The 115,343-nt window shown below is 64.4% G+C and carries 98 protein-coding genes, 1 tRNA gene and 1 pseudogene (1 of these 100 cut by a window edge); 74 read left to right on the plus strand and 26 right to left on the minus strand.

The window, feature by feature from the left end; genetic code table 11:
* Positions 1–148 precede the first annotated feature (148 nt).
* The 9 genes from glpD to KM031_RS13040 all read left to right on the plus strand — a co-directional run bounded on the left by glpD (position 149) and on the right by KM031_RS13040 (position 10,591).
* Positions 149–1,744: a glycerol-3-phosphate dehydrogenase gene (gene glpD, locus KM031_RS13000; RefSeq protein WP_215506068.1), complete on the plus strand. Its 1,596-nt coding sequence runs from the start codon at positions 149–151 to the stop codon at positions 1,742–1,744.
* A 10-nt stretch (positions 1,745–1,754) separates the two neighbouring features.
* Positions 1,755–2,843, plus strand: a complete 1,089-nt coding sequence (locus tag KM031_RS13005; RefSeq protein ID WP_215506069.1) for an ABC transporter ATP-binding protein — start codon at positions 1,755–1,757, stop codon at positions 2,841–2,843.
* 7 nt (positions 2,844–2,850) lie between these two features.
* Complete coding sequence (locus KM031_RS13010) at positions 2,851–3,936, plus strand: ABC transporter ATP-binding protein (protein ID WP_215506070.1); 1,086 nt, start codon at positions 2,851–2,853, stop codon at positions 3,934–3,936.
* A complete protein-coding gene (locus KM031_RS13015; RefSeq protein WP_215506071.1) occupies positions 3,936–4,808 on the plus strand; it encodes a carbohydrate ABC transporter permease in 873 nt (290 codons plus the stop codon). Before KM031_RS13010 ends, KM031_RS13015 begins: the two co-directional genes overlap by 1 nt.
* Positions 4,808–5,611, plus strand: coding sequence for a carbohydrate ABC transporter permease (locus KM031_RS13020; protein WP_215506072.1), 804 nt, complete (start codon positions 4,808–4,810; stop codon positions 5,609–5,611). The genes KM031_RS13015 and KM031_RS13020 overlap by 1 nt, the downstream gene beginning before the upstream one ends.
* Positions 5,611–6,027, plus strand: coding sequence for a DUF2160 domain-containing protein (locus tag KM031_RS13025; RefSeq protein WP_246567149.1), 417 nt, complete (start codon positions 5,611–5,613; stop codon positions 6,025–6,027). Before KM031_RS13020 ends, KM031_RS13025 begins: the two co-directional genes overlap by 1 nt.
* A gap of 88 nt (positions 6,028–6,115) precedes the next feature.
* On the plus strand, positions 6,116–7,840 hold the full coding sequence (locus KM031_RS13030; RefSeq protein WP_215506073.1) for an ABC transporter substrate-binding protein: 1,725 nt from the start codon (positions 6,116–6,118) through the stop codon (positions 7,838–7,840).
* A 130-nt stretch (positions 7,841–7,970) separates the two neighbouring features.
* Positions 7,971–9,455, plus strand: coding sequence for a glycerol kinase GlpK (gene glpK, locus KM031_RS13035; RefSeq protein WP_215506074.1), 1,485 nt, complete (start codon positions 7,971–7,973; stop codon positions 9,453–9,455).
* The gene (locus KM031_RS13040; RefSeq protein ID WP_215506075.1) at positions 9,452–10,591 is read left to right on the plus strand and encodes an iron-containing alcohol dehydrogenase; all 1,140 of its coding nucleotides are present in this window, start codon (positions 9,452–9,454) and stop codon (positions 10,589–10,591) included. Before glpK ends, KM031_RS13040 begins: the two co-directional genes overlap by 4 nt.
* Here KM031_RS13040 and KM031_RS13045 read toward each other — a convergent pair.
* The 9 genes from KM031_RS13045 to KM031_RS13085 all read right to left on the minus strand — a co-directional run bounded on the left by KM031_RS13045 (position 10,566) and on the right by KM031_RS13085 (position 21,852).
* A complete protein-coding gene (locus KM031_RS13045) occupies positions 10,566–11,255 on the minus strand; it encodes an HAD family hydrolase (RefSeq protein ID WP_215506076.1) in 690 nt (229 codons plus the stop codon). The two genes, KM031_RS13040 and KM031_RS13045, sit on opposite strands and share 26 nt — an antisense overlap.
* Positions 11,256–11,303: 48 nt before the next feature.
* The gene (locus tag KM031_RS13050; RefSeq protein ID WP_215506077.1) at positions 11,304–13,691 is read right to left on the minus strand and encodes an aldehyde dehydrogenase family protein; all 2,388 of its coding nucleotides are present in this window, start codon (positions 13,689–13,691) and stop codon (positions 11,304–11,306) included.
* 10 nt (positions 13,692–13,701) lie between these two features.
* Positions 13,702–14,655 (minus strand): deoxyribose-phosphate aldolase, encoded by a 954-nt coding sequence (gene deoC, locus KM031_RS13055; protein ID WP_215506078.1) that lies wholly within the window; start codon positions 14,653–14,655, stop codon positions 13,702–13,704.
* Positions 14,656–14,690: 35 nt separating this feature from the next.
* Positions 14,691–15,692, minus strand: coding sequence for an ABC transporter permease (locus tag KM031_RS13060; RefSeq protein ID WP_215506079.1), 1,002 nt, complete (start codon positions 15,690–15,692; stop codon positions 14,691–14,693).
* Positions 15,685–17,178 (minus strand): sugar ABC transporter ATP-binding protein, encoded by a 1,494-nt coding sequence (locus KM031_RS13065; protein ID WP_215506080.1) that lies wholly within the window; start codon positions 17,176–17,178, stop codon positions 15,685–15,687. Before KM031_RS13065 ends, KM031_RS13060 begins: the two co-directional genes overlap by 8 nt.
* Positions 17,175–18,161 carry a sugar-binding transcriptional regulator gene (locus tag KM031_RS13070; protein WP_215506081.1) on the minus strand — a complete coding sequence of 329 codons (987 nt, stop codon included), beginning with the start codon at positions 18,159–18,161 and terminating at the stop codon, positions 17,175–17,177. Before KM031_RS13070 ends, KM031_RS13065 begins: the two co-directional genes overlap by 4 nt.
* Positions 18,158–19,675, minus strand: coding sequence for an FGGY-family carbohydrate kinase (locus KM031_RS13075; protein WP_215506082.1), 1,518 nt, complete (start codon positions 19,673–19,675; stop codon positions 18,158–18,160). Before KM031_RS13075 ends, KM031_RS13070 begins: the two co-directional genes overlap by 4 nt.
* Before the next feature lie 70 nt (positions 19,676–19,745).
* Complete coding sequence (locus KM031_RS13080) at positions 19,746–20,768, minus strand: galactitol-1-phosphate 5-dehydrogenase (RefSeq protein WP_215506083.1); 1,023 nt, start codon at positions 20,766–20,768, stop codon at positions 19,746–19,748.
* A gap of 97 nt (positions 20,769–20,865) precedes the next feature.
* Positions 20,866–21,852, minus strand: a complete 987-nt coding sequence (locus KM031_RS13085; RefSeq protein WP_215506084.1) for a substrate-binding domain-containing protein — start codon at positions 21,850–21,852, stop codon at positions 20,866–20,868.
* A 399-nt stretch (positions 21,853–22,251) separates the two neighbouring features.
* Between KM031_RS13085 and KM031_RS13090 the strand changes: the two genes are divergently transcribed.
* Complete coding sequence (locus KM031_RS13090) at positions 22,252–24,753, plus strand: cation:proton antiporter (RefSeq protein ID WP_215506085.1); 2,502 nt, start codon at positions 22,252–22,254, stop codon at positions 24,751–24,753.
* 12 nt (positions 24,754–24,765) lie between these two features.
* Here the strand turns inward: KM031_RS13090 and KM031_RS13095 are convergent, their stop codons facing one another.
* Together KM031_RS13095 and KM031_RS13100 are read right to left on the minus strand one after the other, a co-directional pair.
* Positions 24,766–25,476, minus strand: coding sequence for a LuxR C-terminal-related transcriptional regulator (locus KM031_RS13095; RefSeq protein ID WP_215506086.1), 711 nt, complete (start codon positions 25,474–25,476; stop codon positions 24,766–24,768).
* A gap of 94 nt (positions 25,477–25,570) precedes the next feature.
* Positions 25,571–27,802 (minus strand): sensor histidine kinase, encoded by a 2,232-nt coding sequence (locus KM031_RS13100; protein WP_215506087.1) that lies wholly within the window; start codon positions 27,800–27,802, stop codon positions 25,571–25,573.
* Positions 27,803–28,075: 273 nt separating this feature from the next.
* On the opposite strand from KM031_RS13100, the gene KM031_RS13105 reads away from it, so the two are divergent.
* A complete protein-coding gene (locus tag KM031_RS13105) occupies positions 28,076–31,165 on the plus strand; it encodes a calcium-binding protein (protein WP_215506088.1) in 3,090 nt (1,029 codons plus the stop codon).
* 65 nt (positions 31,166–31,230) lie between these two features.
* On the opposite strand, the gene dnaE is transcribed toward KM031_RS13105, so the two are convergent.
* Entirely contained in the window at positions 31,231–34,680 is a 3,450-nt protein-coding gene (gene dnaE, locus KM031_RS13110; protein WP_215506089.1) for a DNA polymerase III subunit alpha, read from the minus strand.
* Positions 34,681–34,898: 218 nt separating this feature from the next.
* Here dnaE and xdhA point away from each other — a divergent pair, with 218 nt between their 5' ends.
* The 10 genes from xdhA to KM031_RS13160 all read left to right on the plus strand — a co-directional run bounded on the left by xdhA (position 34,899) and on the right by KM031_RS13160 (position 47,179).
* Positions 34,899–36,302: a xanthine dehydrogenase small subunit gene (gene xdhA, locus KM031_RS13115; protein WP_215506090.1), complete on the plus strand. Its 1,404-nt coding sequence runs from the start codon at positions 34,899–34,901 to the stop codon at positions 36,300–36,302.
* Entirely contained in the window at positions 36,299–38,728 is a 2,430-nt protein-coding gene (xdhB, locus tag KM031_RS13120) for a xanthine dehydrogenase molybdopterin binding subunit (protein ID WP_215506091.1), read from the plus strand. Before xdhA ends, xdhB begins: the two co-directional genes overlap by 4 nt.
* Entirely contained in the window at positions 38,721–39,668 is a 948-nt protein-coding gene (xdhC, locus tag KM031_RS13125) for a xanthine dehydrogenase accessory protein XdhC (RefSeq protein WP_215506092.1), read from the plus strand. Before xdhB ends, xdhC begins: the two co-directional genes overlap by 8 nt.
* Positions 39,665–41,194: an ABC transporter ATP-binding protein gene (locus tag KM031_RS13130; RefSeq protein ID WP_215506093.1), complete on the plus strand. Its 1,530-nt coding sequence runs from the start codon at positions 39,665–39,667 to the stop codon at positions 41,192–41,194. Before xdhC ends, KM031_RS13130 begins: the two co-directional genes overlap by 4 nt.
* Positions 41,195–41,296: 102 nt before the next feature.
* The gene (locus KM031_RS13135; protein WP_215506094.1) at positions 41,297–42,379 is read left to right on the plus strand and encodes an ABC transporter permease; all 1,083 of its coding nucleotides are present in this window, start codon (positions 41,297–41,299) and stop codon (positions 42,377–42,379) included.
* The gene (locus tag KM031_RS13140; RefSeq protein WP_215506095.1) at positions 42,376–43,308 is read left to right on the plus strand and encodes an ABC transporter permease; all 933 of its coding nucleotides are present in this window, start codon (positions 42,376–42,378) and stop codon (positions 43,306–43,308) included. The genes KM031_RS13135 and KM031_RS13140 overlap by 4 nt, the downstream gene beginning before the upstream one ends.
* 50 nt (positions 43,309–43,358) lie before the next feature.
* Positions 43,359–44,441 carry a BMP family ABC transporter substrate-binding protein gene (locus tag KM031_RS13145; protein WP_215506096.1) on the plus strand — a complete coding sequence of 361 codons (1,083 nt, stop codon included), beginning with the start codon at positions 43,359–43,361 and terminating at the stop codon, positions 44,439–44,441.
* 119 nt (positions 44,442–44,560) lie between these two features.
* A complete protein-coding gene (locus KM031_RS13150) occupies positions 44,561–45,637 on the plus strand; it encodes an NAD(P)/FAD-dependent oxidoreductase (RefSeq protein WP_215506097.1) in 1,077 nt (358 codons plus the stop codon).
* A complete protein-coding gene (locus tag KM031_RS13155; RefSeq protein WP_215506098.1) occupies positions 45,634–46,269 on the plus strand; it encodes a DUF938 domain-containing protein in 636 nt (211 codons plus the stop codon). Before KM031_RS13150 ends, KM031_RS13155 begins: the two co-directional genes overlap by 4 nt.
* Before the next feature lie 97 nt (positions 46,270–46,366).
* Positions 46,367–47,179, plus strand: coding sequence for a glycoside hydrolase family 25 protein (locus tag KM031_RS13160; RefSeq protein ID WP_215506099.1), 813 nt, complete (start codon positions 46,367–46,369; stop codon positions 47,177–47,179).
* Between the two features lie 165 nt (positions 47,180–47,344).
* Here the strand turns inward: KM031_RS13160 and KM031_RS13165 are convergent, their stop codons facing one another.
* Entirely contained in the window at positions 47,345–49,843 is a 2,499-nt protein-coding gene (locus KM031_RS13165) for a GcvT family protein (RefSeq protein ID WP_215506100.1), read from the minus strand.
* A gap of 160 nt (positions 49,844–50,003) precedes the next feature.
* Between KM031_RS13165 and KM031_RS13170 the strand changes: the two genes are divergently transcribed.
* Positions 50,004–50,411 carry a DUF2946 family protein gene (locus KM031_RS13170; RefSeq protein WP_215506101.1) on the plus strand — a complete coding sequence of 136 codons (408 nt, stop codon included), beginning with the start codon at positions 50,004–50,006 and terminating at the stop codon, positions 50,409–50,411.
* Positions 50,412–50,569: 158 nt separating this feature from the next.
* Positions 50,570–51,852, plus strand: a pseudogene (locus tag KM031_RS22705) (PepSY-associated TM helix domain-containing protein).
* A 162-nt stretch (positions 51,853–52,014) separates the two neighbouring features.
* Here KM031_RS22705 and KM031_RS13180 read toward each other — a convergent pair.
* Genes KM031_RS13180 through KM031_RS13190 form a run of 3 tightly spaced genes read right to left on the minus strand, consistent with a single transcriptional unit; the run spans position 52,015 to position 54,033 of the window.
* Positions 52,015–52,806, minus strand: a complete 792-nt coding sequence (locus tag KM031_RS13180) for a metal ABC transporter permease (protein ID WP_215506205.1) — start codon at positions 52,804–52,806, stop codon at positions 52,015–52,017.
* Positions 52,799–53,560 carry a metal ABC transporter ATP-binding protein gene (locus KM031_RS13185; protein WP_215506102.1) on the minus strand — a complete coding sequence of 254 codons (762 nt, stop codon included), beginning with the start codon at positions 53,558–53,560 and terminating at the stop codon, positions 52,799–52,801. Before KM031_RS13185 ends, KM031_RS13180 begins: the two co-directional genes overlap by 8 nt.
* The gene (locus KM031_RS13190; protein WP_215506103.1) at positions 53,557–54,033 is read right to left on the minus strand and encodes a Fur family transcriptional regulator; all 477 of its coding nucleotides are present in this window, start codon (positions 54,031–54,033) and stop codon (positions 53,557–53,559) included. The genes KM031_RS13185 and KM031_RS13190 overlap by 4 nt, the downstream gene beginning before the upstream one ends.
* A 70-nt stretch (positions 54,034–54,103) precedes the next feature.
* On the opposite strand from KM031_RS13190, the gene KM031_RS13195 reads away from it, so the two are divergent.
* Together KM031_RS13195 and KM031_RS13200 are read left to right on the plus strand one after the other, a co-directional pair.
* On the plus strand, positions 54,104–55,096 hold the full coding sequence (locus KM031_RS13195; RefSeq protein WP_215506104.1) for a zinc ABC transporter substrate-binding protein: 993 nt from the start codon (positions 54,104–54,106) through the stop codon (positions 55,094–55,096).
* Positions 55,097–55,158: 62 nt separating this feature from the next.
* On the plus strand, positions 55,159–56,163 hold the full coding sequence (locus KM031_RS13200) for an aldose epimerase family protein (RefSeq protein WP_246567150.1): 1,005 nt from the start codon (positions 55,159–55,161) through the stop codon (positions 56,161–56,163).
* On the opposite strand, the gene KM031_RS13205 is transcribed toward KM031_RS13200, so the two are convergent.
* Positions 56,145–56,930, minus strand: a complete 786-nt coding sequence (locus tag KM031_RS13205; protein ID WP_215506105.1) for a HalD/BesD family halogenase — start codon at positions 56,928–56,930, stop codon at positions 56,145–56,147. The two genes, KM031_RS13200 and KM031_RS13205, sit on opposite strands and share 19 nt — an antisense overlap.
* Positions 56,931–57,026: 96 nt before the next feature.
* Between KM031_RS13205 and KM031_RS13210 the strand changes: the two genes are divergently transcribed.
* Positions 57,027–57,899, plus strand: a complete 873-nt coding sequence (locus KM031_RS13210; RefSeq protein WP_215506106.1) for a LysR family transcriptional regulator — start codon at positions 57,027–57,029, stop codon at positions 57,897–57,899.
* Here KM031_RS13210 and KM031_RS13215 read toward each other — a convergent pair.
* Positions 57,851–59,101, minus strand: a complete 1,251-nt coding sequence (locus KM031_RS13215) for a urate hydroxylase PuuD (protein WP_215506107.1) — start codon at positions 59,099–59,101, stop codon at positions 57,851–57,853. The two genes, KM031_RS13210 and KM031_RS13215, sit on opposite strands and share 49 nt — an antisense overlap.
* Positions 59,102–59,214: 113 nt before the next feature.
* On the opposite strand from KM031_RS13215, the gene KM031_RS13220 reads away from it, so the two are divergent.
* Genes KM031_RS13220 through KM031_RS13235 form a run of 4 tightly spaced genes read left to right on the plus strand, consistent with a single transcriptional unit; the run spans position 59,215 to position 62,618 of the window.
* Positions 59,215–60,156, plus strand: coding sequence for a LysR family transcriptional regulator (locus KM031_RS13220; protein WP_215506108.1), 942 nt, complete (start codon positions 59,215–59,217; stop codon positions 60,154–60,156).
* A gap of 60 nt (positions 60,157–60,216) precedes the next feature.
* Positions 60,217–61,134, plus strand: a complete 918-nt coding sequence (locus KM031_RS13225; RefSeq protein ID WP_215506109.1) for a diacylglycerol/lipid kinase family protein — start codon at positions 60,217–60,219, stop codon at positions 61,132–61,134.
* Positions 61,131–61,898, plus strand: a complete 768-nt coding sequence (locus KM031_RS13230) for a metallophosphoesterase family protein (RefSeq protein ID WP_215506110.1) — start codon at positions 61,131–61,133, stop codon at positions 61,896–61,898. The genes KM031_RS13225 and KM031_RS13230 overlap by 4 nt, the downstream gene beginning before the upstream one ends.
* Before the next feature lie 3 nt (positions 61,899–61,901).
* Positions 61,902–62,618: an alpha/beta fold hydrolase gene (locus tag KM031_RS13235; protein WP_215506111.1), complete on the plus strand. Its 717-nt coding sequence runs from the start codon at positions 61,902–61,904 to the stop codon at positions 62,616–62,618.
* Here KM031_RS13235 and uraH read toward each other — a convergent pair.
* Complete coding sequence (gene uraH / locus KM031_RS13240) at positions 62,615–62,974, minus strand: hydroxyisourate hydrolase (RefSeq protein WP_215506112.1); 360 nt, start codon at positions 62,972–62,974, stop codon at positions 62,615–62,617. The two genes, KM031_RS13235 and uraH, sit on opposite strands and share 4 nt — an antisense overlap.
* Before the next feature lie 155 nt (positions 62,975–63,129).
* Between uraH and puuE the strand changes: the two genes are divergently transcribed.
* The 6 genes from puuE to KM031_RS13270 all read left to right on the plus strand — a co-directional run bounded on the left by puuE (position 63,130) and on the right by KM031_RS13270 (position 69,922).
* Positions 63,130–64,548, plus strand: coding sequence for an allantoinase PuuE (gene puuE / locus KM031_RS13245; RefSeq protein WP_215506113.1), 1,419 nt, complete (start codon positions 63,130–63,132; stop codon positions 64,546–64,548).
* Positions 64,545–65,381 carry a bifunctional allantoicase/(S)-ureidoglycine aminohydrolase gene (locus KM031_RS13250; RefSeq protein ID WP_215506114.1) on the plus strand — a complete coding sequence of 279 codons (837 nt, stop codon included), beginning with the start codon at positions 64,545–64,547 and terminating at the stop codon, positions 65,379–65,381. Before puuE ends, KM031_RS13250 begins: the two co-directional genes overlap by 4 nt.
* Positions 65,382–65,453: 72 nt before the next feature.
* Positions 65,454–65,942: an ureidoglycolate lyase gene (locus KM031_RS13255; protein WP_215506115.1), complete on the plus strand. Its 489-nt coding sequence runs from the start codon at positions 65,454–65,456 to the stop codon at positions 65,940–65,942.
* A gap of 102 nt (positions 65,943–66,044) precedes the next feature.
* Positions 66,045–67,517 carry a nucleobase:cation symporter-2 family protein gene (locus KM031_RS13260; RefSeq protein ID WP_215506116.1) on the plus strand — a complete coding sequence of 491 codons (1,473 nt, stop codon included), beginning with the start codon at positions 66,045–66,047 and terminating at the stop codon, positions 67,515–67,517.
* A 71-nt stretch (positions 67,518–67,588) separates the two neighbouring features.
* A complete protein-coding gene (locus KM031_RS13265) occupies positions 67,589–68,611 on the plus strand; it encodes a phosphotransferase (RefSeq protein WP_215506117.1) in 1,023 nt (340 codons plus the stop codon).
* A 3-nt stretch (positions 68,612–68,614) separates the two neighbouring features.
* Positions 68,615–69,922 carry an aspartate aminotransferase family protein gene (locus KM031_RS13270; RefSeq protein ID WP_215506118.1) on the plus strand — a complete coding sequence of 436 codons (1,308 nt, stop codon included), beginning with the start codon at positions 68,615–68,617 and terminating at the stop codon, positions 69,920–69,922.
* A gap of 74 nt (positions 69,923–69,996) precedes the next feature.
* Here KM031_RS13270 and KM031_RS13275 read toward each other — a convergent pair whose 3' ends face one another.
* Entirely contained in the window at positions 69,997–70,140 is a 144-nt protein-coding gene (locus KM031_RS13275; protein WP_215506119.1) for an entericidin A/B family lipoprotein, read from the minus strand.
* Positions 70,141–70,252: 112 nt separating this feature from the next.
* Here KM031_RS13275 and KM031_RS13280 point away from each other — a divergent pair, with 112 nt between their 5' ends.
* Positions 70,253–70,555, plus strand: a complete 303-nt coding sequence (locus KM031_RS13280; RefSeq protein ID WP_215506120.1) for a hypothetical protein — start codon at positions 70,253–70,255, stop codon at positions 70,553–70,555.
* Here KM031_RS13280 and KM031_RS13285 read toward each other — a convergent pair.
* Positions 70,530–70,718: a hypothetical protein gene (locus KM031_RS13285; RefSeq protein ID WP_215506121.1), complete on the minus strand. Its 189-nt coding sequence runs from the start codon at positions 70,716–70,718 to the stop codon at positions 70,530–70,532. The two genes, KM031_RS13280 and KM031_RS13285, sit on opposite strands and share 26 nt — an antisense overlap.
* Before the next feature lie 49 nt (positions 70,719–70,767).
* On the opposite strand from KM031_RS13285, the gene KM031_RS13290 reads away from it, so the two are divergent.
* Positions 70,768–71,085 carry an antibiotic biosynthesis monooxygenase family protein gene (locus KM031_RS13290; protein WP_215506122.1) on the plus strand — a complete coding sequence of 106 codons (318 nt, stop codon included), beginning with the start codon at positions 70,768–70,770 and terminating at the stop codon, positions 71,083–71,085.
* A gap of 2 nt (positions 71,086–71,087) precedes the next feature.
* Here KM031_RS13290 and KM031_RS13295 read toward each other — a convergent pair whose 3' ends face one another.
* On the minus strand, positions 71,088–71,363 hold the full coding sequence (locus tag KM031_RS13295) for a hypothetical protein (protein ID WP_215506123.1): 276 nt from the start codon (positions 71,361–71,363) through the stop codon (positions 71,088–71,090).
* Positions 71,364–71,388: 25 nt separating this feature from the next.
* Positions 71,389–73,566, minus strand: coding sequence for an excinuclease ABC subunit UvrB (gene uvrB, locus KM031_RS13300; RefSeq protein WP_215506124.1), 2,178 nt, complete (start codon positions 73,564–73,566; stop codon positions 71,389–71,391).
* A gap of 375 nt (positions 73,567–73,941) precedes the next feature.
* Between uvrB and KM031_RS13305 the strand changes: the two genes are divergently transcribed.
* From KM031_RS13305 to lpdA, 12 genes are all read left to right on the plus strand, one after another.
* Positions 73,942–74,253 (plus strand): ETC complex I subunit, encoded by a 312-nt coding sequence (locus KM031_RS13305; RefSeq protein WP_215506125.1) that lies wholly within the window; start codon positions 73,942–73,944, stop codon positions 74,251–74,253.
* 110 nt (positions 74,254–74,363) lie between these two features.
* Positions 74,364–75,830, plus strand: a complete 1,467-nt coding sequence (locus KM031_RS13310; RefSeq protein ID WP_215506126.1) for a DUF2125 domain-containing protein — start codon at positions 74,364–74,366, stop codon at positions 75,828–75,830.
* Positions 75,827–76,294, plus strand: a complete 468-nt coding sequence (locus tag KM031_RS13315; RefSeq protein ID WP_215506127.1) for a GNAT family N-acetyltransferase — start codon at positions 75,827–75,829, stop codon at positions 76,292–76,294. Before KM031_RS13310 ends, KM031_RS13315 begins: the two co-directional genes overlap by 4 nt.
* A gap of 77 nt (positions 76,295–76,371) precedes the next feature.
* Positions 76,372–76,448: transfer RNA gene (locus KM031_RS13320), tRNA-Arg, on the plus strand.
* 110 nt (positions 76,449–76,558) lie between these two features.
* Positions 76,559–77,236 carry a class I SAM-dependent methyltransferase gene (locus KM031_RS13325; RefSeq protein ID WP_215506128.1) on the plus strand — a complete coding sequence of 226 codons (678 nt, stop codon included), beginning with the start codon at positions 76,559–76,561 and terminating at the stop codon, positions 77,234–77,236.
* Between the two features lie 187 nt (positions 77,237–77,423).
* Entirely contained in the window at positions 77,424–78,617 is a 1,194-nt protein-coding gene (sucC, locus tag KM031_RS13330) for an ADP-forming succinate--CoA ligase subunit beta (protein WP_215506129.1), read from the plus strand.
* A gap of 4 nt (positions 78,618–78,621) precedes the next feature.
* Positions 78,622–79,506 carry a succinate--CoA ligase subunit alpha gene (sucD, locus tag KM031_RS13335; protein ID WP_215506130.1) on the plus strand — a complete coding sequence of 295 codons (885 nt, stop codon included), beginning with the start codon at positions 78,622–78,624 and terminating at the stop codon, positions 79,504–79,506.
* Positions 79,507–79,557: 51 nt separating this feature from the next.
* The gene (locus KM031_RS13340; protein WP_215506131.1) at positions 79,558–79,914 is read left to right on the plus strand and encodes a hypothetical protein; all 357 of its coding nucleotides are present in this window, start codon (positions 79,558–79,560) and stop codon (positions 79,912–79,914) included.
* Between the two features lie 36 nt (positions 79,915–79,950).
* Positions 79,951–82,917, plus strand: coding sequence for a 2-oxoglutarate dehydrogenase E1 component (locus KM031_RS13345; protein WP_215506132.1), 2,967 nt, complete (start codon positions 79,951–79,953; stop codon positions 82,915–82,917).
* 3 nt (positions 82,918–82,920) lie between these two features.
* Positions 82,921–84,147 carry a 2-oxoglutarate dehydrogenase complex dihydrolipoyllysine-residue succinyltransferase gene (gene odhB / locus KM031_RS13350; RefSeq protein WP_215506133.1) on the plus strand — a complete coding sequence of 409 codons (1,227 nt, stop codon included), beginning with the start codon at positions 82,921–82,923 and terminating at the stop codon, positions 84,145–84,147.
* Between the two features lie 97 nt (positions 84,148–84,244).
* Positions 84,245–84,640: an MAPEG family protein gene (locus KM031_RS13355; protein WP_215506207.1), complete on the plus strand. Its 396-nt coding sequence runs from the start codon at positions 84,245–84,247 to the stop codon at positions 84,638–84,640.
* A gap of 75 nt (positions 84,641–84,715) precedes the next feature.
* Complete coding sequence (lpdA, locus tag KM031_RS13360) at positions 84,716–86,104, plus strand: dihydrolipoyl dehydrogenase (RefSeq protein WP_246567151.1); 1,389 nt, start codon at positions 84,716–84,718, stop codon at positions 86,102–86,104.
* A gap of 124 nt (positions 86,105–86,228) precedes the next feature.
* Here lpdA and KM031_RS13365 read toward each other — a convergent pair whose 3' ends face one another.
* Positions 86,229–88,220, minus strand: a complete 1,992-nt coding sequence (locus tag KM031_RS13365) for an ethylmalonyl-CoA mutase (RefSeq protein ID WP_260691965.1) — start codon at positions 88,218–88,220, stop codon at positions 86,229–86,231.
* Positions 88,221–88,328: 108 nt separating this feature from the next.
* Here KM031_RS13365 and KM031_RS13370 point away from each other — a divergent pair, with 108 nt between their 5' ends.
* The 4 genes from KM031_RS13370 to parA all read left to right on the plus strand — a co-directional run bounded on the left by KM031_RS13370 (position 88,329) and on the right by parA (position 91,202).
* The gene (locus KM031_RS13370; protein WP_215506136.1) at positions 88,329–89,687 is read left to right on the plus strand and encodes a 1-acyl-sn-glycerol-3-phosphate acyltransferase; all 1,359 of its coding nucleotides are present in this window, start codon (positions 88,329–88,331) and stop codon (positions 89,685–89,687) included.
* 72 nt (positions 89,688–89,759) lie between these two features.
* Complete coding sequence (locus KM031_RS13375) at positions 89,760–89,963, plus strand: YgaP family membrane protein (RefSeq protein WP_215506137.1); 204 nt, start codon at positions 89,760–89,762, stop codon at positions 89,961–89,963.
* 103 nt (positions 89,964–90,066) lie between these two features.
* Positions 90,067–90,480 carry a universal stress protein gene (locus tag KM031_RS13380; protein ID WP_215506138.1) on the plus strand — a complete coding sequence of 138 codons (414 nt, stop codon included), beginning with the start codon at positions 90,067–90,069 and terminating at the stop codon, positions 90,478–90,480.
* Between the two features lie 98 nt (positions 90,481–90,578).
* Positions 90,579–91,202: a ParA family partition ATPase gene (parA, locus tag KM031_RS13385; protein WP_215506139.1), complete on the plus strand. Its 624-nt coding sequence runs from the start codon at positions 90,579–90,581 to the stop codon at positions 91,200–91,202.
* A 207-nt stretch (positions 91,203–91,409) separates the two neighbouring features.
* Here parA and ettA read toward each other — a convergent pair whose 3' ends face one another.
* Complete coding sequence (gene ettA, locus KM031_RS13390; protein WP_215506140.1) at positions 91,410–93,065, minus strand: energy-dependent translational throttle protein EttA; 1,656 nt, start codon at positions 93,063–93,065, stop codon at positions 91,410–91,412.
* A gap of 264 nt (positions 93,066–93,329) precedes the next feature.
* Between ettA and KM031_RS13395 the strand changes: the two genes are divergently transcribed.
* Positions 93,330–93,959 (plus strand): nicotinate-nucleotide adenylyltransferase, encoded by a 630-nt coding sequence (locus KM031_RS13395; RefSeq protein WP_215506141.1) that lies wholly within the window; start codon positions 93,330–93,332, stop codon positions 93,957–93,959.
* A 106-nt stretch (positions 93,960–94,065) separates the two neighbouring features.
* Positions 94,066–95,529 (plus strand): D-alanyl-D-alanine carboxypeptidase/D-alanyl-D-alanine endopeptidase, encoded by a 1,464-nt coding sequence (gene dacB / locus KM031_RS13400; protein ID WP_215506142.1) that lies wholly within the window; start codon positions 94,066–94,068, stop codon positions 95,527–95,529.
* A gap of 9 nt (positions 95,530–95,538) precedes the next feature.
* Here the strand turns inward: dacB and KM031_RS13405 are convergent, their stop codons facing one another.
* A complete protein-coding gene (locus tag KM031_RS13405; protein WP_215506143.1) occupies positions 95,539–95,961 on the minus strand; it encodes a tellurite resistance TerB family protein in 423 nt (140 codons plus the stop codon).
* A gap of 117 nt (positions 95,962–96,078) precedes the next feature.
* Between KM031_RS13405 and KM031_RS13410 the strand changes: the two genes are divergently transcribed.
* The 18 genes from KM031_RS13410 to recN all read left to right on the plus strand — a co-directional run.
* The gene (locus tag KM031_RS13410; protein ID WP_215506144.1) at positions 96,079–97,659 is read left to right on the plus strand and encodes a lysine--tRNA ligase; all 1,581 of its coding nucleotides are present in this window, start codon (positions 96,079–96,081) and stop codon (positions 97,657–97,659) included.
* Positions 97,660–97,827: 168 nt separating this feature from the next.
* A complete protein-coding gene (phnC, locus tag KM031_RS13415; RefSeq protein WP_215506145.1) occupies positions 97,828–98,637 on the plus strand; it encodes a phosphonate ABC transporter ATP-binding protein in 810 nt (269 codons plus the stop codon).
* 45 nt (positions 98,638–98,682) lie between these two features.
* Positions 98,683–99,585: a phosphonate ABC transporter substrate-binding protein gene (gene phnD / locus KM031_RS13420; RefSeq protein ID WP_215506146.1), complete on the plus strand. Its 903-nt coding sequence runs from the start codon at positions 98,683–98,685 to the stop codon at positions 99,583–99,585.
* A 167-nt stretch (positions 99,586–99,752) separates the two neighbouring features.
* Positions 99,753–100,556, plus strand: coding sequence for a phosphonate ABC transporter, permease protein PhnE (gene phnE, locus KM031_RS13425; RefSeq protein WP_246567160.1), 804 nt, complete (start codon positions 99,753–99,755; stop codon positions 100,554–100,556).
* A gap of 3 nt (positions 100,557–100,559) precedes the next feature.
* On the plus strand, positions 100,560–101,870 hold the full coding sequence (gene phnE / locus KM031_RS13430) for a phosphonate ABC transporter, permease protein PhnE (protein ID WP_215506148.1): 1,311 nt from the start codon (positions 100,560–100,562) through the stop codon (positions 101,868–101,870).
* Between the two features lie 11 nt (positions 101,871–101,881).
* A complete protein-coding gene (locus KM031_RS13435; protein WP_215506149.1) occupies positions 101,882–102,508 on the plus strand; it encodes an LbetaH domain-containing protein in 627 nt (208 codons plus the stop codon).
* Between the two features lie 115 nt (positions 102,509–102,623).
* Entirely contained in the window at positions 102,624–103,790 is a 1,167-nt protein-coding gene (locus KM031_RS13440) for a peptidoglycan glycosyltransferase FtsW (RefSeq protein ID WP_215506150.1), read from the plus strand.
* Positions 103,791–103,851: 61 nt separating this feature from the next.
* Complete coding sequence (locus KM031_RS13445) at positions 103,852–104,895, plus strand: UDP-N-acetylglucosamine--N-acetylmuramyl-(pentapeptide) pyrophosphoryl-undecaprenol N-acetylglucosamine transferase (protein ID WP_246567162.1); 1,044 nt, start codon at positions 103,852–103,854, stop codon at positions 104,893–104,895.
* A gap of 3 nt (positions 104,896–104,898) precedes the next feature.
* A complete protein-coding gene (gene murC, locus KM031_RS13450) occupies positions 104,899–106,317 on the plus strand; it encodes a UDP-N-acetylmuramate--L-alanine ligase (RefSeq protein ID WP_215506151.1) in 1,419 nt (472 codons plus the stop codon).
* 49 nt (positions 106,318–106,366) lie between these two features.
* Positions 106,367–106,612, plus strand: a complete 246-nt coding sequence (locus KM031_RS13455; RefSeq protein ID WP_215506152.1) for a DUF2484 family protein — start codon at positions 106,367–106,369, stop codon at positions 106,610–106,612.
* Between the two features lie 75 nt (positions 106,613–106,687).
* The gene (gene murB, locus KM031_RS13460; RefSeq protein ID WP_215506153.1) at positions 106,688–107,614 is read left to right on the plus strand and encodes a UDP-N-acetylmuramate dehydrogenase; all 927 of its coding nucleotides are present in this window, start codon (positions 106,688–106,690) and stop codon (positions 107,612–107,614) included.
* A 38-nt stretch (positions 107,615–107,652) separates the two neighbouring features.
* Complete coding sequence (locus KM031_RS13465; RefSeq protein WP_215506154.1) at positions 107,653–108,576, plus strand: D-alanine--D-alanine ligase; 924 nt, start codon at positions 107,653–107,655, stop codon at positions 108,574–108,576.
* The gene (locus KM031_RS13470) at positions 108,564–109,502 is read left to right on the plus strand and encodes a cell division protein FtsQ/DivIB (protein ID WP_215506155.1); all 939 of its coding nucleotides are present in this window, start codon (positions 108,564–108,566) and stop codon (positions 109,500–109,502) included. Before KM031_RS13465 ends, KM031_RS13470 begins: the two co-directional genes overlap by 13 nt.
* The gene (gene ftsA, locus KM031_RS13475) at positions 109,499–110,833 is read left to right on the plus strand and encodes a cell division protein FtsA (protein WP_215506156.1); all 1,335 of its coding nucleotides are present in this window, start codon (positions 109,499–109,501) and stop codon (positions 110,831–110,833) included. The genes KM031_RS13470 and ftsA overlap by 4 nt, the downstream gene beginning before the upstream one ends.
* Before the next feature lie 233 nt (positions 110,834–111,066).
* Positions 111,067–112,725, plus strand: coding sequence for a cell division protein FtsZ (gene ftsZ / locus KM031_RS13480; RefSeq protein ID WP_215506157.1), 1,659 nt, complete (start codon positions 111,067–111,069; stop codon positions 112,723–112,725).
* 247 nt (positions 112,726–112,972) lie between these two features.
* Positions 112,973–113,893: a UDP-3-O-acyl-N-acetylglucosamine deacetylase gene (gene lpxC / locus KM031_RS13485; protein ID WP_215506158.1), complete on the plus strand. Its 921-nt coding sequence runs from the start codon at positions 112,973–112,975 to the stop codon at positions 113,891–113,893.
* Between the two features lie 162 nt (positions 113,894–114,055).
* On the plus strand, positions 114,056–114,898 hold the full coding sequence (locus KM031_RS13490; protein ID WP_215506209.1) for an outer membrane protein assembly factor BamD: 843 nt from the start codon (positions 114,056–114,058) through the stop codon (positions 114,896–114,898).
* A gap of 35 nt (positions 114,899–114,933) precedes the next feature.
* Positions 114,934–115,343, plus strand: partial view of a DNA repair protein RecN gene (recN, locus tag KM031_RS13495; RefSeq protein ID WP_215506159.1) — the 5' portion only. The gene runs 1,234 nt beyond the window's last position; the window shows 410 of its 1,644 coding nt (coding positions 1–410); its start codon is at positions 114,934–114,936; its stop codon lies beyond the right edge, outside the window.

Consider the following 115,343-nt stretch of genomic DNA (forward strand, 5'->3'; position numbering starts at 1 on the left):
TTGGGATTCTGGTTTGATCGGAGTCTCCATTTTCGCTGCATTGCGGCATTATGTTCGTTTTGTGTGAAATGGGTAAAAAACGAAAATAAACCTTGACGGATGCGCGCGTCGGCGGCAGTGTTTCGACACGTTGGGGGAGGATATCGGCGTGACGGATCGTGAACGGCCCGAAGTGGTCGATCTTTTCATTATCGGCGGGGGTATCAACGGCTGCGGCATTGCGCGCGACGCGATGGGGCGCGGCCTGACCGTGACGCTGGCCGAACAGGGCGACCTTGCGCAGGCAACCTCTTCGGCCTCGACGAAGCTGTTTCACGGCGGCCTGCGCTATCTGGAATATTTCGAGTTCCGACTGGTGCGTGAGGCGCTGGAGGAGCGCGAAACCCTGCTGGCCGCGATGCCGCATATCAGCTGGCCGATGCGCTTTGTGCTGCCCTATCACGACGATATGCGCTTCGAGAGCGATACGCCGACCTCGCGCCTGCTGGGACTTGTGATGCCCTGGATGAAGGGGCGTCGCCCGGCCTGGCTGATCCGTCTGGGGCTGTTCTTGTATGATACGCTGGGCGGGCGCAAAATCCTGCCCGCCACCCGCACACTGGATCTGACGCAGGATCCGGCGGGGCGGCCGCTGAACCCGAAATTCCGCAAGGCCTATGAATACAGCGATTGCTGGGTCGAGGATTCGCGTCTGGTGGCGCTGAGCGCCCGTGATGCCGCCGACCGGGGTGCGCAGATCCATACCCGGACGCGGGTGGTGAGTGCCGATCGGGCCGATGGCCTGTGGCGCGTGACGACTGAAGGGGCCGAGGGGCGGCAGGTGCATCTCGCCCGCGCGCTGGTCAATGCAGGCGGCCCCTGGGTCGAGGATGTGATCCGCAATGTGGCGCGCATCAATTCTACCGAAGGCGTGCGTCTGGTGCGCGGCAGCCATATCGTGACGCGCAAGCTCTATGATCACGACCGTTGTTATTTCTTTCAGGGCGAAGATGGCCGGATCATCTTTGCCATCCCCTACGAGCAGGATTTCACCCTGATCGGCACCACCGACAAAGACCACAAGGACGCCCCGAAAGAGGCGCGCTGCACCGATGAAGAGCGCGATTATCTCTGCGCCTTTGCCTCGAAATATTTCGCAAAGCCGGTGACGGCGGCGGATGTGGTCTGGACCTATTCGGGCGTGCGGCCCCTGTATAATGACGGCGCGAAATCGGCGACGGCGGCGACGCGCGACTATGTGCTGAGCCTCGATCAGAATGGCGCGCCCTTGCTGAATGTGTTTGGCGGCAAGATTACCACGCATCGCCGTCTGGCCGAAAGCGCGCTGGAAAAGCTGGCACCGTTCTTTCCGCAGGCCAAGGGCAACTGGACGGCGCGGGTGCCGTTGCCGGGCGGGGATTTTCCGCATGATGGCGTGGCGGCGCTGCGGGCCGGATTGCGGGCGCGGTATGCGTTCCTGACTGATTACTGGGCGGCGCGGCTGGTGCGGGCCTATGGCACGCAGGCGGCAGAGATGCTGGGCGATGCCAGAACCGCTTCGGATCTGGGACAGGATTTTGGCGCGACCTTGACCGCGCGTGAGGTAGACTGGCTTGTGGCGCGCGAATTTGCGCGCGGGGCCGAAGATATTGTCTGGCGGCGCAGCAAGCTGGGCTTGCGCATGACGGCAGAGCAGATTGCGGCGCTTGAGGCCTATCTGGCCGGGGCGCAGGCGGCAGGGGCACAAGCCCCGGCAGCAGAGTAAGGGGAGAGCGATGGCACTGGAGTTACGGGGGGTATCGCGCAGCGTCGCGGGGCGGGTTCACATCCACCCCACCGATCTGACGTTGGAAAAGGGCACGATGAATGTGCTGCTCGGCCCCACATCCGCAGGCAAGACCAGCCTGATGCGGCTGATGGCGGGGCTGGATGTGCCCTCGACCGGGCGGATTTTCTGGGACGGGCAGGATGTGACCGGGATGCGCGTGCAGGATCGCCGCGTCGCCATGGTCTATCAGCAGTTCATCAACTATCCGGCGATGAGCGTCTATGACAACATCGCCTCGCCGCTGCGGCTGATGGGGCGCTCTGCGGCTGAAATCGACCGCGCGGTGAAAGAGACCGCCGAGATGATGAAGCTGACCCCGATGCTGACGCGCAAACCGCTGGAGCTTTCGGGCGGGCAGCAACAGCGCTGCGCGCTGGCGCGGGCGCTGGTGAAAGGGGCGGGGCTGGTGCTGCTGGACGAGCCGCTGGCCAATCTGGATTACAAGCTGCGCGAGGAATTGCGCATCGAGATTCCGCGCATCTTCGAGGCCTCGGGTGCGATCTTTGTCTATGCCACGACCGAGCCGGAAGAGGCGCTGCTGCTGGGCGGCAATACCGCCGCGCTGTGGGAGGGCCGCGTCACGCAATTCGGCCCCACGCCGCGCGTCTACCGCCAGCCCGCCGATGCGACCACGGCGCGGGTGTTTTCGGATCCGCCGATGAATTTCGTCAGCTGCTTCAAACAGGGCAACCGGGTGAATTTCGGCGATACCGCCAATGCCCCGGCCAGCGGGGCCTTCGCAGCCCTGCCGGATGGCCGCTATCTGGCAGGTTTCCGGGCCAATCATCTGGAACTGAACAAACATTCCGGGCAGGCGGTGGAGTTTCACTGCACCTTGGGCGTGACGGAAATCACCGGCTCGGAAACCTTCATCCATCTGCATCACGGTGCCGAAAAATGGGTGGGGCTGGTGCATGGGGTGCATGATCTGGCACCGGGGGCTCAGGTCTCGGTCTGGCTGGATCCGGCGCATGTCTATCTGTTCGATGCGGCAGGGCGGCTTGCGGCCCCTGCGGCCTATGCCTTGGCAGCGTGAGGGGATCATGGCGCAAATCACGCTGAAAAATCTGGCGCACAGCTATTATCCCAATCCCAAGGGGGATCAGGATTACGCGCTGAAGGAAATGGATCACGTCTGGCAGGATGGCGGGGCCTATGCGCTGCTCGGCTCGTCGGGCTGTGGCAAGACCACGCTGCTCAACATCATCTCGGGCCTGCTGCGCCCCAGCCATGGCCGGGTGCTGTTCGGGGCGACCGATGTGACCGATGCCCCGACGGCCGAACGCAACATCGCCCAGGTGTTCCAGTTTCCGGTCGTCTATGACACGATGACGGTGCGCGACAATCTGGCCTTTCCTCTGCGCAATCGCGGCATGGATGCGGGCTATATCAAGGGCCGCGTCGATCAGATCGCACAGATGATCGGCATGGAGGACATCCTGTCGCGCAAGGCGCGCGGTCTGACGGCGGATGCCAAGCAGAAGATCAGCCTTGGCCGGGGCATGGTGCGCGAGGACGTGAACGCGATCCTGTTCGACGAGCCGCTGACCGTGATCGACCCGCATATGAAATGGGAATTGCGCACGCAGCTGAAAAAGCTGCACCGCGAATTCGGCCATACGATGATCTATGTCACCCATGACCAGACCGAGGCGCTGACCTTCGCCGACAAGGTGGTGGTGATGTATGATGGCCGCGTGGTGCAGATGGCCACGCCGGAAGAGCTGTTCGAGACGCCGGCCCATACTTTTGTCGGGTATTTCATCGGCTCGCCGGGCATGAACTTTCTGGAGGCAAAAATCGAGGGCACCCGCGCGCAGGTGCAGGGCGGGGCCGTGGTGGATCTGGGGGCGGCCTATGCGCCGGTGGCCGGGCGCACCCAGATCGGCATCCGCCCGGAACATGCGGTGCTGACCGCGGGCGAGGGCCTGCCGCTGACCATCCGCCGGGTGGAGGATGTGGGCCGTCACCGCATCGTGCGCGGCGAGATGTTCGGCCAGCCCTTCAACGTGATCGCGCCCGAAGGCATGGCGGTGGGGGCAGAGCTGACGCATGTGGCCTTCGCGCCGGGCAAACTGAACGTCTATGCCGATGACTGGCGTGTAAGCCCGCAGGGGAGGGCGGCCTGATGGACAAGACACAGAACAACAAGGCCTGGTTCCTTGTGTTGCCGGTGCTGGTGCTGGTGGCCTTTTCCGCCGTGCTGCCGCTGATGACCGTGGTGAACTATTCGGTCAACGACACCTTCGGCAACAACGAGTTTTTCTGGGCCGGGCTGGAATGGTTCGAGGAAATGGTGACCTCCGACCGTCTGCACGCGGCGCTTGGGCGGCAGGTGCTGTTTTCGGCGATCATTCTGGCAATCGAGGTGCCGCTGGGCATCTTCATCGCGCTGAACATGCCGAAGAAGGGCTTCTGGGCCAGTCTGGTGCTGGTGCTGATGGCGCTGCCCCTGCTGATCCCGTTCAACGTGGTCGGCACGATCTGGCAGATCTTCGGCCGGGTGGACATCGGCCTGCTGGGGCATGTTCTGGCGGCGATGGGTGTGGACTACAACTATACCAATGACGCGCTGGATGCCTGGGTCACGGTGATCGTGATGGATGTCTGGCACTGGACTTCGCTGGTGGCGCTGCTGTGCTACGCCGGGCTGCAATCCATCGCGCAGGCCTATTATCAGGCGGCCAAGATTGATCAGGCCAGCCGCTGGGCCGTCTTCCGGTATATCGAGCTGCCCAAGATGCAGGGGGTTCTGCTGATCGCGGTGCTGCTGCGCTTCATGGACAGTTTCATGATCTACACCGAACCCTTCGTGGTGACGGGCGGCGGGCCGGGCAATGCCACCACCTTCCTGTCCATCGACCTGGTGAAGATGGCGGTCGGCCAGTTCGACCTTGGCCCCGCCGCCGCCTTCTCGATCATGTATTTCCTCGTGATCCTGCTGGTGAGCTGGGTGTTCTACACCGTGATGACCAATCTGGATAAGGCGGAGGCCAAGTGATGCGTATCAAACCCTCTGCCATCGTGATGGGCCTGTATCTGCTGTTCCTGCTGGTGCCGATCTACTGGCTGGTGAACATGAGCTTCAAGACCAATGCCGAGATCACCTCGACCTTCACCCTGTTCCCGGCGGATTTCACGCTGCGCAACTATGTGACGATCCTGACCGATCCCAGCTGGTATATGGGCTATGTCAATTCGATCATCTATGTGGTGATGAATACGGTGATTTCGATCACCGTGGCACTGCCCGCTGCCTATGCCTTCAGCCGCTACAACTTCATGGGTGACAAGCACCTGTTCTTCTGGCTGCTGACCAATCGCATGTCGCCCCCCGCCGTGTTCGCGCTGCCGTTCTTTCAGCTCTACTCTTCGGTCGGGCTGTTCGATACGCATATCGCCGTGGCGCTGGCGCATTGCCTGTTCAACGTGCCGCTGGCGGTCTGGATCCTCGAAGGTTTCATGCGCGGCGTGCCGAAGGAAATCGACGAAACCGCCTATATCGACGGCTACAGCTTCGGGCGGTTTTTCCTCAAGATCTTCATGCCGCTGATCGCATCGGGCATCGGGGTCGCCGCCTTCTTCTGCTTCATGTTCTCCTGGGTCGAACTGCTGCTGAGCCGCACCCTGACCTCGGTCAATGCCAAGCCGATCGCGGCGACGATGACGCGCACGGTTTCGGCCTCGGGCATGGATTGGGGCGTGCTGGCGGCGGCAGGGGTGCTGACCATCATCCCGGGGGCCCTGGTGATCTATTTCGTGCGCAACTACATTGCCAAGGGCTTTGCCCTGGGGAGGGTGTGATGGCAGCCACTGTGCAAAGCCGGACCAATTGGGGCCTGATCTATGCGGTGGCAGGGGGGATCTGGCTGGCCGGGCTGGCCCTGCTGATCCTGACCGCACCGCAGAAGGATGGCGCAACCGATTGGGTCGCCCCGATGTTCCCCGGCGGCTGGATGGCCTGGACGCTGCCGGTGGCGCTGTTCTTCTACATCATCGCCGGGCTGCTGACCCTGTTCACCATTCTGGCCATCCGCTTTCCCGAAACGCCGCGCGTCGGTGTGCTGGGGATCGAGACGACGCGGGGGGACAGGCTGTTTATCTCGTTGCTCGGCTCGGCCTTTATCAATCTGGGCTGGCTGTTCTTTTTCGGCGGCCCGTTGTGGTGGGCGCTGCTGATCTGCCTGGTCTATGCCGCAGCGGTGTTCCGCTGGGTCTGACCGGCCCCGAAAGTGCATCCGGGCGGTGCCACCCGCCCCGATGCAGCTCTGCATAACAGAAACGACATCTCACTTCTGGGAGGAACACATGAGATTGCGTCACACAACCACCGCCATGGCGCTTGCGCTGATGGCCACCGGCGCGGCCCCCGCCTGGGCCGACATGGAGGCGGCGAAAGCCTTCCTCGATGCCGAAATCGGCACGCTGTCCGCGCTGGACCGCGCGGCGCAAGAAGCCGAAATGCAGTGGTTCGAAGAGGCCGCCAAACCCTATGCGGGCATGGAAATCAAGGTGGTGTCGGAAACCATCACCACCCATGAATACGAGGCCAAGGTTCTGGCCCCGGCCTTTACCGCCATCACCGGCATCAAGATCACCCATGATCTGATCGGGGAAGGCGATGTGGTCGAAAAGCTGCAAACGCAGATGCAGTCGGGCGAAAACATCTATGACGCCTATATCAACGACTCCGATCTGATCGGCACCCATTGGCGCTATCAGCAGGCCCGCAACCTGACCGACTGGATGGCAGGCGAAGGCGCGGCTGTCACCAACCCCAATCTGGATCTGGCCGATTACATCGGGGCCAAGTTCACCACCGCCCCGGATGGCAAGCTGTATCAACTGCCCGACCAGCAGTTCGCGAACCTTTACTGGTTCCGCTATGACTGGTTCAACGATCAGAAAACCAAGGATGATTTCAAGGCCAAATACGGCTACGACCTTGGCGTTCCGGTCAACTGGTCGGCCTATGAGGATATCGCGGAATTCTTCACCGGCCGCGACATGAGCTATATGGGCGGCCCGGCTACCGGCGTTTATGGCAACATGGACTACGGCAAGAAAGACCCGAGCCTTGGCTGGCGCTACACCGATGCGTGGATGTCGATGGCCGGCATGGGCGACAAGGGCGAACCGAACGGCCTCCCGGTGGACGAATGGGGCGTGCGGGTCGACGAAAACTCGCGCCCGGTCGGCTCCTGCGTGGCACGCGGCGGAGCAACCAATGACGCGGCGGCGGTCTATGCCGTGACCAAGGCCATCGAATGGCTTCAGAAGTTTACCCCGCCAGAAGCGCAGGGCATGACCTTCGGTGAGGCAGGCCCTGTGCCGGCACAGGGCAATATCGCCCAGCAGATGTTCTGGTACACCGCCTTCACCGCCGACATGGTCAAGCCCGGCCTGCCGGTGATGAACGAGGATGGCACGCCGAAATGGCGCATGGCCCCCAGCCCGCATGGCGCCTATTGGACCGAAGGCACCAAGGTGGGCTATCAGGATGTGGGTTCGTGGACGCTGATGGAATCCACCCCGGTGGACCGGGCGCAGGCGGCCTGGCTTTATGCCCAGTTCGTCACCTCGAAAACCGTCGACGTGAAGAAAAGCCATGTCGGCCTGACCTTCGTGCGGGAATCCTCGATCCAGCATGAAAGCTTCACCGAACGCGCCCCGCAACTGGGCGGTCTGGTGGAATTCTACCGCTCGCCCGCACGGGTGGCATGGTCGCCCACCGGCACCAATATCCCGGACTATCCGAAGCTGGCACAGCTGTGGTGGCAGAACATCGGTGATGCCATGTCGGGCGCGAAAACCCCGCAGGAATCGCTGGATGCGCTGTGCGAAGAGCAGGAAAAGGTGCTGGAGCGTCTGGAGCGCGCCGGTGTGCAAGGCGATATCGGCCCGAAGATGAACGAGCCGAAAGACCCGCAGGAATGGCTCGATGCCCCCGGCGCGCCGGTGGCCAAGCTGGAGAACGAAAAGCCGCAGGGCGAAACGATCTCCTATGACGAGCTGATCAAATCCTGGCAATAAGCCCGGATCCTTGAAGGGGGCGGGCAGACCTGCCCCCTTCAGCCTGATCCGAATACCTGTCGCCCCCGCCGGGGCAGGGCCACGCCATGGGCGGGTATTTCGATCAGGGTGAAGCAGAGCCGGATAGCACATGACCCATATTCTTGCCATTGATCAGGGAACCACCTCGTCGCGGGCCATTCTGTTTGATGGCTCGTTGCGCGTGGTGGCCTCGGCACAAGAGGAATTCGCGCAGCATTACCCCGCGCCGGGCTGGGTGGAGCATGACCCGTCGGATCTGTGGTCAACCGTGGCAGGCACCGCGCGGGCCGCGATTGAAAAGGCCGGGATCGGCGCGGATGACATTGCCGCCATCGGCATCACCAACCAGCGCGAGACGACGCTGATCTGGGACAGGGACACCGGCCAGCCGATCCATAACGCGATTGTCTGGCAGGATCGCCGCACCGCCGACACCTGCGACGCGCTGCGCGATGCCGGGCACGAGCCGATGATCACGGCGCGCACCGGGTTGCTGCTCGACCCGTATTTTTCGGGCACCAAGGTCAAATGGCTGCTCGACCATGTGCCGGGCGCGCGCGAACGGGCGGCGCAGGGCGGGCTCGCCTTCGGCACCGTCGATTGTTTCCTGATCTGGAAGCTGACGGGGGGCCGCGTGCATGCCACCGATGCCACCAATGCCGCCCGCACCATGCTTTATAACATCGCCGATGGCTGCTGGGATGCCGACCTCTGCGCGCTGCTCGATGTGCCGATGGCGATCCTGCCAGATGTGCGCGATTGCGCCGCCGATTTCGGCGTGACCCGCGCCGATCTGTTCGGGCGCGAAATTCCGATCTGTGGCGTCGCGGGCGATCAGCAGGCAGCGACGGTGGGGCAGGCCTGCTTTCAGCCCGGCATGATGAAATCCACCTATGGCACCGGCTGTTTTGCGCTTTTGAACACCGGCACAGACAGGGTGCCGTCGAAAAACCGGTTGCTGACAACCATCGCCTATCAATTGAACGGCAAACCGACCTATGCGCTGGAAGGCTCGATCTTCATTGCCGGGGCAGTGGTGCAATGGCTGCGCGATGGGTTGAAGATCATCCGCGAGGCGCGCGAGACGCAGCCCTTGGCCGAACAGGCCGATCCGGCGCAAGAGGTGGTGCTGGTGCCCGCTTTTACCGGCCTTGGTGCCCCCTATTGGCGGCCCGAGTGCCGGGGAGCGATTTACGGGCTGACGCGCAATTCCGGCCCGGCCGAGCTGGCCCGCGCGGCGCTGGAAAGTGTGGGCTATCAGACCCGCGACCTGCTGGAGGCGATGCGCGCGGATTGGGGCGCGCAGGCGGATGGCGTGTTGCGGGTGGATGGCGGCATGGCGGCCTCGGATTGGGCGATGCAGTTTCTGGCCGATATTCTGGGCGCGCCGGTGGATCGCCCGGTGGTGACGGAGACCACCGCCCTTGGTGCGGCCTATCTGGCGGGTTTGCAGGCCGGGATCTACCCCGCCCCCGAAGATTTCGCCAAAGGCTGGGCCTTGGAGCGGCGCTTTGCCCCGGCTATGGATGTGGCGGTGCGGGATGGCAAATATGCCCGCTGGGGGCGGGCCGTCGCGGCCACGATGAATGTATGAACAGTTTTTCCATCGCGGTGCCGGGCCGCATCCTGTTCGGGCGGGGCGAGGCGGCCAAGGCCCCCGGCCTGATCGCGGCCTTCGGCGCGCGGGGGATCGTGGTGCATGGCGCCGATGCGGCGCGGGCCGGGTGGCTGATGCAGGGGCTGCGCGCCGCCGGATGTGAGGCTTTGGGCATTGCCTGCGCGGGCGAGCCGGTGCTTGCAGTGCTGGAACAGGCGGTGGCACAGGCGCGGGCGCATCGCCCCGACTGGATCGTGGCTCTGGGGGGCGGGGCGGCCCTTGATCTGGGCAAGGCGATTGCCGCCCTTGTGCCCGCACCCGGCGAGGCGATGGATTATCTGGAGGTGGTGGGGCGTGGCCTGCCGCTGGAGGCCGCGCCCTTGCCCTTCATCGCGCTGCCCAGCACGGCGGGGACCGGGGCCGAAGTCACCAAGAATGCGGTGATCGGCGTGCCCGCACAGGGGCGCAAGGTGTCGCTGCGTGATGACCGGATGCTGGCGCGGCTTGCCATCGTCGATCCGGCGCTGACCGATGATTGCCCGCGCGCGGTGACGCTGGCCTCGGGGCTGGATGCCATCACGCAGGTGATCGAGCCCTATATTTCCTGCAAGGCAACCCCCTATACCGATGCGATCACCCGTCCGGTCATCGGCCCCGGCCTTGCCGCGCTGGTGGCGCTGATGGCGGGCGAGGACGCGCAGGCGCGCGATACGCTGGCCTGGACCTCGGTCTGTGGCGGCATGGCGCTGGCCAATGCCGGTCTCGGGGCTGTGCATGGGCTGGCCGGGGTGATCGGCGGCCAGACAGGGGCGTCGCATGGCGCGATCTGTGGTGTCTTGCTGGGGCCGGTGCTGGCGATGAACCGCGCCCGGACCGATGGCCCGGCCCGCGCGCGGATAGACGAGGTCTGCGCGCTGATTTCCGGGGTTCTGGGCGGCGCGGCGGCGGATGCGCCGCAGGTGCTGGCCGATTGGGCGCGGGCTGCGGGCCTGCCGGGGCTGGCGGCGCAGGGGCTTGCCCCGGCGGATCATGCGCAGGTGGCCGAAGCCTCGGCGGCTTCGTCGTCGATGAAGGGCAACCCGCTGCCGCTGTCGCCCGCCGATCTGGTTACGGTGCTGCAAGCCGCGCGCTGAGCAACGCCCGCAGCGCCGCGTGATCCGGGGCCACCGCCTCGGCCCCTGCCGCAGATAGCAGGGCGGCATGGTCTGTCGCCTTGCCGATCAGGTGGCAACCGCCGGTAAAGGCGATGGCGGGCATCCCGGCAGCGCGGGCCGCCTGCACCCCTGCGGGCGCATCCTCGATCACCACACAGTCGCCCGGCGGCACACCCATCTTCGCGGCGGCATAGAGGAACAGGTCGGGCGCGGGTTTGCCCTGCGCCACCATATCGGCGCTGAACACATTCTGCGCAAAGCGGGCGGCAAGGCCGGTGCAGCGCAGCGCCACCTCCAGCCGTGCCACAGCACCCCCTGAGGCGATGCAGATCGCCACACCGGCCTGCGCCAGCGCGTCCAGCGTGGCCTCGGCCCCCGGCACCGGGTGCAGCTCGGTGGGATAACGGCGGAACAGCCGGGCGTGCCAGGCATCGGGAAAATCGGCACCGCAGGGCTGGCCGGTGCGGTCGCGGATATAGGCCATGTGGCGCGCGGTCGAGGCGCCCAGAAACAGGCCATGCGCCTCGTCCACGCTGACCGGGGCCCCGCGGGCCGTGATCTCGGCGGCGAGCTCCTCCAGCGCGATGCCCTCACTATCGGCCAGAACGCCGTCGAAATCGAAGATGGCCAAAGACAGGGGCATTTGCAGCCTTTCCTGCGCGCCCCCGGTCCCCGGGGGCGCGGCTGGGGATCATTCGCCGTAGGGCAGCCAGATCGTTTTCACCTGAGTGGCGCGGCGCAGATAGTCTGCCCCTTGCCCCTGCGCCGGGTCGCGCCAGTCGCGCAGGCGGCCGCCGTCGGTCCAGACCGGCTTGAGGTTGCCTGCCGAGGCCGTCTCGACCATCGCCACGCCCTCTGCGCTGCCGCAATACCACAGCGCGGCCACGTCATCATGCTCGGCCAGAGTGCGCGCCAGCACATCACGCTCGCCGGTCAGCAGGTTGACCACGCCGCCCGGCATGTCCGAGGTTTCCAGCACCTGATACAGCCGCGCCGCGATCAGCGGGTGGCTTTGGCTTGCCACCACCACCGCGCGGTTGCCCATGGCAATGGCGGGCAGCAGCAAGGACAGCAGCGACAGCAGCGGCGCTTCATCCGGGCAGACAAGACCCATCACGCCAAAGGGCTCGTTCATTGCCAGCGTGACATGCCGGGATTTGGTGGCATGGACCGCGCCGTCGAACTTGTCGGCCTGCGCCGCATACCAGAAGGCGCGGCGGATGCTCAGTTCCACCTCCTCTGCGGCAGCCTTGGCGCTGGTGCCGGTGCTGTCGATCAGCAGGGCTTCAAACTCGGCCCGGCGCTGATCGAGATTTTCGGCAAAGAAATACAGCACCTGCGCGCGGTTATGCGCCGTGACGCCGCCCCAGCCGCCCGCCTTGTGCGCCGCCTCGACCGCATTGCGCACATCCTTGCGATTGGCCAGCGCGGCTTGGCCAATGGCGACGCCGCCCTTGCCCAGCACGGTATAGCTTTGCCCGCCATCGGCCCGCGCCTGCTTGCCGCCGATATAAAGCTTGGCCGTCACGTCAATGTCGGCGCGGTCGGATTTGCCGGTGAAGGGGGAAACCTCGATGGCCAGCGCCGGGGCAGGGCGGGCTTTGCCGCCTTTTTCCCATGCGGGCGACAGGTATTCCGCCATGCCCTCGCGCCCGCCTTCACGGCCAAAGCCGCTTTCGCGATAGCCGCCAAAGGCCGCCCCGGCATCGAAGATATTGGTGGCATTGATCCAGACCACCCCGGCCTTGACCTTGGCCGCCACCTCGATCGCGCGGTTGATGTTTTCCGACCAGACCGACGCGGCAAGGCCATAGCGGCTGTCATTGGCCAGCGTCACCGCCTCGTCGGCGGTGCGGAAGGTCAGGGTGGTGGCCACCGGGCCGAAGATTTCCACCTGCGACACGGTGGAGGCGGGGGCCGTGCCGGTAAAGAACCCCGGCGCGCAGAAATTGCCGGTCTTGGGCAGCGCCCCCGGCGCGCGGTGCAGCGTGGCGCCTTCCGCCTCGCCCTGCGCCAGCAGGCCGGTGATGCGCGTCAGTTGCTTGCGCGACACGATGGCGCCCACATCCATCGTCTTGTCCAGCGGATCGCCGGTGCGCAGCACCTGCATCCGGGCGGTCAGCTTGGCAAAGAAGCGCGGCGCCACGCCTTCCTGCACCAGAATACGCGACCCGGCACAGCAGACCTCGCCCTGATTGAACCAGATCGCATCGACGACGCCTTCGACGGCGGCATCCAGATCGGCATCCTCGAACACGATGAACGGGGATTTGCCGCCCAGTTCCAGCGACAGTTTCTTGCCCGATCCGGCAATCTGGCGGCGGATGACGCGGCCCACTTCGGTCGAGCCGGTGAAGGCGACCTTATCGACATCAGGGTGGCCCGCAATCGCGGCCCCGGTCTCGCCATCGCCATTGACGATGTTCAAGACCCCGGCAGGCAGGCCCACTTCGGCGCAGATCTGCGCAAAGGCCCAGGCGCTGAGCGGGGTCAGATCGGCCGGTTTCAGCACCACGGTATTGCCCGCCGCCAGTGCAGGCGCGACTTTCCAGGCGAGCATCAAGAGCGGGAAGTTCCACGGGATCACCTGCCCGCAGACGCCGACCGGGGTGTGGTTCGGAAATTCGCTGTCCAGCACCTCGGCCCAGCCGGCATGGTGATAGAAGTGGCGCGCCACCAGCGGCACGTCGATGTCGCGCGTCTCGCGGATGGTCTTGCCATTGTCCATCGTCTCCAGCACCGACAGGAAGCGTTCGCGCTTCTGGATGTGGCGGGCAATGGCATAGAGGTATTTTGCACGCGCATGGCCGGGCAGGGCCGACCATTTCGGATAGGCGGCACGGGCGGCGCGCACGGCGGCCTCCACATCCTCGGCGCTGCCCTTGGCCACCTGCGCCAGCGGCACATCGGTGGCCGGATTCAGCACCTCGATCAGCGGCGCGCGGGCGTCGGTGAATTTGCCGTTGATGAAATGGCCGATCCCGTCGCCCAGGCCCGCAAGCCAGGCTTTGACCTCGGCATTGCCTTCCGGGGCGGGGCCGTATTCCATGGTGTTCATGATGTCCTTGATCGTGGGCATGTGCAGATCCTCAGGCCAGCGCGTGGCGGTTGGCGGCCGAGTAGCGGCCCGTGACGTGGTGTTCCAACTGGCGTTCGATATCGCCCAGCATGGACGAGGCACCGATGCGGAACAGATCGGGCTGCATCCAGCGCAGGCCCAGTTCCTCTTTCATCAGGATCAGCCAGGTCATGGCGTCCTTCGCGGTTTTCAGCCCGCCTGCCGGTTTGAAGCCGACAATCTGGCCGGTCAGATCGCGGAAATCGCGCAGGGCCCGCAGCATGGTCAGAGACACCGGCAGGGTGGCGTTCACATCCTCTTTCCCGGTCGAGGTCTTGATGAAATCCGAACCGGCCTGCATCGCAATCATCGAGGCCTTGTAGACATTGGACAGGGTTTTCAGATCGCCGGTGGCGAGGATCGCCTTCATATGCGCCTCGCCACAGGCGGCGCGCATGGCGGCAATCTCGTCATAAAGCGCGGACCAGTTGCCGGTCAGAACGTGCTCGCGGGTGATCACGATGTCGATCTCGCGCGCGCCCTGTTCCACGGCATAGCTGATCTCGGCCAGCCGCAGCGGCAGCGGCGTCAGCCCGGCGGGAAAGCCGGTGGCGACCGAGGCGACCGGGATCCCCGAGCCTTCCAGCGCCTTCACTGCATGGGGCACCATGGTCGGATAGACGCAGACGGCGCCAACGGTGATGCCCTCGACCCCCAGCGCCGCCAGCAGATCGTCGCGCACCGGGTTGCGGGCTTTTGCGCAGAGGCGCTGCACCCGGCCGGGCGTGTCGTCGCCCGCAAGGGTAGTCAGGTCGATGCAGGTGATGGCCTTCAGCAGCCAGGCTGCCTGCCACTCTTTCTTGACGGTGCGGCGGCTGCCAAGGCTGGCGGCACGGCGTTCCGTGGCGGACAGGTTGACCGCGATATGGTCAAACCATGCGGGTGTGAAGGGGGTGCCTGTCGGGCGGGGAAAGTGGTCTGTCATGTCATGTTCCGATCTGAGGTCGGGAGAGGGGCGGCTCAGCCGCGCCCCCGGCGAATGTCGATAAAGCGGTTCAGCAGGATGGCTGCGATGATGATAACCCCGGTAACGGTCATCTGATAGAACGACCCAAGGCCAAGCAAGTTGAAGATATTGCGCAGCACTTGCAGCAGCATCACGGCAAAGAAGGTGCCCAGAACGCCGCCCCGCCCGCCAAACAGCGAGGTGCCGCCCAGCACGACAGCGGCGATGGCGTCCAGTTCCAGCCCCTGTGCGGCGGTCGGCTGGCCGATCCGCAGGCGCGAGGTCAGCAGGATGCCGCCAAGCGCGCTCATCACACCAGAGGCGGCAAAGACGAGGATCAGCACCCCGCGTGTCGGCAGGCCCGACAGGCGGGCCGCCTCGGGGTTGCCGCCGGTGGCATAGACGGTTTCGCCAAACACGGTCAGCCGCAGCAGCCCACCCGCCAGCACGCAGAGCAGAATGAAGATCAGGCCCATGGAGCTGACCGAAAAGCCGGGGGCGAGCGGCACCATGGTGGACGAGATCGCGGCAAAGCCCGCAGGCAGGCCCGAGACCGGCACACCGTCGGTCATCAGATAGGTCAGCCCCCGGAAGGACACGAGACCCGCCAGTGTCACGATGAAACTGGGCACCTGCGCCAAGGCGGTGATCGCCCCCATCGCCGCACCACAAAGGGCACCGGCCCCGATGGTCAGCGCCAGCGCCGCCCAGATCGGTGTCCCGCCTGCCAGCAGCACGGCAATCAACATGCCACACAGCGCACAGACGCTGCCCACCGACAGGTCGATATTGCCGGTCAGGATGACGAAGGTCATGCCCACTGCCACCACGCCGGTCACGGCGGCCTGCTGGAACAGGTTGGCGATATTGGTGCCGGTCAGGAAATTCTCGGACAGCAGGGCCGCGCAGACCACCACGATCAGGAAGATCACGATGAAATTGTATTCAATCGCCAGATCCACCAGACGGCGTGCAGGCGAGGGGGCGGGGGTGGCCCCGGTGATGGTGTCAGTCATGGTGGTGTTCCCCAAGGATCTGCCGCTTCAGGATCGTGTCCTGATCGGTGCTGGCGGGATTGAATTGTGCAATGTTGCGGCCTTCGTGAAAGACCCAGATCGTGTCGCAGGCGGCATACAGCTCTTCCAGCTCTGACGAGGCGACGATCACCGCCGCGCCCTGTTTGGCCAGACCATCGACCAGCGCATAAAGATCGGCCTTGGCCCCGATGTCCAGCCCGCGCGAGGGCTCGTCCAGCAACAGCAGCTCGGACCCTTTGATGATCCATTTCGCCAGCACGACCTTTTGCTGATTGCCGCCCGAAAGCTGTACGACCTTCTGGTCGGGGTTGCCATATTTGGTGGACAGCTGTTTCAGCACCGGCACCGTGCGGGCCTTCTGTGCGCGATGCCGGGCCAGAATCTGCCCCTGCATCGCGGGAAGGGTGGCGTTCTTGTAGATCGGCGCGTCGAGGATCAGGCCTTCGGTCTTGCGGTTTTCCGGCACAAGGCCAAGCCCCGCGCGGATCGCATCCTTGGGACGGCGCGGCGCATAGGGCGCGCCTTTCAGCACCATCTGCGCCTCATGCGGCAGCGCCCCGAACAGCGCCTTCAGGAACGAGGTCCGCCCCGATCCGTTCAGCCCGGTCAGGCCGCAGATCTCGCCCCGTCGCAGGGTGAAATCTCGGATATCAAGGCCCTGCGGACCGGTCAGCCGATCCACCTGCAGCATCACCTCGCCCGTCACCGGCGGACGGTCGCGCCGCTCTACCAAGGTGCGTTCGCGGCCCAGAATGGCCTCGACCAAAGCGGAATCGGGCGTGCCCGCCACATCGAAGGTTTCAATCGTGCGGCCCGCGCGCAGCACCGTCACCCGGTCGCCGATCTCGCGCAGCTCGCCCAGCCGGTGGCTGACATAGACGATGGCCACGCCCTGCGCCGTCAGCTCGCGGATCACCCGGAACACCGCCTTCAGCTCGGTTTCGTTCAGCGCCGCCGAAGGTTCATCCATGATGATCACCTTCGCCGCGCGGGTCAGCGACCGGGCAATGGCGGTCAGTTGCTGATTGGCAACCGACAGGCTTTCCACCCGCGCATCCGGGCCGAACTGCGCCCCCACCCGTGCCAGCGCCTCTGCGGCCCGCGCGCGGCGGTGGCCTTTGTCCAGAAAGCCCAGACGGGCGGGCGGATGGCCCAGAAACAGGTTTTCCGCCACCGTCAGCTGCGGCACCAGATCAAGCTCCTGATAGATCATCGAAATGCCCGCCGCTGCCGCCTCTGAAGGTTTGCGAAAGCTGACCGGCTGGCCGTCGACGCGGATTTCCCCGGCTGATGGCATCATCGCCCCCGCCACCAGCTTCAGGAAGGTCGATTTTCCGGCCCCGTTCGCGCCCAGCAGGCAATGCACCTCGCCGCGCCGCACCGACAGGCCGGCATCTTCCAGCGCCACGATATTGGGCGGGAATCGCTTGGCCAGATGGCGGATGGTCAGCACATCCTCGGTCATTCCGTTTCCTCCAGAATATTGCGGGCGGTCGCCTCGTCGGTGACCAGCACCGAGACATAGCCCGCGCGCAGGGCGGCGGCGGCGATCTGGTGTTTCTCCTCTCCCGCCACCACGCCAATGGCGCGGTCCTTGCGGCGCAGCGCTTCCAGACGCAGCCCGACGGTGCGGGCGTCCAGCGCCGGATCGACGATCCGCCCCTGATGATCGACAAACCGCCCCAGAATATCGCCCACCGATCCCAGCGCCTTCAGCCGGTCAATATCCGCCTGCGTCAGATAGCCCGAGGACATCAGCACCGATTGATGCGACACGCCGCCCATGCCGTAGCAGATCACCGGCGCGGCTTCGGCCAGCGCTAGCACCCGTTCGATGATCGGATCTTCTTCCAGCGCGTCGCGGGTGCTGCTTTTGCCGACGATGGCGGGCACCGGCAGCAGGGTGGCAGTGCCGCCCGCCGATTGCGCGAATTCTTCCGCCACCGCCGAAGTGCGGGTGGAGGTCTGTTGCAAGGTGGTGGAGCCGTTCACCAGCACCACATGCGCGCCGGGGTTCCAGCCCGAGGGCAGGGCGCGGGCGACAGCCGACATGGTGCGCCCCCAGCTGACCCCCAGCAAGTCGGGCTTGGGGTTGAGATTGGCCAGATAGGTGGCCGCGGCCTGCGCCACGCTGTCGATCAGCAGGGCCGGATCGGTGATTTCGCCCATCGGCACCACCACGGCATCGCGCAGCTTGAACGCCTGTTGCAGCGCCACTTCAAGGCTGGTCTTGCGATTGGCGCGGGGGGTGATCTCGATCCGCACGATGCCTTCGGCCTTGGCCTCGGTCAGCAATTTGCCGACCTGCCAGCGGGTCAGGCCCAGTTCGGTCGCGATGTCGGACTGGGTGCGCTCCAGATCGTAATAGAGCTTGGCCACCTGCACCATCAGGTGATCGCGCTGTTCGTCCAGCGGCAGGCGCGAGGAATAGGGGTTGCGCTCGCTCATGCGGCACCACCCGTCTGGCGGCGGGCCAGATCATGCAGCACCGGCGTCAGGCTGGCTGTGGCCTCGCGGTAAAGCGGCAGGCTGCGGGCGAACCAGGCGGCACGCTCGGGGTCGGGGTGCAGGGCGCGGGTGGGGGCGGCGCAGGTGCGGGCCGCCTCGGCCAGACCGGGATAGACCCCAAGGGCCGCTGCCGCCGCAACCGAGGCACCCACCAGCGACAGGTTGTCTTCGCGTGCGACCTGCACAGGGCGGCCCATCGCATCGACCGTGGCTTGCAGCCAAGCGGCGTTCTTGACGATCCCGCCCGCCATCACGATCCGGTCGATCTGCACACCGCGTTCGGCCAGCACCGCCAGCACATTGGCCGATCCCAGCGCCACGCCATCCACCGCCGATGCGTAAAGATCGGCGCGGCCATGGCCCAGCGTCAGCCCGAGCATTGCCCCGCGCAGCGCCGCATCGCGGTAGGGGGTGCGGTTGCCCATCCAGTAATCCAGCGTCAGCAGCCCTTCGGCACGGCCCGGCGTGGCCGCGACCTCGGCAATCAACGCGGCATGGCCCGGTGCGTCCAGCCCGAAGATCGTGCCTGCCAGCCAGTTCAGCACCGATCCCGCCGAAACCTGCCCACATTCGACCAGCCAATGCCCGTCGGTCAGCGCATTGGGATAGGGGCCCCAGAAGCCCGACACATCGCCTTCGGCCCCCAGCTGCGTCAGTTGCACGACCGAGGTGCCGCCAATGAACAGCATGCCGCCCGGCTGCACGATATCGGCCCCCAACATGCCGATATGCGCATCAATGCCGCCCTGTGCCACCAGCGGGCGGTTACTCAGCCCAAGGTCGGCGGCCATGGCGGCGCGCATCGGGCCGATCACACCGCCCACCGGGATGATCCGGCCCGGCAGCCGCCCGGCCAGATCGCCGATCCCCAGCGCGTCATAGACCTCGGGCACAAAGCGGCCCCCGGCGCTGTCGTAATTCCATTTGCAGGCGGCATTCATGCGCGACCCGACCCAGTCGCCGGTCAGATCGTGGTTCACATAATCCAGCGCCTCGCAGATCACCTCGGCCCTGGCCCAGACCTCGGGTTGATGGCGCTTCAGCCACATCGCCTTGGGCACCAGCCATTCGACCGCATCCGACCCGCCGCAATGGCGCATCACCGGATGATCGAGCCGCGCAGTTTCGCGGCTTTCGGCCTCTGCCCGGCAATCCATCCACAACAGGGCAGGGCGCAGCGGCGTGCCGTCGCGGGTGCAGATCGCAACGGTGGAGGCAGTGGTGGCGGCGCAGACTGCATCCACCGCCGTCATGCCCGCCTGCGCGAGCGCGGCCCGCCCGGCCAGACGCAGCGCCGCGCGCCAGTCGGCAGGGTTCTGTTCGGCCCAGCCCGCGCGGGGATAGGTGGTGGCATAGGGCGCTTCGGCCATGGCCAGCATGGCGCGGCGGTCCGTATCATAGACCCCCGCCCGCACGCCGCCCGTGCCGAAATCAAAACTCAAGACATGCGCCATGCCTGCCACTCCTCCGCGTTTCCTGTCCGGCTGGCCACTCCCCCGGCCTGCCTCTGTTCCCTATACCCGCTCAGGGGCGGAACATGATCTTGGAAAAGAACAGGGTCCGGTCGGTTTTGAGGGTTTCAAACATGCCGGGCAGCGCCTCCAGCCCCAGCTCGTGGCTGATCATGAATTCCCATTTCAGCGCGCCCGAGGCCAGCTTGTCCAGTGTCACCGTCCATTGCGGGCCGGGATAGGGCGCGCCGAAAGAGTTCCACGACCCGTGCAACGAGACTTCCTGCCGCAGGAAATGCTGGAACGCCTTGTTCGTCAGCGGCACATCGTCCACCGGAATGCCGATGAACACCACATGCCCGCCGGGGGCGGCTAGCGTGACGGCGGCATTGATCGACGAGGGATGCCCCGCCGCCTCGACGATCAGATCGGCCAGCAGGCCCTTGGGCAGCTCGTCCCCGGCCAGAAAGCACTGCGTTGCCCCGGCTGCGCGGGCCTGTTCCAGCTTGGCTTCGGAGACGTCAATCGCCACCACCTCGGATGCGCCCATCAGCAGCATCCACTGGATCGCGAACAGGCCGATCGGGCCGCAGCCGATCACCGCGCCGCGCGCGCCCATGCGCACGCCGCCCGCCTTCCAGATCGCATGCAGCGCGATGGAGGCCGGATCCACCATGGCCGCCGCGCGCGGATCGGTGCCTGCCGGGGCCACCAGCAGGTTTGCCACCGGCACCACCACCCATTCCGCATAGGCCCCGTCGCGGCGCGAGCCGAAATAGTCATAGTCGCGGCAGCGCGAAAAATCGCCCGTCGCGCATTGATCGCAGGTGCCGCAGGGCAGCATCGGCGGCACGGTGCAGAGATCGCCCAGAGCAAAGCCGTCGACCCCCGCGCCCAGTTCCTCGATATGGCCGGAAAACTCGTGGCCGCAGATGATCGGCATCTTGTGCGCGCCCTTGATCAGCATCCGCGGCAGATCCGAGCCGCAGACGCCAACCGCCGCCACGCGCAGCAGCACTTCGCCCGGACCGGGCACGGGTTTTGCAACCTCTTCCAGCCGGATATCGCCGGGGGTGTAAAGAACGGCAGCGCGCATCATCACTTCCTTATGCACATGAGAGGGTTGGGCCACCGGGCGGGAGCGGGCCCGGTGGCCGGTGCCGCGCAGGATGGCCCCATCCCGCGCGGTCAGATCATTTTGCCAGAACGTCGGGGCGGTATTCGGCAAAGAGGCCGGTGCGCGGGAAGTCGGCCACATTGTCGGGCGTGACCGCCTTCGACCCGGCATCGACAAAGGCCGGAACCTCTTTGCCTGCCGCCACTTCGCGGGCGACCTGAATGGTCACATCCCCCAGATATTTCGGATCGTTCAGTGCCGTGGCCACATAATTGCCGCCTGCCGCCATCGATTCCAGCGCCTCGGACAGCCCGTCCACACCCGAGATCAGCACATCGGTGCGGCCATTCTCGGACAGAACCTGCGCCGCGCCCAAGGCCATGTCGTCATTATGGGCATAGACGACTTTGACATCGGTATGCGCCTGCAACAGATCCTGCATCGCGGTCACGGCATTGGCGCGGATATATTCGGCATAGGGGCCTTCGACGATCGTATGGCCCGAACCTTCGATGGCGGCGTGAAAGCCGTCGCGGCGGTCCATCATCACGGCGCCACCGGCGTCGCCCTGAATCTCGATGATCTTGGCCCCGGTGATGCCATCGGCGGCAAGGCGCGCCACCACGGCTTCGCCCACCAGCTGACCCATGGCCTTGTTGTCGCGGCCGATATGCGCCTTGACGCCACCGCCATTGACCGAACGGTCCACCGTCAGCACCGGAATACCCGCAGCGGCGGCGGCTTCGAGCGAGGGCACAACGGCGTCGGGGTTGACCGGGTTGATGATGATGGCATTCACGCCCTGGGTGATCAGATCCTGAATGTCATCATTCTGCTTGGACACGTCACCATTGGCGTCGAGGAAGATCAGCGTATCACCCCCCGCAGCGGCGGCGGCTTCGGCCCCGTCTTTCAGCTGCACATAGAACGGCGATTGCAGGGTGACCTGGCTGAACCCGATCTTCAGCCCTTCGGCAAAGGCCGGGGCGGCGAAGGTGGCCCCCAGCGCCAAGACGGATGCGGCACTGGCGAGGCGGGTGAGTGCGTGGCGACGTGTGATCATTTTTGCTCCTCCCTGAAGCAGTCCTGAAAGTCGGTTGGCCGCGTGAGCGGAATTCTACAGATGTGATATTTTTTCACATCTGATGTTGTAAGCGCACTGAAATGGCTTGCTCTTGTCAATATCGAATTGCTTTTTGGCCGGTATTATTTTCCAAAATCCTTTGATTCCAATTGGATGTCGGCGGGCTCTCTGCGGCTCAGGTGGGGCCGAACACCACGGCCAGACCCGGCGCAACCGAGTCACCCCAAGTCATGCTGCACTGCGGCGCTGCATTTGCGGGTTACGCCGCACACGCATTGGTCGCGGGATGTTACAGGATCGGCAATTTTCGCCGCGCGGCAGCCGGTCGGCTGCGGCAAAGGCTTTCGCGCCCCCGGCGCTGGGCCTATCTTGCGCGCCATGGATATTGTTCTGCTTGTTTCCGCCAGTGCCGCCCTGTTTGTCGTCATCGCCTTGTCAGAGCCGGTGGCCGAACGCTTGCGGCTGCCTTATTCGGTGGTGCTGGCGGTGGTCGGGGCCACGCTGGGGGCGCTGGCCGTCGGCCTGCGCAGCACCATGGGCGCAGAGCTGGGGCCGGAAATCGTGGCGCTGCTGTCGCTGCCGATCCGGTCATCGGTCTTCCTCTATGTGTTCCTGCCGACGCTCATATTTCAGGTTGCGCTGGGCCTTGATCTCAGGCGGATGCTGGATGACTGGGTGCCGATCCTTGTGATGGCGGTGGCGGCGGTGCTGGTGGCGACGCTGTTCATCGGCGGGGCGCTGGCCCCGTTCAGCCAGATGAGCCTGCTGGCCTGCTTTCTGATCGGGGCCATCGTGTCGACCACGGATCCCTCGGCGGTGGTGTCGATCTTCCGCAGTCTGGCGGCCCCGCAGCGGCTGGCGCGGATTGTCGAGGGCGAAAGCCTGCTGAACGATGCGGCGGCAATTGCGCTGTTCGGGTTCTTTCTCAGCTTCGTGATGGCGGGGGTGCCGAACCCGACGCTGGAGGACGCGTTCATCGGCCTGCCCAGCATCATTCTGGGGGGGATGCTGACCGGCTGGGTGATGGCGCGGATTGCCCTCGTCGCCATGGTGATGCTGGGGGCCTATCCGCTGGCGCAATTGTCGCTGTCGGTGGCCATTCCCTATGCCACCTATGTGATTGCCGATCATGTGCTCGGGGCCTCGGGCGTGGTGGCGGTGGTGGTGGCGGGCATGACGCTGAACTGGCTGGGGCCGGGGCGTCTGGCACCGGCAACCTGGGTCAACCTGCGCGAAGTCTGGGATCTGCTGGCGCATTGGGCGGGGGCGCTGATCTTCGTGCTGGCCTCGCTTCTGATCCCGCGGCTGCTGGCGGATGCGCGGCTGTGGGATGTGCTGCTGGTGATCGTGGTCATTCTGGCGGCGACATTGGCGCGGGTGGTCATGCTCTGGGGCGTGCTGCCCTTGCTGGCGCGGCTGCGGGTCTCGCCGCAGGTGGAGCGGCCCTATCGTATCGCCATCCTCTGGGGCGGGTTGCGCGGCGCGGTGACGCTGGCACTGGCGCTGGCAGTCACCGAAAACCTGCGCGTGCCTGCCGACATCCGGCGCGAGGTGGGTATCCTTGCCACCGGCTATACGCTGTTCACGCTGTTTGCGCAGGGCACCACGCTGCGCCATGTGATCCGTCGGCTGGGGCTGGCCAAACTGACGCCGCTGGATCTGGCACTGTCGCGGCAGGTGATCGCCGTGGCGCTTCAGAACGTGCGCGAGGAGGTGGCGGATACGGTCAAGGAACACAGCCTCAGCCGCGATATCGTGCGGTCCGAGGCGAAACGCTTTGGCCAGAGGCTCGATCAGGCGGTGTCGCTGGCCGAAGAGGGCAGCGAGATCAAGCAGAAAGACCGCATCACGCTGGGCCTGCTGGCATTGGCCGGACGCGAGCGTGATCTGGTGCTGGAGGCGTTCCGGGAACAGGAAATCGCCTCGGGCCGGGCCGAGCAGATGCTGACCGATGTGGACCGTCTGATCGAACTCACGCGGCTGGCCGGGCGGATCGGCTATCGCCGGGCGGCGCGGCGGGGCCTCGGCTATGGCCGCCGCTACCGGCTGGCGGTGGCGGCGCATAACCGGCTGCGCATTTCTCCGCCATTGGCGCAGATGACGGCAAGCCGCTTTGACATCCTGATGAACCAGCGGCTGATCCTGCGTGAATTGCACGGCTATATCGACGGCAAGATCCGCCGGATCCACGGCAAGCGGGTGGCGGATCTGCTGCATCAGGTGCTGACCGGGCGCGAAGAGGACACCGCGCAGGCGCTGGAAGGGCTGCGCCTGCAATATCCGGGCTATGCCGAAGAGATGGAGCGCCGGTTCATCCGCCGTCTGGCCCTGCGCATCGAAGAGCGGGAATATGACTCGCTGCTGAAAGACGGGCTGATCGGCAAGGAACTGCATGTCACGCTGCGGCAATCGCTGGCCGAGGCGCGGCGCAGGCTGAACCAGCGCCCCCGGCTGGATCTGGCGGTGCAGAAAAGCGCCATGCTGCGGCAATTGCCCGCGCTGGCCGGGCTGGATGCGGCGCAGCTGCGGATGGTGCAAAAGCGCATTGCCACGGTCTATGCGCAGCCCGGTGATGTGCTGATCCGCAAGGGCGATCCGGCGCGGCACGTCTATTTCATCGCCTCGGGCGCGGTGGAGGTGGAGTTTGCCGGGCAGGTGCAGCGCCTGGGCCGGGGCGAGATGTTCGGCCAGCTTGGCATCCTGACCCGCCGCCCGCGCCGCGCCCAGATCACCGCGATCACCCATTGCACTCTGTTGAGCCTGGATGAGGTGCGCTTCCTTGATCTGCTGTCGCGCAACCAGACGCTGCGGCAGGCGGTCGAGGAAAGCACCACCCGCCGGGGGCTGATGACGGCGGGCGGCGAAGATCGGGCAGCCTGACGCGCCCCGATCTCAGATCAGGCCGCGCCGGTCGGCTGCCAGCGCCGCTTCGGCCCGGCTGGAGATATTGAGCTTACGATAGATGGATTTCGTGTGCGTGGCACAGGTATTGGCCGAAATGCCCAGAGTGCCGGCAATGTCGCTCATCGTCAGGCCCTTGCCCAAAAGCCGCAGCACATCCTGTTCGCGCTGGGTCAGGCAGACATCCTCGCCGGTGGCGGGCGGCCGACGCGGGGCGGGGCTGAGCATCTTGAAATGCGCGATCATACGCTGGGCGATGCGCGGCGAAATCGGCGGTTCGCCCTGTTCGATGCGGCGGAACTGGTCGGTCAGGCTGGCGGTTTTCACACCCTTCAGGATATATCCCATCGCGCCCGCCGCCAGCGCATCGAACAGCGAGGCGTCATCCTCGAATATGGTGATGACCACCGGCAGGGTCTGCGGCAGGTGCAGGGCGATGGCGCGAATGATCTCCACCCCGTTGCCATCCGGCAGATCCAGGTCGATCAGCGCGAAGTCATAGCTGCGCGCGGATGTGAACAGCAGCGTGCGCGCCTCGGCGCAGGTTGCCGCCGTATCAATGACCGCGCCGGTCAGCGTGGCGGCCAGGGTTTCGCTGATCCAGTTGCGGGTTTCGCGGTTGTCATCCAGCACCAATGCCTGAAGCGGCCTGCCATCACGCGGCGGCGGTCTGCTGGCATCGGTGTCGCGCTGAAAGGTCATGTCTGTCCGGGGGCTTGGCGGCAGGGGGGCACTGGCAAGGCAGGCAACGCTTACGGGTTTGACAGTGCCGTCTTGGCGGCCTTGCTGCAAGGGGTCAGAGGTCTTGCGGCGTCAGCTGTGGCAACGGCACAAGGGGCAGGCGCAGCTCCAGCCGATAGAGGCCCGCAGGCAGATCCGGACCCGCCTTGGCCTGACCATGCAGGGCGGCGGCGCGGGCGCGGATATTGGCCACCCCATTGCCGCGCAGCGATGATGGCGGGGCGTAGGCCTCGTCCGGTGCCAGCGGGTTTTCGATCCTATGAACCAGCATCCCGTCACGCAGGTCGGTCTGCACCCGGATCGGCCCGGCCCCGCCATGGCCGAGCGCATTCGACAGGGCCTCGCGGTGCATGGCGGTAAAGTTGCGGTGCAGGTCATAGGCCAGCGCAACATTGGCCTCATCCGCCGATCCCAGCGGCCAGATCAGGCTGCGGCCATGCGCCTCGGCGCGGTTGCGGCTTTCGGCCCGCATCTCGCCGATCAGGGTTTCCAGCGTCACTTCGCGCCCCGCCAGCCCCGAGGCGATCTGGCGCAGATCGGCCAGCGCATCGACCAGAAACTCTTGCCGCTTGCCCTCGTCGCGGCTGTGCAGGCTGGACAGCAGGCGCGAGCCGACATCGTCATGCAGATCACGCGCAATGCGGCGGCGTTCCTGATGTAGCGCGGTTTCATAGGCGGCACGGTCGCGTTCTGCGGCGGTTACAAGATCGGACATCTGCGCCACAAGGGCGGCGTCGGCACTGTTGAACAGACGCCGTCCGCCCTCGGCATAGCTGAGCCGCAGCGCGGGCGCGCCGCCCTGTGCGGGCACCTCCAGCGCCAGCCCTTCGGCCCCGATCACTGGCTGGGTCGGGCCATCCACCAGCGCCTCTTGATGGAGCGGCGTGAACAGCCGGTGCAGCAGCGCGGTCCAGGCAGAGGATTTTGCCGCCTGACCGATCTGGAAGGCGACAGAGACGGTTTCGCCATAGATCATCGCCAGATCCGGGCGTTTCGGCGCCAGCCAGCGGTCAAACACCCGGTCGCGCAGCGGAAAATACACCAGCCCGACCAGCGCCACCGCCGAGGCCAGCGAGGCAGGCCCCGACAGGCTGAGCGACAGCAGCACCCCCAGATCCACCAGCACCAACAGCCCGATCATCGCCATGTGGAACAGCACACGCCAGGCCCAGCGATCCAGATCGAACAGGCGATAGCGGGCCAGTGCAAGCGCGGTGCCGACGTAAATCGCGCAGAGCGGAATGAAGGCCATGCCCTGCGACATGATGCCGTCCCGCTCCAGCGCGACGGGCAGGGCGACCAGCAGAACAAACACACCAGAGCCCAGCAGGAACGACAGGCCCAGCCAGCGCAGCGCCGCACGGTCGGCCGGGCGGCGGCGGGTGGCGCGCAATTGCGCCACCACCAGCGCGAGAATGATGCAGAAGATCAGCCCCACCGCGTTTTGCGGGCGCACCACCTCATGCGGCAAAAGCTGCAAGCGATAAAGCAGCAGCGCGGCGATGATCAACCCGCTTGCCAGATGCACCCAGACCCATGCCAGAACCGGGCGCGGATAACGCGCAAACAGTGCGATCATGCCGATGCCGAAGAAATAGGTCGCGGCGTGATTGCAGACCGACAGCAGCGCCATCAGCTGCGGCTCCATCACCAGACTGCGGCTGGAATAGAGGGCGGCGGCATAGGCCGCGCCGCCCACGCCCAGACCGGCGATGATGAAACCCGCGAGACCTTCGGGAGCGGTGCCCGCATGAACCGCGCCGCGGCGCAGCGCCAGAAAGAACGCGGCAATCACCAGAACCACAAAGCCGGTGGCCAGTTGTACCCAGAACACCGGCGGCAGATCCGCAAGCGTGCTGCGCAGGCGCACCGGAATCCCGGCGCTGACCACGCCGCCCGTGGTGCTGTCGGTAAAGGACAGGCGCAGACTGCCGCCGCTGGCCGCTGCCTGCCGGGTCAGCTGCCACAAGCGGCCCTGATCGGCGTAAAAGCGGGAAATGCCGTCATAGGATCCCAGCATGTCGGGATCCTCTATCAGCAGGTCAGGGCGCAGCGGGACGCCGTCCTGCCCATCCGACGCGGCGGGCAGGATCGCCAGCGCCGTGCCGCTGTGCTGCTGGCCCGCCACCTGCATCACCTGCACAGCCGAGCCGTCAGGGGCGGCAACCAGCGTCATGTCCAGATGCGGTTGCGCCAGCCGCAGCACCAGCACGGTGATGGTCAGCGCCAGCACCGCCGCCAGCACCATCGCCAGCCGCACCATCGGCACACGCAATTCAGAAACCATGGGCCAGACCCGCTTTCCATCTGTCCGCGCGCCGCAAGCGCCGCGCTGCCCGTTTCACTGCCATGTCATTGGTCCCCCGCCAAAAAAGGATACTGCATGACGCTACGGGATCAACCCTGTTGATCGGAACGGCGGGCCTTTGCAAATTTGTATCGGCACAAGACATGCCTCAGGTTGCAAAACGGCGGCACTCACCTGTTCGGGTGATGGGTTTATGGCGGAAATTGGGCCATAGGCTCAAACAAAAGCAATCCGTTTCCCTTGGGAGGAACCATGGCATTTCTGAACGGAACCAGTGGCAGAGACACGATCGTCGGCACCGACGATTTTTTTGACCAGATCAATGCGATGGAAGAAAATGATCGTGTGACCGGGGGCTTCGGCTTTGACAATGTGCTGGGCGGCGATGGCGACGATACCATTTTCGGCGGTTTTCAGGGCGATGTGCTGTCGGGCGACGCCGGGGCGGATTCGCTGAACGGCGGCAGCGGCAATGACAACATGAATGGCGGCGACGGCGCGGATACGCTGATCGCGGGCAGCGGCAGCGACACGCTGGGCGGCTTTGGCCAGCCCTATACAATGCTGAGGGGCGATCTGGTCGATGGCGGATCGGGCTTCGACACGCTGATGCTCGATTATGCGACGCTGGCCTCGCGGCTGAACATCTCGATCAAGGACTGGATCATCCAGCAGACGCTGACCGGCAATGTGCGGGTGAAAGGGGTGGAGAATTTCCACATCGGCGGCACCGCGCTGGCCGACCGGATCACCGGCGGCATGAACAACGATCTGCTGAATGGCCGCGATGGTGCGGACGTGCTGAAGGGCGCGGGCGGCAATGACTCGCTTCAGGGCGGCGCGGGCAATGACAATCTGAGCGGCGGCATGGGTCATGATTACATGACCGGCGACGACGGCAATGACCTGCTGCATGGCAACGAAGGCTATAACCAGCTTTATGGCGGGTTGGGCGATGACACGCTGCGCGGCGATTACATGGGCTATTACGACGGCGGCGATGGCAATGACAGCCTCGTCGGCGGCATCCATACCGACCAGATGTATGGCGGGCTGGGCAATGACAAGCTCTATGGCGGCGTGGGCGATGACCGGCTGTCCGATACGCAGGGCAGTGACCTGCTGGATGCCGGGGCCGGCAATGATCAGGTGGATATCTCGTATAACGAGGGGCGCGACACCCTGCGCGGCGGCGCGGGCGAAGACCGGCTGGTGCTCACCTATCTCACCGGCAATTTCATCGCCAAACCGGCCGGGCAGGTGCTGACGATTGCCGGGGGCACCACGATCACCGGCTTTGAACATTACAACATCAGCACCACCGGCGAGCAGGGTAATGTCATCACCACCTTGGGCGGCAATGACACGATCAGCGGCGGCTTTGGCAATGACAAGCTGACCGGCGGCGGCGGTATGGACTATCTGGACGGCGGCAGCGGCAAGGACAGCGTTTTTGGCGGTGCGGGTGATGACCATGTGTCGCTCGGGGCTGGCGGTGCGGATAGTGCCGAGGGCGGCATCGGCACCGATACGCTGTCCATTTCGCGCTATGGCGAAACGGCCAATTTCACCCTGAACATCACCGGCGCGAACGCCCGGCTGAACGACGGCACTACTGGCAAATCGTTCGAGCGGTATTCGGTCAGCTTCGGATCGGGCAATGACAAGATCGCCTCGGTGGGCTCCGCGCTGAGCATGCAGGCCTATGGCGGCGACGGCAATGACACGCTGCTCGGCACCAACGGCGATTACGACTGGCTGAGTGGCGGCAATGGCAATGACAGCCTGACCGGCAATGGCGGCCACGACAATCTGGATGGCGGCCTGGGCGACGACACGATGATCGGCGGCGCGGGCAATGACACGTTCAACGATTACGGCGGCACCAATATCATTGACGGTGGCGCGGGCAACGAGCTGGTCTATGTCGATGATGGGTATGGCGGCGAGGTCGGCAATTACGACATCACGCTGGGGGCGGGCGATGATTCGGTGAGCCGGGGCTATCGCGCCTCGGGGCAGTTCACCGCGAATGGCGGGTCGGGCACCGATCTCGTCAACCTCTCGCTGTCGTCGCAGACCAATGACCTCGTGTTCACGCTGGCCAACCGGGTAACCATTCTGGGCGGGCTGGTCGATCTGACCGGGTTCGAGCGGGTCACGCTCAACAGCGGGCTGGGCAATGACCGCCTGAAGGGCGGCGCGCTGGGCGATACGTTTGACGGCGGGTCGGGCAATGACCGGCTGGAAGGCATGGGGGGCGATGACTCGCTGACCGCAAGCGCGGGCGTCGATAAGGTCTATGGCGGCGCGGGCAATGACACGCTGAATGGCGGTGGCATCTATGCCGAGGATGTGGGCGACCTGCTGGATGCCGGTGCGGGCAATGACACGGTGTATATGGGGCGTGGTGCCACCGCGATCGGCGGTGCGGGCAAGGACATGCTGACGCTGAACCTGGGCAACCAGACGGCTGATTACACGCTCAAGCTGCTGGCAGCCGGGGTGCAGAGACTGGATGCGGTGACCAAGGTTTCGGGGTTCGAGGCGCTGAACTATACGGGCAGTCAGGGCAAGGACAATGTGACCGCCGGGGCCGAAACCGATTTCCTCAACGGTCATGCGGGCAATGACACGCTGCGTGGCGGCGGTGGCACCGATTACATCTATGACGGCGCGGGCAACGATCTGGTGCAGGGCGATGCGGGCGACGATCTGCTGTATCGCACCGATGCCACCGGCAGGGATATCTTCGACGGCGGCGCGGGCACGGATACCTTTACCTTCCAGAGCTATGTGAACTCGGCGGTGCTGGATCTGCTGGATGCGCGTCAGAATGACGGGCAGGCCAAGGGTCTGACGCTGCGCAATGTCGAAAAGATCGTGGGCAGCTCGGCGGATGATGACCTGCGCGGCAGCAACAAGGCTGACATCTTCGATGGCAGCGGCGGTGATGACGTGCTGATGGGCCGTGGCGGCAATGACGTGCTGACGGGCGGCGGCGGCGATGACTGGCTGACCGGCGGGGCAGGGGCCGACAAGTTCGTGTTCGACTATAATTCCCGCGGTCTCAATGGCGACGTGATCACCGATTTCACGCGCGGCACCGACAAGCTGGTGCTGGACCCCTATGCCTTCGCGATGAATACGCAGACCGGCATCCGTCTTGTGACCGGGGCGGATCCGGTGGCGCGCGAACTGGCCCCGACCTTCCTGTTCGAAAGCGATACCGGGCGGCTCTGGTATGATCCCGATGGAAAGGGCGAATATGCCGAGGCCGAATTCATTGCGCTGCTGCAAGGGGTCAAGACCCTGACAACCAGCGATTTCGCATTCCTGTAAGCAGGAGCCGACATTTCATGACGCCAGCGCGGGGAGAGATCCCCGCGCTTATTGTTTCTGTGCCATCACGCCTCTTCCACCATCAGCACACCATTCATCGCCTTGATCGCGCCCTTGATCTGCGGGCTGACCGGATAGAGATCGGGCAGCGCCAGATCAATCTCGCGGCCCTGATCGTCGGGAATGCATAGGGTGATCTGGCCCTTGATCCGTGACGGCTCGATCCGCGCCAGCAGCGTGGCAATCGAGGCGGCGGCTTCGGGTTTGGTGATATGCACGCGCAGATTGCTGCCGCCCGCCTCGGCGGCGACGGCATCAATCGGCTGCGCGCCGCGCGCCAGAAGCTTCAGCGTATCGCCTTCCAGATTGGCCTCGACCGTGAGCACGACATTCTTGCCCGGCTCCAGAAAATCGCGGCATTGCTCCAGCGTGTCGGAGAACACCGTGACTTCGTAAAGCCCTGTCGGATCAGACAGTTGCACAAAGGCAAAGCGATTGCCCTTGGCCGATTTGCGCTCTTGGCGGCTGCTGACCGATCCGGCCAGCTTGCCCACCACCGGCCCCCGTTCGCAGGCAGCGGTCAGTTCGGTCAGCGTCAGCACCTTCTTGCGCTTGAGCGGGCCCATGTAATCATCCAGCGGGTGCCCCGACAGATAAAAGCCGATCGCCTGATGTTCTTGGGTCAGCCGCTCCACCGGCAGCCAGTCATCCCGGCTGGACAGGCGCGGCTCGGGCAGATCGGCCCCGGCCTCGCCGAACAGGCTGACCTGACTGGAGGTTTTCGCCTCGTGGATCGCCGCCGAATAGGCAACCAGCGCGTCCAGTGCCTCGAACACGCGGGCGCGGTTGGGGTCGATCCGGTCAAACGCCCCGGCGCGGGCCAGCATTTCCAGCGGCCGCTTGCCAACGCGTTTCAGATCCACCCGCCGGGCAAAATCGAACAGCGTGGCAAAGGGTTTCTCGCCCGTATCGGTCTTGCGCGCCTCGACGATCATCTTCATCGCCTCGACGCCGACATTCTTCAGCGCGCCCAGCGCATAGACCACCTGCCCGTCGACCACGGTAAAGGTGGCAAGGCTGGCATTGACGCAGGGCGCCACCGTCTTGATGCCGAGCTTGTCGACCTCGCGCTTGTAGATGGCCAGCTTGTCGGTCAGGTGAATATCGCAGTTCATCACCGCAGCCATGAATTCGACCGGGTAATTCGCCTTCAGATAACCAGTCTGATAGCTGACCACCGCATAGGCGGCGGCGTGGGATTTGTTGAAGCCGTAGTTGGCGAATTTCTCCAGCAGGTCAAAGACCTCGCCCGATTTCTTGGCGTCGATATTGTGGGTCTTCTTCGCGCCTTCGATGAATTTCGGTCGCTCCTTCGCCATCTCCTCGGCAATCTTCTTGCCCATGGCGCGGCGCAGCAGGTCGGCGCCGCCGAGGCTGTAGCCGCCCATGACCTGCGCAATCTGCATCACTTGTTCCTGATAGACGATGATGCCCTGCGTTTCGGCCAGAATATGGTCGATGGTCGGGTGAATCGATTCCAACTCGCGCAGGCCGTTCTTCACCTCGCAATAGACCGGAATGTTTTCCATCGGGCCGGGGCGATACAGCGCAACAAGCGCCACGATATCTTCGATACAGGTGGGTTTCATGCGCCGCAGCGCATCCATCATGCCGCTGGATTCCACCTGAAACACCGCCACGGTCTTGGCGGCGGCATAAAGCTCATAGGTCGGCTTGTCGTCCAGCGGGATCAACGAGATGTCCAGTGTGATGCCGCGCAGCTTCATCAGGTCCAGCGCGTTCTGGATCACCGTCAGGGTTTTCAGGCCCAGAAAGTCGAACTTCACCAGCCCCGCCGCCTCGACCCATTTCATGTTGAACTGGGTGGCCGGCATGTCCGAGCGCGGATCCTGATAGAGCGGCACCAGCGCATCCAGAGGCCGGTCGCCGATCACCACCCCGGCGGCATGGGTGGAGGCGTTGCGCAGCAGCCCCTCGATCTGCTGGCCATAGGTCAGCAGCCGGTCCACCACCTCTTCGGCCTTGGCGGCCTCGCGCAGGCGCGGCTCATCGGCCAGCGCCTTGACGATGGAGACCGGCTTCACCCCTTCGACCGGGATCATCTTCGACAGCCGGTCCACCTGCCCATAGGGCATCTGCAACACCCGGCCCACATCGCGCACGGCGGCTTTGGACAGAAGCGCGCCGAAGGTGATGATCTGCCCCACCTTGTCGCGCCCGTATTTCTCTTGCACATAACGGATCACCTCCTCGCGGCGATCCATGCAGAAGTCGATGTCGAAGTCGGGCATCGACACCCGCTCCGGGTTCAGGAAGCGTTCGAACAGCAGCGCATAACGCAAGGGATCCAGATCGGTGATGGTCAGCGCATAGGCGACAAGGCTGCCCGCGCCCGACCCCCGCCCCGGCCCCACCGGAATGTCGTGATCCTTGGCCCATTTGATGAAATCGGCCACGATCAGGAAGTAGCCGGGAAAGCCCATCTTCTCGATGATGCCCAGCTCGAAATCCAGCCGCGCCTGATATTCTTCGGGCGTCACGGCATGGGGAATGATGGCAAGGCGGCGCTGCAACCCTTCATTGGCCTGACGGCGCAATTCCTGCACCTCGTCATCGGCGAATTTCGGCAGGATCGGGTTGCGCTTGGCCGCCTTGAAGGCACAGCGTCGCGCAATCTCCACCGTGTTCTCCAGCGCCTCGGGCAGATCTGCGAACAGCGCGCACATCTCGGCTTCGGATTTGAAATAATGCTGCGGCGTCAGCCGACGGCGCGGTCCGGTCTGATCGACATAAGCGCCTTCCGCGATGCAGATCAGCGCGTCATGCGCCTCATACATCTCGGTCTTCGGGAAATAGACATCATTGGTCGCCACCAGTGGCAAGGCCTTGGCATAGGCCAGCTCCAGAAACCCGCGTTCGGTGGCAGCCTCGGCCTCCATCAGCCGCCCGCCCTCGCCGGGGTGGCGCTGCAGCTCGATGTAGAACCGGCCCGGATAGATGCCCGCCAGCCGCTCCATCAGCGCCTCGGCCTTGCTGTTCTGCCCGGCCTGCACCAGCTTGCCCAGCGGCCCCTCGGCCCCGCCGGACAGGCAGATCAGCCCCTCGGCATGAGTCGACAGCTCTTCAACCGTCACCTGCGGCAGCTGCCCGCCCTTGCCGATATAGAGGCAGGAGTTCAGCTTCATCAGGTTCATGTAGCCCGGCTCGGACTGCGCCAGCAGCACCAGCGGCGCAGGCCCGCGCGGCTTTTCCCCGGGGGCGGCCGGATCATAGGCCAGGCTGATCTGACAGCCGATGATCGGCTGCACCCCGGCCCCGCTCGCCAGCGTGGAAAATTCCAGCGCGGCGAACATGTTGTTGGTATCGGTCACCGCCACGGCGGGCATGGCGGCGGCGGCACACAGCCCCACCAGCTTTTTCACCGGCACCGCGCCTTCCAGCAGCGAATATTCGGTATGCACTCTCAGATGGATGAATCGCGGATGTTCTGACATGCGCATAGCCTAGCGGAGCGTCAGGGGCAGCGAAAGGGCGGGTGATTTTTCGGCAAAGCGCGAAACTGCTTTCGGCATCGGCTGAAAGGTAATGCTTGCTATGGTGCCATGGCGCGGTGTTCATGGAAGATAGCAAAGAACAGGGCGCGTGCCTCGCTTTACGCCGCATCGGGCGGGCACGCAACAGCCTCAGGGGGAGAAGGCGGCGGGTTAAATTGATGTCCGAGATCGCGTTTCTGCTGAATGGAACGCCGGTGCGTGTACAAGGGGGCTCCCCGACACGCACTCTTCTGGATTTCCTGCGCGAAGATCAGGGTCTGTGCGGCACCAAAGAGGGCTGCAACGAAGGCGATTGCGGCGCTTGCACCGTGATGGTCACCGATGCCCGGGGGCCACGCGCGCTGAATGCCTGCATCCTGTTCCTGCCGCAATTGCAGGGCAAGGCGGTGCGCACGGTCGAAGGGATCAGTGGCCCGGATGGGGCCCTGCATCCGGTGCAACAGGCGATGATCGACCATCACGGCAGCCAATGCGGCTTCTGCACCCCGGGGTTCATCACCTCGATGGCGGTGGCGCATCTGCAAGGCCGCGCCGACCATGATGTGACGCTCGCAGGCAATCTCTGCCGCTGCACCGGCTATGCCCCGATCATCCGCGCCGCCGAAGCCGCCGCCACGGCCCCGGTGCCGACGTGGATGACCACCGATGCGGCTTTCACATTGGCAGAAATATCCCCGGAGGGGTCCGGGGAGGCAGGCAGCCTCCCCGGCGCTGTCCGCCCGCAGACCGCCGACGAGCTGGCCGACTGGTATGCCGCCCACCCCGAGGCCACGCTGATTGCAGGCGCAACCGATGTCGGGCTCTGGGTCACGAAAGAGCTGCGCAGCCTGACCGAGGTGGCGTTTCTGAATGGCATAACCGATCTGCAAAACCTCACCACCGAAGGCGACACGATCCGCATCGGGGCCGGTGTCACGCTCACCGATCTGCGCGCAGGCTTGGCCGGGCCGCATCCGCAATTTGCGGCGATGCTGAGCCGTTATGCCTCGGAACAGGTGCGCAATGCGGCGACGATCGGCGGCAATATTGCCAATGGCTCGCCCATCGGTGACGGCCCGCCTGCGCTGATCGCGCTGGGGGCGGTGCTGCATCTGCGCAAGGGGGCCACCCGGCGCAGCCTGCCGCTGGAGGATTTTTTCCTTGATTACCGCAAGCAGGATCGCCAGCCCGGCGAATTTGTCGAGGCGGTGACGATCCCGGCCACCGCCCCCGGTCTGCGCTGTTACAAACTGTCCAAACGCTTCGATCAGGATATTTCTGCCGTGCTGGGCTGTTTCAATCTGAGCGTGGAACAGGAGGTGATCACCTCGGCCCGCATCGCCTTTGGCGGCATGGCGGGCATCCCCAAACGTGCCCGCGCGATGGAGGCGGCGCTGATCGGCCAGCCCTTTGGCCTTGCCGCCTTCGCGGCGGCGAAAGCCGCCTGCGCACAGGATTTCACGCCACTGTCCGATATGCGCGCCTCGGCAGCCTATCGGCTGGAGGCTGCGGGCAATCTGGCGCTGCGCTATTTCCATGATCTGAGCGGCACTGCCGCCTCTGTGCTGGAGGTGCGGGCATGAGTCTGGGCAAACCGCTGCCGCATGACGCGGCCCCGCTGCATGTGACCGGGCAAGCGCGTTACACCGATGACATCCCGCTGCCTGCGGGGGCGCTGCATCTGGCTTTCGGCCTGTCCACCTGTGCGCATGGCGACATCACGGCGCTCGATCTGGCAGCGGTGCGGGCCGCCCCCGGTGTGGTTGCGGTGTTTTCCGCCGCCGACTGGCCCGAGATGCCCGATTGTTCGCCCTCGGTGCAGGACGAGCCGCTGCTGGCGGTGGGGCAGGTGTACTATGTCGGGCAGCCGGTGTTTCTGGTGGTGGCTGACAGCCATCTGGCGGCGCGCCGGGCGGCCCGGCTGGGCTGCATCACCTATGCCGAGCGCCCGGCGCTGCTGACGGTGGAGCAGGCGCTGGCCGCCAATTCGCGGTTCGAGGACGGGCCGGTGGTCTGGGCGCGCGGCGATGCGGCGGCGGCCATTGCCGCGGCACCGCATGTGATCAGCGCCGAGATGGAGGTCGGCGGACAGGAGCATTTCTATCTGGAAGGCCAGATCGCCGCGGCCCTGCTGCAAGAGGGTGGTGATATGGTGGTCTACAGTTCCACCCAGCACCCGACCGAGATCCAGCACAAGGTCGCCCATGCCCTGCATCTGCCGATGCATGCCGTGCGGGTGGAGGTGCGGCGCATGGGCGGCGGCTTTGGCGGCAAGGAAAGCCAGGGCAATGCGCTGGCGATTGCCTGCGCGCTGGCGGCTCGGGCGACCGGGCGGCCCTGCAAGATGCGCTATGACCGCGACGATGACATGATGATCACCGGCAAGCGGCATGATCTGAAGATCCGCTATCGCGCTGGATTCGATGAGACCGGCCTTTTGGCGGGGATCGAGTTCCAGCACCTGTTCCGCTGCGGCTGGAGCCAGGATCTGAGCCTGCCGGTGGCCGACCGGGCGATGCTGCATGCCGACAATGCCTATCATCTGGCGCATGTGCGCATTGAAAGCCATCGCCTGAAAACCAACACCCAAAGTGCCACCGCCTATCGCGGGTTCGGTGGCCCGCAGGGGGTGGTGGGGATCGAGCGGGTGATGGATCACATCGCCCATTGCCTGAAGCTGGATCCGCTTATGGTGCGGCGGCGGAATTTCTATGCGGAAATGACCGAAGGGGGGCTTTCTGCCCCCCGCGCCTCCGGCGCGCCCCCCGAGGATATTTTTGCCAAGATGAAAGCGGGGGCGTTTCGGGCAGAAGCCTCGGGCACGGGGCGGCGATATGGCGCGGAACATTCCCCGCAGCTGGAGGTAGCGCAGACCACGCATTACCACATGCCGGTCGAGGATTTCATTGGCCGCGCTTTGGTAGCGGATCTGGAGCGGCGGTCAGACTATCAGGCGCGGCGCGCCGAGATCGCGCGCTGGAATGCCGCCAGCCCGATCCTGAAGCGGGGGATCGCGCTGACCCCGGTGAAGTTCGGCATTTCGTTCACGCTGACCTTTCTCAATCAGGCCGGGGCTCTGGTGCATGTGTATCAGGATGGTTCGATCCATCTGAACCATGGTGGCACCGAGATGGGGCAGGGGCTGTTTCAGAAGGTGGCGCAGGTGGCGGCCTCGGTGTTCGGGGTGCCGGTGTTGGCTGTGAAAATCACCGCCACCGATACTGGCAAGGTGCCCAATACCTCGGCCACCGCTGCGTCCTCGGGATCGGATCTGAACGGCATGGCGGCGCAGGCGGCCTGTGTCGCGATCCGCGACCGGATGGCGGCGCATCTGGCGGAGACCCATCAGATCAGCCCGGAGGCGGTTGTGTTTGCGGCGGGGCGCGTCGGGGTGGGGACGGCGGAGTACAGCTTTGCCGAGGCGGCGGCGGCGGCCTATCAGGCACGGGTGTCGCTATCTGCCACCGGCTATTACGCCACACCCAAACTGCAATGGGATCGCAAGCGCGGTGCGGGGCGGCCCTTTCTGTATTTCGCCTATGGTGCGGCGGTCAGCGAAGTGGTGATCGACACACTGACCGGCGAGAACCGCATTCTGCGGACCGATATTCTGCATGACACCGGCAGCAGTCTGAACCCGGCGCTGGATATCGGGCAGGTGGAGGGGGCCTATGTGCAGGGGGCGGGGTGGCTGACCACGGAAGAACTGGTCTGGGATGACAGCGGGCGTCTGCGCACCCATGCGCCCAGCACCTACAAGATTCCCGCCTGCTCTGACCGCCCGCCAGTGTTCAACGTGGCTTTGTGGGAGCGCCCGAACCCTGAGGCGACGGTGGGCAAATCCAAGGCGGTGGGTGAGCCACCGTTCATGCTGGGCATTTCGGTGCTGATGGCACTGTCGGATGCGGTGGCGGCCTGTGGCGATGGCACGATCTATCCGGCGCTGGAAGCCCCGGCCACGGCAGAGCGGGTGTTGTGGGCCGTGCAGCGGCAGCACGGCCATGTTTGATCGCGCGGGGCTTGTGACGGCGGTGGCGGCGCAGGGGCGGGTTGCCCGGGTGGTGATTGCGGCCTTTGACGGATCGTCGCCGCGTGAGGTGGGGGCGGCAATGCTGGTCTGGCCCGGCGGGCAAAGCGGCACCATCGGGGGTGGCGCGCTGGAGTTTCAGGCGGTGGAGCGGGCGCGGGCCTTGTTGGCGCAGGGTGGGCCGCTGCGGGTGGACCGGGTGCCGCTTGGGCCGGCGCTGGGGCAATGCTGCGGCGGTGCGGTGACGCTGGTGACCGAGCTGTTTTGTGCAGAGACGGCGGCGGCGCTGCTGCATGAGGTGATCGCCCGACCGCTGCGCGCCGCGCCGATGCCATTCGCGGTGAAGCGTTTGCTGGCGCGGGCGCGGGCAGAGGGTGTGCTGCCCGAACCACAACTGCTTCAGGGCTGGTGGGTCGAACCGGTGGCGCGACCGCAGCGCCATCTGTGGATCTGGGGCGCGGGCCATGTGGGGCGGGCCCTAGTCGGGGTGCTGGCGCCTTTGCCGGGCGTGGCGCTGACCTGGGTGGATACCGCCCCGGACCGTTTTCCCGAGGCGGTGCCCGAGGGTGTGACGGTGCTGCCCGCCGCCGATCCGGCTGCCCTTGTGGCTTATGCGCCGGGCGGGGCCGAACATCTGGTGCTGACCTATTCCCATGCGCTGGATCTGGAACTGTGCCACCGGCTTTTGGCGCATGGGTTCCGGCATCTGGGGCTGATTGGATCTGCGACCAAGGCGGCACGGTTCCGGGCGCGGCTGCAGGATCTGGGGCATTCTGCGGCGGCGATTTCACGAATTGCCTGCCCGATGGGCGACAAAAGCCTTGGCAAGCACCCGCAAGCGATTGCCCTTGGCGTCGCCGTCGCCTTTCTGCGACAGGGAGAGAACAGACAAGGCATCAACCGCGGGGAGATGGCGGGATGACAAATGGCGAGACGCTGTTGCGCGTCGAGGGTGTGACCAAGGCCTATCCGGGGGTGGTGGCCAACAGTGACGTGTCCTTCACCATCAAGGCGGGGGAGGTGCATGCGCTGCTGGGCGAAAACGGCGCGGGCAAATCGACGCTGGTCAAGATGATCTACGGGCTGGTCAAACCCGACAGCGGCAGGATGACCCTGCGCGGCCAGCCCTATGCCCCGACCGAGCCGCGCATGGCGCGGGCCTCGGGGGTGGCGATGGTATTTCAGCATTTCTCGCTGTTCGAGGCGCTGAACGTGGCCGAAAACGTGGCGCTGGGCATGGAACACCCGCCGAAGATGGGGGCGCTTGCCACGCAGATCCGCAATGTGAGCGCGGCTTATGGCCTGCCGCTCGATCCGGCGCGGATGGTGGGCGATCTGTCGGCGGGCGAACGGCAACGGGTGGAGATCATTCGGTGCCTGTTGCAGGATCCCAAACTGCTGATCATGGACGAGCCGACCAGTGTGCTGACCCCGCAAGAGGTGGAGATCCTGTTCCGCACCCTGCGGCTGTTGAAATCCGAAGGCACGTCGATCCTGTATATCTCGCACAAGCTTGAGGAAATCCGGGCGCTGTGTGACGAGGCGACGATCCTGCGGCGTGGCAAGGTGGTGGCCACCTGTACCCCGCGCGACCGCTCCGCGCGCGAGATGGCGGAGCTGATGGTGGGGGCGACCCTGACCCCGCCCGCCCGCAGTGGCAAGGCCAAGGGCGGTGTGGTTCTGGAGGTGGCAGACCTGTCGGTCGCCTCGCCAATCCCTTTTGGCACATCGTTGAAACATATCGGCTTTTCGGTGGCGCGCGGCGAGGTTCTGGGCATTGCGGGCGTGGCGGGTAATGGGCAGGATGAATTGCTACTGGCGCTGTCGGGCGAGCTGACCACCACCCGCGATGCAGTGCGGATCGACGGGCAGGGCATGGGCGATCAGGGGCCGGTGGCCCGGCGGCGCGCCGGTCTTGTGGCCGCCCCCGAGGAACGGCTGGGCCATGCGGCGGCCCCGGACATGAGCCTAGTGGAAAATGCCCTGCTGTCGGGGGCAACACGCAAGGGGTTGGTGCGCAACGGCTTTATCGACTGGCCTGCGGCGCAGAGCTTTGCGGCGGGAATCGTGGCCGAGTTTGACGTGCGCACCCCGGGCACCCATGTGGCGGCGCGCGCGCTGTCGGGTGGGAATTTGCAGAAATTCGTGGTGGGACGCGAATTGTCGCAAGACCCCACGGTGATCGTGATCAACCAACCCACCTGGGGGGTGGATGCGGCGGCGGCGGCGGCGATCCGGCAGGCGATCATCGACCGGGCGGCGGCAAGCGCCGCGGTGGTGGTGATCAGCCAGGATCTGGACGAGCTGCTGGAGGTTGCGGACAATTTTGCCGCCCTGAACGCGGGCCGCCTGACCAGCCCGCGCCCGGTGCAGGGGCTGACCATTGACGAGATCGGGCTGATGATGGGCGGTGCGCATGGCATGGAGGGGGCGCAGCATGGGGTGTGAGGCGAGAGCGGCAGGGGGGCTGTCTGCCCCCCTCTTGGCCTGTGGCCAATTCACCCCCCGAGGATATTTGGGCCAAGATGAAATCATGGGGGAGGGCGCGGGATGCTGACACTGGAAAAACGCCCCTCGCCCTCGGTGTTCTGGAGCCGGGCCACACCGCTGCTGGCGGTGGCGCTGACCATGGTGGCGGGTGGGTTGATGTTCGCCATTCTGGGCAAGAACCCGTTGGAGGCGATCCGCACTATCTTCTGGGATCCGCTGTTTGGCGAGTTTGCCTGGTATCTGCGCGGGCAGTTGCTGGTGAAGGCGGGGCCGCTGATCCTGATTGCGGTGGGGCTGAGCCTTGGGTTTCGGGCCGGGATCTGGAACATTGGTGCCGAGGGCCAGTATATCATGGGCGCGATTTTTGGCGCGGCGGTGGGGCTGGCGGTGTTTCCCACTGAAAACCGGCTGATCTATCCGGTGATGGTACTGGCCGGGGCCTTGGGCGGCTGGATCTGGGCGATGATCCCGGCGATTCTGAAAACGCGGTTCAATACCAATGAGATCCTTGTCTCGCTGATGCTGGTCTATGTGGCGCAGACGGTGCTGGCGATGGCGGCGACGCGGTTTCTGCGCAATCCGGAAGGCGCGGGTTTTCCCGGCAGCCGCAATTTTTCGAGCTTCCCTGCGGCAGCCAACCCGGAACTGATCGCGGGCAGCGGTCTGCATTGGGGCGGCGTGGCGGCGCTGGCGACGGTGGTGGCGGCCTATGTGCTGTTGCAGCGGCATATTCTGGGCTTCCACATCAAGCTGTCGGGGCAGGCACCGCGCGCGGCACGCTATGCGGGCGTCAGCCCGAACCGGCTGGTGGTGCTGTGCATGGGCATTGCCGGGGCGCTGGCCGGTGTGGCCGGTCTGTTCGAGGTGACGGGGCCTGCCGGGCAGATCACCATTGATTTCAACGTAGGTTATGGGTTCACCGCCATCATCGTGGCCTTTCTGGGCCGCCTCAACCCGCTGGGGATTCTGCTGGCGGGGCTGCTGATGGCGCTGACCTATATCGGGGGCGAGATGGCCTCGACCAATCTGGGTCTGCCGTCGGCCGCCATTCAGGCCTTTCAGGGGATGCTGCTGTTTTTCCTGCTGGCCTGTGACGTGCTGACGAATTTCCGGATCCGGTTCACAAAGCGGGAGAGCGCATGATGTTTGGGGGTATTGATCCGACGCTGCTGATTGCCTCGCTGATGGTGGCCTCGGTGCCGATCATGCTGGCGGCGATCGGCGAGCTGGTGGTGGAGAAGGCGGGGGTGCTGAACCTCGGGGTTGAGGGCATGATGATCATGGGGGCCGTGGTCGGGTTCGTGGCGGCGGTCAAGACCGGCAGCCCGGTTCTGGGCTTTCTGGGCGGGGCGGCGGGTGGCGCGTGCCTTGCCCTTGTCTTTGCCTTTCTCACACAATTCCTGCTGGCAAATCAGGTGGCAACCGGCCTTGCCTTGACGCTTTTCGGCCTTGGCCTGTCATCGCTGATCGGGCAGAGCTTTGTCGGGCAGCGCCCGCCGCTGACCGGCGATGTGCCCTTCGGGCCTCTGGCCGATCTGCCGGTGCTGGGGCGCATCCTGTTCCAGCATGATTCGCTGGTTTATGTGTCGATTCTGGCGGTGGCGGCGGTCTGGGCAGTGCTGAAATTCACCCGGCTGGGGCTGATCCTGCGGGCGGTGGGCGAAAGCCATGAGGCGGCCCATGCATTGGGCTACAAGGTGCGGCGGATCCGTGTGCTGGCGATCCTGTTCGGCGGGGCGATGGCGGGATTGGGCGGGGCCTATCTGAGCCTGATCCGCGTGCCGCAATGGACCGATGGCATCACCGCAGGCGCGGGCTGGATTGCGCTGGCGATTGTGGTCTTTGCCAGCTGGAAGCCGTGGCGTGTGCTGCTGGGTGCCTATCTTTTTGGCGGAATTACCGTGCTTCAGCTTAATCTCCAGGCGGCCGGGGCCAAAATTCCCGTCGAATACTTGTCGATGTCCCCCTATCTGATAACCATCCTTGTATTGGTCATCATGTCCAGCGGCCGGGGCAAAGCGGCGCTCAATGCGCCTGCAAGTCTGGGCCAGAACTTTCACGCTGCCCGGTAAGGCGGCCAATCAGCAACGGGGCCGGCAAGGCCCCTCAGGGAGTGATCTGAATGAAACGCAGACATCTGCTCGCGACGGCGGCTCTGGGTCTTGGGCTTGTGACCAGCGGCGCTGCCATGGCGCAAGACAAGACAAAGGCCTGCTGGGTCTATGTCGGGCCGATCGGCGATCTGGGCTGGTCGTATCAGCACCATCAGGGCCTTCTGGCCGTGGAGGCGGCTTATGGCGACAAGGTGGAAACCGCCTATCAGGAAAGCGTGCCGGAAGGTGCGGATGCCGAACGGGTGCTGACGCAGATGGCGCTGTCGGGCTGTGACATCATCTTTACCACGTCCTTCGGTTACATGGATGCGACCAACGCGGTTGCTGCCAAATTCCCCGATGTGAAATTCGAACATGCGACCGGGTTCAAGCGCGAGCATCCCAACGTCTCTACCTATAACGCGCGCTTCTATGAAGGCCGCGCCGTGATGGGCACGATTGCGGGCCGCATGACGAAATCGAACAAGATCGGCTATATCGGGTCTTTCCCGATTCCCGAGGTGGTTCAGGGCATCAACGCCAGCTTCATCCATGCGAAAAAAGTGAACCCGGCGGTCGAGATCAAGGTCGTCTGGGCCTATACTTGGTTTGATCCGGCGAAAGAGGCGGATGCGGCCAAGGCGCTGATCGAACAGGGCGTGGATGTGATTCTGGCCCATACCGACAGCACCGCCCCGCTGGCCGAGGCGCAAAAGACCCCCGGTGTGATCGGGTTCGGTCAGGCCTCTGACATGATTGATTACGCGCCCTCGCCGCGGGTGTCGTCTATCATCGACAACTGGGCGCCTTATTATGTGAAACAGGTCGGCGCGGTCATGGATGGCACCTGGGCACAGACTGACACCTGGGCCGGGATCGGCGATGGTGAGGTGGAGATTGGCGCGATCACCGAGGCCGTGCCCGCCGAAGTGAAGGCTGAGGCCGAGGCGCTGGCCGCCTCGATCGCGTCGGGGGCCTATCATCCGTTTACCGGGCCGCTGAAAAAGCAGGACGGTTCGGATTGGCTGGCCGAAGGGGCGGTGGCCGATGATGGCACGCTGGCCGGCATGAATTTCTTCGTCGAAGGCATCGAGGGCGAAATTCCGAAGTGACCGGCAGCGATTGGTAACAGAAGGCCCGGGTTTCGCGGGCCTTTTTTATTCTGCATATCCGTCGCATGGACAGGGCCGACCCTCTTCCCTTTGTCATTTGATCAAGTATTCTGCCTGACATGAAACATGATTTTCTCATTATCGGCGGCGGCATCGCGGGAATTTCGGCGGCTGCCGAACTTTCGGAATTGGGCTCGGTTCTGGTGCTGGAGGGCGAGGCGCATCTGGCGCATCATGCCTCTGGCCGTTCTGCCGCGCTGTTTGAACCGCGCTATGGCATGGCCCCTGTTGTGGCACTGTCGCTGGCGTCGGAAGCGCCTTTTCGCGCCATGCCCGGCATGTTGGCCGAGCGTGGCCTGATGATTCTGGCCCGCGCCGATCAGGCGGAGGTCTTTGCACGGGATGTGGCGGGCTTTGGCCTGTCTGACATCAGCGTGGCAGAGGCGCGCGGGATGGTGCCGATTCTCAGCCCCGACGCCGTGGCCTTTGCCGCCGTCGCCGATCACGCCTGGGATATTGATACCGATCTGCTGATCCAGACCCATGCCAAGCGGCTGCGCGGCAATGGTGGCACGGTGCTGACCAAGGCAGCGGTCAGCGCCATTACCCGTGTGCCGGGCGGCTGGCAGGTCCAGTCCGCAGCAGGCGTGCATGAGGCGCGGATCCTGATCAACGCAGCCGGGGCCTGGGTGGACCGGATCGCCGCGATGGCCGGGGTGCAGCCCATCGGCTTTACGCCCTATCGCCGGTCGATGGCCCGGCTGCCCGCACCGGGTGGCCATGATGTGAGCCGCTGGCCGATGCTCTTCGGTGCGGGTGAAAGCTGGTATGCCAAGCCCGATGCCGGGGCGCTGATCGTCTCGCCCGCCGAAGAACATGCGATGGATCCGCACGATGCCTGGGCCGATGACATGGTTCTGGCCGAAGGTCTGGCCCGCTACGAAGAAATGGTGACAGAGCCGGTAACCCGGCTGATTGCCAATTGGGCTGGGCTGCGCACCTTCTCGCCCGACCGCGTGCTGGTGATCGGACCGGATGCGCGCCAGCCCGATTTCTTCTGGCTGGCGGGGCAGGGCGGTTATGGCTTCCAGACCTCGCCCGCCGTCGCCCAACTGGTCGGGGATCTGATCGGCGGGCGCGGATCGGTCTTGCCGGAGGCGCTGCGCGCGCAACTGTCGCCCGCGCGCTTTGCATGAGCCTGCGCTTGCCGGACAGCGGCGCCGAAACCGATGTGGCGGGCCGCCGCCACGCGCCCTCGGCGGCGCGCAATGCAGCCCCGCTGGCCGATCTGTTGCGCGACGTGCTGCCCGCCTCGGGCCGCCTGCTCGAACTCGCCTCGGGCACCGGCCAGCATGCGGCAGCGCTGAGTGCGGCGCTGCCCGGCTGGATCTGGCAACCGAGTGAGGTCAATCCGGCGCTGTTCGCTTCGATCCGCGCCTGGGCGCAAGATGCGCCCCGCATCCTGCCGCCAATTGGCCTAGATGCGGCGCAGCCGGGCTGGGCCGCCCCTCTGGGCCAGTGGGACGCCGTGCTGCTGGTCAATCTGCTGCATCTGATTCCGCAGGGGGCTGCAAGCACCGTGCTGGAGGGTATGGCCGCCGCACTCGCCCCGGCGGGCCGGGCGGTGATCTACGGTCCCTTCCTGCGTCAAGGCCAGACCACCAGCCCCGGCGACGCCGCCTTTCATGCCGATCTGCAGGCGCAGGATCCGGCCATCGGCTACAAGGAGCTGGACTGGGTGTCAGACCGGCTCGCCGCCGCCGGGCTGACCCTGCAGTGCCACACCATGCCCGCGAACAATCTGGCGCTGGTGGCGACACGCGGCTGATCCGCCGACCACAGGCGCGGCGATGATTTCAGGGCGTGACAAGCGGCAAGCTCTGGGCTTTGATGCCAGCCCAAACCGTTCCCAGTCCGAGGTTTTCATGCGCCTGTCCCCCCTGCTGCTGATCGCAAGTCTCACCGGCCTTCTGGCGGCCTGTGGCGGCGGCCCGTCGCCCCGCCCCGAGGCCCGCCCCGCCGTGGCGGTCGCGCCGGATCAGATCACGGTGGCCAATTTCGGGGATGCCGCACCACACCCCTGGGGCCCGGAAACACCGCAAAGCCATGCGGTGCACGGGATTGACGTGGCCCGCTTCCAGACCTCGGTCGATTGGCCGCTGGCACGGGCGAACGGCGTGAACTTCGCCTTCATCAAGGCCACCGAAGGCGGCGACCGGGTGGATGCGCTGTTCGACAGCCATTGGCGCGGCGCGGCGCGGGCAGGCGTGCGGCGCGGCGCCTATCACTTCTTCTACCATTGCCGGGCCCCGGAAGAACAGGCCGCATGGTTCATCCGCAATGTGCCCAAACGCGCCGGAGATCTGCCGCCGGTGATCGACATGGAATGGACGCCCGACAGCCCGACCTGCACCATCCGCCGCCCGGCGACCGAGATCCGCGCCGATGCCGCCACGCTGATCCGCCTGTTCACCCAGCATTACGGCACCGCGCCGATCCTCTACACCACCGTCGATTTCTATGAAGACAATCAGATGTGGCGGCTGAAAGGCGTCGATTTCTGGCTGCGCTCGGTCTCGGCGCATCCGTCCGACCGCTATCCGGGCCAGCACTGGACTTTCTGGCAATATACCTCCACCGGCCTTGTGCCGGGGATCGCGGGCAACACCGACATCAATGCCTATGCAGGCAGCGCCGCAGATTGGGGCCGTTGGCTGGCCAGCCGCGCCCAACGCTGAGCCCCCGTTCATCTTGGTAAAAATATCCCCGCCGGAGGCGACCCGAGGGGATCCGGGCCTTGCCCGGGCGCCGAGATACAAGGCCTGCGCGCCAAAGGCGCGCTCCGCTTGAATAGACAAAGGCCGCCCCGGATGGGGCGGCCTTTCGGTTTGCTGCGGGTCGGGTCAGCCGTCGATGCGGATCCGGGCATTGGAGGGATCGAAGGGGCTGTCTTCCACCACTTCCACATCCCATTCCTGCAACAGCATCTTGACCTTCAGCCGGGTGCCCACTTCGGCCAGTTCGACCGGCACATACCCCATGCCGATCTGCTTGCCAAAGGCCACCGAATAGCCGCCCGAGGTCAGACGACCGACCTTGACGCCGTCTTTCAGCAGCGCTTCCTTGCCCCAGGGATCGGTGTCGCCCGGCCCGTCGATCAGCACGGTCACGCATTTGAAGCGCACGCCGGTATCGAGCATCGCCTGCTTGCCGTGGAACTCTTTCTTCAGATCGACAAAGCGGTCCAGACCGGCTTCCAGGGGCGTCGCATCGCGGCCCAGTTCCGTGCCGAAGGCACGATAGGATTTCTCCTGCCGCAGCCAGTTCTGCGCCCGCGCGCCGACGCCCTTCAGACCGTGCTTTTCGCCGACCGACCAGATCAGATCCCACAGGTAGCGGCCAAATTCGATCGGGTAATGCAGCTCCCAGCCCAATTCGCCGGTATAGGCCACGCGGATCGCGCGGACCGGGCACATGCCCAGTTCGATGTCGCGGCAGCTCAGCCAGGGGAAGCGCTTGTTCGACAGAACGGTGTCCGGGTTGGCGTCCTTGACGATCTCTTTCAGCAGGGCGCGGGCATTCGGGCCGGCCAGCGCATAGACGCCCCATTGGGTGGTGACGTCATGGATGTCGATATGACCGCCGCCGTTGCCCATGAAATCCTCGGCGGATTTCAGCAGGTAATCCGAGTCATAAGAGGTCCAGGCCCCGGCAGAGATGATGTAGTATTCATTCTCCTTCAGCCGCACGATGGTATATTCGGTGCGGGTGGTGCCGGTTTCGGTCAGCGCATAGGTCAGGTTGATGCGGCCGACCTTGGGCAGGGTGTTGCAGGTGAAATGATCGAGGAAGGCGGTGGCACCGGGGCCGCGCACCAGATGTTTGGTGAAGGCGGTGGCGTCGATGATGCCGACGGTGTTGCGCACAGCTTCGGCCTCGGCCACGGCATAGGGCCACCAGGCGCCACGGCGGAACGAGCGGCTGTCATGGTCGAACGACGCGGGCGCATCTTTCGGGCCATAATAGTTCGGGCGATCCCAGCCGTTCACCTGCCCGAATTGCGCGCCCATCTCCTTCTGGCGGTCATAGGCCGGGGCGGTGCGCAGCGGGCGGCAGGCTTCGCGCTCTTCGTCCGGGTGGTGCAGGATGAAGACATGCTCATAGCATTCCTCGTTCTTGCGCGCGGCATATTCGGTGGTCATCCACTGGCCATAGCGGCGCGGATCAAGCGACGCCATGTCGATCTCGGCCTCGCCTTGCGTCATCAGCTGCGCGAGGTAATGGCCGGTGCCGCCCGCCGCGGTGATGCCGAAGCTGAAGCCCTCGGCGATCCACATATTGCGCAGTCCCGGCACCGGGCCGACCAGCGGGTTGCCATCGGGGGTATAGCAGATCGGGCCGTTGAAATCGTCTTTCAGACCGACGGTTTCCGACGAGGGCAGGCGGTGGATCATCGACATGTATTCGGCTTCGATCCGTTCCAGATCCAGCGGGAACAGGTCGGCGCGGAAGCTTTCGGGCACGTCATAGAGGAAACGCGCGGGCGCATTGCGCTCATAGGGACCAAGGATCCAGCCGCCACGCTCTTCGCGCACATACCATTTGGCATCGGCGTCGCGCAGCACCGGGTGTTCCGGGTTGTTCTTGCGGAACTCTTGCAGCATTGGATCGGGTTCGGTCACGATGAACTGGTGTTCCACCGGAATTGCCGGGATCTTGACGCCCAGCAGGCGCGCCGTACGCTGTGCATGGTTGCCGGTGGCGGTGACAACGTGTTCGGCGGTGATCTCGAACTTGTCTTCGCCGGGCACCAGCATGCCACCCTTTTCGATCATGCGGGTGCAGGACACGATCCATTCGCTGCCGGTCCAGCGGTAGCCATCCACCTGCACCTTGCGTTCGATGGTGGCGCCGTGCTGGCGCGCCCCCTTGGCCATCGCCTGCGTCACGTCCGCCGGGTTGATATAGCCATCCTGCGGGTGATAGAGCGCGCCCACCAGATCACTGGTGTTCAGCAGCGGCCAGCGCTCTTTCATCTGCGCAGGCGTCAGGAATTCGTGATAGACGCCCGCCGTTTCGGCGACCGACGAATACAGCATGTATTCGTCCATGCGTTCCTGATGCTGGGCCATACGCAGGTTGCCCACCACGGCAAACCCGGCATTCAGGCCGGTTTCCGCCTCCAGCGATTTGTAGAAATCGACCGAGTATTTGTGGATATGGGTGGTCGCATAGCTCATGTTGAACAGCGGCAGCAGACCGGCGGCATGCCAGGTGGAGCCGGAGGTCAGCTCGTCACGTTCGACCAGCATCGTATCCCAGCCGGCTTTGGCAAGGTGATAGGCAATCCCGTTGCCGACGGCACCACCGCCGACAACCAGAGCTTTGACATGGGTTTTCATCGGGGCCTCTCCGTGGCGCATGGGTTTTGCCATAGATGCCAGAGGATCGGCGCAATCGCCAAGGTGGTCCGACCTGTTGCGGCAGAAAACGACATGGCGCACCGGAAAGCGGCAGCTTGTCGCCTTGACGCAGGCCGGGGCGCGCGGATAGCCATGCGCCATGTCTGCCCGCGTCGCCCATTCCCTGACCCGCGTCCTTGGTTTTCTGCTGGTGCTGCCATTCATGGCCATGGCGCTGGTGGCACCGGGCGTGATGCCTGCGCGCAGTCAGGATGGCGCGATCACCATGGTGATCTGTGCCGATGGTATGGCCGTTGAATTGCGGGTCGATCCGGCAACGGGCCAGCCTGTTGAGACGGATGCGATGGCGGGCACTGACACGGCACCCGAAGACGGGCGCTGCGACTGGTCGCAGGCGGTTTCGGTGGCGGTGCTGCTGGCGCAGCCTGATCTGCCGCCGCCGCTGCGCCTGCTGCGCGCCGTTGTTCCTGTCGCGCCGAAGGATCTGTGGCGGCCCGCCCATGATCCGCGTGGCCTCTGGGCGCGGGGACCGCCTGCCTCTGTCTGATCTTTCGCCCTGAAAAATCACACAGACGGAGTTTTTCCATGTCGACCCCAACACCCGGCCTTGCGGCCGGACACGGCGAAGGCCGTGCAAACAAGCTGTATTTCGCAATCTGGCGCTGGCATTTCTATGCCGGGCTTTATGTGATCCCGTTCCTGTTCATGCTGGCAGCCACCGGCCTGATCATGCTGTGGATCAGTGTCCTGTCCGGCCTTGGCGATGAACGGATGACCGTCACGCCCGGCGGCACCCCGATGGCGCTGAGCGCGCTGCAAGCGGCGGCAGAGGCGGCAGTGCCCGGAGGCACCGCCACGCAATATGTGGCCCCGCTCAGCCCCGGCCATACTGCGGCCTTTGCCGTGGCAACCGACAGCGGCAAGACCGGTGTCACCCTGAACCCCTATACCGGCGAGGTGCTGCACAGCTTCCCCTGGCGCGCAGGCTGGTATGATTTTGCCAATGATGTGCATGGCACGCTGATGATCGGCAATACCGGTGACTGGCTGATCGAGGCGGCGGCGAGCCTTGCCCTGCTGCTGATTGCGACCGGCATCTATCTGCATTGGCCGCGCAATGGCGGAACCTGGCGCGAGGCGCTGGTGCCCTCGTTCTCCAAGTCCGGGCGGGCGCTGTGGAAATCGCTGCACGGGGTGATCGGGCTTTGGGTCTCGTTGCTGCTGGTGGTGTTCCTGATTTCCGGGCTCAGCTGGGCTGGGGTCTGGGGTCGAAATTCGTGCAGGCCTGGTCAACGTTTCCGGCGGAAAAATGGGACAATGTGCCGTTGTCGGATGCCACACATGCCAGCATGAATCACGGTGCCGCCAAGGAAGTGCCCTGGGGTCTGGAACAGACGCCGCTGCCCGCATCGGGCTCGCTGGCCGGAACCATGGCCATCACCGGGCCTGTCACCATCGATTCGGTGGGCGCATTCGCACAAAGCCTTGGGTTTGTTCACCGCTTTCAGCTGAACCTGCCGGGTGATGCGGGCGGGGTCTGGACCATCAGCCATGACAGCATGTCGAATGATGGCCCGAACCCGGCGGCAGATCGCACGATCCACATTGACCAATATACCGGCAATGTTCTGGCGGATGTGCACTATGCCGATTATTCGGTTTACGCCAAGGCGATGGCCTGGGGCATCGCCTTTCACGAAGGTGATATGGGGCTGTGGAACGTGGTGCTGAACACGGTGTTTTGCCTCTGCATCGTGTTTCTGACGCTGTCGGGCCTTGTGATGTGGTGGAAGCGCCGCCCGTCCGGGGCGGGCCGTCTGGCCGCGCCGCCCCGGCCCGATCTGGTGCCGCTGACGCGCGGGGTCGTGCTGATCGCCCTGGTGCTGTCGATGGCCTTCCCAATGCTGGGGCTGAGCCTGCTGGCCGTGCTGGCCTTTGACCTGATCGTACTGTCCAGCCTGCCGCCGCTGAAACGCGCGCTGTCCTGATCTGCATCCCGGTGGCAGGGCGCTGGCTTTGCCACCGGGGGCAGGGGATGCTGGCCCCGATCTGCCGGAGGATCGGATGCGCCTTGTTCCGTTGTTGGTGTGTCTGGCCCTTGCCACCCCTGCGGCGGCCGATGGCGCTGGGGTCGGTGCGCAAGGGCGGGCTTACCCCTTGCGCAACTGTCCGAGCGAGGCGGCAAGCGTGAACGCCACCGCCGCCACCGCCACGATGGAGGGGCCGGCAGGCGTGTCGTAGTGCAGCGACAATTGCAACCCGCCCAGCACCGCGCCCACTCCGATCAGCGCGGCAAGGGCCGCCATCGCCTCGGGCCCGCGCGCCAGCCCGCGCGCCGTTGCCGCCGGGATGATCAGCATGGCGGCAATCAGCAGCGCCCCCACCACCTTGAGCGCCACAGCCACCGTCAGCGCCAGCGCCAGCGTGAGGATCAGGCGCTCGCGGTCGGGGTTCAGCCCCGAGGCGGCGGCCAGATCCTCGTTCAGGGTGGCGGTCAGCAGCGCCGACCAGCGCCAGACCAGCAAGCCGACCACCAGCGTCGCCCCGCCCCAGATGAAGCCGAGATCGGCCTTCGACACCGCCAGAATATCGCCGAACAGATAGGCCGAAAGATCCACCCGCGCATCGGGCACAAAGCTGACGGCAACCAGACCCAGCGCCAGCGCCGAGTGGGCCAGCACGCCCAAAGTGGTATCCATCGCCCAGCCGCGCGCGGCCAGCGTGGCGACAGTGACGGCCATGGCCAGCGCCACCGCCAGCGTGCCAAGCCCGATCGGCAGGTTGAACGCCAAGGCCAGCGCCACCCCCAGAATCGCGGCATGGGAGGTGGCATCGCCGAAATAGGCCATGCGTCGCCACACCACGAAGGAACCCAGCGGCCCCGCCGCAAGGGCGACACCAATGCCCGCGAGGGCGGCGCGGATCAGGAAATCGTCAAGCATGGGTGTGCCCGTGATGGTCGTGATGATCATGCGGATGGTCATGGGTGTGATCGTGGTCATGGGCGTGCTGATACAGCGCCAGCGCGCCCTGCGTGCCCAGCCCGAACAGCGCACGGTATTCCGGCGCATTCGACACCACGCGCGGTGTGCCTTCGCAGCAGATATGGCCGTTCAGGCAGATCACCCGGTCCGATGCGCTCATCACCACATGCAGATCATGGCTGACCATCAGCACGGCGGCGCCAGTGTCGCGCCGCACCTCTTCGATCAGCCGATAAAACGCGGCCTCGCCCGGTTGATCGAGGCCCTGGGTCGGTTCGTCCAACACCAGCAGATCGGGTTTGGTCAACAGCGCGCGGGCCAGCAATACGCGTTGGAACTGCCCGCCCGACAGGCCCGCCATCGGGCGATCCGCCACTTCGGGGACGCCGACGCGGGCCAGTGCGGCATCGCTGTCGGCGCGGCTGTGGCGATGCGGCAGCGACAGAAACCGCCGCGCCGTCATCGGCATGGTGCGGTCGATATGCAGCTTTTGCGGCACATAGCCGATGCGCAGGCCGGGGCTGCGGCTGACGCGGCCATGGCTGACCGGCAGGATGCCCAGCAGGGCGCGCAGCAGGGTGGATTTGCCAGAGCCGTTGGGGCCGAGAATCGTGACGATTTCGCCCTTGGTCACCCGCAGCGACACGTCATGCAGCACTTCGCTGCCGCCTGCGCGCACGCAGATGTTCTGCGCCTCGACCAGCGCGGTCATGCGGTGGCCGTGCAGGCCGGGCACAGGCCCAGAGCCTCGATATTCGCCCGCTCCACGGTAAAGCCGAGGCTCTCCGCCGCCGTTTCCAGCGCCGCGCGCACGGGGGCGGCGGGGGCTTCGGCCACCGCATCGCACAGGCGGCAGATCAGGAAGGCGGGGGCGTGATCCTCGCCGGGGTGCATGCAGGCGGTGAAGGCATTCAGGCGGCGGATGCGGTGGGCAAGCCCTTGATCCACCAGAAATTCCAGCGCGCGGTACGCAACCGGCGGCTGGTTGCCGAAGCCTTCGGCGGCCAGCCGTTGCAGCACGTCATAGGCCCCCATGGCGCGATGGGCCTCCAGCAATATCTCCAGCACGCGGCGACGCACCGGGGTCAGGCGCGCGCCATTGGCCGTGGTCAGCGCCTCGGCGCGGGCCAGGACATCGCCGGAACAATGGGCATGATCGTGCTGATGGAAGGCGGGGGATGACATTGCTGCCCTCTTGACGTGTTATGATATTACATACATAGACCCTGCACCGGAAAAGCGAAGGGGTCAAATGATGCGTTATACCATATCGGCTGCGATGGCTACTCTGGCCGCTCTGCCCGCCATGGCGGATGTGCCCTCTGTGGTGACAGATATTGCCCCGGTTCATGCGCTGGTCGCCACGGTGATGGGTGATCTGGGCCAGCCGGAACTGTTGCTGGACAAGGGCGCGGATGCGCATGATTTCCAACTGCGCCCCAGTCAGGCCGCTGCGCTGCAATCGGCGGGGCTGGTGGTCTGGGTCGGGCCGGAGATGACGCCCTGGCTCGACCGCACGCTGGACGGTCTGGGCGGCAGTGCGCCGCAACTGCGCCTGCTGGCCGCCAAGGGCACGCATCTGCAAGAGTTCGGATCGACGCATGAGCATGACCACGACCATGGGCATGACCATGCCGAGGCGCATGACGATCACGCCGGGCACGCCGAGGCCGAAGGCCATGACGACCATGCAGGCCACGATGACCACGCGAGCCACGACCATAGCGGCACCGATCCGCATGCCTGGCTGGACCCGGCGAATGGCGCGCTGTGGCTGGGCGTGATCGCGGCAGAGCTGTCGCGCCTCGACCCGGACAATGCCGCAACCTATGCCGCCAATGCCGAGGCGGGGCAGGCCCGGATCGGCACCGTGGACGCCGGGATCGAGGCGCTGCTGGCGCCGGTGAAAGGCAAGCCGTTCGTGGTGTTCCATGATGCCTATGGTTATTTCTCGGCGCATTACGGGCTGACCGTGGCCGGATCGGTGGCCTTGGGCGATGCCTCGGCTCCGGGGGCGGCACATCTGGCGACCCTGCGCGAAACGGTGGCGGGCGGCGGCGCGCTGTGCCTCTTTCCCGAAGCCGGGCATGACCCGAAGCTGACGACGCAACTGGCCGAAGCCAGCGGCGTGACGCTGGGCGCCGCCCTTGATCCCGAAGGCAGCCTGGCAGAGCGTGGCCCCGATGCCTATGCGCAGATCCTGCAAACTTTGGCGCAGAGCCTGCATGACTGCCTGAACAAGGGCTGATCGGGCTTGACCCCGCCTGTTCCTTTGCCATGGTAGCGCAAACACAGGCGGGGGTGGCAAGGATGCAGAACGGGGCAGGTGGGATCCGCGAGTTTGGCCGGATGGCAGATGGGGCCAAGGTGCAGGCGATCACGCTGCGCGCCGGGGCCCTGTCGGTGACGCTGCTGACGCTGGGTGCCATCTTGCAGGAGGTGCGGCTGGCCGGGGTGGCGCATGGCCTCACGCTCGGGTCTGACCGCGTGGCCGATTACGAAGGCGCGATGCGCTATCATGGCTCTTTGATCGGGCCGGTGGTCAACCGCCTGTCGGGGGCCGAGGCGCGGATCGGCGATGTGCTGCACCGCTTCGAGGCCAATCAGGACGGCTGCATCACCCTGCATGGCGGTGCGGCGGGCACGCATCTCAAACTGTGGCAGATCGCGCGTGCGACCGACACCGAGGCACTGCTGACGCTGACGCTGCCTGCGGGCGAGGGTGGGTTTCCGGGCAGGCGGCAGGTGCAGGCGTTGTGGCAGATCGCGGCCCCGGCCAGCCTGACCCTGACCATCAGCGCCAGCACGGATGCCGATACGCTGATCAATTTTGCCAATCACAGCTATTGGAATCTGGATGGCAGCAGCACTTGGGCCGGGCACAGCCTGCGGGTTGCGGCGGATCGTTATCTGCCCACCACCGAGGCTTTCACGCCCACCGGGGCCATTGCGGATGTGGCGGGCACCGCGATGGATTTCCGCGAAGGCCGGGCCATCGCGCCGGGCGATCCGCTGCTCGACACCTGTTTTTGCCTGTCGGACAGCGCACAGCCCTTGCGGGATGTGCTGTGGCTGACCGGGCAGTCGGGTGTGGGCCTGACCGTGGCCACGACCGAGCCGGGGATCCAGGTCTATGACGGGCGCAATGCGCTGCGCCCCGGCCAGACCCCGCATGAGGGGCTGGCCATCGAAGCGCAACTCTGGCCGGATGCGCCCGCCCACCCGGAGTTTCCCAGCATCCTGCTGCGCGCCGGGGAAAGCCGCGCGCAGACGGTGCAATGGCGCTTTGAAGCGCCTCAGGCCGCGCGCCCGTAAAAGCCGCGCTGCTCTTCGGCGGTGAAACGCACGCCTGGACGGTCGAAATAGGAAAACACCGCAATCATGCGCGGGCGGTCGCCCTCGACCGGCGTTACCCGATGCGCCGTGTGTTTGCCGCGGAACACGTTCAGCGTGCCGGGCGTTACCTGCATCGTCTGCATCTGCGGGTCTTGCCCGCGCAAGAGCCGCGCCACGCCCTCATAATTCGGGTCGGTTTCGCTGCGCAGATCGGTGCGGTATTCAAACAGCCCGCCTGCCTTCGGCGCTTGCAGCAGCAGCGTGGTGGTGAATTCCGACCTGTCGAAATGCCAGTTCAGCCCTTCGCCTGCGCGGTAGGCCATGGCGTTCACTGCCGCCAGCGGATCGGCCATCGGGTGCAAGGCCTCTTTGCCCATGGTGGCGGCCAGAAAGGTGGCAAAGGCGGGCCAGTGATAGAGGCGGCTCAGCGGGCCGTCCAGTTGATCGGCGCAGAGCGTTTGGTTGCGGGTTTCCACCTCGACCAGTGCCGGATGGTCGGCGGGCAATGCGTCGATGGATTTGCGGAAATAGATGTTGTGACGGCGGGCATGGGTATAGGCCTCTTGCGCGAATTTCGGCGCGAGGCTGGTTGCCAGTGCTGCCACCGCCGCAGGCCGGAAGAAGCCTTCCAGATTGAACATTCCGGTGGCGGCCAGATCGGCCTGCGCCTGGGCCACAAGGGCCTGCCATTCCGCGCTGCCGGGACGATCCAGCGGGTAACTGTCCAAAGAGAGGATGTCGTGCATGTGAGCCTCCGTGCTTTGGGCCAGTTTGCGGCAATCGCCCCGAGTTGCAATGTGGGCAAAAATCGTGAAGCCTAAGGAAAATTATGGGAGGTGCGCATGGATCTGCCACCACTGACTGCCATCCGGGCCTTTGAGGCGGCGGCGCGGGCCGGGTCTTTTGTGCTGGCCGGGGCAGAGCTTGGGGTGAGTGCGGCGGCGATCAGCCTTCAGGTCAAGGCGCTGGAGGCGCATCTGGGCAAACGGCTGTTCCTGCGGCAGGGCAACCGGCTGACGCTGACCGAGGCGGGGCGGGCGCTCTATCCGCGCCTTGGTGCGGCGCTGGCCGATATGGCGTTGGCCACGGCAGAACTGCGGGGCGGCCCGCAGCGCCTGCCGCTGATCGTTTCGGTGCTGCCCTCGCTGGCGGAATGCTGGCTGATCCCGGCTCTGGCAGGCTTTGCGGCCGAAGGGCTGGCGCTGCGGGTGGAGGATGATCCGGTGGATTTCGCACGCAGCGGCGCGCATCTGCGGCTGACTTATGGCATCCATGCCTACCCGGATCATCAACTCGTGCCGCTGTTCCGCGACCGGATCATTGCCGTCGCGGCCCCCGGCGGTGCCGCGCTGCATATCCACACCGATTGGGGGGCGTCATACCCGACAGAGCCGAATTGGGCGGCCTGGACGGCGGCGCAGGGGCTGGAGGCCCCGGATCCGGCACGTGGGCTGGTGGTTGGGTCCAGCGGCATGGCGCTGGCGGCGGCGCGGGCGGGGCTGGGGCAGGCCTTGGTGCCGGGCCGCTTTGCCGCCGCCGATCTTGCGGCGGGACGGTTGCTCCGGCTGGGGGGCCCGGCCTTGCCGATGCGCGCCGATTACATGGCGATTCATCCGGTGGCCCAGGCGCGCCGCCGGGGGCTGGCGGCATTGTTGGCGCATCTGCGTCAGCTGTCGGTGCCCGATGCCGCCTCCGATCCTGCTGATGCACCCTGATACCAGCGGATGATCGCCTCGCGCTCTTGCGGCTCGATATAGCTCAGATTGGCAGGGGGCATGGCATGGGTCAGACCGGCCTGCACATAGATGCGCCGCGCCTCTTGCGCGATCTGGGCCGGGGTTTCCAGCAGCACCGCCTTGGGCGCCCAATGCAGCCCCTCCCATGCCGGTTCTGCTGCATGGCACATCGAACAGCGGCCCTGCACGATGCTGGTGACTTCGTCAAACCCCTCGGCGCTGGCATAGGTGAGGGCGGGGCCACGCAGCGCCGCCTCTTCCACTGGCGCGTCATGCCGGAACGAGGACAGCCAGGCGATGACGATCATCAGGATCACGGTCGCAGCCCAGGTCCAGTGCGGCGCGCCCTTGCGGGCGTGCTGGGTGTTGAACCAATGGCGGATCGTCACCCCCATCAGGAACACGAGGCTGGCAATCGCCCAGTTATAGGGCGTGGCAAAGGCCAGAGGGTAGTGGTTGGACAGCATCAAAAACAGAACAGGAAGCGTCAGATAATTGTTATGTGTGCTGCGCTGTTTTGCGATTTTCCCATATTTCGGGTCCGGCTTGCGGCCTGCCTTCAGATCGGCCACCACCACGCGCTGATTGGGCATGATGATGAAGAACACATTCGCTGACATGATCGAGGCGGTGAAGGCCCCCAGATGCAGCAGGGCAGCGCGGCCCGAAAACACCTGCGTATAGAAATACGACATCGCCACCAGCACGCCGAACAGCGCCACCATCAGCGCGGTCTGGTTGGCATTCACGAACAGCTTGCACAGCGTGTTATACGCCACCCAGCCAAAGGCGAGCGAGGCCATGGAGATCACGATGGCCTGCCAGATCGCCAGATCGGCCACCGCCGGATCGACCAGATAGAACTCTGCTCCCAGATAATAGACCAGCACCATCATGGTGAAGCCCGAGAGCCAGGTCATGTAGCTTTCCCATTTGAACCATACGAGGTGATCGGGCATCGACGCGGGGGCGACCAGATATTTCTGGATGTGGTAGAAGCCGCCGCCATGCACCTGCCATTCTTCGCCATCCGCCCCGGAGGCCAGATTGCGGTCACGGTGCAGGCCCAGATCCAGCGCGATGAAATAGAAGCTGGAGCCGATCCAGGCGATGGCGGTGATGACATGCGTCCAGCGCACGGCGAATTCGACCCATTCCCAGATCACGGCGAAATCATACATGGTGGGCCCCCTTTGCCGGTTTCTCCAAAGGCTATACCGTCGCATACCTTTCTGTTAATTCATCAAATGGCTGATCACTTTCAAATGCGCGCAGAAAATGAAGCGGAAGCTGCATGTCTTACGTCAATAACATCAAGATGTTCGTGCGTGTCTATGAATTGGGCAGCATGAGTGCGGCGGCGCGCGATCAGCGCACATCGCCCGCCGTGTCTTCGGCGCGAATCTCGGAGCTGGAAAAGCATCTGGGCGTGCGGCTGTTCAACCGCACCACGCGCAGCCTGCAACCGACCGAGAATGGCCGCATCTTTTATGAAGGCGCGCGCCGGGTGCTGGAGGCGATCGACGAGGCCGAGGCGGCGGTGGTCGATGCCACGCAAAACCCGCGCGGCACGATCTTCGTGGCGGCCCCTCTGGGCATCGGGCGGCGGTTCATCGCGCCCTATGTCCCTGCGTTCAAGGATCTTTATCCGCAGATTGACGTGCGGTTGCGCCTGTCGGACCGCAATGTCGATGTGACGGCGGAAGGGCTGGATATTGCCTTTCATCTGGGCCTGCTGGAGGACAGCACGCTGAAGGTGCGGCTGGTTGCGGATTGCCCGCGCCTGCTCTGTGCCTCGCCCGCCTATATCGCGCGGCGCGGCAATCCGGTGGATGGTACGGCGCTGGTGGAGGACCGGCATGATTGCCTGAACCTGCGCTTTCCGGGGGCGAAGGAGTTCCAGTGGACCCTGCAAACGCCCGATGGCCCGCGCCGGTATGAGATCAGCGGCCCGTTTGAATCGGATGATGGTGATGTGCTGACCGGCTGGGCGCTGGATGGGCGGGGCATCGTGATGAAGCCGATTTTCGAGGTGGCCGAACATTTGCGCGCCGGGCGGCTGGTGCCGGTGGTGACTGCCAACCCGCCAATGCCGACGCAATTGTCCTGCCTGAGCCAGCACCGCCGCTTTCGGGATCCGAAAATCCGGCTGTTTGTCGATTTCATTGTGGCACGGATCCGGGCGGATATGGCGGAGCGCATGGCCGATCTGGCGCGGGAACCCGATGTGCAGTGAGGCGTTACCCTCTCAGACGGCGCAGGCCGACCGTGTGACGGCATGATTCAAGGTGCGTGAATGACACTTTCTCCCGAGACGATCTGCGTCGTCGCCAATCCAAAATCGGGTCGCAACAGCAAGGACAAGGCGGCGATTGATATCGCCATGCGCGCCTTTGGCCCCAAGGCCACGTTGCGCCGCTGGAACAAGAATGACGATCTGGATGCCTTCGTGCAAAAGGCGGTTGCTGACGGCTTTACCACCATCGTGGCGGCGGGTGGCGATGGCACGGTGATGGGCGTGGCCCATGCGCTGATGGAATGTGACGCCAATCTGGGCGTGCTGCCGCTGGGCACCTTCAATTACTTCGCGCGGGGGCTTGGTCTGCCGCAAGAACCCGAGGCGGCGGCCAAGGCCATTCTGGCGGGGCATCCCGCGCGGATTTCGGTCGGCTCGGTCAACGGGCAGCTGTTTCTCAACAATGCCAGTGTCGGGATTTATCCGACCATCCTGCAAGCACGCGAGGCGGTCTATGACCGCTGGGGCCGGTCGCGGATGCTGGCGCATTGGTCGGTGATCAAGACCCTGGCGCGGTTTCAGAAACCGTTGCGCATGGAACTGACCGCCGATGGCGTGCGCCAGACGCTGAAAACGCCGCTGATTTTCGTGGCCCGCTCTGCCTATCAGCTCGAACGCTTCGGCTTGCAGGGCGCACAGGCCATTTCGGATGACAATTTCGCCGTGTTCATCGCCAAGGGCGGCACCCGCTGGCACCTGTTCAAGCTGGCCTTGCGACTGGCGCTGCGCCGGGTACAGGCCGGGCGCGACATCGACATGCTCTACGCCCGGGAGATCACTGTGGAAACGGCCCGCAGGCGGCCCCGCGTCGCCTTTGATGGCGAAAAGCGCAAGATGCTGGCACCGCTGAATTTTCGCATCCATGATGACGCGCTGAGCATCATCCTGCCGGACGAAGCGGATAAAGTCGACGCATGACCCGGTTGATTCATCTGTCTGACCTGCATTTCGGCGCGACCACCCCGGCGCTGCTGGATCCGCTGTGCGAAATGGTGGCCGAACTGGCCCCGGATATGGTGGTCGTGTCGGGGGATCTGACACAGCGGGCGCGGCCCGCGCAATTTGCGCAGGCGGCGGCCTTCATGGCGCGACTGCCCGCGCCGGTGCTGGCGATCCCGGGCAATCACGATGTGCCGCTGTGGAATCTGGCCGAACGGTTTCTGGCCCCCTGGCGGCGCTATCGCCGCCATATCGGCCCGGATCTGGAGCCGGTGCTGCGCAACGAGGCAATGGTGGTCGTCGGGGTGAACACCGCCAATCCCTTTGCGTGGAAGCAGGGCCGTATTACTGATGCACAGCTTGACCATGTGGCGCGGGCCTTTGCCGATGCAGGCCCGCGGGCGCGGGTTGTGGCGATGCACCATCCGCTGGAACATTTGCCGGGGGAAACACAATGGATCATGCAGGGGGCCGCCGAGGCGCTGCGCCGCCTGCCGGAAGTCGGCGCGCAGATCGTGCTGTCGGGGCATATCCATGTCAGCCATGCCGGGCCGTTCACCGCCGCGCCGGGGCTGCTGTTCGTGCAGGCGGGCACCGGCCTGTCATCGCGCACCCGCACCGAGCGCAACGCCTTCAACGTGCTGGATTTCACGCCCGGCCGGGTCGCGGTTCACACGGTTCTGGCCGATGAGGGCGGCGGGTTCCGGCAATTGGAGGCGCGCCATTCCGCGCCGCTGATCTGACCGATGCGCCGCATCTGGGACCGCGCGCCGCTGGCGATTGATGCGGTGGATGGTCTGCCGGACGGGCCGCAAGCCGATGTGCTGGTGCTGGCCTTTGCCAGCATCGGCCATGATCCGGCGCAGATGCCCTCGCCCGAGTTTCGGCGCATGGCAGTGGGCGGGCAGGGGCGGGCGGCGCTGTTCGTGATGGATCGCAGCCGGTCCTGGGGCAATACGCCCGATTTCGCACCCGCCGTGCAGGCAGCGGTGGCGCATATGCGCCAGAGGCAGACCATCCGGCGGATTGTCACGCTCGGCAGTTCGATGGGCGGGTTCTGCGCGCTGGTGGCGGCCAGCCTTTTGCCGGTCGATGTCGTTCTGGCCTTTTCACCGCAGTTCAGCGTGGACCCGAGGGTGATGACGCAAGAGAACCGCTGGCGCGACTGGACGCGGGCGATTGACCGCTTCACCCATGCCACAGCCCCGCTGCCGCAGACGCGGATCACTCTGTTTCATGGCGCGGTGGATGATCTGCCTCAGGCGCTGGCCTTTCCGGTGCAGCGCGGGCTGGACCACCTGCTGTTCCCCGATCAGACACATGCAGGGCTTGCCGCGCATCTGAAAGCGCGCGGCGTGATGGAGGGTCTGCTGGAGGCCGCGCTAGAGGACGACCGCCGCCGCCTGCTGCGCATCGCAGCCTCGGCAGGCGGACGGCTGCGACAGCGGCTCTATCCGGCCTAGCTGCCGCGATAGGTGGAATAGGCAAAGGGCGAGATCAGCAACGGCACATGGTAATGCGCATCGGCATCGGCAATGCCGAAGCGGATCGGGATTTCATCCAGAAACAACGTGCCCTCACCGGCCTGACCCGAGGCGCGCAGATAGTCGCCCGCGCAGAATACCAGCTCATAGCTGCCCGCCTTCAGATCGGCCCCGGCCAGCATCGGCGCATCGGTGCGCCCATCGGCATTGGTGACGGTTTCGGCAATCTTGCGATGGCTCTGGCCGCTGAGGCGATAGAGCATGATCCGCACCCCCGCGGCCGGCTTGCCCTTGGCGGTATCGAGAACATGGGTGGTCAACCGTCCGCTGTTCATTCCTGGCCTCTTGTGACTGGCGATCTTCGCAGCAAGTCTGCCCCGCTTTGCCCGCCAATGCGACAGCGGAGTTGCGGGAAAGGTCTTTCGTGGATTTTTTGAAAAAATCCTGCGACTTTCGCGCCTAATGTGAAGATCAGGACAGAGGGGGAAAAATGCCGAACCGTTATCCGCGCGATTTTCTGGGCCATGGCGCAATGCCGCCCGATGCACAGTGGCCGGGCGGCGCGAAAATCGCCGTCTCCCTGGTGTTGAACTATGAAGAGGGCGGCGAGAACAACCTGCTGCATGGCGATGGCCAGTCAGAGGCGTTCCTGTCCGATATCGCTGGCGCGGCCCCCTGGCCGGGGCAGCGCCACTGGAACATGGAATCGATCTATGATTACGGCGCGCGCGCCGGGTTCTGGCGCCTGCACCGGCTGTTCACCGAGCGCAAGATTCCGGTGACGATCTATGGCGTGGCCACGGCTCTTGCCCGCAGCCCCGAACAGGTGGCGGCGATGAAGGCCGCCGATTGGGAAATCGCCTCGCATGGCCTGAAATGGGTCGAACACCGCGACATGCCCGAAGAGGTGGAGCGCGCCCAGATTGCCGAGGCGATCCGCCTGCATACCGAGGTGGTCGGCACCCCGCCGCGCGGCTGGTATACCGGGCGGTGCAGCATGAACACCGTGCGCCTGACCGCCGAAACCGGCCAGCTTGACTGGATCTCGGATACCTATGACGACGATCTGCCCTATTGGCTGGAGGTCGGGGACCGCGATCAGCTGGTGATCCCCTATACGCTGGAGGCGAATGACATGCGGTTTGCCACCGCCCCCGGCTATATCACCGGCGAGCAGTTCTATCAGTATCTGAAAGACAGTTTCGACACGCTTTATGCCGAAGGGCAGGCTGGGGCGGCCAAAATGTTTTCCATCGGTCTGCATTGCCGCCTGATCGGCCGTCCGGGCAAGATTGCGGGCCTGCAACGCTTCCTCGACTATGCACAATCGCACAGTGGCGTCTGGTTCCCGCGCCGCATCGACATTGCCGAGCATTGGGCGAAAACCTATCCGAACAAACGCTTCGAGCGTCCATCTCAGATGAGCCAAGAGCGTTTTGTGACGGGCTTCGGTTCCATTTTCGAACATTCGCCGTGGATAGCCGAAGGTGCCTTCGATCTGGAGCTTGGCCCTGCTTTCGACTCGGCGGTGGGCGTCCACAACGCCCTGTGCCGCATCTTCCGCAGCGCCCCGTCCGAGGCACGGCTGGCAGTGTTGCGTGCGCACCCGGATCTGGCTGGCAAGCTGGCGCAGGCAAGGCGGCTGACGGCGGACAGTACCGCCGAACAGGCCTCGGCGGCGCTGGATGCGCTGACGGATGAGGAGCGCAGCACCTTTGCAACGCTGAATGCCGCCTATGTGGCGAAACACGGTTTTCCGTTCATCATCGCGGTGCGCGATCACAGCAAGGCCTCGATCCTTGCGGCGTTCCAGACCCGCATCACCAACGATACCGCCACCGAATTCTCCACCGCCTGCGCGCAGGTGGAGCGCATCGCAGAGCTGCGGCTGAAGGATATGTTCCAATGACCGGTTATTACGCACCGAAAGGCGGCCTGCCGCCGCAAACCGCGCTGATGACTCAACGTGCGGTCTTTACCGATGCCTATGCCTTTATCCCCAAAGGCTGTTTTTCGGATATCGTCACCAGCAACCTGCCGGGCTGGACCAATACCCGGCTCTGGCTGATTGCACGGCCGATGTCGGGCTTTTCCGAAACCTTCAGCCAATATGTGATGGAGGTCGGCCCCGGCGGCGGATCAGACACGCCCGAGCCGGAAACCGGTGCGCAGGGCGTGATCTTCATGACCGAAGGCGAATTGTGGCTGTCGATTGACGGGCAGGAACATGACCTTGGCCCGGGCGGTTATGCCTATCTGCCCGCAGGCTGTGCGTGGCGGGTCAAGAACGCCAAGACCAGCCCGGCGCGGTTCCATTGGGTGCGCAAGCTTTATGAAACCGCACCGGGCGTTGCTGCGCCTGAGGCCTTCGTGACCTCGGACCGCGACATCAGCCCGATCGCCATGCCCGATACCGGGGGCCGTTGGGCCACCACCCGCTTTGTCGATCCGGGCGATCTGCGCCATGACATGCATGTGAATGTGGTCACGTTCCAGCCCGGCGGCGTGATCCCGTTCGAGGAAACCCATGTGATGGAACACGGGCTGTATGTGCTGGAGGGCAAGGCGGTCTACAAGCTCAATCAGGATTGGGTGGAGGTGGAGGCAGGCGATTTCATGTGGCTGCGCGCCTATTGCCCGCAGGCCTGTTATGCCGCCGGCCCCGGCCCGTTCCGCTATCTGCTTTACAAGGATGTGAACCGCCACGCGCGGCTGCGCGGGGTGGGCGGCTTTGGTCGCTGACGGCGCGGCCTGTCGCATGACGAAACCTGCGGGGCCGGACTGCGGCCCCGCCCCCCCGGTGAAAGGCTGCCGATGCGCGATATTCTTGCCGAACCCCTGACCGCTGCCGCCTTTGCCCCGTTCGGGGATGTGCTGGAGGCCGCAGGCCCGCCGGACCGGATCATCAATCAGGGCCTGTGTGGGCGGTTCCATGATCGGGCGCGGCTGGATTTCGGGCCGGATGCGCGGGCGGGGCTGTCGATCTTCAAGGCAGAGCCGCGCAGCTTTCCGTATCTGCTGGAGATGGTGGAGCGGCACCCGGACGGCTCGCAGGCGTTCGTGCCGATGACTAGGGATGCGTTTCTGGTGATCGTCGCCCCGGATGCAGACGGCACGCCGGGGCAGCCGCGCGCGTTTCTGACCGATGGCACCCAGGCCATCAACCTGCATCGCGGCACCTGGCATGGCGTGCTGACACCGCTGGCCGAACCCGGTCTGTTTGCGGTGATCGACCGCATCGGCCCCACCGCCAATCTTGAGGAACACTGGTTTACGGAGCCTTACACCATCCTTCCGGCCTGACAGGCGCGGCGGGCAAGCCCGGCAAACGGGCCAATCACCGGACCGTAACCTTCGGGGGGCGCGGATCGGCACAACAATACCCCCCCGCAGGAAAGGGATAATATGACGACCTCCTCCGTTCATCCGGTGGATCAGCTTCTGCCTGCGCCGAAGCTGTTCACCCTGGGCCTGCAGCATGTCTTGGTCATGTATGCAGGCGCTGTTGCCGTGCCGCTGATCGTGGGGCGGGCGTTGAAGCTTGACCCGGCCGATGTGGCCTTTCTGATCTCGGCCGATCTGTTCGTCTGTGGTCTGGCGACGCTGATCCAGAGTCTTGGCGCGACCCAGTGGTTCGGCATCAAGCTGCCGGTGATGATGGGCGTGACCTTCGCCGCCGTGGCACCGATGGTGGCGATGGCCAATGCCGAAGGGGGGGCTGCCGGCGCGCAGAAGATCTTTGGCGCAATCATCGCGGCGGGTCTGATTTCGATCCTGATTGCGCCGCTGGTGTCGCGCCTGCTCAGGTTCTTTCCGCCCGTGGTCACCGGCACGATCATTCTGGTGATCGGCGTCAGCCTGATGCGGATCGGCATCAACTGGATTTTCGGCAATCCGGTCGGCCCGACCGCGCCGATGATCGTCGATCCGGCCCATGCGGACTGGCTGAAAGCAGCCGCCGCCATGCCGGGTGTGCCGCCGATGCCGGAAAAGCTGGCCGTTGCCGCGACGATGCAGAACACGGCCTATGCGCCCTTGGGCAATATGGCGGTGTCGGCGGTCGTTCTGGTGTCGATCCTGCTGATCGCGCGTTTCGGGCGGGGCTTTGTCGCCAATATCTCGGTCCTGCTGGGCATCGTGATCGGGGCCGTGCTTGCCGTGGCCATTGGCGCGATGAGCTTTGGCAAGGTGGCCGAGGCGGAATGGTTCGGGTTGATCACGCCGTTCCATTTCGGGATGCCGAGCTTTGATCCGGTGATGATCGTGACCATGGTCCTGGTGATGATCGTGGTGATGATCGAATCCACCGGCATGTTTCTGGCGCTGGCCGATATGACCGGCAAGCGCGTGACGCAGCCGATGCTGTCGGCAGGGCTGCGCACCGATGGTCTGGGCACGCTGATCGGCGGGATTTTCAACACCTTCCCCTATACATCCTTCAGCCAGAATGTCGGGCTGGTGGGTGTGACCGGCATCAAGAGCCGCTTTGTCTGTGTGGCGGGCGGGCTTATCCTGATCGTGCTGGGGCTGGTGCCGAAAATGGGCGCGCTGGTGGAATCGGTGCCGACCATGGTGCTGGGCGGGGCCGGTCTTGTGATGTTCGGCATGGTGGCTGCAACCGGCGTGCGGATTCTGGCCAGCGTGAATTTCGCGGGCAATCGCAACAACCTGTTCATTGTGGCGGTCAGCCTTGGCTTTGGCATGATTCCTCTGGTGGCACCGCAGTTCCGCATGTGGATGCCCCATGCGATCCACCCGCTGATCGAAAGCGGCATCCTGCTCGCCTCGATTGCGGCGGTGGCGCTGAATGCGTTTTTCAACGGCGCATCGGGCAGCGCCGACGAGGCGAAAGCCGCCGCCGCCATGGCCGATCACTGAGCCATCGGGGGCGACATGCCGCTGTCGCCCCCGGCCTTGCCGTGCCCGGAAAAACATGGCTCTGTCTGGGCATGACACAGGATGATCCGCTTGGCCCGATGCTGACCTCTGCCCCGCCCGTGCTGTCGATGCAGGACGCATTGGCGCTGCTGCAAACTCATTACGGGCTGTCGGGCGACGCGCTGGCGCTGACCTCGGAACGCGATCTGAATTTCCGCATCAGCACAGGGGCGGGGCGCTTTGTGCTGAAAATCGCCAATGACAGCGAACCGCCCGCCGTCACCCGGTTTCAGAACGCCGCCTTGCTGCATATCGCGGCGCGTGATCCGGCCTTGCCAGTGCCGCGTGTGGTGCCGACGCTGGCGGGGACCACCGACGTGGTGCTGCCGTCGGGCAGCCTGATGCGGCTGCTGACCTATGTGGAGGGGGTGCCGATGTATCGCGCCGCGCCGTCGCAGGCCTTGCGGCGCAGCATGGGGGCGATGGCGGCGCGGCTGACCCGCGCGCTGGAGGGATTTGCCCATCCTGCCGCCGATCATGTGCTGCAATGGGATCTCAAACAGGCGGCGGCGCTGCGGCCCTTGCTGCCCGCCATCGCAGACGACGCGCTGCGCGGCCTTTGCTCCGACTGGCTTGATCGCTTCACGCGCGAGATCAAACCCGCCTTGGCGTTTGTGCCGTGGCAGGTGGTTCATGCCGATCTGAACCCGCATAACGTGCTGGTAGACCCGGAGGATGCGACGCGCGTGTCAGGGGTGCTGGACTTTGGTGATATGGTCCACACCCCACGCCTGTGTGATCTTGCGGTTGCGGCGTCTTATCAGATTGATGTGGCCAACCCGCTGGAATCGCTGGCCGATGTGGTGGCTGCCTGGCATCGGGAACTGCCGTTTCAGCCCGAAGAACAGGAGCTGATCTTCGATCTGACCGCGATCCGCATGGTGACGACGCTGGCCATCACCAGCTTCCGGGCGGCGCGTTACCCTGAAAATGCCACCTATATCCTGCGCAATTTCGAGACGGCCCGCGCAGGGCTTCTGGGCTTTGCCAGCCTGCCGCGCGATGCGGCGCTGGCCCGTATGAGGATGGAGTGACCGATGACCCGTATTGATCCGATGCCGAATGCCTATCAGCCCGGCGCTGCCGCGATCGAACCGGAGTCCGAATCGTTGATTGCGCGGCGGCAGGCCGCGCTCGGCCCGGCCTACCGGCTTTTCTATGAAAAACCGGTGCATCTGGTGCGCGGTGAGGGGGTCTGGCTGTTCGATGCGGCGGGCGAGGCCTATCTGGACACCTATAACAATGTCGCCTCGGTCGGCCATTGCCACCCGCATGTGGTGCAGGCGATGGCGGGGCAGGCGGCGGTTTTTGCCAGCCATACCCGCTATCTGCACGACACGGTGCTGGATTATGCTGAACGCTTGCTTGCCTCCATGCCACGGGAGCTTGCGCATGTGATGTTCACCTGCACCGGGTCCGAGGCCAATGATCTGGCGCTGCGTATCGCGCGGGCGCAGACGGGGGGCACCGGCATCATCGTCACCGAAAATGCCTATCATGGGGTGACGGCGGCGGTGGCCGAGTTTTCGCCCTCGCTGGGGCGTGGTGTGGCCCTGGGGGCGCATGTGCGCACCGTGTCCGCGCCCGATCCGGCGCAGGCCGATCCGGGGGCTGCCTTTGCGGCGCAGGTCGTGGCCGCCATCGAGGATCTGCACCGCCATGGCATGAAACCGGGGGCGTTGATTGTGGATACGATCTTTTCCTCGGATGGCGTGTTCGCCGACCCGGAAGGGTTTCTGAAACCCGCCGTCGCCGCGATCCGGGCGGCAGGCGGGCTGTTCATCGCCGATGAGGTGCAGCCCGGCTTTGGCCGCACCGGCGCAGGCATGTGGGGCTTTGCCCGCCACGGCATCGTGCCCGATATGGTGTCGATGGGCAAACCGATGGGCAATGGTTATCCGGTGGCCGGTCTGGCATTGCGTCCCGAGGTGATTGCCGAATTTGGCAGCAAGGCGCGGTATTTCAACACTTTCGGCGGCAATGCCGTGGCGGCGGCCACCGCGGCGGCGGTTCTGGATGTGATTGAGAATGAAGGTCTGATCGAAAACGCCCGCACGGTCGGCGCCTATTTCCGCGACGGCTTGCAATCGCTTGCGAAGGATCACGCGGTGATCGGCGATATCCGCGCGGCCGGCCTGTTTCTGGGGGTGGATATTGTGGATGACGGCGAGCCCGACGCAGTGCTGACCGGGCGTATCGTCAATGATCTGCGCGCGGCCAAGGTGCTGATTTCGGCCACGGGGCCAAAGGGGCATGTGTTGAAAATCCGCCCGCCGCTGGTGTTCCAGCTCGAAAATGTCGACCTGTTTCTGGACAGGTTGCAGGGCGTTTTGCGCGCTTTGTAGAAAAACAGATGCCTGTGCGAGCCGCACCGCCCACACAGGCATCACAAGTTCGGAGGCAGGGACGCTCCGGCGCGTTACATCCCGGATTGGGCTTCGCGGGCTTCTTCGGCAACAGCCGCGCCGGCATTCTGCATATCCTGACCGGCACCTTCGACAGTTTCGCAGGCACCCAGCGCCATCAGCACAAGAAGTGGCAGCAGGTTCAGAGTCTTGCGCATCGTTCTCTCCTTACTTGGTTTGCCATGGTCAACGCAGAACGGCCCGTCGGGTTCCCTGCCGCCGCAGAACCGCTTTAACCGGGGCTTAAACAATCCGCGCGAAGCTGGGGCCATGAGATGGATTTTGCCCCTGCTGATCTGCGCCGCCTGTGGCGCGCAACCTGCGCCGCTGATGTTCGGCGGCGCGCGCCATGACACAACGGTCGATGGCCGGGACTATGTTGTTTACAAAAGGGAAAACCGGGTGGAGGTGATCCGCCTCGGCCATGCCGGGCGGGCGGAGCATGACAGGATCAAGGCCACGATGATCGGCATCGTGCCATGGCTGACCGGCTGTGATGTCATCCCCGCATCGGTCGAGGGGGACAGCGGCGCGATGCGCGCCCGTGTCAGCTGTCCGAAGGGCCTTCGATGATCAGCGCATAAAAGGCATAAGCCCCTGCACCGCCGAACAAAATTGCCCAGCCGGGGTTGCCCGTCCAGACCTCGACCGCGGCCCAGAGCACCGGGGCGAGGGATACCGCCCACCGCCGCCAGACGGGTTTGAAGAACGGATGGTTTGCGTCAATGAACCGCATGATTTTCCACGATATTGTGCTATCCTGACTGGCAGGGAGGATCACAAACATGCCCCAGATCAGCACTGACTTTCAAGGCCAGACCGTCATCACCACTTTCGAGATGACGCCCGGCACCGCCCATGACCTGATGGAGGCGCTGGAAGACGCCTATACCAATTTCATCCGCCACCAGCCCGGCTTTCTGGGCGCGGGCCTGCATATGAATGATGCGCAGACCCGGATTGCCAACTATTCCAAGTGGTTGAAAAGAGAAGATTATCAGGCGATGCTGCGCAGCCCCGAAATGCGCGAGCGCAATCGCCGGATCGCCCAGCTGTGCAGGGGATTCGAGCCGGTGATGTATGAGGTGCAGGCGGTGTTCTGACCTCAGCCGGGGAAGGGGCCGGTCAGTTCGGCCTTGCCACTTTGTTTGTCGAACACGCAGACCATACGCTCTGCGGCAGTGCCGGTAGACACGGTGACAAGGGCTGCGCCGTAGCTTTCAGAGCCGAACGGATTGACCTCGATCACCGCTGTTCCGGTGTCGCCCAGGGCCGCAAGACAGGCCGCATGAACATCGGTGTGGAACTGCTCCCACGCCTCATCCGAGGAGGCGTGGCACGGCAGGGTGCTCAGCAGCAGGGCAAAGACGGACAAACGCATAGTCAACTCCATGATGATGTTGAGATCAGCGGCGGCGCTTCGTGCCGCCCCTTTGCCCTGCACGCCCTGCGGTAGAGCGGCCAGAGGATTTCACCGCGGCATCCACCGCCTCTTCCACGGCACTTTGCCGGGCCAGCGGGTCATCGGCAATCGTCAACTCGACGGCCTCCAGCCGCTTCACCTCGTCGCGCAGGCGGGCGGCCTCTTCAAACTCCAGATTCTCGGCCGCCTTGCGCATTTGCAACCGCAACCCGTCCAGATGCGCAGCCAGGTTAGAGCCGACCAGCGATTTTTCAACCTTCGCCGTGACGCGCGACATATCGGTATCGCCCTGCCACAGCCCGGCCAGCACGTCTTCGACGTTCTTTTTCACCGTCTGCGGCGTGATGCCATGCTTCAGGTTATAGGCAATCTGCTTGTCGCGGCGCCGGTTGGTTTCGGCCAGAGCGCGTTCCATGCTGCCGGTGATCCGGTCGGCATACATGATGACCCGGCCTTCGGCGTTGCGGGCGGCGCGGCCAATGGTCTGGATCAGCGAGGTTTCCGAGCGCAGAAACCCCTCTTTGTCGGCATCCAGAATCGCCACAAGGCCACATTCGGGAATATCCAGACCTTCGCGCAACAGGTTGATCCCCACCAGAACGTCAAAGGCCCCCAGCCGTAAATCCCGCAGGATTTCAATACGTTCGATGGTGTCGATGTCCGAGTGCATATAGCGGATGCGGATGCCCTGTTCGTGGAAATATTCGGTCAGATCCTCGGCCATGCGTTTGGTCAGGGTCGTGACCAGAATCCGCAACCCCTGGGCGGCCACCCGGCGGATTTCGTCCAGCAGATCGTCCACCTGCATATCGACCGGGCGGATTTCCACCACCGGATCCAGCAGGCCGGTCGGGCGGATCACCTGTTCGGCAAAAGCGCCGCCCGCCTGTTCCATTTCCCAGGAAGAGGGCGTGGCCGAAACGAAGATGGATTGCGGGCGCATCGCATCCCATTCCTCGAATTTCAGCGGGCGGTTGTCCATGCAGGAGGGCAAGCGGAAACCATGTTCGGCCAGGGTGAACTTGCGCCGATAGTCGCCTTTGTACATGCCGCCGATCTGCGGCACCGACACGTGGGATTCGTCGGCGAACACAATGGCATTGTCGGGGATGAATTCGAACAGGGTCGGCGGCGGTTCGCCCGGCGCGCGCCCGGTCAGGTAGCGCGAATAATTCTCGATCCCGTTGCAGACGCCAGTCGCCTCCAGCATTTCCAGATCGAAATTGCAGCGCTGCTCCAGCCGCTGCGCCTCCAGCAGCTTGCCCTCGTTCACCAGTTGATCCAGCCGCTGCCGCAGCTCGCGTTTGATACCGATCACCGCCTGCTGCATGGTCGGGCGCGGCGTGACATAGTGGGAATTGGCATAGATGCGGATCTGCTTGAACACATCCGTCTTCGCCCCGGTCAGCGGATCGAATTCCATGATGCCTTCAAGCTCTTCTCCGAAAAAGGAAAAGCGCCATGCCCGGTCTTCAAGGTGGGCAGGCCAGACTTCCAGACTGTCGCCGCGCACCCGGAACGAGCCGCGCTGAAAGCCCTGATCGTTGCGGCGATATTGTTGCGCCACCAGTTCCGCCACAACCTGTCGCGGGTCATAGCTCTGCCCGACCACAAGATCCTGCGTCATCGCCGAATAGGTCTCGACCGAGCCGATACCATAGATACAGCTGACAGACGCCACGATGATCACATCGTCACGTTCCAGCAGCGCCCGGGTGGCCGAGTGGCGCATCCGGTCGATCTGTTCGTTGATCTGGCTTTCTTTCTCGATATAGGTGTCTGACCGGGCGACATAGGCCTCGGGTTGGTAGTAGTCGTAATAGCTCACGAAATACTCAACGGCGTTTTCAGGGAAGAAGCCTTTGAATTCGCCGTATAATTGCGCCGCCAGCGTCTTGTTGGGGGCCAGGATGATGGCCGGGCGCTGGGTCTGTTCGATCACCTTGGCCATGGTGAAGGTTTTGCCGGTTCCGGTCGCGCCCAGAAGCACCTGATTGTGCTCGCCTGCGGTGATGCCCGCCGTTAACTCCGCAATCGCGGTGGGCTGATCGCCTGCGGGTTGGAAGGGTGTGTGCAGCACAAATTTGCGCCCGCCCTCCAGTTTGGGGCGGGTCAGCACCTCGGGGCGTTCGGTGGGGGCATTGATATTGTTGTGCGGCATGGGTGATTCCCTCAGGCAGAGCCTCAAGATGATCCGTTTTTGTTCCTGTTCAAGGCCTCAACTGCAGCTATCTTTACCGGCTGTTAACTGCAATTACGCCAAAGTGAAGAAAAGCGATTCAATTTTACCGAAAATCTGAAATCCTGACGCATCTTATGGTTGAAATTTGCGATTGGTCGCGCCAAGATCAGAGGGCAAGCAACGCACTGTCGGCTGGTCGCAACCACACACCCCACCCCACACTCCCAGTGGCTGGCCGACAGACTTGCCAACCCCTCCCGCAATCGGTGCCACAGGTGTAAAAACGGCTGCGGTCGCCCCTTGCTTCACTGCCGGAATTCGCCAATAAGAAGGCAGATTTGCAAGGAGCCTCCCATGCGCGCACGCATCTACCAGCCCGCCCGCAACGCGATGCAGTCCGGGACTGCCAAGGCCAAAGGCTGGGTTCTGGAATTTGCACCCGCCTCGGCCCGCGAAGTTGACCCGCTGATGGGCTGGACCTCGACGACCGACACCACGACCCAGGTCAAGCTGCGGTTCGAGACGCGCGAGGCTGCCGAAGATTACGCAAAGGCCAATGGCATCGCCGCCGATGTAATGGAGCCGAACAAGCGCAAACCCAATATCCGCATGATGGGCTATGGCGAAAATTTTGCCACCAACCGCAAGGGCGCTTGGACCCATTGATCCGCCCCTGACGATGCTTCGCGCTGGCCTGAGTGTCAGTGGTTGCACATCCGGCCTGTAAGGTGTTCAAATCGGCGGGACTTTCCCGTCGATTTGCATTTGAGGCCCCGATGTTCCTGCGCTCCCTGATCCTGTCCGTATCTGTGCTGGCGGCTGCTGCTGCACAGGCGGCCCCCGCAACCGAGGCAGGGGCTGTAAAACTGACAGGCGTGTTCCAGCGCTATCTGGGCAAGACGCCGGGGGTGGTGACGGTGACGCCTGCGGGGGAAAGCTACACCCTGCGGGTCGATGCGGCGCGGCTGGTGGCGCATCTGGCGCAACCCGGCCTTGCCCTGCGCAGCGAGCCGATGCAATTCAGCCTGACAGAGCGTGGCGAAGGGCTGTGGGGGGTGGTTCAGGACGGCCCGCTCGCCATTGAGCTTGAGCTGCCCGGCCAGATCACGCTGACCGCAACGGCGGAAAAGAACAGCACCAGCGGCCTGTTTGACGAGGCGCTTGGCACCTTCCGCGAGGTGCAGAGCCAGACAAAGGGCATGGTGCTGTCGCAGCGCAGCCTGACGGCGGCGGTCGAAGGGCAACCCGCTGTGCCATCCGTTACCCGCAGTGCAGTTTCAGAAACCACCTATCGCGCGCAAGGGGTTGCCGGAAAGGATGGCGGGGTCGACATCACCTCGCGCATGGACATGATCGGGTTGAAAGAGGTCTCCACGGTGTCAGAGCCGGGCATGCCCGCGTTCGAGCTGACCTTGGCCGCGGCGCGCTACAAGGTGGATGGCAAGATCGCGGGGCTGCGCACGCATCAAACTGCCGATCTTCTGGCTTGGGCGGTGGCCCATGCCTCGGGCCCGCAGGTTATCGCGGATCAGGAGGGGCTGCGCCGCCGTCTGGAGGCGCTGCTTCCGGTGTTCGATCAACTCCAGTCGCAGGCAGAGATCACCGGCATCAAGGCAGACACGCCGCTGGGCCGGTTCACGCTGGACCGCGTGGGGGTCGACGCGACCTTGAATGGTGTTGTCGAGGATGGCCTTCTGCGCCAGTCGATCAGTCTGATGGGCTTCGAGGCGCCCGCAGGCGTGGTGCCGGATTGGGCGCTCCCGCTGGTGCCGGAGGGGCTGTCACTCGATCTGCAGGCTGAAGATTTTGCGCTGGCCGCACCCGCGCGGATGCTGATTGCGGGGTTTGATCTGACCAAGCCGGACCCGATCGACAAGAACATCGGCCCCACCATGCTGGCCGCGTTTCTGCCGGGGGAGGGGGCGAGGATCACCCTCGCGCCCGGTGGCGTGTCCGGGTCGGACTACAATCTTGGCTATGAGGGCAGCATGGTGATCGGTCGGGAGGGCGTGCCGACCGGGGCCTCGACGATCACGGTCGAGGGGTGGGATTCGGTGCTGGCCGCCGTTAATGCCGCCCCGCCAGAGATCCGCAGCGAAATGGGGCCTGCGATGCTGCTGATCGGTGGCATGGCACGCCCGGCGGCGGGCGGGAGCGGTCTGCAATGGGTGATTGACGCAAAGACACCGGGCAAGATTCTGGTGAATGGCGTGGATGTGACGGCGATGGGGGCAGCACAATGAGCGGGATCGAGATTCGCCGGGACACGCCGCTGGCGGCAGAGGTCTTGCCGCTGTTGCAGCGCCATCTGGCCCTGATGCACGCCTCCAGCCCGCCCGAAAGCGTTCATGCGCTGGATCCGGCAGAGCTGGACACGCCTGATGTGGCGTTTTTCACGCTGCGCGAGGGGGCATCGGTGCTGGGAATGGGCGCGGTGAAGCGGATCGACGCGACCCATGCCGAAATCAAGTCGATGCATGTGGTGGCCGAGGCACGGGGCCGCGGGCTGGCGCGGGTGCTGCTGGATCATCTGCTGGAACAGGCGCAAGCGCTTGGCTATCAGCGGCTGAGCCTTGAAACCGGGGTGGAAGATGTCTTTGCCCCCGCCCGCGCCCTGTATGAACGCGCAGGCTTTGCCCAATGTCCGCCGTTTGAAGGCTATTGGGAGGATCCCAACAGCTATTTCATGACGCGCAGCCTCAGCTGAACCAACCGTCCCGGGGCCGCAATTGCCTGTCAGCTGCCCGTTGCGCCGGGTTTTCCGACGCGGTATCAGGGCATAACGGCCTCGTAGCTCAACTGGATAGAGCACGGACCTTCTAAGTCTGGGGTTGGGGGTTCGATTCCTCCCGGGGTCGCCATATCTTCGATTGCAAGGCACGGGCAGGCCGCTGCGGTATTTCCCGCAAGCGCGTGTATCTGGCTGTGCGGGGGCTTTGCCTCCGACTTGCGCGCGTGATATTGCGCCGGGATGAAAGGCCATATCTCTCCTTATCACGCGCCCGGTTTCATTCCTGATGCGCTGGCCCGTGGCCACCATCGCGCCATCATTGGCGGGCGGTGGGAGGAAACGGGGCTCATCCAGATGAAGATGCTGCTGGCCGAAGGTCTGCGGCCCCGGCACAGCCTGCTGGATATCGGCTGCGGCCCGTTGCGGACGGGGTGCCGTCTGGTGCCCTTCCTCAACCCCGGCAATTACTGGGGCACCGATCTGTCGCGCGATCTGATCCTCAAGGGCTATGCGTCGGAACTGACCGAGGGCGACCGGGCGCGCCTGCCTCGCACGCAGCTGATCGGGGACGCCGATTTCGGCTTTCCGGGGGTGCCGACCGAAATCGACTATATCCTGTGCTTCGCCGTGTTCACGCATCTGCCGGCCAATCACCTGCGCCGGGCCTTGCTGCGGATCCGACAGCACTTCACCCGGGTGGAAAAGCTGATCTTCACCACCTTCCTTGCGCCGGATGCCGAGGCGAGTCTGGGTCCGGTGCGTCAGCCGGACGGGGTGGTGACGCATGACATCCGCCCGCCCTATCACATGCTCGCCGAGGATGTTCTGCACTTCTGCCAGAGTGCGGGCTTCGCGGCAAAGCTGCGCCCGACGCGGCTGCCGCGGGGGCAGGTGCTGTGCATCGCCCGGCCCATTTGACCGGGCGGCGTGGGGCGCGACTCACTGTTTGCGTAAACACATCGTAACTTGTGATCACACTTTTTCAGGCTGTGATCACAAAGCTGATTTTTCTGCGCCAAAACCCGCTTACCCGCTAAATCCCGTTTTGAACCTGCCTTTATCTATGGCATCACGCCCCCAAATCAGCAGCGATGGGACATGATCCATGAACATCCACGAATATCAGGCCAAGGCGCTTCTGCGCAGCTATGGCGCTCCGGTTTCTGACGGGCGCGTTGTGCTGAAGGCCGAAGATGCGAAAACCGCCGCAGGCGAGTTGGACGGGCCGCTTTGGGTGGTAAAGGCGCAGATCCACGCCGGTGGCCGTGGCAAAGGAAAATTTGTCGAGCCGGAAGCCGGTGAAAAGGGCGGCGTTCGTCTGGCCAAATCGGTCTCCGAGGCGGCAGAGCTGGCCAAGCAGATGCTGGGCCGCACGCTCGTCACCCACCAGACCGGCCCGGCTGGCAAACAGGTGAACCGCATCTATATCGAAGCCGGTTCCGATATTGCGCGCGAACTCTATCTTGCGCTGCTGGTGGATCGCCAGACCTCGCGCATCTCCTTCGTGGCCTCCACCGAAGGCGGCATGGATATCGAGGAAGTCGCGGCGCATACGCCCGAAAAGATCATCTCCTTCTCGGTGGATCCCGCGTCGGGGCTGTCGGATTTCCATGGTCGCCGCGTGGCTTTCGCGCTGGGTCTTGAAGGCGCTGCCGTCAAGCAATGCGTTGCTCTGGTGAAGATCCTCTACAAAGCCTTCGTCGAGAAGGACATGGAGATGCTGGAGATCAACCCGCTGATCGTCATGCCCGATGGCAACCTCAAGGTGCTGGACGCCAAGGTGTCGTTCGATGGCAATGCCATGTATCGCCACGGCGACATCGCCTCGCTGCGCGACGAAACCGAAGAAGACCCGAAAGAGCTGGCCGCATCGAAGTTCGATCTGAACTACATCGCGCTGGATGGCGAGATCGGCTGCATGGTGAACGGTGCAGGCCTTGCCATGGCGACCATGGACATCATCAAGCTTTATGGGGCAGAGCCGGCCAACTTCCTCGATGTGGGCGGTGGCGCTACCAAGGAGAAAGTGACCGAAGCCTTCAAGATCATCACCTCGGATCCCAACGTCAAAGGCATCCTCGTGAACATCTTCGGCGGCATCATGCGCTGCGACGTGATCGCAGAGGGCGTGCTGGCAGCGGTGAAAGAGGTCGGGCTTCAGGTTCCGCTGGTCGTGCGTCTGGAAGGCACGAATGTCGAACTGGGCAAGGACATCATCCGCAACTCCGGTCTGAACGTGATCGCGGGCGACAACCTGTCCGACGCCGCGCAGAAAATTGTCAAAGCGGTGAAGGGATAATCCAATGGCCGTTCTCGTAAACGAAAATACCAAAGTCATCTGCCAGGGCTTCACCGGCTCGCAGGGCACCTTCCACTCGGAACAGGCGATTGCCTATGGCACCAAGATGGTTGGGGGTGTGACGCCCGGCAAGGGTGGCACGACCCACCTGAACCTGCCGGTGTTCAACTCGGTCCATGAGGCCCGTCACGTCACCGGCGCGAATGCCAGCGTGATCTATGTGCCGCCGCCCTTCGCTGCCGACTCGATCCTCGAGGCGATCGACGCCGAAATGGAGTTGATCGTCTGCATCACCGAAGGCATCCCGGTGCTGGACATGATGAAGGTGAAACGCGCGCTGGAAGGCAGCAAATCGCGCCTGATCGGGCCGAACTGCCCCGGCGTCATCACCCCCGGCGCCTGCAAGATCGGCATCATGCCGGGCCATATCCACCAGCGCGGCAGCGTCGGTGTGGTGTCGCGCTCGGGCACGCTGACCTATGAGGCGGTCAAGCAGACCTCCGATCTGGGTCTGGGCCAATCCTCGGCCGTGGGCATCGGCGGCGACCCGATCAAGGGCACCGAGCATATCGACGTGCTGGAAATGTTCCTGGCCGACCCGGAAACCCAGTCGATTATCATGATCGGTGAAATCGGTGGCTCGGCTGAAGAAGAAGCCGCACAGTTCCTGGCGGACGAGAAGAAGCGTGGCCGCTGGAAACCGACCGCAGGCTTCATCGCGGGCCGCACCGCACCGAAGGGCCGCCGCATGGGCCATGCCGGGGCCATCGTGGCCGGGGGCAAGGGCGATGCGGAATCGAAGATCGAAGCGATGAAATCCGCAGGCATCATCGTGGCCGACAGCCCGGCAGGTCTGGGCGAAGCGGTGATGAAAGCGCTGGGCAAGTAACATGTGTTCCCCGGAGGTCATACCTCCGGGGCACCATCAATGGGGAAAAAGATGCAACATCTGACCATCGCCCTGCTGGTCACAGCCACCCTGACCGGCTGTGTCAATTCCGGCACGGGCACCGGGACAGTTGCAGCCGGAAAGATGAGCCGCGCGGCAGAAGCCACCGGCGTTTCGGCTGAAAATATTGTCGCCTATTCCGCGACGGGCGAAGGCGTCGGCGGCATCGTTTTCGGCGGTGTTCCGAATATCCTGTTCTACAAGACGGCCACCACCGACAAGGCGCAGTTGAAAGCTGCGCCCGCGCGCATATGTGCCAAGCAGGGTGTCGCTTCCGCCGAGGACAAGCCCCTTGAACATCCCGATCAGATGCCGGGCGTGCGCAAGCTCGTCGTGCAGTGCAAGTAACTCGCCCCCGACCTTACGTCTCCATGAGGCAATGACATGAACGACCAATCCCCGAATGACGCGATGCACGCTTCCTCCTTCATGGACGGGGCCAATGCCGACTATATCGACCAGCTTCAGGCGCGCTATGCCGCCGATCCGGCCAGCGTGGATGCTGGCTGGGTTGCCTTCTTCAAGGCGCTGGGCGACAGCGAGCTGGACGCCAAGCGCGCCGCTGCGGGCCCGTCCTGGGCGCGCGCCGACTGGCCGCCTGCGCCCGCCGATGATCTGACCGCGGCCCTGACCGGCGAATGGCCGATGATGCCCGCCAAAGAGGCGAAGGGCGCTGCGGCCAAGATCACCGCCAAGGCCGAAGAAAAGGGCGTCAGCCTGTCGGATGCACAGATCCAGCGCGCCGTGCTGGACAGCATCCGCGCCATCATGCTGATCCGCGCCTACCGGATCCGGGGCCATCTGGCCGCCGATCTTGATCCGCTGGGCATGACCGACCGCACCAACCACCCCGAGCTGGATCCGAAATCCTATGGCTTCACCGAAGCCGACATGGATCGCCCGATCTTCATCGACAATGTTCTGGGGCTGCAAACCGCCTCGATGCGGCAGATCGTGGAGATCGTGAAGCGCACCTATTGCGGCACCTTCGCGCTGCAATACATGCACATTTCGGACCCGGAACAGGCCAGCTGGCTGAAAGAGCGGATCGAAGGCTATGGCAAGGAAATTGCCTTCACCCGCGAAGGGCGCAAGGCGATCCTGAACAAGCTGGTCGAGGCCGAGGGCTATGAGAAATTCCTCCATGTGAAATACATGGGCACCAAGCGCTTCGGCCTTGACGGTGGCGAGGCGCTGATCCCCGCGATGGAGCAGATCATCAAGCGCGGCGGCAATCTCGGTGTCAAAGACATCGTGATCGGCATGCCGCACCGGGGCCGCCTGTCGGTTCTGGCCAATGTGATGCAGAAACCCTATCGCGCCATCTTCAACGAATTCCAGGGCGGCAGTTTCAAGCCGGAGGATGTGGACGGTTCGGGCGACGTGAAATATCACCTCGGCGCCTCGTCGGACCGCACCTTTGATGGCAACACGGTTCACCTCAGCCTGACCGCCAACCCGTCGCACCTTGAAGCGGTGAACCCGGTGGTGCTGGGCAAGGTGCGCGCCAAGCAGGACCAGCTGGGCGATACCGACCGGCATCAGGTTCTGCCGATCCTGCTGCATGGCGATGCGGCCTTTGCCGGGCAGGGCGTCGTTGCCGAATGTTTCGGCCTGTCGGGGCTGAAAGGCCACCGCACTGGCGGCACCATTCATATCGTGGTGAACAACCAGATCGGCTTCACCACCGCGCCGCATTTCTCGCGCTCCAGCCCCTATCCGACCGACATCGCCCTGATGGTGGAAGCGCCGATCTTCCACGTGAACGGTGATGACCCGGAGGCCGTGGTGCACGCCGCGCGTGTGGCGACCGAGTTCCGCCAGACCTTCCACAAGGACGTGGTGCTGGACATTTTCTGCTATCGTCGCTTCGGGCATAACGAAGGCGACGAGCCGATGTTCACCAACCCGGCGATGTATACCGAGATCAAGAAGCACAAGACCACCTTGCAGCTCTATACTGAACGCCTTGTGCGCGACGGTCTGATTCCGGAAGGCGAGATCGAAGACATGAAGGCCGCCTTCCAGGCGCGTCTGAACGAGGAATTCGAGGCAGGCAAGGAATTCAAGCCCAACAAGGCCGACTGGCTGGACGGGCGCTGGAAGAACATGTCGCGCGAAAGCCAGGACTATACACCGGGCAAAACCTCGATCGCGCCGGAAACCATGGCCGAAATCGGCACCGCGCTGACCCGCGTTCCCGAAGGCTTTGATCTGCACAAGACGGTGGGTCGCCAGCTCGACGCCAAGAAGAAGATGTTCGAGACGGGCGTCGGCTTCGATTGGGCCACGGCCGAGGCGCTGGCCTTCGGGTCGCTGGCGGTCGAGGGCTTCCCCGTGCGTCTGTCCGGGCAGGATTGCACCCGTGGCACCTTCTCGCAGCGCCATTCTGCCTTCATCGATCAGACCACCGAAGAGCGTCATTACCCGCTGAACCACATCCGGGCCGGTCAGGCGCGGTATGAGGTGATCGATTCGATGCTGTCGGAATATGCGGTGCTGGGCTTTGAATACGGCTATTCGCTGTCCGAGCCGAATGCGCTGGTGATGTGGGAAGCGCAGTTCGGCGATTTCGCCAATGGCGCGCAGATCATGTTCGACCAGTTCATCAACTCGGGCGAAAGCAAATGGCTGCGCATGTCGGGCCTTGTCATGCTGCTGCCGCATGGGTTTGAAGGGCAGGGGCCGGAACACTCGTCGGCACGTCTGGAACGCTTCCTGCAAATGTCGGCACATGACAACTGGATCGTTGCCAACTGCTCCACCCCGGCGAACTACTTCCACATTCTGCGCCGCCAGATCCACCGCGACTTCCGCAAGCCGCTGGTGCTGATGACGCCGAAATCGCTGCTGCGCCATCCGCTCTGCGTGTCGACTGCGGCAGATTTCACCACCGGATCCAGCTTCCACCGCGTGCTGTGGGATGATGCCGAGCGCGGCAACTCCAAAACCATGCTGAAGGCAGATGACCAGATCAAGCGCGTCGTGCTTTGTTCGGGCAAGGTCTATTATGACCTGCTGGCGGAACGCGATGCGCGCGGGCTGGACGATGTCTATCTGCTGCGGGTGGAACAGCTGTATCCGATGCCGACCAAATCGCTGATCACCGAACTGGCGCGCTTCAAGCAGGCCGAGATCATCTGGTGTCAGGAAGAGCCGAAGAACCAGGGGGCCTGGAGCTATATCGAGCCGAACCTGGAATGGGTGCTGGGTCAGGTGGGCGGGGCGACGAAACGCGCCCGTTACGCCGGGCGCAATGCCTCTGCCTCGCCGGCCACCGGCCTCGCATCGAAACATAAAGCCGAACAAGAAGCGCTCGTGAATGATGCGCTGATCGCTGAAGGGAAATAAACCATGAGCATCGAAGTCCGCGTCCCCGCTCTGGGCGAAAGCGTCACCGAAGCCACCATCGCCACCTGGTTCAAGAAGCCGGGCGATGCCGTGACAGTTGACGAAATCCTGTGCGAGCTGGAAACCGACAAGGTCAGCCTTGACGTGCCGTCGCCTGCCGCCGGTATCCTGGGCGAGATCGTGGCGCAGGAAGGCGAAACGGTTGCCGCCAACGCGCTGCTGGCCACCATCACCGAAGGCGCTGCCGGGGCTGTGGCCGTGAAAGCGGTCGAGCCGAAAGCCGAAGCGGCCGCCGCCGTCAATTCGCCCGGTGCCGGGCCGGAAACCGTCACCGCGCGCGCCGACATCGAAGATGCCCCCGCCGCGAAAAAGGCGATGGCCGAGGCTGGTCTCAGCCGCGATGCGGTGCAGGGCACCGGTCGCGATGGCCGCGTGATGAAGGATGATGTGGCCAAAGCCGTGGCCGCTGCGGCCGCAGCCCCTGCGCCGGTGGCCGCCGCCCCCCGCGCGCCGGTTCCGGCGGATGACGCCGCCCGGGAAGAGCGTGTGAAGATGACACGCCTGCGCGCCACCATCGCCCGCCGCCTGAAGGACGCGCAGAACACCGCCGCCATGCTGACCACCTATAACGAGGTGGACATGTCGGGCATCATGGAGCTGCGCAACACCTACAAGGACGCGTTCGAAAAGAAGCACGGCGTCAAGATGGGCTTCATGTCCTTCTTCGTGAAAGCCTGCACCCATGCGCTGAAGGAAGTGCCTGAGGTGAATGCGGAAATCGACGGTCAGGACGTGGTTTACAAGAACTATGTCCATATGGGCGTCGCCGTCGGCACGCCGTCGGGCCTCGTCGTGCCGGTGGTGCGCGATGCCGATCAGATGGGCTTTGCCGCGATCGAGAAAAAGATTGCCGAACTGGGCCTGCGCGCCCGTGATGGCAAACTGTCGATGGCGGAAATGCAGGGCGGTTCGTTCACCATTTCCAATGGTGGCGTCTATGGCTCGCTGATGTCTTCGCCGATCCTGAACCCGCCGCAATCGGGTATCCTCGGGATGCACAAGATCCAAGACCGCCCGGTGGTGGTGAATGGCCAGATCGTGATCCGTCCGATGATGTATCTGGCGCTGTCCTATGATCACCGCATCGTGGACGGCAAAGGCGCCGTGACCTTCCTTGTGCGCGTCAAAGAAGCGCTGGAAGACCCGCGCCGCCTGCTGATGGATCTGTAAAACTGGTGGGGGCTTCGTGTGTGCAGACACGCGCGCCAAGCCCCCATCCCGCAGGATGCGCCCGTGTTCTGCGCATCCTTATCGGAGACCGCGCATGATGCCCCCCGAACTCACCGCGCTGGCGCTTGCCGGTCTGTTGCAAGCCGTGCAATTCGTGCTGTTTGCCGTGCCCGCCAATCTGGAGCTGGGCACCGGCTATACCTCTTCGGCGCGTGACAAGCCGCCGTCGCGGCAGCTTTCGACGGTCACCGCCCGGCTGCAACGGGCGATGAACAACCATTTTGAAGGCTTGATCCTGTTCACCATCGCCGTGCTGGTGGTGGTGCTGGGCAATCAATCCTCCGGCGTGACGGTGGCCTGTGCCTGGGCCTATCTCGCCGCCCGCATCCTCTATATTCCGGCCTATGCCTATGGTCTGCGCCCTTGGCGCTCGGCCATCTGGGCGGTGGGATTTTTCGCAACCGTGGCGATGCTGATCGCCGCTTTGATCTGAGACGTGCTGTCAGGGGCCAGACTGCGGATGCCGCGGTGACCGCCCCCCGGGCAGCTTTTCCAAAGGATGAACTCCATGGCTGAATTTGACGTGATCATCATCGGTGGTGGCCCTGGCGGCTATGTCTGCGCCATCCGCTGTGCGCAGCTTGGCCTGAAAACCGCCGTGGTCGAGGGGCGCGACGCCTTGGGCGGCACCTGCCTGAATGTGGGCTGCATCCCGTCGAAGGCCTTGCTGAACGCCACGCATCATCTGCATGAAGTGCATGAGAACTTTGAAAAAATGGGCCTGATGGGCGCGCATCCGACCGTGGATTGGGCCAAGATGCAGGCCTATAAGCAGGATGTGGTGACCGGCAATACCAAGGGCATCGAGTTCCTGTTCAAGAAGAACAAGGTGACCTGGCTGAAAGGCTGGGGCAGCATTCCGGCACCGGGGCAGGTGACCGTCGGGGACGAAACCCATACGGCCAAGCATATCGTGATTGCCACCGGATCGGAACCGTCGAGCCTGCCGGGTGTCACGGTGGATGAAGAGGTGGTTGTCACCTCGACCGGCGCCTTGGCGCTGGGGGCGATTCCGAAAACCATGGTGGTGATCGGGGCCGGGGTGATCGGTCTGGAAATGGGCTCGGTCTATGCGCGGCTTGGCACTCAGGTGACTGTGGTGGAATATCTCGACGCCATCACCCCCGGCATGGACGGCGAAGTGGCGAAGAGCTTCCAGAAGATCCTTGCCAAACAGGGCTTCAAATTCATCCTCGGCGCGGCGGTGCAGGGCACCGAACGCAGCGCTGGCGGCGCGAAAGTGGCCTACAAGCTGCGCAAGGACGACTCGGCGCATGAGATCGAGGCCGAGGTGGTGCTGGTCGCCACCGGCCGCAAACCCTATCTGGCCGGGCTTGGGCTGGAGGCGCTTGGCGTGGCGCTGGAACCCCGCGGACAGGTCAAGACCGACGGCCATTTCGGCACCAATGTCAAAGGGCTCTATGCCATTGGCGATGCGATCATCGGCCCGATGCTGGCGCACAAGGCCGAAGACGAGGGCATGGCGCTGGCCGAAATTCTGGCGGGCAAATCCGGCCACGTGAATTATGGCGTCATTCCGGGCGTGGTTTACACCACGCCGGAAGTGGCCTCTGTCGGGCAGACGGAAGAGCAGCTGAAAGCCGCAGGCCATGCCTACAAGGTGGGCAAGTTCCCCTTCATGGGCAATGCGCGGGCGAAAGCGGTGTTCCAGGCCGATGGTTTTGTGAAACTGCTGGCCGACAAGGCCACCGACCGTATTCTGGGCTGCCATATCATCGGGCCGGGGGCAGGGGATCTGATCCACGAAGTCTGTGTGGCGATGGAATTCGGCGCTTCGGCGCAGGATCTCGCGCTGACCTGCCACGCGCATCCGACCTATAGCGAGGCGGTGCGCGAAGCCGCCCTTGCCTGTGGCGACGGCGCGATCCACGCCTGATTGCGGCCAATCCAACGGAAACGCCCGGACCGATGGTCCGGGCGTTGTTGTTTTTACCTCGCGGCCCGTCTGCGACAGGCCGCTCAGGCGATGAGTATTTTTGCAAATTGCAAGACGGGTGGGGTTATTCGGCGGCGACCGGCGTGGGATCGACCAGACCGACGATATCCAGCATGATGCGGTTCAGCTCGAAATCCTTCGGGGTATAGACCGCCGCCACGCCCATCTTGCGCAGTTGCGCCGCATCTTCCTCGGGGATGATGCCCCCCACCACCAGCGGCACATTGCCGATATCGGCGGCGCGCATCCGTTCCAGCACTTCGGAAATCAGCGGCAGGTGCGAGCCGGACAGGATCGACAGACCGACGACATGCGCCTGCTGGTCGACGGCGGCAGAGACGATTTCGGTCGGGGTGAGGCGGATGCCTTCGTAATGGATGTCCATGCCGCAATCGCGGGCGCGGGCGGCGATCTGTTCGGCCCCATTGGAATGGCCGTCCAGACCCGGTTTACCCACGAGAAACTTGAGTTGCCGCCCGAGTTTGGATGAAACGCTGGCCACTGCCTCGCGGATCGGCTCCAGCCCCTCGGTGCGGTTGGAGGGGCTGCGCGACACGCCGGTGGGCGCGCGGTATTCGCCAAAGGCGGTCCGCACCACGGCGCCCCATTCGCCGGTTGTGGCCCCGGCTTTCGCAGCGGCGATCGAGGCGGGCATGACATTCTTGCCGGTGGCCGCCGCTTGACGCAATGCCTCCAGCGCGCGTTTCACCGCCGCCTCATCGCGGCTGGCCCGCCAGTCGTTCAGGCGGGCGATCTGGTCGCGTTCGGCATCGGCATCGGCCACCATGATGGCACCATCGCCTGCGGTCAGCGGCGAGGGGGCAGCCTCGGTCCAGCGGTTCACGCCGACGACCACGGTTTCCTTCGATTCGATCTTGGCGATCCGGTCGGCATTGGCTTCGACCAGACGGCCTTTCATGTAGTCGATGGCCGCCACGGCCCCGCCCATGCTGTCGATCTGCGCCAGTTCTGCGCGGGCACCGTCTTTCAACGCCTCGACCTTGCGATCAATCGCCGGGTTGCCGTCGAACAGATCGTCATATTCCAGCAGGTCGGTTTCATAGGCGAGGATCTGCTGCATGCGCAGCGACCATTGCTGATCCCAGGGGCGGGGCAGGCCGAGCGCCTCGTTCCAGGCGGGCAGCTGCACCGCGCGAGCGCGGGCCTTTTTCGATAGCGTGACCGCCAGCATTTCGATCAGGATGCGGTAGACGTTGTTTTCGGGCTGCTGTTCCGTCAGGCCGAGGCTATTGACCTGCACGCCATAGCGGAAGCGGCGGTATTTCGCATCCTGAACGCCATAGCGGGTCAGGCAGATTTCATCCCAGAGATCGACAAAGGCGCGCATCTTGCACAACTCGGTCACGAAGCGGATGCCGGCATTGACGAAAAACGAGATCCTGCCGACCATATTGGGGAAATCTTCGGCAGACACTTTCCCTTTCAGATCATCCAGCACGGCGCAGCCGGTGGCGAGCGCGAAGGCCAGTTCCTGCTCTGGCGTGGCCCCTGCCTCTTGCAGGTGATAGGAACACACGTTCATCGGGTTCCATTTGGGCAGATGTTTCTGGGTATAGGCCGCCACATCGGTGATCATCGACAGGCTGGGTTTCGGCGGGCAGATATAGGTGCCGCGGCTGAGATATTCCTTGATCAGATCGTTCTGCACCGTGCCATTCAGCTTGGACACATCGGCGCCCTGCTCTTCGGCGACGGCGATATAAAGCGCCAGAAGCCAGGGGGCCGTGGCGTTGATCGTCATCGAGGTGTTCATCTGCTCCAGCGGAATATCCTGGAACAGGCTGCGCATATCGCCCAGATGGGCCACCGGAACGCCGACCTTGCCGACTTCGCCACGGGCGAGTTCGTGATCACTGTCATAGCCCGTCTGGGTTGGCAGATCGAAGGCAACGGAGAGGCCGGTTTGCCCTTTGGCAAGGTTGGTGCGGTACAGCGCATTGGAGGCTGTTGCCGTGGAATGGCCCGCATAGGTGCGGAACAGCCAAGGGGTATCTTTCGTCGCGGTCATGGCGGGCCTCGTGAATCGCGTCTGCAACTTTATTGCTTGAGAAACGTGATAGGGGAAAGATTATGCCAATGTCAATTCGCTGCGTTGCGGCATGGCTGCATTTACCTCTGGCGTGGCAGCGCATAGGCTTGGTGCATGACAACAACGGTTGAACTTCCGCTCTGGTTGGTGGTGCTGGCTTTGGTTCTCGCGGCGATTGCCGCGTTGGAACGGGTATTGATGCCCTCGGCGCGCTGGTTCCTGCGGCGGCGGATGGAGCGGCTGCTAGGGCGGCTCAACACCCATTTGGCGCGGCCCATCCATCCGTTTCGCCTGATGGCGCGGCAGGACCGCATCGTGCAATTGACCTATGATCCCAAGGTGTTGCAGGCGGTGATGGAGCATGCGCAAGAGACAGGCGTGCCCGAGCCGGTGGCGTTTCAGGAGGCGCGCACCTATGCGCGCGAAATCGTGCCGGGGTTTTCGGCGCTGGTCTATTTCGGCTTTGCCACCCGGGCGGCGCGCTGGCTGTCGCGGTTGCTGTATCGGGTGCGGGTCGGGCGGGTGGATACGGCCCTGGCCGGGATCGACCCCGAGGCGACGGTGATCTTCGTGATGAATCACCGTAGCAATATGGATTATGTGCTGGTCACATGGCTGGTGGCGAACCGCTCGGCCCTGTCTTATGCGGTGGGCGAATGGGCGCGGATCTGGCCATTGTCGCGGTTGATCCGGGCGATGGGGGCCTATTTCATCCGGCGCGGCTCGCGCAATGCGCTCTATCGCCGGGTTCTGGCGCGCTATGTGCAGATCACGGCAGCCGAAGGGGTGACGCAGGCGGTGTTTCCCGAAGGCGGCCTGAGCCTTGATGGCCGGGTCGGGGCGGCCAAGATGGGGCTGCTGTCCTATATCTTGCAGGATTTCGGGCCGGATCACCGGGATGTGGTCTTTGTGCCGGTGGGCATCGGTTATGACCGCGTGCTGGAGGATCGCCTGCTGGTCGAGGCAGATCGCAAGGGCGTGCGGCGGTTCCGCGCCGGGGCCTTTGGCATTCTGGCATTTGTGACGCGCATGGCGTGGCGCAAGCTGCGGGGGCGTTTTACCGGCTTTGGGGCGGCGGCGGTGGCCTTTGGGGCGCCGCTGTCGCTGCGCGGCTGGCTGGCCACCCAGACCGGGGCCGAGCCCGAGGCGCTGGGGGCGGCGCTGATGGCGCGGGTGGCCGAGGCGGTGCCGATGCTGCCGGTGCCGCTGGTGGCGGCGGCGGTGCGGGCAGGGGCACGGGATCGCGCCGGGGTGGAGGCCTCGGTCACGGCGCTGGTGGCACAGTTGGAGGCCAAAGGCGCGGGGGTGGAGCTTGCCGAGGGCGGGATTGCCGCCACGGTGGACGAGGGGCTTCAGGCGCTGCTGGCGCGGGGCATCCTGTTCGATCTGAATGGCCTGCGCGTTGTGTCAGGCAAGGAGTCGCTTCTGGCTTTTCAGGCTGCGGCCGTAGAACAGAGAATTCAAATTCAATAAGTTGAATTTGAATATGTGATGTGGTAGGCCAGTGGAAAGGCGCGGTCTGCGCCGGAATCTTCGGGGGATACCATGACACTTGACCGTTCGATCTTTCTGTTTGCCGGGGTGATGGTGCTGCTGAGCGTGGCACTGACGCTGTGGGTCTCGCCCTCTTTCATGTGGCTGACCGTGTTCATCGGGGCCAATCTGATCCAGTCATCCTTCACCGGCTTCTGCCCGGCGGCGCGGCTGTTCAAGGCGCTTGGCATCAAGGCAGGCTGCGCATTCCAATAAGAATTTGCGCCGAATTGATGCAGGTCATGGCGGCGAGAGAATCCTCCTGTGAAAAAATGTTGCATTAGGGTATAACTCTGAAATGCAGCAAAAGGAGGCTCAGATGACACACAAGATCCTTTGTACCACGGACGGCAGCGCGCACTCAAATGTCGCTGTCGCTCAAGCCGCTGAAATCGCGTCGAAATTCGGGGCGTCTTTGTCCATCTGCGTGGTGAATATCGCCCATGGTGGCCCGAAGGGCCCGTTGATCCATCACTGGACGGCGGCAGAGGTGGCCGGGCTGCTGGATGCGGCTGTGGCGCTGGCGGCGCAGCATGGTGTTGCCGAGCCCAAGCGGGTGGACATCATCAGCCGCGAGGCCGCCACCGGGATCGTGCATTACGCCGAGGCCAATGGCTATGACCACATCGTTGTCGGCACCGGCGACAAGCGGGGCGTGTCGCGGCTGATGCTGGGCTCTGTTGCCGCCGATGTGATGGCGCGGGCGCATTGCACCGTGACCGTCGCGCGCTGATGCCACAGCCCCCTGTGGCGCACTGACGCGGGGTTCGGCAAAACACCTGTCTTTGCCCCTCCCTTTCCGCTACGCTGCATCGCGGCAAGAGGATTCGGATGGGCAAAGTCATTACGGTTGCACAGCAGAAGGGCGGCGCGGGGAAAACCACGCTGGCCGTCAATCTGGCGGTGTGTTTCGCCAAGCAGGGGTTGCGGGTGGCGCTGATCGACAGCGATCCGCAGGGCAGCCTTGGCCGTTGGTTCATGACACGTCTGGACCGGCTGGGCGCGCCGGATCTGGAGTTTTCCACCGCCTCGGCCTGGGGGGTGGGGTATGAGTGCAAAAAGCTGCGCCAAAGCCATGACATCGTGATTGTCGACACGCCGCCCAAGGTGGACAGCGATCTGCGGCCCGCGCTGCGCGAGGCGGATCTGGTGCTGATCCCGGTGGCGGCCAGCCATGTCGATCTGTGGGCAACCGATGGTGTGCTGGATCTGGTGGCGCGCGAAAGTGGCCGGGCGCTGATCGTGCTGAACCGCATGACCTCGGGCACGCGCCTGTCCGACGAGGTGGCGCTGGCCGCCGAAGGCGTGGCGCAAGTCGCCTCGGCGCGGCTGGTGAACCGCGTGGCCTTTGCCGAAACGCTGGGGCAGGGGTTGGCGGCGGCAGAAGGACGCGGGTCAGCGGCCACCGAAGCCAAGGCGCTCGCCGCCGAAGTTCTGGCCGTTCTGGCCGAATGAAATCGCAAGGGCGGGGAACTCCCCGCCCTGTGATCAGAACACGTCGAAGAAATACAGCAGAATGATGATGGGGATCGGGATGCCGATCATCCACGCAAATATGCCTTTCATGGGGTGCCTCCTGTGCAGCGTCTGGCAATCAAACGCCGCATGAAGGATCGGGTTCCCATCAGGCAGTCGGGGCGGACCATGGCCCGCCCCTGACAATCAGCGCGAGAAACGCTTGTATTTCACCCGCTTGGGTTCAACGGCATCCGGCCCGAGGCGGCGGATCTTGTCTTGCTCATAGGCCTCGAAGTTGCCTTCGAACCATTCCACATGGGCATCGCCTTCAAAGGCGAGCATATGGGTGCAGAGCCGGTCGAGGAAGAAGCGGTCGTGGCTGATGATGATGGCGCAGCCCGCGAAATCCTCGATGGCCGATTCCAGCGCCTGCAGCGTTTCCACGTCCAGATCGTTGGTCGGTTCGTCCAGCAGCAGCACGTTGCCGCCCGAGCGCAGCAGTTTGGCCATGTGCACCCGGTTGCGTTCCCCGCCCGACAGCAAGCCCACCTTCTTCTGCTGGTCGGTGCCCTTGAAGTTGAACGCCCCGGTATAGACGCGGGAGTTCATCGTCATGTCACCCAACTGGATCACTTCCGACCCGCCCGAGATCTCTTCCCAGACGTTCTTTTCGGGGTCGAGCGCGTCGCGCGACTGGTCGACGTAAGACAGCTGCACGGTGTTGCCCAGCGTGATCGTGCCTTCATCCGGCTGTTCGTTGCCGGTCAGCATGCGGAACAGCGTCGATTTGCCGGCGCCGTTCGGGCCGATCACACCGACGATGGCGCCCGGCGGCACGGTGAAGGACAGGTTTTCGATCAGCAGCCGGTCGCCCATGGCCTTTTTCAGACCCTCGACCTCGATCACCTTGTTGCCAAGGCGTTCGCCGTTCGGAATGATGATCTGGGCCTGCGACGAGCGTTCGAGCACGGTCTGGCCCGCCATCTCGTTGTAGCGCTGGATACGCGCCTTGGATTTGGCCTGACGGGCCTTGGCCCCGGCACGGATCCATTCGAGTTCCTTTTCCAGCGCCTTCTGCTTGGATTTGTCTTCGCGGGCTTCCTGCGCCATGCGCTTGGCCTTCTGGTCCAGCCAGGCGGAATAGTTGCCCTCGTAGGGGATACCGCGACCACGGTCGAGTTCCAGGATCCATGAGGTGATGTCATCGAGGAAATAACGGTCGTGGGTCACGATCAGGATCGTGCCCTTGTAGTTGATCAGGTGCTTTTGCAGCCAGGCGATGGATTCGGCGTCGAGGTGGTTGGTCGGTTCGTCCAGCAGCAGCATGTCGGGTTTTTCCAGCAGCAGCTTGCACAGCGCGACGCGGCGACGCTCGCCGCCCGACAGGCTTTCGACATCGGCATCATCCGGCGGGCAGCGCAGCGCATCCATGGCGACGCCGACGGTGGCTTCGAGTTCCCACAGGTTCTGCGCGTCGATCTGGTCTTGCAACTGCGCCATCTCGTCGGCGGTCTCGTCCGAATAGTTCATGGCGAGTTCGTTGTAACGCTCGAGGATCGCCGTCTGCGCGGCGACGCCCAGCATCACATTGCCCTTCACGTCCAGCGTCGGGTCAAGATGCGGCTCCTGCGCAAGGTAGCCGACTTTCGCGCCCTTCGCGGCCCAGGCCTCGCCTTTGAAATCGGTATCGATTCCGGCCATGATCTTGAGCAGGGTGGATTTACCGGCGCCGTTGACGCCGACAACACCGATCTTCACGCCGGGCAGGAAGTTCAGGTGGATGTTTTCAAAGCACTTCTTGCCACCCGGATAGGTCTTGGAGACGCCTTCCATGTGGTAGACATATTGATACGAAGCCATGGCGGCATTCCTCCGAGGGTGATTACAGCGCCCATCTAGTCAAAATCACGGCGAAGGGCAATCCATCTGCCTGCGGGCAGGCGTGGCTGTTTTGCAGCAGGGCGCGTACGGGCAGGGCATCTCGGATGGCGCTGCCCAGACCCCGCGCCGTGTGTGCGGCAGGCCATTGTAACACTGCGCGACTTCGGATCAACATGCCGGAAAGCCTGCCGGACGGTGTGGCAGGGGCGCGCGGCAGGTCGCGCGTGGAGGAGTGCGTTCGAGATGAGATCAGGCTTTCCGGTCGCGCGGCGCGGAATGGTCATCGGCTTGCTGGGCGGATCCTTTGATCCGGCGCATGAAGGCCATGTGCATATCACCCGCGAGGCGCTGCGGCGGTTCGGGCTGGACCGGGTGTGGTGGCTGGTCAGCCCCGGCAATCCGCTGAAGGCGCGCCAGCCCGCGCCAATGGCCGAGCGGATCGCGCAGGCGCGGCGGCTGATGGATCATCCGCGGGTGGTGGTGACGGATCTTGAGGCGCGCATGGGCACACGCTTTACGGCAGCGACGCTGAAGGGGCTGAAGGCGCGTTATCCGGGGGTGCGTTTCGTCTGGCTGATGGGCGGGGACAATCTGGTGCAGTTTCACCGCTGGGACCGCTGGGAATGGATCATGCAGACTGTGCCGATCGGGGTGCTGGCGCGGCCCGGATCGGGGGTGAAGGGACGGCTGGGCCGCGCCGCGCGGGTCTATGCGCGGGAGCGGGTGAGCGAGGCGCAGGCCGAGCGTCTGGGCCATATTCCGGCCCCTGCCTGGGTCTTTGCCGATGTGCCGTTGAAGGCGCTCTCCTCCAGTGCCATCCGGGCGCGCGGCGATTGGGGCCGGTCCGGCACGCCCGGAATGCCGCCGGAGTGACGGGAATTTGACGACAGCGGGGGCTGTCTGCCCCCCGGCAGGCTTTCGCCTGCCGCCCCCCGAGGATATTTGCACCAATGTGAATGGGCAGAAGTGAGTCTGGCAGATGGGTTGGACACGGCGCGGGATTTTGGCGGGCTTGCTGGCAGGGGCGGCGTTTCCGGCGGCGGCAGAGGCGCCGTCGGTCTCGCCGCTGCCGCGCCGCCGCGGTGATGGTGGCGAGACTCGGCAGCAGATCGAGACGGCGGCGCGGCTGATCGCGGCAGCGCAGCTGGGCGGCGCGGTGGGCTGTCTGGTGGCGGATGCCGCAACCGGCGCGGTGCTGGAGGCGGAAGCGGCTGATCTGGGCCTGCCGCCTGCAAGCGTGATGAAGGCGCTGACGGCGGCCTATGCGCTGGACCGGTTGGGGGCGGCGCATCGGTTCGAGACGCGGGTTCTGGCCACTGGGCCGGTGGTCGGTGGGGTGGTGCAGGGGGATCTGTTGCTGGTGGGCGGCGGCGATCCGGTGCTGGACAGCGACATGCTGGGCGATCTGGCGGCAAGGCTGGCGGCGCAGGGTATTCGCGGGGTGCGGGGGCGGTATCTGGCCTGGGGCGGGGCTTTGCCTGCGCTGGAGCGGATTGACGCCGAGCAACCGGAGTTCGTGGGCTACAACCCGGCGCTGGCCGGGCTGAACCTGAATTTCAACCGGGTGAATTTCGAATGGGCCCGGGCGGCGCAGGGCTGGACGCTCACGATGGATGCGCGGGCCGAGCGGTTTGTGCCCCTGGTGCGTATGGCCGAGGTGCAGGTGGTGTCGCGCGCGCAGCCGCTGTTCCGCTATGAGGGCGGCGCGGGGGGGGACCGTTGGACCGTGGCCGCAGAGGCCTTGGGCAAGGGCGGCAGCCGCTGGTTGCCGGTGCGCCATCCTGCAATCTATGCGGGCGAGGTGTTCCAGACCCTTTGTGCCGCGCAGGGCGTGGTTCTGCCCGATGTGGCTGTGGCCGAGATGCGGCCCGAGGGGGCGGTTCTGGCGGCGCATCGCAGCGAGACGCTGGATATGATTCTGCGCGGCATGTTGAAACATTCCACCAATCTGACCGCCGAAGTGACCGGCCTTGCCGCATCGGAGGCCGCGAGTTTGCGGGTGTCGGCGCTGGCGATGCAGGAATGGGCGCGGCTGCGCCATGGGGTTTCGGCGCGGTTCGTTGACCATTCGGGGCTGGGCGGCAGCTCGCGGATTTCGGCGGCGGATATGGTGCGCGCGCTGGTCGGGGTGCAGGACGGGATGTTGCCGGGATTGCTGAAGCCGCATGGGATGCGCGATGGCAAGGGCAAGCTGATCGAGGGGCATCCGGTGCAGGTTCTGGCGAAAACCGGCACGCTGAACTTTGTGTCCAGCCTTGCCGGCTATATCCAGCCGCCGGGCGGGCGGCGGCTGGCCTTTGCGATCTTTGCCGCTGATGTACCGCGCAGGGCTGCGCTGGCCGAGGCCGAGCGCGAGCGGCCCGCGGGCGGCGAGGCTTGGCTGAAACGGGCGCGGGCCTTGCAGGCGCAGCTGGTCAGCCGCTGGGCCGGGCTTTACGCCTGAGGCGGCCGGTCAGGGCCGCAGATGGCGCACCCTTGCGCCCCATTCGATGGCTGCCGCGTGCAGCCTGTCGATGTTCAGCTCGTCGCGGATCTCTTCGAGCATGCGCAGCTCCACCTCGCGCAGGGTGCCATCTGCCGCCGCCACGTCGCAGGCCAGCGCATAGGCGGTTTCATAAAGCCGCTCGGGCAGGCCATCGCGGATCAGTCCGAACAGCGCATCCAGCCCGTCCTCTTCTTCGAACAGGTCAAACACGGTCTGCGAAATCTGGCGCATCCGGTCGGCATCATAGGCGGCAAACACCGGCATGTGATTGACCATGCGGTGAATCGCCACCAGTTCGGCCGTGCGCATATTCTCGTCAGAGGCGGAAACGGCGATCATCACGGCGACAAGCGCATCCTGAGGCGACAACGAGGCGGGGGTATCGGGCACGGGTAAGATCCTTTGATCCGGTGTTGGCCCTTAGAATATTGACGCGGGCGGGGGGCGGCAATAGGAGACGGGGCGTTGGCGGGCACGGGGCCCGCCCCGATGCCTGAGGATGCGCCGATGTCTGCCCTGCGTGACGCCGCGATGAAATCAAAAGCCTGGCCCTTTGAAGAGGCCCGCCGCATCCTCAAACGTTATGAAAAGAAGGCACCGGAAAAGGGCTATGTGCTGTTCGAGACGGGCTATGGACCGAGCGGGCTGCCGCATATCGGCACCTTCGGCGAAGTTGCGCGCACGACGATGATCCGCCGCGCGTTTGAGGTGATCAGCGACATTCCGACGCGGCTGATCTGTTTTTCGGATGATGTGGACGGCATGCGCAAGGTGCCGGAAAACGTGCCGCAGCAAGAGATGCTGTATGCGAATATCCAGAAGCCGCTGACCTCGGTGCCCGATCCGTTCGGGCAGTATGAAAGCTTTGGACATCACAACAACGCCATGCTGCGCCGCTTTCTGGATACGTTCGGGTTCGAATATGAATTCATCAGCGCGACGGAATTCTACCGCTCGGGCCAGTTTGACGACACTTTGAAACTGGCGACCGAACGCTATGACGCAATCATGGCGATCATGCTGAAATCCCTGCGTGAAGAGCGGCAGCAGACCTATAGCTGCTTCCTGCCGATCCACCCGGAAACCGGGCGGGTGCTCTATGTGCCGATGAAGAATGTCGATCCGGTCAACCATACCATCACCTTTGATGATGAGGAGGGCCGGGAATGGACGCTGCCGGTGACGGGCGGCCGTGTGAAGCTGCAATGGAAGCCCGATTTCGGCGCGCGCTGGGCGGCGCTGGGCGTCGATTTCGAGATGTATGGCAAGGACCACTCGACCAATACGCCGATCTATGACGGCATCTGTGAAGTGCTGGGCGGCAAGAAGCCCGAACACATGACCTATGAGCTGTTCCTGGATGAAACCGGGCAGAAGATTTCCAAATCCAAGGGCAACGGGCTGACCATTGATGAATGGCTGACCTATGCCTCGGCGGAAAGCCTGAGCTATTTCATGTATCAGAAGCCGAAAACGGCCAAGCGGATGCATTTTGATGTGATCCCGCGCGCGGTGGATGAATATCACCAGCAATTGCGCGCCTATCCGACGCAGGACGTGGATCAGCAGGTGAACAATCCGGTCTGGCATATCCATTCCGGTCAGCCGCCGGAAAGCCGGATGGTGGTGCCGTTCTCGATGCTGCTCAATCTGGCATCGGTGGCCGGGGCTGTGGATGCCAAGGGGCTGTGGGGCTTTATCAAGCGCTATGCGCCCGAGGCCTCGCCAGAGGCGAACCCGGATCTGGATGCGGCGGCGGGCTTTGCCGTGCGGTATTTTGCGGATCGCATCGCGCCGACACGGGCCTTCCGCCTGCCGACCGAGACCGAGCGCGCCGCGATGGCCGATCTGCGGGCGCGGCTGGCGGTCTGGCAGGGTGGTCTGGATGATGAGGCCCTGCAAAGCATGGTCTTCGCCGTCGGCAAGGACCATGGGTTCGAGCCGCTGCGCGACTGGTTCAAGGCCCTTTACGAAGTGCTGCTGGGCGCGTCGGACGGGCCGCGCTTTGGCGGGTTCATCGCGCTTTACGGGGTCGAGGAAAGCATTGCCCTGCTGGACCGGGGGCTGGCGGGCGAACTGGTGCGCTGAGCGCGCGCCTCCATGTGACGCCATCTTCGGGGCGGGCCTGCTTGCAGGTCCGCCCTTCCTTTTGTGCCCTGCGGATTTCCGGGGCTTTCGTCAAAGCTTCACCAAACCGCGTCACTCTCGTCATATCCGCAGCGTAGCACCCGCCTCGGAACATGAGGGAGCGATGCGGTGCTGCAAGTCAATCAGGTGACACGGCGGTTCGGGGCCAAGGCCGCCGTTGACAGGATCAGCTTTGCGGTGGATCGCCCGGCTTTCGTGGGCATCATCGGGCGGTCAGGCGCCGGCAAATCGACCTTCCTGCGCATGATGAACCGGCTGACGGATGCCAGCGAAGGCGAGATCCTGGTGGACGGGCGCAATGTGCTGGCGCTGGTCGGGCAGGAAAAGCGCCAGTGGCAACGCCAATGCGCGATGATCTTTCAGCAATTCAACCTCGTGCCGCGGATGGATGTCTGCTCCAACGTGCTGCATGGCATCCTGAACGGGCGCTCGCTGGCGGCGACGCTGTTCAACCTGTGGTCCGAAGCCGAAATCACCCGCGCGCTGGGCATCCTCGACCGTCTGGGCATTGCCGAACAGGCCCCGAAACGTGCCGAGGCGCTGTCGGGCGGTCAGCAGCAGCGCGTCGCCATTGCACGGGCGCTGATGCAGGATCCCAAGGTCATTCTGGCGGATGAGCCGATTGCCTCGCTCGATCCGATGAATGCGCAACTGGTGATGGATACGCTGCGCCGCATCCATGACGAGGATGGCCGCATGGTCATCGCCAACCTGCATACGCTCGATACCGCGCGCCGCTATTGCGACCGGGTGATCGGGATGCGCGATGGCCGCATCGTGTTTGACGGCACGCCCACCCAACTGACCACCGGCGTTGCCCGCGACATCTATGGCGCGGATGCCTCGTTCAACGAGGCCGCGACCTCGACCTCCATCGAACAGCCGGACCGCGCCTATGCGGATGCGATGCTCGGCTGATCTTTCACCGGCCCCGGCATGGGGCCAAACCCATCGGAGACTTCCATGAAAATGTTGCTTGCCGCCCTTGTCGCCACCACCGCCCTGTCGGGCACGGCCATGGCCGAAGGTATCACCGGTTTCAACATCGGCCTGCTGGGCGGTGAAAACGCGCAGGACCGGATGACCTCGAACGAATGTCTGCGCAACTATGCCGAAGAAACGCTGGGCGTGCCGGTCAAGCTGTTCGCGCCCGCCGATTATGACGGCGTGATCCAGGGCCTGCTGGGCGGCACGATCGACATGGCCTGGCTGGGCGCATCGGCCTATGCCAAGGTCTATCTGACCGACCCCGAAGCGGTGGATGTGGCACTGGTGAAAACCAACCTCGACGGGTCGTTCACCTATCACTCCATCGGGTTTGCCCGCAAGGACAAGGGCGTGACCTCGCTGGCCGACATGAAGGGCAAGGTGTTTGCCTTTGGTGATCCGAACTCGACCTCCGGCTATCTGATCCCTTCGGTGGAAATCCCCGAGGCCATCGGTGCCACGATGGAAAATGGCGATTATTTCGGCGAGGTCAAATTCGTTGGCGGGCACGAGCAGACCATCGTGGCCGTTGCCAATGGTGACGTGGACGCCGGTGTGACCTGGGCCGATGGTCAGGGCAACTGGGAAGACGGCTACAACTCGGGCGCGCTGCGCAAGGCGGTGGATGCCGGTCTGGTCGACATGAACGACGTGGTGGAGATCTGGAAATCTAAGCCGATCCCGGAAGGCCCGGTCGTGCTGCGCCGCGCGCTGCCGCAGGACGTGAAAGACAAGATGATTGATCTGGTCAAGGGCATGCACGCCAAGGACGCCGATTGCGCCTATGGCATCGCGGCGGGCGAAACCGCCGGGTTTACCCCGATCACCCATGATTACTACGGCTCGATCATCGCCGTGCGCCAGCAACAGGCCAACTGAGGTTTCATGACGCGACGCCGGGTCTCCGCAGGGAGGCCCGGCAATTCTTTTTGACCGGGCGGCGCGCAGGGGGCTGGCAGATGGTGGATGTGGCATATGGACCGGAACCGGGGCCGCGCAGGAAACAGGGCAGTCAGGAGCCGTTCGGAACCGAGGCATATCTTGCCATGGTGCGCCGTAAGCGGATGTATGGCGGTATTCTGCTGATCCTGTTCGTGGCGATGATGGCTGCCGGTTTTCAACTGGCAGACGGGCGCAATGCGGGCGGGTTCTGGCAGGGGCTGCATCAGGTGGGGGCGTTCCCCTCCGAGGTTCTGGCCGAGGCCTGGGCCCGCCGCGCCAATCTGCCGGGGCTGGCTTGGCAATTCGTGCCCTCGCTGATCGAAACCCTGAACATCGCGGCGGTCTCGACGCTGCTGGGCGGGCTTGCCGCCATGGCGCTGGCGCTGCTGTCCACCCGCGGGCTGGCGCGCTGGTTCCGGCTGATCCCGCTGTTCCGGCGCATGCTGGATGCGTTTCGAGCGGTGCCGGAAATTGTGGTGGCGCTGGTGCTGATCTTCATTCTGGGCGGCGGGCCGGTGCCTGCGGTGATTGCCATCGCGCTGCACACCACCGGTGCGCTGGGCAAGCTGTTTTCCGAAGTGGCCGAAAACGCCGATCTGCGCCCGGTCGAGGGGCTGACCTCGGTCGGGGCGGGTTGGGGGCAGCGCATGGCCTTGGGCGTGCTGCCGCAGGTCGCGCCGAACTGGATCAGCTATGCGCTGCTGCGGTTTGAAATCAACGTGCGCGCCTCGGCCATTCTGGGTTTCGTGGGCGAGGGCGGCATCGGCCATGACCTGAAGCTGGCGATGCAATGGGGCGGCGGCAAATACGATCAGGTCGTGGCGATCTTCCTCATCCTGTTCCTGACCATCGTGGCGATTGACCAGATGTCGGATCATTTCCGCAACCGTCTTGTGAAGGGGCGCTGAGCCATGGTGGATGCAACGCTTTCGGACCAGATGTTCGGCCAGTTCCGCCGCCGCCGTCTGACCGCGCTGGCCGTGCCCGCGCTGATCCTGTGTTACCTGGCCTATGCCTTTGTCGCTTTTGATGTGGCCAGTCTGGCCGGGCGGGCACGGCTCGACAATGCGGCAATCCTGCTGTCGGATTTCTGGAGCTACAAGACCCATGTCACGCGCGACAACCGGGCGGGTGATCTGACCATCGCCATCGAGGGCGAATCCAAGGGCACCTATCCGGCGGGGATGCGCCCCGACTGGGTGCAGGTCGATGGCGATGTGACGCGGATTGATCTGGGGCAGGGCCATCTGGTCACCTATGATGCGGCAGGCGCGCGCTATGACGTGCCCGGATATGGCCGCATCGACATCCGCCCCGAGGCGGGCAAACTGGTGCTGACCGCGCCAGAGCCGCTGCCCGACTGGATCAATGCCTCTGACACCCGCGTGTCGGTGACGACAGAGGCAGGCCGCTTTGCCTATACCCGGTCCAAGGTTGAAACCTTCCGCTATCAACCGGGGTGGGAGCTGTTCTTCTTTACGCTGGACAGCCCGTTTTATGGCAAATCGCTTGGCGAACTGACAGGGCTTGCGCTCTGGGGCGACCGCATCGACCCCGACCGCCCGAATATCCGCGCGATCCTGTCCGACATCTGGACCAACAAGATGTGGCGGCATGGCGATGTGGTCTGGGCCATGTTCGAAACCGTGCTGATGGCGTTTCTGGGCACGTTCGGTGCGGCCATCGTGGCGCTGCCGCTGGCCTTTCTGGCAGCCTCGAACTTCACGCCGGTCCGGGTGATCCGCTTCGGCTTCCGGCGGCTGTTCGATTTCGTGCGTGGGGTGGACGGGCTGATCTGGACCATCATCCTCAGCCGCGCCTTCGGGCCGGGGCCGATGACCGGCGCGCTGGCGATCCTGATCACCGATGCGGGCAGCTTTGGCAAAACCTTCTCCGAGGCGCTGGAAAACATCGACGAAAAGCAGGTGGAGGGCATCCGCTCCACCGGGGCCAATGGCGTGCAGCGCGCCCGCTTTGGCGTGATCCCGCAAGTGACGCCGGTGCTGATCAGCCAGGTGCTGTATTATCTGGAAAGCAATACCCGCAGCGCCACGGTGATCGGCGCGATTGTGGGCGGTGGCATCGGGCTGATGCTGACGCAGGCGATCATCACCCAGAAGGACTGGGAGGAGGTGGCCTATTACATGGTGCTGATCGTGCTGCTGGTCATGCTGATGGACACGCTGTCGGGCTGGCTGCGCCGCCGGTTGATCAAGGGCTGAGGAGGCTCCCCATGCAAACTACCCCCAGACTGTCGGCCACGGAGCCGGTTATCCAGCCCGGATGCAGCATCATCAACAGCAGCTTCGGGGCCTATTGCGAGGTGGGCACCGGCAGCCGCATCCTGAATTCGACCTTTGGCGATTATGCCTATTGCGACCGGCTGGCTGATATTGCCAATACCACCGTGGGCAAGTTTGCCAATATCGCCGCCATGACGCGGATCGGCCCGACCGATCACCCGCTGCGGCAGGCGGCGCTGCATCATTTCACCTACAGATCTGCAGATTATTGGCCGGATACCCCGGATGATGCGGAGTTCTTCGCCCATCGCGTCAGCCGCCGCACCGTGCTGGGGGCGGATTGCTGGCTTGGGCATGGCGTCATCGTGAAGCCAGAGGTGACGCTGGGCATCGGTGCGGTTGTGGCCTCTGGCGCGGTGGTCACCAAGGATGTGTCCCCGTTCATGATCGTGGCCGGGGTGCCTGCCGTGCCGGTGCGTGCAAGGTTCGCCCCGGCGGTGGCCGAACGTCTGCTGGCGCTGGCCTGGTGGGAGTGGGACCATGCACGGCTGCGCAGCGCCCTGCCGGATTTCCGCACGCTGGAGGCCGAGGCGTTTCTGGAGCGCTACGAGGGCTGAGCCTGCGCGAGCGCGCCTTAGCCCTAGCCAGCGCAGAGAAATGCCGCTACTCTGTTTGTCAGAGCCGGGGCAACACCGGCCAGATAGGCAAGCAGGCGTAATCAGGCGGTTCCCCATGACTGAGATGGTCTATGGCTCCATGCCCGTTCGGGTGACGGAGCCGGTTCTTCCCCGTTGGTGGCGCACCATCGACAAATGGTCGCTCACGGCCGTGTTGGTGCTGTTCGGTATCGGCATCTTGCTGGGGCTTGCGGCCTCGGTGCCCTTGGCCACGCGCAACGGGCTGGATCCGTTCTATTATGTGCAGCGGCAGGCGTTTTTCGGTGCACTGGCGATTGCGGCAATGCTGGGCACGTCGATGCTGACGCCCGATATGGTGCGGCGGCTGGCGGTTGTGGGCTTTGTCGGGGCGTTTTTCGCGCTGGCAATGCTGCCGGTGTTTGGCACCGATTTCGGCAAGGGGGCGGTGCGCTGGTTCTCGTTCGGCTTTGCCTCGGTGCAGCCATCGGAGTTTCTGAAACCCGGCTTCATCGTGCTGTCGGCCTGGCTGATGGCCGCCGCGCAAGAGGTGAACGGCCCGCCCGGCAAAAGCATATCCTTCGGCATCACCTGCATTATCGTCGGTTTTCTGGCGATGCAGCCCGATTTCGGTCAGGCCATGCTGGTGCTGTTCGGTTGGGGCGTGGTGTATTTTGTGGCCGGGGCACCGTTCCTGCTGATCACGGTGATCATCTCCATTACCGGCGTGGCCGGGTTCGTGGCCTATGGATCGTCGGAACACCTTGCCCGCCGGATTGACGGCTTTCTGTCGCCCGAGGTCGATCCCCGCTCGCAGCTGGGCTACGCGACCAACGCGATTCAGGAAGGCGGCTTCTTCGGGGTCGGCGTGGGCGAGGGACAGGTGAAATGGACCTTGCCCGACGCGCATACCGATTTCATCATCGCCGTGGCGGCCGAGGAATATGGCCTGATCCTCGTGCTGTGCATCATCGCGCTGTATGGCTGCGTCGTCGTGCGGTCAATGTTCCGGCTGATGAAGGAACGTGATCCCTTCGTGCGGCTGGCCGGTGCGGGTCTTGCCTGCATCTTTGGTGTGCAGGCGATGATCAACATGGGCGTTGCGGTGCGGCTGCTGCCCGCCAAGGGCATGACCCTGCCATTCGTCAGCTATGGCGGTTCGTCGGTGATCGCCGCAGGCATCACTGTCGGCATGTTGCTGGCGCTGACCCGCACCCGCCCGCAGGGGCAGATGGGTGACATCCTCTTCCGTCGGGGCCGCTGAGATGGCCGCCCCGGACAAGGCGCCGCTTCTGCTGATCGCAGCAGGCGGCACGGGCGGGCATATGTTCCCGGCGCAGGCGCTGGCCGAGGCGATGATCGCCCGCGGCTGGCGGGTGAAACTGTCGACCGATGCGCGCGGGGCCCGTTATGCCGGCGGTTTTCCGGCGCAGGTGCCGGTCGAGCAGGTCGCCTCGGCCACCTTTGCGCGTGGCGGTCTGGCCGCCAAGGCGCTGGTGCCGTTCCGCATTGCCGGGGGGGTGATTTCGGCGGTGCTGGCACTGCGGCGCGACCGCCCGGCGCTGGTAGTGGGGTTTGGCGGCTATCCGTCAATTCCGGCACTGGCCGCCGCGACGCTGCTGCGCCTGCCGCGCATGATCCATGAACAGAATGGCGTGCTGGGCCGCGTCAATGCCCTGTTCGCCCGTAGGGTGGATGCGGTGGCCTGCGGCACCTGGCCCACTACCCTGCCGGAGGGGGTGGAGGGAATTCACACCGGAAATCCGGTGCGCGGCGCGGTGCTGGAACGCGCGGGCGCGGGGTATATTCCGCCCGGTGACTATCCGATGGACATCGTGGTGATCGGCGGCTCTCAGGGCGCGCGCATCCTGTCGGATGTGGTGCCTGCCGCCATTGCAGCCCTGCCAGAGGCCGTGCGTGCGCAGTTGCGCGTGGCGCATCAGGCCCGCGCCGAAGACCTGCCACGTGTAGTTCAAGCCTATGATACGGCAGGCATATCTGCCGATGTGCAGCCCTTCTTCACCGATATTCCGCGCCGCCTGTCCGAAGCGCAGCTGGTGATCTCGCGCTCTGGCGCTTCGTCGGTTGCGGATATTTCGGTGATCGGCCGCCCGTCGATCCTGATCCCCTTTGCCGCCGCCACCGCCGACCACCAGACTGCCAATGCGCGCGGGCTGGTCGATGCCGGGGCCGCCATCCTGATCCCCGAATCCGCCCTTGACCCCGCCAGCCTGTCCGCGCAAATGGCCGCCGTGCTTTCTCAGCCGCAGGCCGCCATGCGGATGGCGGTCCTTGCCACGGCGCAGGGACGCCCCGATGCGACCGACCGTCTGGTGGAGCTTGTCCTGCGCCTTGCCCGGAAAGAGTGACCCATGAACGCTGCCGCCGCCACCAAACTGCCCGGAGAACTGGGCCCCATTCATTTCGTCGGCATCGGCGGCATCGGCATGTCGGGCATTGCCGAAGTGCTGATGACCTTGGGCTATCCGGTGCAGGGATCGGATGCCAAGGCGTCGAAGATCACCGACCGCCTTGTGACGCTGGGCGCACGCTTCTTTGAAGGCCAGCGCGCCGAGAATATCGGCGATGCGGCGGTGGTGGTGATTTCGTCGGCCATCAAGAAGGGCAACCCCGAACTGGAAGAGGCCCGCCGCCGGGGCCTGCCCGTGGTGCGCCGTGCCGAAATGCTGGCCGAGCTGATGCGGCTGAAATCCAATATCGCCATTGCGGGCACGCATGGCAAAACCACCACGACGACCATGGTGGCGACCTTGCTGGACAAGGGCGGGTTCGATCCGACCGTCATCAATGGCGGGGTGATCCATGCCTATGGCTCCAACGCACGCGCCGGGGCAGGGGAATGGATGGTGGTCGAGGCCGATGAAAGCGACGGCAGCTTCAACCGTCTGCCCGCCACCATTGCCATCGTCACCAATATCGACCCCGAACATATGGAGCATTGGGGCAGCTTTGATGCGCTGCGCAAAGGCTTCTATGACTTCGTGTCGAACATCCCGTTCTATGGTCTGGCGGTCTGCTGCACCGATCATCCCGAGGTGCAGGCGTTGGTCGGGCGCGTCACCGACCGTCGCATCGTCACCTTCGGCTTCAACGCGCAGGCCGATGTGCGGGCGATCAACCTGACCTTCGAAAATGGCGTGGCGCATTTTGACATTGCGCTGCAAGGCGAGGGCAATGGCGCGGTGATCGAGGGCTGCACCCTGCCGATGCCGGGGGATCACAACGTGTCCAACGCGCTGTCTGCGGTGGCCGTGGCCCGCCACCTTGGCATGAAAAAGGATCAGATCCGCGACGCGCTGGCCGCGTTTGCCGGTGTCAACCGCCGCTTCACCAAGGTGGGCGAGGTGAATGGCGTGACCATCATTGACGATTATGGCCATCACCCGGTTGAAATCGCGGCTGTGCTGCGCGCCGCCCGGCAGGCGACCAAGGGGCGTGTCATCGCCGTGCATCAACCGCACCGCTATACCCGCCTGTCCTCGCTGTTCGAGGATTTCTGCACCTGCTTCAACGAGGCGGATGTGGTGGCGATTGCCGAGGTTTATGCGGCGGGTGAAGACCCGATCCCCGGCGCCTCGCGCGATGATCTGGTGGCCGGGCTGATCGCGCATGGCCATCGCCATGCCCGCGCCCTGATGAACGAGGACGACCTGGAGCGGCTCGTGCGCGAACAGGCCCGTCCGGGCGACATGGTGGTCTGCCTTGGGGCAGGCACGATCTCGACCTGGGCCAATGGTCTGCCCGCCCGGCTGACGGGCAAGGCCGCATGAGCGGAGCGACGGGCAGAAACCGCATCACGCAGGATGTGGAGCCGGGCCAATGACCGCCTCTTTGACCGTGGCCTGCCTCTGGGCGCTGGTGGCGACGCTGATCGCCATGGCGCCGCGCCGCTGGCACTGGCCCGCCGCCTATGCGCTGGCGCTGGTGGGGATTCCGCTTTTGGGCTGGATCACCTATGAAAACGGGCCGTTCTGGGGGATGCTGGCGCTGGCGGGCGGGGCAAGTGTGCTGCGCTGGCCGCTGATCTTTCTGTTGCGCCGGATGCGCGGGCAGGGGGCGGACTAGCGGCCTGCTGCCCGGTCGCGCCGGTTTGCACGCATATGACTTGAACACGGGCAAAACCGCCATTACCACAGGGCCATGATCCCGCTTCCCACCCCGCGCGGCGCCTTGACGCCGAACCGCCCTCTGGCCGATCTGACATGGTTGCGTGTCGGTGGGCCTGCCGATGTCCTGTTTCAGCCTGCCGATCTGGCGGATCTCTGCGCCTTTCTGGCGGCGCTGGATCCGGCTGTGCCGGTGTTTCCGATGGGGGTAGGGTCCAACCTGATCGTGCGCGATGGCGGCTTGCACGCCGTGGTGATCCGTCTGGGGCGTAATTTCAACGGGATCGAGATCGACGGTGACCGTGTGACGGCAGGGGCCGCGGCGCTGGACGCCCATGTCGCGCGCAAATCCGCCGAGGCGGGCCGCGATCTGACTTTCCTGCGCACCATTCCCGGCTCTGTCGGCGGGGCGGTGCGGATGAATGCCGGGTGTTATGGCCATTATGTTGCGGATGTGCTGGAGGAAATCCAGATCGTCACCCGCGATGGCACGCTGCAAACCCTGCCCGCCACCGCGCTGAACCTGCGCTATCGCCAATCCGATCTGGCCGAAGGGGCGGTGATCGTCTCGGCTACATTCCGCGCGCCTGCGGGCGATCCGGCCAGCCTGGCCGCGCGGATGGAAGATCAACTGGCCAAACGTGACGCCAGCCAGCCCACCAAAGAGCGCAGCGCCGGGTCGACCTTCCGCAATCCGCTGGGGCGCAGCTCTACCGGCGCGGCGGATGACACCCATGAACTGAAGGCCTGGAAGGTGATCGACGCCGCCGGTATGCGCGGTGCCCGTCGGGGTGGCGCGCAGATGAGCGAGATGCATTCCAACTTTCTGATCAACGCGGGTGGCGCAACTGCCGCCGATCTTGAAGAATTGGGCGAGGATGTGCGAAAAAGGGTTTTCCAACACAGCGGGATCACGCTAGAGTGGGAAATCATGCGCGTCGGTGAACCGGCGGCAAAATAACAAGAATATCAGGGCAACAGACCCTGAAGAGGCAGTAAATGGCGAGCAAGTCGGGCAAGACGGGCTCCCTCGTGGCGGTTTTGAAGGGTGGGCTTTCCGCAGAGCGGGAGGTTTCTCTTGTGTCTGGGCGTGAATGCGCCGCCGCTCTCAGGGAAGCCGGGTATCAGGTGGTCGAGGTCGAGGCCGGCCCCGATCTGGCCGCACGTCTGGCCGAGATCAAACCCGATTGCGTGTTCAACGCCCTGCATGGCCGCTGGGGTGAAGATGGCTGTGTGCAGGGCCTGCTGGAATGGATGCGTATTCCCTATACCCATTCCGGGCTGCTGGCCTCGGCGCTGGCCATGGACAAGCAGCGCAGCAAGGACGTGTTCCGCGCCGCTGGTCTGCCGGTGCTGGACAGCGTGCTGGCCGCACGCGACACCGTGCGCAAGACCCATGTGCTGCAGCCGCCCTATGTGGTGAAACCGAACAACGAAGGCTCGTCCGTCGGGGTCTATATCGTGCATGAGGCGGCCAACAGCCCGCCGCAGCTGTCGGATGACATGCCTGAAACGGTGATGGTGGAAACCTATGCCCCGGGGCGCGAGCTGACCTGCGCCGTGCTGGGCGACCGGGCCTTGGCGGTGACGGATATCATCACCTCAGGCTGGTACGATTACCACGCGAAATATTCGGTCGGCGGCTCGCGGCACGAGGTTCCGGCGCAGATCCCGGCCGAAATTACCGCCGCCTGTTTCGATTATGCTCTGCGCGCCCACCGGGCGCTGGGGTGCCGTGGCCTGAGCCGCACCGATTTCCGCTGGGACGAGATGCGCGGTCTGGCCGGGCTGATCCTGCTGGAAACCAACACGCAGCCGGGCATGACGCCAACCTCGCTGGCGCCGGAACAGGCCGCCCATCTTGGCATCAGCTTTCCCGAGCTTTGCGCCTGGATCGTGGAGGATGCGTCATGCAACCGCTGACCGCAGACCGGCGCTATCCGGCGGATCCGTCGCGCGGCGCGGCGGCGCGGCCACAGGCGGGCGACATGCGCCGCGATCCGGCACCGACCCGCATGGCCTACCGGATGCAGCGGCTGTGGCTTACACCACTGTTCCGCATCGTGATGCGGGTGGGGCTGCCGGCCTTTCTGATCGTGTTCGTGGCAGGGGTCTGGCTGGGCAATGACGCGCGCCGGGCGGCCCTGCTGTCGAAGGTGGATGATCTGCGCACGGCAGTGGAGCAGCGCCCGGAATTCATGGTGTCGGTTCTGTCGATCAGCGGCGCGTCGCCGTCGCTGGACGCGGCGATCCGCGATATTCTGGCGATCAAACTGCCGCAATCCAGTTTCGATCTGGATCTGGAGGCGGCCCGCGCCCGTATCGCCACGCTGGATGCGGTGGCGCAGGCGGATGTGAAGGTCAAAAGCGGCGGTGTGCTGGAGGTGACGATCACCGAACGCCAGCCCGCGCTGATCTGGCGCAAGGGCGACGAGCTGGACCTGCTGGACAAGACCGGGCGCCGTGTCGCCAAGGTGCTGACCCGCGCCGACCGTCCCGACCTGCCGGTGATGGCGGGCGAGGGGGCCGATCTGGCGGCAGCCGAGGCGCTGGCGCTGGTGCGGGCCGCCGAACCGATCACGCCCCGCCTGCGCGGCCTTGTGCGCATGGGTGAACGGCGCTGGGATCTGGTGCTGGACCGGAACCAGCGCATCCTGCTGCCCGCCAAGGAACCTGTTCGTGCGCTGGAACGCCTGCTGGCGCTGGACAAGGCCGAAGACCTGTTGAACCGCGATATTTTCACCGTGGACCTGCGCAACCAGATGCGCCCCACGCTACGCCTTGCCCCCCATTCCTTGCGCGAATTGCGTCGTGCCAAGGGTATTGAGACTGCGGAGAGTGACCTATGACCGATCTCTACCAATCGCAGCGTGCCATGCGGAACATGCGCCGCGCCGCCATGCAGCGCGGCGTTGTGGCCATTCTCGACATCGGGTCGAGCAAGATTGCCTGCCTCGTGCTGCGCTTTGACGGGCCGGAACGGCGGCGCGAAAGCGATGGCGTCGGCTCCATGGCCGGGCAATCGCAGTTCCGCATCATCGGTGCGGCCACCACCCGGTCGCGCGGGGTGCGGTTTGGCGAGATTGCCGAAATGACAGAGACCGAGCGCGCCATCCGCACCGCCGTTCAGGCGGCGCAGAAAATGGCCAATGTGCGGGTCGATCATGTCATCGCCACCTTTTCGGGGGCAGAGCCGCGCAGCTATGGCCTTGCGGGCGAATGGGAATTGCAGGATTCCGTGGTGACAGAGCAGGACGTGGCGCGGGTGCTGTCGGCCTGCGACATGCCGGACATCGGCTATGGCCGCGAAGTGCTGCACGCGCAGCCGGTCAATTTTGCGCTGGATCACCGCACCGGGCTGGGCGATCCGCGCGGCCAGATCGGCAACCGGCTGGCCTGCGACATGCACCTGCTGTCTGTCGAGGCCTCGGTGGTGCAAAACCTGTTCTACTGCATCAAGCGTTGTGATCTGGAACTGGCGGGCATCGCCTCGTCGGCCTATGTTTCGGGCATTTCCAGCCTTGTGGAAGACGAACAGGAACTGGGGGCGGCCTGCATCGACATGGGCGGCGGCTCTACCGGGATTTCGATCTTCATCAAGAAACACATGATCTTTGCCGACAGCGTGCGCATGGGCGGCGATCATGTGACGCTCGATATCTCCAAGGGCCTGCAAGTGCCGATGGCGGTGGCCGAGCGGATCAAGACCAAACATGGCGGGGTGCATGCCACCAGCATGGATGACCGCGAGATGATCGAGATGGGCGGCGACAGCGGCGATTGGGAAAAAGACCGCCGCCGCGTCAGCCGGACCGAGCTGATTGGCATCATGCGCCCGCGCGTCGAGGAAATTCTGGAAGAAGCGCGCGCCCGGCTGGATGCAGCGGGCTTTGACCACCTGCCCAGCCAGCAGATCGTGCTGACCGGCGGCGCAAGCCAGATCCCCGGCCTTGACGGGCTGGCCGCCCGTATCTTGGGCCAGCGCGTGCGCCTCGGGCGTCCGCTGCGGATTCAGGGGCTGCCGCAGGCCGTTACCGGCCCGGCGTTCTCCTCGGCTGTCGGGTTGTGCCTGTTCGCGACCCATCCGCAGGATGAATGGTGGGATTTCGATATCCCGTCCGAGAAATATCCGGCGCGGTCACTGAAACGGGCGTTGAAATGGTTTAAGGACAATTGGTGAAGCCAATTTCCCCTTTACCCCCCAAATCATGTGTCCAAGGCGAAATCCCGCTGACAAGGCCCAATTATCCCCCATATTTTGTGGGAAACTTGTGTTTTTTTCGTGACCTTGCCCGCGTCTGTGGATAGAATTGCGGATAAGTCAGGATTTCGACGCAGGGGACAGGCGTATCGAAAGTCCTGAAAAGAAAATGAAAATCTCTGGCGGCCCATAAAAAAGCAGGCGGATTGGCAATGACTCTGAATCTGATGATGACCTCCCAGCGCGAAGAGCTGAAGCCGCGCATTACTGTGTTTGGCGTCGGCGGTGCGGGCGGCAATGCCGTCAACAACATGATCGACAAGAATCTGGAGGGGGTGGAGTTCGTTGTTGCGAATACGGATGCCCAGGCACTCCAGCAAAGCAACGCAACCGCCAAGATCCAGATGGGGCCGAAGGTCACAGAAGGTCTGGGGGCAGGGGCGCGCCCGACGGTCGGCGCTGCCGCCGCCGAAGAAACCATCGAAGCCATCGTGGATCATCTGGCAGGGGCGCATATGTGCTTCATCACCGCCGGCATGGGCGGTGGCACGGGAACCGGCGCTGCACCGATCATCGCGCAGGCCGCGCGTGAGCTGGGCGTGCTGACGGTCGGTGTTGTCACCAAACCGTTCCAGTTCGAAGGCAACAAGCGGATGCGTCAGGCCGAGGAGGGCATCGAGGCCCTGCAAAAGGTCGTCGATACGCTGATCATCATTCCGAACCAGAACCTGTTCCGTCTGGCCAACGAACGCACCACCTTTACCGAAGCCTTCGCCATGGCCGATGACGTTCTGTATCAGGGCGTCAAGGGCGTGACCGATCTGATGGTGCGCCCCGGCCTGATCAACCTCGACTTTGCCGACGTGCGCTCGGTGATGGACGAGATGGGCAAGGCCATGATGGGTACCGGCGAAGCCTCGGGCGAAGATCGCGCCGTGCAGGCCGCCGAAAAGGCCATCGCCAACCCGCTGCTGGATGAAATCAGCCTGAACGGTGCCAAGGGTGTGCTGATCAATATCACCGGCGGCTATGATCTGACCCTGTTCGAACTGGACGAGGCCGCCAATATCATCCGCGAAAAAGTGGACCCGGATGCCAATATCATCGTGGGCTCGACGCTCGACACCTCGATGGAAGGCATGATCCGCGTGTCTGTCGTGGCCACCGGCATCGACGCTTCCGCTTCGAACCGTGCCGAAACCCCGGCACGCCGCCCGATGGCGCAGCAGCCTGCCTTTACCCCGGCCGCCGAGCCGCGCGTTGAAGCCCGTCCGGCTGTGACGGTTTCGGTCGTTCCGGCGCAGCAGCCCGCTCCGGCCCCGCAGCAGCATTACCAGCCGCAGATGGCCCAGCCGACCCCGAGCCTGTTTGACGCGCCGCAACAGCAGCCCGCCAGCTTTGCCCCGATGGCCGAGCCGGAGCATGTTGTCATGGATGACATGCCGCCCCCGGCCTATCGTCCGCAGCAGCCTGCCGCCGCCCCGGCGCGTAGCCTTGCTGCGCATGACGAAGATGCGGCAGCCTTTGTCGCCCCGCGTCCGCGCGCCGCTGGCCAGCCCTCGCCCGAGGCGATGGCCCGTCTGCAAGCCGCTGTGACCAAGAACCCGGCAACGGCCCAGCGTCCCCAGCAACCGGCCCCGCAACCGCGCGGTGCCGCCCCGGCAGCCCCGGCCCGGCCCGCCGCGGAAAAGCCGCGCTTCGGCATCGGGTCGCTGATCAACCGCATGGCTGGCCACACGGCAGAGCCCGCAGCGGAACGTCCGGCCCCGCGCCAGCAGCCGCAAGTGACCCATTATGACGACGAGCCGGAGCTTTCCGCCGATCAGGAACGCATCGAAATTCCGGCATTCCTGCGCCGTCAGGCCAACTGACCCGCGATTGTGCGGTCACAATTTGTCAAGAGAAAGCCCGGGTGACCGGGCTTTTTCTTTTGTATTTTCAGGGTGTTGCTGCTGAATTGGCGGAATGTTGCACCACCTTTGTCCGACTGTTACATCCGGTTACAAAGAGTGAGTTGAGCAAAACCGCCCCCGGACTTACCTAGACATCGCGGCCATGACCTTGTGGATAACCTGGGGAAGTGCGCCGTGGAACTCTGGTCCATCTTGGGGGCTGAACGTGCAGAACACCTTGAAATCCGCTGCGGTCTTTACTGGCCTTGGCCTGCACTCGGGGGAACCCGTGCGCATGGTGGTACGTCCGGCTGCCGCCGAGACGGGCATCTGGTTCCGTCGCACCGACCTGTCGGCAGGGGATGTGATGATCCCGGCGCGCTGGGATGCGGTTGTGCCCTCCAAGCTCTGCACGCTGGTCGCCAATCCGTCGGGTGTGTCGGTGTCGACCATCGAACATATCATGGCGGCGCTTGCCGGCTGTGCGATCCACAATGCGATCATCGACATTGACGGGCCGGAAGTGCCGATCCTTGATGGCTCGTCCGTGTCCTTTGTCGACCGTTTCCTGCAAGTGGGTCTGGTGGCGCAAGCCGCCCCCGTGCGTGCCATCCGCGTGCTGAAAACCGTGGAGGTCGGCGAGGGCGAGGCCGTGGCCCGGCTGGAGCCGTCGGACATGCTGGAGATCGACTTCCAGATCGACTTTACCGAAGCCGCCATCGGCCGTCAGGAAAAAACCCTGAACATGGCGAATGGCGCTTTTGTGCGCGAGCTGTGCGACAGCCGCACCTTCTGTCTGCAATCCGATGTGGACCGGATGCGCGCCAACGGGCTGGCGCTTGGCGGCACGCTGGAAAATGCCGTGGTGTTCGAGGATGGCCGGGTGCTCAGCCCCGGTGGCCTGCGTCATTCGGATGAGCCGGTGCGCCACAAGATGCTCGACGCCTTGGGCGACCTGTCGCTGGCGGGTGGGCCGATTCTGGGCCGCTATACCGGGGTGCGCGCGGGCCATGCCCTGACCAACCGGCTGCTGCGCGCGCTGTTCGCGCAACCCGAGGCTTGGGCCTATGTGGATTGCAGCACCCAGACCGGCTGCAAGCTGCCGGGTATGGGTGTGCATCGCGGTGATCTGCCGGCGCAGCTCTGAGCGGCATATTCTGCAACGCTGCGCCAACAAAGGCGTTTTGCGCCCCGGATTTTTCTGTGCTAGGACAAGCCAAACAGCCTGGCAGTTCGGTGCCCCCTTGCGCCGCTGCGCGGGTTTGCCCTGCGCGGAAGGGCCGGAATTGACGAGGCGAATGTGCGTAAGATGACAGGCGGAAATTCGGGCGCGGGCATCCTTGGCGGTCTGCTTCTTGCAGCGATGCTGGCAGGGTGTGGCGGCGGCAGTTCCAAGGAAGTGCCGCTGGATACGCTCAGCGCCGAGCAGATCTACAAGCGTGGCGAATTCACGCTGGAGCAAGAGGGCAAACCGGAATCCGCGATCCGCTATTTCGCCGAGGTTGAGCGCCTGTATCCCTATTCCGAATGGGCGCGCCGTGCCTTGATCATGCAGGCCTTCACCTATCATCAGGGTAAGAACTATGAAGACGCCCGTGCCGCCGCACAGCGTTTTCTGGATTATTACCCCGGCGATGAAGAAGCCGCCTATGCCAAATACCTGATGGCGCTGTCCTATTATGACCAGATCGACGAAGTGGGCCGCGATCAGGGGCTGACCTTCCAGGCGCTTCAGGCGCTGCGCGAAGTGATCGAAGAATACCCCAATTCCGAATATGCCCGCTCGGCGATTCTGAAGTTCGACCTGGCGTTCGACCATCTGGCCGCCAAAGAGATGGAGATCGGGCGCTATTACCTGAAGAAGGGGCACTACACCTCGGCGATCAACCGCTTCCGTGTGGTGGTGCAGGACTTCCAGACCACGACGCATACCGCCGAAGCGTTGCACCGTCTGGTCGAGGCCTATCTGGCGCTCGGCTTTACCGATGAGGCGCAGACGGCCGGGGCGATTCTGGGCCACAACTATCAGTCCAGCCCGTTCTATGACGACAGCTATAAACTGCTGACCGGGCGGGGCCTGTCGATGGAGGCCAAGGGCGACAGCTGGCTGAGCAAGGTTTACCGTCAGGTGATCAAGGGCGAATGGCTGTAAGGATGGCGGGGTAAGCCTCGCCTGCGGGAACCAAGATGCTGCGTTCGCTCGATATCCGGGACATGCTGATCATTGATCGGCTCTCGCTGTTGTTTCAGCCGGGGCTGAATGTGCTGACCGGGGAAACCGGGGCAGGCAAATCCATTCTGCTGGACAGTCTGGGCTTTGTGCTGGGCTGGCGTGGTCGGGCCGAACTGGTGCGGCAGGGGGCCGAACAGGGCGAAGTGGTCGCGGTGTTCGACCTGCCGCCCGCCCATGCCGCCCGGGATGTTCTGGCAGAATACGGGATCGAGGCCGAGGACGAACTGATCCTGCGCCGGATCAACCATGCCGATGGCCGCAAGACCGCCTGGGTCAATGACCGCCGCGTCTCTGGCGAGGTGCTGCGCGCGCTGTCGGACCGGCTGGTGGAACTGCATGGCCAGCATGACGACCGGGGTCTGCT

The organism is Gemmobacter fulvus (assembly GCF_018798885.1).
Taxonomy (GTDB): Bacteria; Pseudomonadota; Alphaproteobacteria; order Rhodobacterales; family Rhodobacteraceae; genus Gemmobacter; species Gemmobacter fulvus.

What these genes read in the sequence shown, in the direction of transcription:
- KM031_RS13185 (WP_215506102.1), bottom strand. Translation starts at nt 53,560, where the DNA reads ATGACCGCGCTGGTCGAGGCGCAGAACATCTGCGTGCGCGCAGGCGGC.
- KM031_RS13160 (WP_215506099.1), top strand. Translation starts at nt 46,367, where the DNA reads ATGCGCCTGTCCCCCCTGCTGCTGATCGCAAGTCTCACCGGCCTTCTG.
- KM031_RS13015 (WP_215506071.1), top strand. Translation starts at nt 3,936, where the DNA reads ATGGACAAGACACAGAACAACAAGGCCTGGTTCCTTGTGTTGCCGGTG.
- KM031_RS13205 (WP_215506105.1), bottom strand. Translation starts at nt 56,930, where the DNA reads ATGCACGACATCCTCTCTTTGGACAGTTACCCGCTGGATCGTCCCGGC.
- xdhC (WP_215506092.1), top strand. Translation starts at nt 38,721, where the DNA reads ATGTTTGATCGCGCGGGGCTTGTGACGGCGGTGGCGGCGCAGGGGCGG.
- KM031_RS13095 (WP_215506086.1), bottom strand. Translation starts at nt 25,476, where the DNA reads ATGACCTTTCAGCGCGACACCGATGCCAGCAGACCGCCGCCGCGTGAT.
- KM031_RS13165 (WP_215506100.1), bottom strand. Translation starts at nt 49,843, where the DNA reads ATGAAAACCCATGTCAAAGCTCTGGTTGTCGGCGGTGGTGCCGTCGGC.
- KM031_RS13315 (WP_215506127.1), top strand. Translation starts at nt 75,827, where the DNA reads ATGAGCGGGATCGAGATTCGCCGGGACACGCCGCTGGCGGCAGAGGTC.
- KM031_RS13395 (WP_215506141.1), top strand. Translation starts at nt 93,330, where the DNA reads ATGAGATCAGGCTTTCCGGTCGCGCGGCGCGGAATGGTCATCGGCTTG.
- KM031_RS13305 (WP_215506125.1), top strand. Translation starts at nt 73,942, where the DNA reads ATGCGCGCACGCATCTACCAGCCCGCCCGCAACGCGATGCAGTCCGGG.
- KM031_RS13375 (WP_215506137.1), top strand. Translation starts at nt 89,760, where the DNA reads ATGACACTTGACCGTTCGATCTTTCTGTTTGCCGGGGTGATGGTGCTG.
- KM031_RS13345 (WP_215506132.1), top strand. Translation starts at nt 79,951, where the DNA reads ATGAACGACCAATCCCCGAATGACGCGATGCACGCTTCCTCCTTCATG.
- KM031_RS13275 (WP_215506119.1), bottom strand. Translation starts at nt 70,140, where the DNA reads ATGCGCAAGACTCTGAACCTGCTGCCACTTCTTGTGCTGATGGCGCTG.
- KM031_RS13435 (WP_215506149.1), top strand. Translation starts at nt 101,882, where the DNA reads ATGCAAACTACCCCCAGACTGTCGGCCACGGAGCCGGTTATCCAGCCC.
- KM031_RS13285 (WP_215506121.1), bottom strand. Translation starts at nt 70,718, where the DNA reads ATGCGGTTCATTGACGCAAACCATCCGTTCTTCAAACCCGTCTGGCGG.
- KM031_RS13310 (WP_215506126.1), top strand. Translation starts at nt 74,364, where the DNA reads ATGTTCCTGCGCTCCCTGATCCTGTCCGTATCTGTGCTGGCGGCTGCT.
- dnaE (WP_215506089.1), bottom strand. Translation starts at nt 34,680, where the DNA reads ATGTCAGAACATCCGCGATTCATCCATCTGAGAGTGCATACCGAATAT.
- sucC (WP_215506129.1), top strand. Translation starts at nt 77,424, where the DNA reads ATGAACATCCACGAATATCAGGCCAAGGCGCTTCTGCGCAGCTATGGC.
- KM031_RS13230 (WP_215506110.1), top strand. Translation starts at nt 61,131, where the DNA reads ATGACCCGGTTGATTCATCTGTCTGACCTGCATTTCGGCGCGACCACC.
- KM031_RS13260 (WP_215506116.1), top strand. Translation starts at nt 66,045, where the DNA reads ATGACGACCTCCTCCGTTCATCCGGTGGATCAGCTTCTGCCTGCGCCG.
- KM031_RS13190 (WP_215506103.1), bottom strand. Translation starts at nt 54,033, where the DNA reads ATGTCATCCCCCGCCTTCCATCAGCACGATCATGCCCATTGTTCCGGC.
- KM031_RS13170 (WP_215506101.1), top strand. Translation starts at nt 50,004, where the DNA reads ATGTCTGCCCGCGTCGCCCATTCCCTGACCCGCGTCCTTGGTTTTCTG.
- KM031_RS13280 (WP_215506120.1), top strand. Translation starts at nt 70,253, where the DNA reads ATGAGATGGATTTTGCCCCTGCTGATCTGCGCCGCCTGTGGCGCGCAA.
- KM031_RS13020 (WP_215506072.1), top strand. Translation starts at nt 4,808, where the DNA reads ATGCGTATCAAACCCTCTGCCATCGTGATGGGCCTGTATCTGCTGTTC.
- KM031_RS13085 (WP_215506084.1), bottom strand. Translation starts at nt 21,852, where the DNA reads ATGATCACACGTCGCCACGCACTCACCCGCCTCGCCAGTGCCGCATCC.
- uraH (WP_215506112.1), bottom strand. Translation starts at nt 62,974, where the DNA reads ATGAACAGCGGACGGTTGACCACCCATGTTCTCGATACCGCCAAGGGC.
- phnD (WP_215506146.1), top strand. Translation starts at nt 98,683, where the DNA reads ATGAAAATGTTGCTTGCCGCCCTTGTCGCCACCACCGCCCTGTCGGGC.
- KM031_RS13440 (WP_215506150.1), top strand. Translation starts at nt 102,624, where the DNA reads ATGACTGAGATGGTCTATGGCTCCATGCCCGTTCGGGTGACGGAGCCG.
- puuE (WP_215506113.1), top strand. Translation starts at nt 63,130, where the DNA reads ATGCCGAACCGTTATCCGCGCGATTTTCTGGGCCATGGCGCAATGCCG.
- KM031_RS13235 (WP_215506111.1), top strand. Translation starts at nt 61,902, where the DNA reads ATGCGCCGCATCTGGGACCGCGCGCCGCTGGCGATTGATGCGGTGGAT.
- KM031_RS13220 (WP_215506108.1), top strand. Translation starts at nt 59,215, where the DNA reads ATGTCTTACGTCAATAACATCAAGATGTTCGTGCGTGTCTATGAATTG.
- KM031_RS13270 (WP_215506118.1), top strand. Translation starts at nt 68,615, where the DNA reads ATGACCCGTATTGATCCGATGCCGAATGCCTATCAGCCCGGCGCTGCC.
- KM031_RS13410 (WP_215506144.1), top strand. Translation starts at nt 96,079, where the DNA reads ATGTCTGCCCTGCGTGACGCCGCGATGAAATCAAAAGCCTGGCCCTTT.
- uvrB (WP_215506124.1), bottom strand. Translation starts at nt 73,566, where the DNA reads ATGCCGCACAACAATATCAATGCCCCCACCGAACGCCCCGAGGTGCTG.
- KM031_RS13065 (WP_215506080.1), bottom strand. Translation starts at nt 17,178, where the DNA reads ATGACCGAGGATGTGCTGACCATCCGCCATCTGGCCAAGCGATTCCCG.
- KM031_RS13490 (WP_215506209.1), top strand. Translation starts at nt 114,056, where the DNA reads ATGACAGGCGGAAATTCGGGCGCGGGCATCCTTGGCGGTCTGCTTCTT.
- KM031_RS13130 (WP_215506093.1), top strand. Translation starts at nt 39,665, where the DNA reads ATGACAAATGGCGAGACGCTGTTGCGCGTCGAGGGTGTGACCAAGGCC.
- KM031_RS13010 (WP_215506070.1), top strand. Translation starts at nt 2,851, where the DNA reads ATGGCGCAAATCACGCTGAAAAATCTGGCGCACAGCTATTATCCCAAT.
- KM031_RS13290 (WP_215506122.1), top strand. Translation starts at nt 70,768, where the DNA reads ATGCCCCAGATCAGCACTGACTTTCAAGGCCAGACCGTCATCACCACT.
- KM031_RS13255 (WP_215506115.1), top strand. Translation starts at nt 65,454, where the DNA reads ATGCGCGATATTCTTGCCGAACCCCTGACCGCTGCCGCCTTTGCCCCG.
- KM031_RS13070 (WP_215506081.1), bottom strand. Translation starts at nt 18,161, where the DNA reads ATGAGCGAGCGCAACCCCTATTCCTCGCGCCTGCCGCTGGACGAACAG.
- glpK (WP_215506074.1), top strand. Translation starts at nt 7,971, where the DNA reads ATGACCCATATTCTTGCCATTGATCAGGGAACCACCTCGTCGCGGGCC.
- KM031_RS13050 (WP_215506077.1), bottom strand. Translation starts at nt 13,691, where the DNA reads ATGCCCACGATCAAGGACATCATGAACACCATGGAATACGGCCCCGCC.
- parA (WP_215506139.1), top strand. Translation starts at nt 90,579, where the DNA reads ATGGGCAAAGTCATTACGGTTGCACAGCAGAAGGGCGGCGCGGGGAAA.
- KM031_RS13060 (WP_215506079.1), bottom strand. Translation starts at nt 15,692, where the DNA reads ATGACTGACACCATCACCGGGGCCACCCCCGCCCCCTCGCCTGCACGC.
- KM031_RS13470 (WP_215506155.1), top strand. Translation starts at nt 108,564, where the DNA reads ATGCAACCGCTGACCGCAGACCGGCGCTATCCGGCGGATCCGTCGCGC.
- KM031_RS13325 (WP_215506128.1), top strand. Translation starts at nt 76,559, where the DNA reads ATGAAAGGCCATATCTCTCCTTATCACGCGCCCGGTTTCATTCCTGAT.
- KM031_RS13295 (WP_215506123.1), bottom strand. Translation starts at nt 71,363, where the DNA reads ATGCGTTTGTCCGTCTTTGCCCTGCTGCTGAGCACCCTGCCGTGCCAC.
- KM031_RS13075 (WP_215506082.1), bottom strand. Translation starts at nt 19,675, where the DNA reads ATGGCGCATGTCTTGAGTTTTGATTTCGGCACGGGCGGCGTGCGGGCG.
- KM031_RS13250 (WP_215506114.1), top strand. Translation starts at nt 64,545, where the DNA reads ATGACCGGTTATTACGCACCGAAAGGCGGCCTGCCGCCGCAAACCGCG.
- KM031_RS13180 (WP_215506205.1), bottom strand. Translation starts at nt 52,806, where the DNA reads ATGCTTGACGATTTCCTGATCCGCGCCGCCCTCGCGGGCATTGGTGTC.
- sucD (WP_215506130.1), top strand. Translation starts at nt 78,622, where the DNA reads ATGGCCGTTCTCGTAAACGAAAATACCAAAGTCATCTGCCAGGGCTTC.
- KM031_RS13145 (WP_215506096.1), top strand. Translation starts at nt 43,359, where the DNA reads ATGAAACGCAGACATCTGCTCGCGACGGCGGCTCTGGGTCTTGGGCTT.
- KM031_RS13135 (WP_215506094.1), top strand. Translation starts at nt 41,297, where the DNA reads ATGCTGACACTGGAAAAACGCCCCTCGCCCTCGGTGTTCTGGAGCCGG.
- KM031_RS13005 (WP_215506069.1), top strand. Translation starts at nt 1,755, where the DNA reads ATGGCACTGGAGTTACGGGGGGTATCGCGCAGCGTCGCGGGGCGGGTT.
- KM031_RS13100 (WP_215506087.1), bottom strand. Translation starts at nt 27,802, where the DNA reads ATGGTTTCTGAATTGCGTGTGCCGATGGTGCGGCTGGCGATGGTGCTG.
- KM031_RS13355 (WP_215506207.1), top strand. Translation starts at nt 84,245, where the DNA reads ATGCCCCCCGAACTCACCGCGCTGGCGCTTGCCGGTCTGTTGCAAGCC.
- ftsA (WP_215506156.1), top strand. Translation starts at nt 109,499, where the DNA reads ATGACCGATCTCTACCAATCGCAGCGTGCCATGCGGAACATGCGCCGC.
- KM031_RS13105 (WP_215506088.1), top strand. Translation starts at nt 28,076, where the DNA reads ATGGCATTTCTGAACGGAACCAGTGGCAGAGACACGATCGTCGGCACC.
- KM031_RS13265 (WP_215506117.1), top strand. Translation starts at nt 67,589, where the DNA reads ATGACACAGGATGATCCGCTTGGCCCGATGCTGACCTCTGCCCCGCCC.
- murC (WP_215506151.1), top strand. Translation starts at nt 104,899, where the DNA reads ATGAACGCTGCCGCCGCCACCAAACTGCCCGGAGAACTGGGCCCCATT.
- KM031_RS13080 (WP_215506083.1), bottom strand. Translation starts at nt 20,768, where the DNA reads ATGCGCGCTGCCGTTCTTTACACCCCCGGCGATATCCGGCTGGAAGAG.
- KM031_RS13455 (WP_215506152.1), top strand. Translation starts at nt 106,367, where the DNA reads ATGACCGCCTCTTTGACCGTGGCCTGCCTCTGGGCGCTGGTGGCGACG.
- KM031_RS13155 (WP_215506098.1), top strand. Translation starts at nt 45,634, where the DNA reads ATGAGCCTGCGCTTGCCGGACAGCGGCGCCGAAACCGATGTGGCGGGC.
- dacB (WP_215506142.1), top strand. Translation starts at nt 94,066, where the DNA reads ATGGGTTGGACACGGCGCGGGATTTTGGCGGGCTTGCTGGCAGGGGCG.
- KM031_RS13370 (WP_215506136.1), top strand. Translation starts at nt 88,329, where the DNA reads ATGACAACAACGGTTGAACTTCCGCTCTGGTTGGTGGTGCTGGCTTTG.
- ettA (WP_215506140.1), bottom strand. Translation starts at nt 93,065, where the DNA reads ATGGCTTCGTATCAATATGTCTACCACATGGAAGGCGTCTCCAAGACC.
- KM031_RS13195 (WP_215506104.1), top strand. Translation starts at nt 54,104, where the DNA reads ATGCGTTATACCATATCGGCTGCGATGGCTACTCTGGCCGCTCTGCCC.
- KM031_RS13045 (WP_215506076.1), bottom strand. Translation starts at nt 11,255, where the DNA reads ATGCCCCTGTCTTTGGCCATCTTCGATTTCGACGGCGTTCTGGCCGAT.
- KM031_RS13210 (WP_215506106.1), top strand. Translation starts at nt 57,027, where the DNA reads ATGGATCTGCCACCACTGACTGCCATCCGGGCCTTTGAGGCGGCGGCG.
- xdhA (WP_215506090.1), top strand. Translation starts at nt 34,899, where the DNA reads ATGTCCGAGATCGCGTTTCTGCTGAATGGAACGCCGGTGCGTGTACAA.
- KM031_RS13040 (WP_215506075.1), top strand. Translation starts at nt 9,452, where the DNA reads ATGAACAGTTTTTCCATCGCGGTGCCGGGCCGCATCCTGTTCGGGCGG.
- KM031_RS13200 (WP_246567150.1), top strand. Translation starts at nt 55,159, where the DNA reads ATGCAGAACGGGGCAGGTGGGATCCGCGAGTTTGGCCGGATGGCAGAT.
- KM031_RS13340 (WP_215506131.1), top strand. Translation starts at nt 79,558, where the DNA reads ATGCAACATCTGACCATCGCCCTGCTGGTCACAGCCACCCTGACCGGC.
- xdhB (WP_215506091.1), top strand. Translation starts at nt 36,299, where the DNA reads ATGAGTCTGGGCAAACCGCTGCCGCATGACGCGGCCCCGCTGCATGTG.
- KM031_RS13465 (WP_215506154.1), top strand. Translation starts at nt 107,653, where the DNA reads ATGGCGAGCAAGTCGGGCAAGACGGGCTCCCTCGTGGCGGTTTTGAAG.
- KM031_RS13225 (WP_215506109.1), top strand. Translation starts at nt 60,217, where the DNA reads ATGACACTTTCTCCCGAGACGATCTGCGTCGTCGCCAATCCAAAATCG.
- KM031_RS13025 (WP_246567149.1), top strand. Translation starts at nt 5,611, where the DNA reads ATGGCAGCCACTGTGCAAAGCCGGACCAATTGGGGCCTGATCTATGCG.
- KM031_RS13090 (WP_215506085.1), top strand. Translation starts at nt 22,252, where the DNA reads ATGGATATTGTTCTGCTTGTTTCCGCCAGTGCCGCCCTGTTTGTCGTC.
- odhB (WP_215506133.1), top strand. Translation starts at nt 82,921, where the DNA reads ATGAGCATCGAAGTCCGCGTCCCCGCTCTGGGCGAAAGCGTCACCGAA.
- phnE (WP_215506148.1), top strand. Translation starts at nt 100,560, where the DNA reads ATGGTGGATGCAACGCTTTCGGACCAGATGTTCGGCCAGTTCCGCCGC.
- KM031_RS13030 (WP_215506073.1), top strand. Translation starts at nt 6,116, where the DNA reads ATGAGATTGCGTCACACAACCACCGCCATGGCGCTTGCGCTGATGGCC.
- murB (WP_215506153.1), top strand. Translation starts at nt 106,688, where the DNA reads ATGATCCCGCTTCCCACCCCGCGCGGCGCCTTGACGCCGAACCGCCCT.
- phnE (WP_246567160.1), top strand. Translation starts at nt 99,753, where the DNA reads ATGGTGCGCCGTAAGCGGATGTATGGCGGTATTCTGCTGATCCTGTTC.
- KM031_RS13140 (WP_215506095.1), top strand. Translation starts at nt 42,376, where the DNA reads ATGATGTTTGGGGGTATTGATCCGACGCTGCTGATTGCCTCGCTGATG.
- deoC (WP_215506078.1), bottom strand. Translation starts at nt 14,655, where the DNA reads ATGACAGACCACTTTCCCCGCCCGACAGGCACCCCCTTCACACCCGCA.
- KM031_RS13445 (WP_246567162.1), top strand. Translation starts at nt 103,852, where the DNA reads ATGTTCCCGGCGCAGGCGCTGGCCGAGGCGATGATCGCCCGCGGCTGG.
- KM031_RS13215 (WP_215506107.1), bottom strand. Translation starts at nt 59,101, where the DNA reads ATGTATGATTTCGCCGTGATCTGGGAATGGGTCGAATTCGCCGTGCGC.
- ftsZ (WP_215506157.1), top strand. Translation starts at nt 111,067, where the DNA reads ATGACTCTGAATCTGATGATGACCTCCCAGCGCGAAGAGCTGAAGCCG.
- lpdA (WP_246567151.1), top strand. Translation starts at nt 84,716, where the DNA reads ATGGCTGAATTTGACGTGATCATCATCGGTGGTGGCCCTGGCGGCTAT.
- KM031_RS13150 (WP_215506097.1), top strand. Translation starts at nt 44,561, where the DNA reads ATGAAACATGATTTTCTCATTATCGGCGGCGGCATCGCGGGAATTTCG.
- KM031_RS13380 (WP_215506138.1), top strand. Translation starts at nt 90,067, where the DNA reads ATGACACACAAGATCCTTTGTACCACGGACGGCAGCGCGCACTCAAAT.